Consider the following 105,493-nt stretch of genomic DNA (forward strand, 5'->3'; position numbering starts at 1 on the left):
GTCGACGATTCTGGCCGGCGAGCCGACGACCGGGTTGGCGGCCAGCTGTTCCTCGGTGTGGCCGGTCACCGCGCTCCGCCGCGCGATGTCGGCGTCGGTGGTGCCGATCACCAGGGTCTGCGCACCGGAGAGGGTGAGTTCGGCCGGGTCCCGGCCGGCGTCCTGGCAGGCCTGCGCCACGCGCCGGTACCGCTCGACGACCATGTCCAGCGGGGCGAACGGCACGTTGAACTCGTCGGCGAACCGGGCGGCCAGGGCCGGGGTCCGCTTCGTGCCCCGGCCACCGATGATCACCGGGATCGGCCGGGTGGGCTTGGGCAGCGCGGGCGAGTCGACCAGGGTGTAGTACTTGCCGGAGAACGAGTAGGTCTGCCCCGCCGGGGTGCCCCAGAGCCCGGTGATGATCTCGAGCTGCTCGGTCAGCCGGTCGAACCGTTCGGCCAGCGGCGGGAACGGGATGCCGTAGCCGGTGTGTTCGGCCTCGAACCAACCCGTGCCCAGGCCGAGCTCGATCCGGCCGCCGGACATCTGGTCGGCCTGCGCGACGGTGATCGCCAGCGGTCCGGGCAGGCGGAAGGTCGCCGAGGTGACCAGGGTGCCGAGCTTGATCCGCTCGGTCTGCACCGCGAGTGCGGAGAGGGTCGTCCAGGCGTCGGTCGGGCCGGGTTCCCCGGAGACGCCCATGGCCAGGTAGTGGTCGGACCGGAAGAACGCGTCGAATCCGGCGTCCTCCGCGGTCCGCGCCACGCGGAGCAGGTCGGCGTAGGTGGCGCCCTGCTGGGGCTCGGTGAAAATCCTGAGATCCACGGAGTCAGATCCTATGCGGCAGGCGCGCGGTACACGGACCGGTGGGAACCGAGCCGGCACATACGCCAATCGGCCTGGGGCCGGTTAGGCCCGGTGGGGGCAGGCTGGTGGGGGACCCAGGACCTTGTCCAGGTACGGGTTGGTGAAGACGCCGGTGGGGTCGAGGCGGTCGCGCAGCGCGACGAACTCGTCGAACCGGGGGTAGCGGGTGCGCAGCTGCTCGGCGCCCAGGCGGTGCATCTTGCCCCAGTGCGGCCGGCCTTCGACCGCGGCGAAGATGTCCTCCATGGCGTCGAAGAACGGCCGGTACGGCATGGCGTGGTACTGGTGGAACGCCAGGTACGCGCTGGTCCGCCGGTAGGTGGGGGCCAGCGGGATGTCGTCGGCGGCGACGAAGCGGCACTCGAAGGGGAACGCCACGTTCAGGTCCAGCCGGTCCAGCATGGCCCGGACCTCGGCGACGACGTCGACGAAGCGTTCCCTCGGGAAGGCGTACTCGCCCTCGTTGAACCGCACGTCGCGGCGGGAGGCGAACACCCGGTGCGAGAGGTCGGTGTACTCGCGGCGGCTCAGCGAGCCGGACACGATCCGGTTCGCCCTGGGCACGAAGCCCGGGAAGCGGGTGCCGATCCGGTTCAGCGTGCCGAAGCCGACGTTGGTGACCACGGACTCGTCGAACCAGTGGCTGAGCCGGCCGATCGGCCTGAGCTCGGTGTCGGCGGGCAGCCGCCGGAAGCGCCGGGTCAGCGCGGTGTCGGTGTAGGGGAACCAGAAGAACTCGAAGTGGTCGTTGCCCTCGACCAGCTCGTCCAGCTCGGCGAGCACCCGGTCCAGCGGCATCGGCTCGTCGATCACGTGCAGCGCGAACGACGGCACGCACCGCAGCGTGACCTTGGTGATCACGCCGAGGGCGCCGAGGCCCACCCGGGCAAACTCCAGCAGCTCGGGGCGTTCCTCGGCGGAGGTGCTCACCACCGAGCCGTCCGCCAGCACCAGCTCCAGCCCCTGGACCTGGGTAGCGATGCCGCCGAACCGCGCCCCGGTGCCGTGCGTTCCGGTGGAGATGGCGCCGGTGATGGTCTGCCGGTCGATGTCGCCCAGGTTCTCCATGGCCAGGCCGTGCCCGGCCAGCAGCGGGTTCAGCCGGTGCAGCGGGATGCCGCCCTGCGCGGTGACCAGGCCGGTGGCCGTGTCCACCCGCACCAGCCGGGCCAGCCGGTCCAGGCGCAGCTGCAGGCCGTCCGGCGCGGCGATCTCGCTGAACGAGTGCCCCGATCCGGCCGCCTTCAGCCGCAGGCCGTCCCGGACCGCGTCCTTCACCGCACCGGCGACCTCGTCCACATTCGCCGGCGCGACCACCCGCACCGGCCAGGCGCGCACGTGGCCGCTCCAGTTCCGCCATTCGGGGGTGGTCATAGGAATGCCCGGCCTTCGCCTCGGTAGGTGGGTACCGCGTCGACGATGCGGTCGCCCCGGACCAGATGCAGTACGTCAACCCGTTCGCACAGCTCACCGGCCTTGGCGTGGCGGAACCAGACGCGGTCGCCGAGGCCCAGTGCGGCTGCGCCCGGTCCGGCCAGCGGGGTCTGCGCCTCGCCCGCGCCCTCGGTGGCGGTGAGGTGCAGCCCGGTGGGCCAGGTGGGGACGGGCAGCCGGTCGGTCCCGACCGGCCCGGAGGCCACCCATCCGCCGCCGAGCACGGTGACCATGTCCGGTGCGGGCCGGCGCACCACGGGCAGCACGAAGAAGGCGGAGGGATGGTGCCGGAAGCCGGTGTAGGCGTCGAACAGGCCGGGGGAGTACAGGCCCGAGCCCGCGCCCAGCTCGGTGATGGCCGGCTCGGACGCGGTCGACTCCAGGCTGCCGGTCCCGCCGCCGTTGACGAACTCCAGCGGGGCCAGGGCGGTCACGGCGGCCACCACCTCGGCCCGCCGTTCCCGCAGCTCCTTGGCCGAGGCCCGCTGCATGGCCCGGATGGCGGCGCGCCTCACCGGCGAGCCGGGCCGGTTGTCGCCCACGCCGGCGATCTGCCCCTCGTAAGCCATCAGGCCGATCAGCCGCAGCTCCGGACGGGCCAGCACCGCCTCGGCCAGCGCCCGGGCCTGTCCGGGCGAGCGCACCGGCGAGCGGCGCGGCCCGAGGTGCACCCGGTCGCCGAACAGGCGCAGCGAGGCGTCCAGGTCCAGGCACACCCGCAGCGGCGCCCCGCCCCGGGCCGCCTCGGCGACGAACTCCACGTGCTCGGGCGAGTCCACCATCACGGTGACCCGGGACGCGCGGTGCTCGTCGACCGCCAGCTTGCGCAGCGCGTCGCCGTCGGCGGTGGGGTAGCCGACCAGCACGTCGTCGAACTCCTCCGCCAGCCACCCGGCCTCGGGCAGGGTCAGCGCCATGATGCCCCGGAAGCCGTCGGTGGCCAGCGTCCGGCGCAGGATCTGCCGGCAGCGCACCGACTTGCTGGCCAGGCGGATCGGTTTGCCGGCCGCCCGGCGCACCATGTCCAGCGCGTTGGCGTCCAGCGCGCCGAGATCGACCACGGCGTAGGGCGGCCGCAGGCCCTCGGTGGCGCGGGCCATGGCCGGGAACCCGGCCGGGGCCGCGCGCTCGTCTCGCTGCACGAAGTGGATGTTTCCACACCCGACCCCACCCGGGTTAGCACTGCTCACCCGCCGGGCCGAACCGCGCTCGGTACCCGGCGGGGCTGAGCCCGGTCCGGCGGCGGATCTGCGCGCGCAGCGTGGATGTGGTGCCGAAGCCGCTCGCCCTGGCCACCGCCGCCAGGTCCAGGTCACCGCGCTCCAGCAGCCGGCGGGCGAGCAGCGCGCGCTCGGTGGTGAGCCAGGCCAGCGGCGTGGTGCCGAGCTCGGCCCGGAACCGCCGGTGCAGCGTGGCCGGGCTGGCCGCGGCCCGCCGGGCCAGGTCGGCCACGGTCAGCGGATGGTCCAGCCGCTCCCGGGCCCAGTCCAGCACCGGGGCCAGCGAGGTGTCCGCCGCCGCTGGTACCGGCCGCTCGATGAACTGCCGCTGGCCGCCCTCCCGGTGCGCGGCGAACACCAGCCGGCGGCTGACCTGGTTGAGCACCTCCGCGCCGTGGTCACGGCCGATCAGGTGCAGGCACAGGTCGAGCGCGGCGGCGCTGCCGGCGGCGGTCAGCACCTGCCCCTCGTCCACGAACAGCGTGTCCGGCTCCAGCCGCACCCGGGGGAACCGGCTGGTGAACAGCGCCGCCCAGCGCCAGTGCGTCGTCGCCCGGCGACCGTCCAGCACGCCGGCCGCCGCCAGGGTGAACGCGCCGGTGCAGAAGCTCACCAGCCGGGCCCCGCGCCGGTGCGCCGCGCGGATCGCGTCCAGCACCTCGGCCGCCGGCTGCCGGTGCGGGTCCGGGCGGTTGGGCACGATCACCGTGTCGGCGGTCCCCAGGATGTCCAGCCCGGCGACCTCGGACAGCGTGAACAGCCCGTCATGCATGCTCACCGCGCGGCGCGGGGCACAGAGCGCGAAGCCGTACCAGGGCCGGTCCAACTCCGGGCGGCGCAGCCCGAACAGCTCGGTGGCCACGCCCAGCTCGAACGGGTTGGAACCGGTGTCCACGATCATGACCACCCGGTGAGAGGAATTGCGCGACATGTGCCATTCCTAGCACTCACGCTTCCCGCTCCCGGGTGGTCACGATTGCCACGTGACCAACTCACCTGTAGATCTTGCCGCCGCACTGACCAGCTTCGACGCCCTGTGGAGTCCGCGCATCGCGGCCCGGGTGAACGACTACGACGTGCGAATCGCCAAGGCGCACGGCGAGCACGTCTGGCACGTGCACGAGCACACCGACGAGTTCTTTCTGGTCCTGGACGGCGAGCTGCGCATCGGGCTGCGGGACGAACCGGCCGAGCGCACCGTGACCCTGCCCCGGGGCACGATCTTCGTCGTCCCGCGCGGCGTGGAGCACCGCCCGTTCTCCCCGGACGGGGCCTCGGTCCTGATGTTCGAACCGACCGGCACCTCCACCACCGGGGACCGGCACGCCCCGATCCCCGCGCATGTGGACTCCACCGCCGGTCACGAGCTCTAGCGCCGAAGGCGCTGGCCGAGCACGCGCCCAGTTAGGCGCGTGCGGGGGATCTAGACCGCGTACGCCCCGGCGGCGATGTCCTCGAACAGCGTCGGCCCGGTCGGCACCCAGCCGAGGATCTCCCGGGTGTAGGTGTTCGACGCGGCCAGCTCCATGCCGAAGAAGAACCCGATCCAGCCGAAGTGCTCGGCGGCGTCCTCCTTGGCCACCGAGATCGTGGGCAGGCCCAGGTGGTCGCCGATGGCGGCGGCGATGTCCCGCGACGGCAGTCCGAGCTCGGCCACCGCGTGCATCCGCGAGCCGGCGGGTGCCTTCTCCAGCGCGAGCCGGACCATCCGCGCGGCGTCCGAGCGGTGCACGGCCGCCCAGCGGGTCGAGCCGTCGCCCACGTAGCCGGCCGCTCCGCGCTCCTTGGCCACCGCCGTCAGCCGGGCGGTGAAGCCGTGGTCGCCCACGCCGTGCACGGTCGGGGAGAAGCGCAGCGCGACCGGGCGGACCCCCCGGTCCGCGTAGGACAGGGCCAGGCTCTCGCCGCCGCCGCGTAGCGAGTCGGCGCCGTGGTGCGGCGAGGCGTCGTCCTCCCGCAGCGGCCGGTCGAGGTTCTCCGAGGCCAGCCCGGAGGCGATCAGGAACGGCCGGCCGCTGCCCTCGAGCTTGTCCAGCATCCGCTCGACGGCGGCGCGCTCGCTGCGCCAGGCGCCGGGCATGTCGGTGAAGTCGTGCTTGAAGGCGAGGTGGATGACGCCGTCGGCGTCCGCCGCGCCGGCCGCGAGGCTGTCCAGGTCGTCCAGGCTGCCGCGATGGACGGCGGCACCCTTCGCCTCGAGCGCGGCGGCCGATTCGTCCGAGCGGGCGAGGCCGACGACCTCGTGGCCGTTGGCGAGCAGCTCGTCGGTGACGGCCGAGCCGATCCAGCCGGAGGCGCCGGTGACGAAAACGCGCATTGTGGGTCCTTCCCGAGCTATGTCAGTTACTGACATCGACCGTAGCACTTCATGTCAGCGGCTGCCATCACTAAACTCGGTGCCATGGGTCGCTGGGAGCCGGACGCGCGCGGGAGGATGATCCGCGCCGCGATGGAGCTCTACGCCGAGCGCGGCTTCGACCAGACCACCGCCAGCGACATCGCGGAGCGGGCCGGCGTCACCGAGCGGACCTTCTTCCGGCACTTCGCCGACAAGCGCGAGGTCCTCTTCGACGGCTCCGCGACCATGGTGCGGACGGCGCACGACGCGATCCTGGCCGCGCCGGCCGACAGCTCGCCGCTGGAGGCGGCGCTGGCCGGCATGGTCGCCGGCGGTGACCTGCTGAAGGACCTGCACGACCGCTCGGTCCGCCGCGCCGCGATCATCGCAGCCAACCCGAGCCTGCAGGAACGCGAGCTGCTCAAGCTGGCGTCCATGACCGACGCGGCGGCCGGGGCACTGCGCGAGCGTGGCGTGCCCGAACCCGCCGCCAGCCTGGCCGCGCACAGCGCGGTGACGGTCTTCCACATCGCGTTCGCGCGCTGGGTCTCGGCCGCCCGGCCGCCCGGGTTCGCGCGGTGCGTCGCGGAGACCGCGGCGGAACTGCGCGGCGTCACCTCGGCCTAGCGAAAACTCTCAGGCGCGCATCGCCGTGAGGTAGCCGAGCGCGTCCAGGTAGGTGTCCTTGCGGTGCACCCCGCCGTCGCGGACCTCGATCAGGTCGACGATGTCCAGCGCGACCCGGCGGCCGTTCGGCCGCACCACCGCGTCGCCCACCGGCAACGGCTGGGCCAGCGTGCCCAACATGGTGCTCTCGAACACGATGAAGTCGGCGGTGGTGTACAGCCGGCGCTCCTGGAACTCGATGTCCGGCCAGAGCCGGCACACCTGGGCGACCGCCTCCCGGACCTCCGCGCGACCGGACGAGCGCACCCCCAGCGCGGCAACCGTGAACGCCGAGTCGTCGGTGTGGAAGCTGGCGATCTCGTCCGGTTCGTGCCGCGCCCACGCGGCCGCGTACTCGCTGAACATCCGGGCGGTGGCGGTCGGGCTCATCGATAGTGTCATGCGGAACATGGTTGGTGCAGCCGTCAGCGAGGTCGATTACGTCAGGGGTAACGACCTGAACGCGTGAGCGCCAGCCCGACGCCGAACTGCCGGTAGCCGAGCATCGCGTAGTACCGCCCGCGGCTCAGCCGGAGCCGTACCTCCGGCGGCGCGTCCTGTGCGAGGGCTCCGGGGCACCCGGCTGCTTGCGACGCGCCTCGGCGCCGGACTCCTCGGCGTCCTGCGCTTCCTCGCCCGCGACCCGCCCGACGAACTCCTCGTTGCGGGTGGTGCCGGTGGTGCTGTGCTTGTCGGTCTCGCCGTCCTCGGGACGCCCGCCGGTGTGGCGGGAGCCCGCCACGTGGGGGTCGGCCGGGACGTCCGACTCGCTGCGCTTCATGCCCGGCGACTACCCGGGCGCGGGCGCGCCAAACGGGCACCGGGGCGGGACATGATGTGCGGGTGACTAATGTCAGCACCGACGAACACCGCGTGAGTACCGAGCGCCACGGCCGAACCCTGCTCATCCGGATGGAACGTCCCACCAAGCGCAACGCCGTCGACGCGGCCATGACCTCGGCCCTGGACGAGGCACTGAACCTGCTGGACGACGACCCCGACCTGTGGTGCGGCGTGCTGTCCGGCGGTGCGGGCATGTTCTGCGCCGGCACCGACCTGGGTGCCGGCCCCGGCCGGCCGACGGCCCGCGGCGGTCCGTACGGGGTCGTCGGCCGCCGGCGGGCCACGCCGCTGATCGCGGCGGTGGAAGGCATCGCGTACGGCGGCGGGATGGAGATCGTGCTGGCCTGCGACATGGTGGTCGCCGGGCGCTCGGCGCGTTTCGGGTTGCCGGAGGTCACCCACGGCGTGGTCGCCAACTGCGGGGCGCTGTTCCGTGCCGACCGGTCGCTCCCGCTGGTGGTGGCCAAACAGCTGTTGCTGACCGGCCGACCGCTCGGGGCGGAGCGGGCCTACGCCCTGGGCCTGGTCGGCGAGCTGGTCGACGACGGCCAGGCCGAGCGGGCCGCGCTGGAGATGGCGGGCGACGTGTGCGCCAACTCCCCGGCGGCGGTGCGGGCCACGCTGCGGGCGGTCGAAAAGGCGGCCGGCGAGCGCGACCAGCAAGGCTGGACGCTCACCCGTGAAGCGGAGGCGGCCATGGCGGCCTCGCCCGATCGCGCCGAGGGCATCGCCGCGTTCCTGGAGAAGCGGGAACCCCGCTGGTCCTCGGTTGAACCCGCCGGGCGTCATCCGGAGTAGACGCCCGATTCGCCCGGCGTCGAAGTGTTCCGCGGCACCTTGAACGGCATGACGATGACCCGGTCAAGGACCGCCGTAGCCTGCTACCTGGCGGCAATCGGCTGCACCCTGCTCGCCACCTGTGCGGTCAAGGCCGCGCCGGGGGGTTGAAGACGGCTCGTACGGCCGCTTCGTCGCCTTCGATGTCGATGAGCCCGCGGATGTCGTCAAGGTCGAGCACGCCCGCTGACAGCCCGAGAACGATCGGGCCTTCGGCGCGCAGGACGGCATCGAGATCGCGACCATCGTGCGGGCTCACCTCGGTGCCCGAGCGCGTCGTCCGCGCCTGGAACAGGTGATCGTCAACCGCGATCCCCACCGTCGAGGACCGGCGTGCGGCATTGCCGCCGAGCAGGGCGGAGAGCGGCAGGACGAGCCATTCGGCGCGGAAATGGTCGCCGCCTGGTCCGCGCGTCATGAGCGGCGTGGACCAGCGGATGAGGCCCTCGACCGGCTCCCGCAGCTCGGCCCCCCACGGGGTGAGCGCGTAGGTGATCGCGTTGCCCTCGCCGGCCAGGCGCCGCTCGACCACGCCCGCGGCCTCGAGGTCGCGCAGACGATCGGTCAGCAGGTTGGTCGCGATGCCGGGAAGCCCATCGGTCAGGTCGCGATAGCGGGCGGGAGCCATCAGCAGCTGGCGGACGATGAGCAGGTTCCAACGATCGCCCACGACATCGAGAGCCCGGGCGAGACCGCAGTACTGGCCGTAGCTTCGACTCATACCGGCTACTTTACAATCTCAAGTCCGCCTGACAATATCTAGCGGAATCGGCCGGAACGAAGGGTAGCCATGGCAGACGCGGGAAGACCTGATTGGGTCGACGACGAGCTGTTCCCGTTCGAGAGTCGCTTCGTCGATATCGACGGGCACACCGTGCACTACGTCGACGAGGGGTCGGGCCCCACCCTGCTGTTCCTGCACGGCAACCCGACCTGGTCGTTCCTCTGGCGTGACGTGATCCGCGCGCTGCGTGACGACTTCCGGTGCATCGCCCTGGACTACCCGGGGTTCGGGCTGTCGACGCCGAAGCCCGGGTACCGTTTCCTGCCCGAGGAGCACACGGACGTGGTCACCGAGTTCGTCGACAAGCTCGGCCTCACGGGGGTCACGCTGGTCGGGCAGGACTGGGGCGGCATGATCGGCCTGGCCGCCGTGCAACGTCGGCCGGGTGTCTTCGACCGGCTGGTGCTGGCCAACACCTGGGCCTGGCCGGTCAACGGGGTGTTCCACTTCGAGTGGTTCGGTCGGGTCATCGGCGGACTCCCGTTCCGTTTCCTGGTCCGGCGGCTGAACGTCCTGGTCACCTGGTTCGTGCCCGCGGGCCACCGAAGGCGGAAGCTGACCGCGGCCGAGATGACCCACTACCGCCGGGCGCTGGGCACCCCCGAACGGCGCCAGGCCTCCGCGGTGTTCCCCGGCCGGGTCCTCGCCAGCCGGGATTTCTTCGCCGAGGTCGAGGCCGGCCTGGCCAGCCTGGCCCACCTGCCGACTCTGATCATGTGGGGTGATGCCGACATCGCCTTCCGTCCCCAGGAGCGCGAACGCCTGGAAACGACCTTCCCCGACCACCGGACCGTGATCTTCGAGGGCGCCGGCCTCTACACGGAGTCCGATGCCCCGGAGGAGTTCGTGGCGGCGCTCCGCGACTGGTGGTCCGCGCCCGGTGAGCCGCGCACGCGCCCGGCTCACCGGGACGCCGCCCGGGGCACGTAATGGCCTACGACGCGCACCTGGCCGACCGGGTCCGGGAGCTGCTGGTGGTCGGCTTGCCGGTGAGCGAACAGAAGATGTTCGGCGGACTCGGGTTCCTCGTCGCCGGCCGGATGGCGGTGGCGGCCAGCAGCCAAGGCGGTCTACTGGTACGGGTCGATCCGGCTCGCGCCGACGATCTGCTCGCGACCACCGACGCGCGGCCGATGCGGATGCGAGGTCGAGTGGTCCGCGGCTGGCTGCACGTCGACGGCGACAACCTGCACACCGAGCAGCAACTGGCCCAATGGATCGCCATCGGCACCGCCGCCGCCGCAAACGCCCCCGCCAAGCGACCCTCATGACCAGAAAGGTGCTGGCATGGCCCCAGCTACGACCCACGGTGGCGCACCCGACACCATGACCCAGGCCCGCGCGGCGTTGCGCGAGATCGTGCCCGGCCTCGTCGCACTGGTGCGGAGCGTCCCTGACACCAACTCCGCTTCGGTCGGCACGTGGACAGTGGGCGACGTCGCGGCTCACCTCTCTCATTCCTTTCGCGCCGACACCGACGCCATCGCCGGAAAGCCGGTCCCGCAAGCCGTCGTGACCAAGGCGGGAATCGCCGAGGCCACCGCGAAGCTGCTGGCCGAGGACCGCGAACGGGACCCGGCCGTACTTGCGGACCGCATTGCGGCGCTCGCCGGCGAGTTCGACGACGTCGCGTCGCGTTCGCGGTCAGCCACCGTCGAGTGGCTGCAAGGTGCCCGCCTGCCACCTTCGGCGGTGGCTGGTCACCTGCTCGTGGAATGCCTGGTCCACGGCCACGACATCGCCAAAGCCGCGGGGCGCCCGTGGCCGATACAGCCTCGTCACACCCTGCTCGCGATCGAGGCCTTCCTGATCCCGCTGATCGCGGCGCTGCCCACCGCGTTCGTGAACCAGGAGAAGGCCGGATCCTTCCGAGCTCGCATCGAACTGCGCCTACGGGGCGGCCGACGCATGCTGATGGTCCTGGACGGCGGTTCCTTGACGCTCGACGCGGCCGGCGCGCGTGACGTGGACGCCCGCATCTGGGCCGACCCCACGGCTTTCGCGCTGCTCTTCATCGGCCGGCAAGGAGTATGGAAACCACTTCTCCAAGGCAAGCTCGCCGCCTGGGGCTCCCGGCCGTGGAAGCTCGCCCGCATGCTCACCGTCATGAGCCCCCCGTAGACCGGCGGCCCCTTCAACCGGTGAGAAGCTTGCGGAAGTAGGTGGCGCTGGGCTCGTAACCGATTGCTTCGTAGAAGTCGCCGGCCCGACGGGTCGCCAGGGCAACCAGCCGCGCGCCGCCTGCCCTGGCCCGGTTCTCGAACCCCTCCATGAGCCGCGCCCCGACACCTTGGCGGCGCAGGTCCTCGTGCACGGCGATCTCTTCGACCCACGCGATCGGGCCGTTGGCGAAGAAGGCGAGATGGCGGAAGCCCAGGAGGTAGCCGCCGACCCGCCCGCCGGTGTCGGCGACGAGTACGAACGCGCCGTGCGCGTTGATCAGGGCATGGAAGCTGGTGTGGAAGCTGTCGCGATCCACTTCGAAGGTCGTCGCCATGTTCGCCGCCAGGTCGCGGACGGCGGCTTCGTCCTCCGGCAGCGCCGGGCGCACGGTCAGCTGATCTTGCTTGGTCACCGCCGGATGATATGGCCGGCCTAGAGACGTGTCGCGGTACTTACCAGGCCGGCGGCCCTGGACCGGCTGTGCGGCGGCCACGCGATCACCGTGGTGACCGTCGTGGCCGACTTGCTCTGCTCCGGTCGATTATGGATCATCAGCGCCCTCTCTGCGGTAGAGTCATCGCTATGCGCGGGGTCGGTGATGACTTGCGAATCGGTGAGCGCGTCGCCTTCTACAGAGGGCGACGCGGAATGAGTCAGCGCATGCTCGGAGACCTGGTCGGTCGGTCGGAAGATTGGGTGAGCAAAGTTGAGCGTGGAGCAAGAGAGCTTCGTCGTATAGACGTTATTACGGAGCTATCCCGTGCGTTGCGTGTTGAGATCGGCGATTTGCTGGGCCAGCCTGTTTTGGTTGAGACTGAACAGCAAGATGATGACGTGCCAGCAATTCGGGACGCACTTATGACTCCCCGTCGACTTTCCCGAACGCTGTTCAAGTCGCGGACAGCCGCACGTAACGTAATTGCCGCCGAGCATGCGGCACGGTTGGTGGAACATGGTTGGTTTGATTATCAGCATGGCAAGCTGAGCCAAGTGATCTCTAATCTCCCGCGACTAATCAACACCGCGCAAGATCTGGAAGATTCCGCAACGGACTCGGCGCGCACTGGGTGGGCGATTTCGGCGAGAACGCATCACTTGGCGGCTACGACTTTGAGCAAGATCGGCGAGGCCGATCTTGCCTGGATCGCGGCGGAGAGGGCAATGTACGCCGCAGACGAGTCTGACGATCCGCTTGTGTTGGCGTCCGCGGCTCGGGCGGCAACCCACGCCCTATTAGCATCCGGAAGATTCGATGACGCGGTCGAGCTGGGAAACACAGCCGCTGAGTGGATGCGCCCCCAACTTGCGAGCGATGATCCCGTTGCTTTGAGCCTACTCGGGATGCTGCGGCTCCGTACCGCGGTAGCGGCAGCGCGCCGTCACGATCGCGGTGCGACCACGGATCTCATTGCACGTGCGGAGCGCGCGGCACGACGGCTTGGTGGGGATGCCAATTATTGGCAAACTGGGTTCGGGCCGACCAACGTCGAGTTGCATAGGCTCTCAACTCGTCTCGATCTGGGAGACGTGGATCATGTTGTAGAATTTGGCCCGAGGGTCAATGCCGACAATTTGCCCGCAGAGCGACGAGTGTCGCACATGATTGATGTCGCCCGGGCATTGAGCTTGGTCGCGCGTGACGACGACTCGCTGCGCTGGTTGTTGGACGCTGAAATGATCGCACCTAATTTGGTGCGTCACAATCCGGTCGTCCGTGAGACGGTCAAAGCACTTTATCAGCGGTCAGCGGCATCTCGTGGTGCTGCGCTAACTCCTCTCGGCGGTCTTGCGGAACGCTGCCGAGCACTTCTGTGATAAATACCGGCAAGACAGTCGGCTTAATCGGATCGGCATGCGGCGGTCTAGAGTCAATCCGCCAAGAATTGGTTCAGCCGTTCCTAGCGCAAGGCTGGTCGGTGGCAGTCACCCTGACGCCTACCGCGGGGACGTGGTTAGAGGCCTCTGGCGAGTCGCGCAAGATCCAGGAAATCACCGGATTTCCTGTCCGCGTCGCACCGCGCATGCCCGGGCAGCAAAGCCCACACCCAACGGTGGATTGCTACGCGCTCGTTCCCGCATCCGCGAACACCGTTGCCAAGCTAGCCCTCGGAATAGCGGACAATCAGGCCCTCACTACCGCGTGCGAGGCACTCGGCGGTGGCTACGTTCCCGTTGTCGTGTTCCCTCGGGTCAACGCCGCACATGCACGCCAGCCAGCCTGGAACTCACACATCACCGGCCTGCGACGGGCAGGCGCTGACTTGATCTACGGCGATGACGTGTGGCCACTGCATGAACCTCGGAGTGCACCAGGTCGCCAACTCCCGTGGCAGACGATCCGAGAGCGGATTCAAGCGGCCGCACAGCGCTCCTGACCAGCGCAAATGAAAGGACCCGGACAATTTGTCCGGGTCCTTTCTCATGTCCGGCGGTTTCATACCTAACGTGCCTGATCTTCAGGCGCTCTCGCGCCGTATGGCACATCGAACTATTGGCGAATCTCACTGGGGGCACGAATCGTGGCCAGGAATATCGATTACGGAAGGGTGACTTGGAGCGACGAACTCAACTGCGCCCGGTGTCGGTTGCTGGCGTGGTGGAAAGAACGGAATCGGCGGGTAAGACGGGCCGTCCGGTGAAGCGCCTACCGATCAAGGGCGTAGCCCTGCTCATAGCCGTAGAGCTGGTCACGCGGGAGCACGAACACACGCAACAGGCCGGCACCTGTCGGCGCTGCGGCGATGATTTCCCGTGTACGCATATCCGCTGGGCCATGATGGCCCGAGAGTTTCTTGGCTGGCCGCAGGCAAGCGACGAACGGGTGATGACCCGTGTCTGAACGTGAGTTTCCCGCGCTCCAGCCGGGCGACCTAGGTCCGTGGGAAGAATGGACCACCGAAGAGATCTTCAATGAGATCCACGGCGGGTCCGCGCAGGTCATCCCAGAGCCTCCGGACGACGGAGGCGAGTGAGTCCACCGTGTCCAATGCCGGGGGCCAGAGACTCCGCTACGTCACGGTGGAGAGCGACGACGTGACGCATGCTCAGCTCACCGTGGATCTAGACCGAGGTCGCACGGTGTGCGGCTTGGCGGCCGGTGATGAGTGGACTACCCGCCCGACCACGGAATGCTGTGCCGCTTGCTGGTCGGACTGGCGGGTGCGTGGCGAGCAGCCCCGACACGTCGGCGCACGCTTCGGCTCGCTCGGAATCCACACCTAAGGCCCGTGCAGCCAGAAACGTCCTCGGGCCGGCACGCACCGGGCGCGTCTCCGACCCTGCTGGCTGCATGGTCCCTGGCTGATTACCGAGCGGAGAAGAGCACTCCTGGCGAGCCGCGCCGGGGTTGTGGGAACGAAGGAGAAACGATGATCACATTAGCCGCTGATCCGACGACCTTAGTTGATGCCGATTTGTTTGATCGGCTGGTCACGCGCATTGTTGAAGATGAGGGAGTGGATTGGAGTTTTGCTGAACGGGTAATGCGCCAGGCGCTGGTTTTTCTCAAGGCGTGCGCAGATAACCCGGCGGCACGACTTTCACCGAGCAACCTGGTTGACTTGGGTTGGCACGCCTTTATCCTTCATACCGCCGAGTACGCGCGATTCTGTGAGAATATCGCCGGTCGGTTCATCCACCATAGCCCGACTTGCCCGGGAGACCCGCCCGGAGGGGCGACGTTGGCGCGCACGATCGAGATGGTGCGCGCGACCGGGTTCCCGGTCGACATGCCGCTCTGGGAGGGCTGCCGCGCGGCGGACTGCAAGGAAGGCGACTGTTCGCAGTGTCACCAGGGTTGCGTTGATTCGCCGTAGTCTCACGCCGTGAATCGTCAGCATTGGGGCGGGCTTCCGGAGCCGGTCCGGGAGGTGATTTGCCGCAAGGTCAACGGGGTGGTCCGCGCTGAGCCGGTAGTCGGGGGCTCGGCGCGGGTTGCCCTCGCCGTGGCTACGGAGTCGGGCCACCGGGTGTTTGTGAAGGGCGTCCGGGATGAGCCCAGGGCGCGGATTGAGTGCCGTGTTCAGCGGTACTTGCCGGCGTTGGCACCTCGGTTGCTGTGGCACGCCGAGGTGGGCGACTTCCTGCTGATGGGGTTCGAGTACGCCGAGGGCAGGCACTCTGACCTGTCGCCCGGCTCGCCGGACCTGGTGACCATGGCCGCGACGCTCGCCGAGCTGGCCAGTTGGGAGTGTCCCGATCTGCCGGTACTGCCGGTGGAGAAGCGGTGGGCGCACTGCGCGGACGGTCCCGATTCGCTGGCCACGATCACCGGTAGCGCGCTCGTGCACGCCGACCTGACCGCCGAGAACGTGATCATCGGGGATCGGCCCTGGGTGGTCGACTGGGCGTGGCCGTCGCGGGGCGCGCCCTGGCTCGACGCCGCCGCGATGGTGGCGCGCCTGATCCAGGCCGGTCACGAGCCGGCCGAGGCTGAGGCGTGGGCGGCGAGCGTGCCGGCGTGGCGCGCTGCGCCGCCCGCCGCGATTGGCGCCTACGCGCGGCTGCGCGCGTCCTTGGCCGCGGCGCGCGGTGCGCCCATCGCGCACGCGTGGCGCCGTTACCTGTCGTACCTCGAAGGAGAGCGAAACCTGTGACTAATCCGGGCCGACCGGCGAAACGTCGTCCTGCCAGCCTGGTTCTTCAACGACGAGGGGGAGCTGCCCTGGTGACGTTCAGCTCCGGGCTTCGGTGAAGCGCTCCTGTCCCAGGACGGCGAGCAGTCGCAGCTTCTCGTACGCCTCGGTCCGGGGTTCGGCGGTGATCACGAGCAGCGCCTGGGACTGGTCCTCGGTGAACAGCGCCTGGCAGTCCACCTCGATCGGCCCGAGCTCGGGGTGGACGAGCGTCTTGTGGTCCTCGAAGCGCCGCACCACCTCGTGGCGCTCCCACAGCCCGGCGAACTCCGCGCTGGCCTTGCCCAGCACGCGCACCATCTCGCCGGCCCGCGAGGCCGGCCCCATCGTCCCGTGCGCGACCCGCAGGTTCGCCACCAGCGCGCGGGACTGGCGCGCCCGGTCGTGCTCGGGGTAGCGCAGCCGCTCGGCGGGATCGGTGAACCAGCGGTAGATCTCGCTGCGGGCCAGGCCGGTGTACCCGGACTTGTCGCCGAACAGGGCGTCGGCCATCCGGTTCTGCACCAGCGTCTCGCCCAGGTTGGACAGGATCAGCGCGGGCGTGTCGTCGAGCCGGTCCAGCACCCGCATGAGCGCGGGGGCTACGTGCGTCGCCGACGCCGTGGACGCCGGCGCGTTGTGCCCGGCCACCCGGAACAGGTAATCGCGCTCGTTGTTGGTCAGCCGCAGCGCCCGGGCCAGCGACGCCAGCATCTGCTCGCTCGGCTGCGGGCCGCGCCGCTGCTCCAGCCGGGTGTAGTAGTCGGTGGACATCACCGCCAGGGCGGCCACCTCCTCCCGCCGCAGGCCGGGAGCCCGGCGGCGGGCGCCCTCGGGCAGGCCGACGTCCGAGGGGCGCAGCTCCTCCCGCCGGCGGCGCAGGAAGCTGGCCAGTGCCGCACGATCCATGCGCCCAAGTATGGTCACGCGCGCCCGGCCGAACCAGGGATCGCGGATCCCCCGATCAACGGTCTCTGCACCGGGCCGGCCGGTCCGGCCATGCTCATGGCATGAACATTTCCGGGAACACCATCTTCATTCCGGGCGCCACCAGCGGCATCGGCCTCGCGCTGGCCCTGGCGCTGCGGGCCAAGGGCAACACCGTCGTCGTGGGTGGCCGCCGGGCGGAGGCGTTGGCGCGGATCGCCTCCGAGCACCCGGGCATCGACACCGTGCGCGTCGACGTCGCCGACGCGGCCAGCATCGACGCCGCCGCGAAGGAGGTGCTGGCCAGGCACCCCGAGCTCAACGTGCTGGTGGCGATGGCCGGGATCATGCAGGTCGAGGACTGGCACCGCCCCGAGTCGTTCCTCGCTTCGGCCGAGCAGGTGGTCACCACCAACGTGCTCGGCCCGATCCGCCTGATCGGGGCGTTCGTGGAGCACCTGCAGACCCGCCCGGACGCGACGATCGTGACGGTGTCGTCGGGGCTGGCGTTCACCCCGCTCAAAGCCACCCCGAGCTACAACGCGTCGAAGGCGGCCATCCACATGCTCAGCGAGTCGATCCGGCTGCAGCTGGCGGACACCACGGTCAAGGTGCTCGAGCTGGAGCCGCCCTCGGTGCGCACCGGCCTGATGCCCGGCCAGGAGGACAACGAGCACGCGATGCCGCTGGACGAGTTCATCGCCGAGGTGGTCGAGCTGATCGAGACCCGGCCGGAGGCGAAGGAGATCCAGGTCGAGCGGGTCAAGTTCCTGCGCTACGGCGAGGCCCGCGGGGACTACGACCAGGTAGTGGCGACGCTGAACGCCACCGACCCGCACGGCAAGTAACTAGGCGAACACCATGCGGTGGCCCCGGGCGGTGTCCACGTACTCGCGGACCCGGTGGATCAGCCCGTCCCGCAGCTCGAACACGAAGCAGTAGTCGTTGTCGTAGGGGTTGCCGTTGGCCAGCGTCGCGGTCATCGTCGCCTCCACGGTCACCCGTTCGCCGTCGGTGTGCATCCCGTGGAAGGCGACGGCGACGTCCCGGGCGAACAGGCGGGGGAAATCCTCGGCGAAGAAGCGCGCGATGGCCTTGCTGCCCACCATGTGGTTGGTCGCGTCGAGCGCGACGGCGGTGGCGTTGCCCGGGGGCGAGAGCCACTCGGCGTCCTCGGTGAGGACCGAGGAGATCCGGTCGGGGTCGTTGCTGGCGAGTGCCTGGAAGGCGTCCCGCACGATGCTGCTGGTCATGCGGCAACTCTCGCCGGCCGCGCGGGTCGGCGTATTGGACAAATGTTCCGCTTAGCATGGGCCTATGGCATCGGTGGCCGGGTGGGAGGTCGCGCGGCCGCGGCGGCCCGGGCGGGTGGCCGGGGTCAGCATGGCCGGTTTCCGCGCGTGTGGCCCAGCCCCGGTGGACGTGCGGGTGGTCCCGCACCCGGCCGTCTCGCTGGCCCTGGAGTTCGGTGACGGCCCGCTGGTCGTGGACGCCGCCACCGGCCGGCAGCGGCGGGGGAACCTGGTCGCCGGGTTCCTGCACGGCGCGATGCGCGTGCGTGGCGAGAGGGTCGAGTGCGTGCAGGTGCGGCTGTCCCCGGTGGCCGCGTACACGGTGCTGGGTACCTCACCGGCGGAGCTGGACCACGTGGTGGTGACCCTGGACGACCTGTGGGGGCGCCCGGCGGCCCGGATCCGCGAGCAGCTGGCCGAGGCCCGGTCCTGGCCGGACCGGTTCGCCCTGACCGAGGCGCTGTTCGTCCGCCGGCTGGAGCGGGGGCGATCGGTGGACCCCGAGGTGGCCTGGGCCTGGCGCCGGATCGCCGGCAGCCGGGGGCGGGTGCGGATCGACCGGCTGGCGGTGGAGGTCGGCTGGAGCCGCAAACGCCTGTGGTCCCGGTTCCGGGGGCAGATCGGGCTCCCGCCCAAGCGCGCCGCGAAGCTGGTCCGTTTCGACCATGCCGTGCACCGGCTGGCGGCGGGCGACGACGCGGCCCGGATCGCGGCGGACGGCGGCTACGTCGACCAGTCCCACCTGCACCGGGACGTGCTGGAGTACAGCGGGGTGACCCCAGCGACCGTGGCCGGCGAGACCTGGCTGGCGGTGGACCACATCGCGTGGGCGGGTTACCCCCGAGGGCTGAGGCCCGCGGTGACCAGGGCGGCGAGCTCGGCGTAGGCCTGGCTGTCGGACAGCCCGGTCGCCGCCGCCACCTCACGCTGCTGGATGCGGACCATCTGGGCCGCCACCAGGTCGGCCACGTAGCCGGCGTGCACGCTGCGGAAGACGCCTCGCCCGACCCCGTCGTCGATCATCTCGCCGATCCGCCGGGCGGCCGCGCGGGTGTTGCGCTCGTAGACCTCGCCGGCGGGCGGGAAGGACGCGACGTCCTCGAAGAAGCGGGGTGAGGCCACCGCCAGCTCGGTGGCCACCGCGTCCAGGTACGCGGCGATCCGGGCCGAGGGCGCCGAGGGGGCGTCGGTGACCGCCCGCTCGACCCGGCCGGTGGCGTCCCGGAAGAAGCGCACCACCGCCGCCCGCACCAGCTGCTCCTTGCTGCCCGCGAGCGTGTACAGCGTGCGCTTCGAGCAGTGCAGCCGGGCGGCCACGTCGTCCAGCTTCAGGTGGGCGAACCCCTCGTCGAGGATCAGCGCCAGCACGCCGTCCTCGAGCTCGCCCCGGCGGGCGTCGCCGCGGCGGACGGGGGCGCTGGTCACGTTCGGATCCTCTCATGGTGCAATATCGGTACTCTTATAAGAACCACAGTACCGATCTGAGTATCAATAGGGGAGTGAGCATGGCCGTCGATCGTCTCCTGCCCACCCAGGAAGCCGAGGACCTGCTCGCGCTCACCCGGGAGATCGCCGACAAGGAGCTGGCGACCCGGGTCGAGCGGCACGAGCGCGAGGAGAGCTACCCGGAGGGCCTGTTCGCCACCCTCGGCGCGGCCGGCCTGCTCGGCCTGCCCTATCCCGAGGAGCACGGCGGCGGCGCCCAGCCGTACGAGGTGTACCTGCAGGTGCTCGAGGAGCTGGCGGCGCGCTGGGCGGCCGTCGCCGTGGCCACCAGTGTGCACGGGCTGTCCTGCTTCCCGGTGGCCACCTTCGGCACCGAGGAGCAGCGGCGGCGCTGGCTGCCCGAGATGCTCGCCGGCCGGATCGTCGGCGGCTACAGCCTCTCCGAGCCCCAGGCCGGCTCGGACGCGGCCGCGCTGGCCTGCCGGGCCGCGAAGGACGCCGACGGCTACCGGGTGACCGGCACCAAGGCGTGGATCACCCACGGCGGCCGCGCCGACTTCTACGCGCTGTTCGTGCGCACCGGGGAAGGCAGCCGGGGCATCTCCTGCCTGCTGGCGCCCGGGCGGGCCGAGGGGCTCTCCTTCGGCCGGCCGGAGGAGAAGATGGGCCTGCACGCCATCCCCACCACCACCGCGAACTGGGACGGCGCGCTGCTCGAGCCGGACCGGCTGATCGGGGCCGAGGGCCAGGGCCTGCAGATCGCGTTCAGCGCGCTCGACTCCGGCCGGCTGGGCATCGCGGCCTGCGCCACCGGCCTTGCTCAGGCCGCACTGGACGCCGCGGTGGAGTACGCCAACGAGCGCACCACGTTCGGCAAGAGGATCGTCGACCACCAGGGCCTCGGCTTCCTGTTGGCCGACATGGCCGCCGCCGTGGACTCGGCCCGGGCCACCTACCTGGACGCCGCCCGCCGCCGCGACCTGGGCCGCCCGTACGGCCGGCAGGCCAGCGTGGCCAAGCTGGTCGCCACCGACGCGGCGATGAAGGTGACCACGGACGCCGTGCAGGTCCTCGGTGGCTACGGCTACACCCGTGACTTCCCGGTCGAGCGCTACATGCGCGAGGCCAAGATCATGCAGATATTCGAGGGAACCAACCAGATCCAGCGCCTGGTGATCAGCCGCACCTTGGCCAGGGCCTGACCCGCTACCAGCACCGTTCCGGCGGGCGGCCCGCCGATTCCCACCGTCACCCCGCGCATGCGTCACTTGGGCCGGGGTTAGTTCGTTGACCGGTTGAGGACTCGCGAGAGATCTCGGCCGAGCGGGAAAAGATTTTGGGGCACGCCAGGCGGCTGGCTAGCATCCAGCGCTGAGCATGTTCTGACTCACCGGGGAGCCGCCCACGGGGTGGTGGCGGCTCCCGTATTTCCGGTGCCGGCCTCTCGCCGAACTCCAACGGTGATAACTGCTGTCCAGATGCGTTCGGGTGGGAATCGCACAATGCCAGATGAGAGAATTACCGACGAGCAGTTCAGGCAGGTGGACGCCTGGCTGCGCGAGTACGTATCCGTCGGTGACCCCAGGGTCGGACGGTCTGGGCCGGTGTGTCCGTTCATTCCGCGGGCCCTCAAACAACGGGAAGTGCAGACCCGTGTGCGCGAGGACATCGATGGCTCCAGTGAGCTGGAGCTCATCGAGCAGCTGCGCGCCGAGATCGGCGAGTTCGGTGCGGCTGGCCGCCCGAAGAGCAGCTCCGGGGTCTCGTTGGAGAGCTGGGTCGTGGTCATGCCGAGCATGGAGTCCGAGGGCTGGGCTCGCTTGGACAAGGTCTATGAGCAGCTCAAGCAGTTCGCCGTCAGCTCGGGGAAGATGATCGGGATATTCCATCCCGAATGCGACGACCGCGCGGTCCGTAACCCCGACTTCCGGGTTTCCATCGCCCCGGTCGCCATGCTGGCGATACGGCACATGGCCCCGCACGACATCCTGTTCCTGAATGATTCTGAACGGTGGTTCAAAGAATACGACTCGCGGTTCAGGTCACATTACGAGCGTAACCAGGTCCGCGATCCGTTGCTGCTCACCCTGTATCGCAAGGCGAATCAACTGTACGGATCCCCGACCGCGCACTGCTGACGTCACGAACGCCGGAGAAAAATCATGGCCGACAACGAGCTCCGCACCGTCCCGGTCCGGGACGTCTGGGACACGCTCCCCGAGGACCTCCGGGAGACGTTCGTTACCCGCCACGCCGCCATGAACGGCAGGTGGGTGGAGGAGTCCCCTGACCGGGGCACCGGGAACTGGGACGCGATGCGGCCGGTGATCCTCCAGAAGGCGGCCTATCGGGCCCTCGAGTCGAGCGTGGCGCGAGTGCTGACCCTGGCGGTCGAGGCGTGCCAGCGGCGGGCGTCGACGCTCGGTGAGCTCCGGGACGCGCTGCGCTTCACCAAACCGCTCCCCCTGGTGGATCCGGATGCTCCGCTGGTTGCTTCGGAGCTCACCCGCAGCGCGCGTCCCGACCTGTTGATCGAGAACGGGCGGCCCCGCATTCTCGAGATCAACGTCGGCACCCGGATCGGCGGCGACACGGTGACGTCCTGGCTGGCGGAGGAGTTCTGCCGGCTGTGTCCGGAGGCCGGGTTCTACCCGCCGCCGTCGGTGGTGGCCACGCGCTCCGAGGCGCTGCTCCGGACGATCGGCGGCCACCTCACGCAGGACGGTCCCCGTCGGGTGCTCATCCCGTCGTACTGGACGGCCAACTGCGAGGGCGTGCTCCTACACCGGACGCGGGCCAAGCGGGGGGTCCTCGCCGATGCCAAGCGGGTGGGTCTGGAGGTGCTGCAGACCGATCTCGCCGACCTGAGCCTCGACGCCGCCGGCCGTCTGCTCGCCGCCGGCGTGCCGGTCGACCTGGTGATGGTCCCGTGGACCGCCAACGAGAGCGCCCGCATCGTGGATGCCGGCGAGGGGTTGGCGGCGCTGCGGAGCGCCGACCGCGCCGGGACCATCAAGTTCTTCCCGCGCACCGAGTCGGTGCTACTGGCCTCGAAGTCGGTGCTGGCGTGGCTGCACGAGGACTGTGACGCGGACCTGCTGGCGCCGGCCGACCGCGAGCTGGTGCGCGCCTACGTGCCCCGGACCATCTCGCTGGGCCTCGGCGAGACCGCCGCCGCACCCGGCCCCCGGGCCAACCTGGTTCTGAAGCCGGCCATGGGCCGGGCCGGCAAGGGAGTGCTGTTCGGCAGCGTCGCCTCGGAGGAGGAGTGGCTGGAGGCTGCCGTCGAAGCGTCCAAGGACGCCCCGGTGGTCCTGCAGGAGCGCGTCGAGGCCGACCTGATCAGCATGCCGTTCCTGGACCGGGAGTCCGGACGCCAGGTCACGGTGCGGGTGCCCTACGTGCTCAGCCCCTACATGATCGACCGGGCGGTCTCCGACATCGGCGTGCGCCACTCGGGTCCTGACTCTCCGGTCGGCGACGTGGTGATCAGTGTCAGCAAGGGGGGACGCTCGAACGCCGTGGTGCTCACCGGCTGACCGGTTCAGCCGACCTCCACGGGCTCGGCGTCCTCGCCCTTGGCCGGTTTACCCGAACGCAGTCGCAGGGCCAGCAGCACGCCGGCCAGGGTGCAGATGCCGGCGATGAGGAACACGTTGCTGTAGGCCTGCGCCTCCACCTGGACCTGGGTCTGCCGCCACAGCGCGATCAGGCCGCCCGGACCCTGCTCCTGCATGGCCACGATGCGCGGGTCGGTGTTCGCCCCGGTGGAGAGCAGCGAAGCCCGGTTGGACATGAACTGGGCCTGTTGGGTGGTGGCCAGGGCGGTCAACGCGGCCAGCCCGAACGAGGCGGTGACCCGCTGGGTGAGCGTGTTGAAGGCGCTGCCCGAGCTGACGATGCCCGGCGGCAGGGAGGCCAGCCCGCCGGTCATGATCGGCATCATGGCCAGCCCGATCCCGGCGGCCCTGATCATCATCCACATGATCAGTTCCGGCCGGGTCATGTCGGCGTTGATCTGGGACAGCAGCAGGGTGCCTATCCCGCACAGGGTGAGCCCGACGACGGCGGGCCAGCGGGGGCCGAAGCGGTCGTAGATGCGCCCGGCGGCGGGCATCGTCACCATCATCATCAGTGCCTGGGGGAGCAGCACCAGGCCGGTGTGCCAGGCGGTCATCCCCTGGCCCTCCTGCAGGAACAACGGCACGTAGAACAGCACCGCGAACAGCCCGATGGACAGGATGGCGATCAGCAGCAGCGAGTTGATGAACGGCCAGTGGGTGAAGACGCGCACGTCCAGCAGCGGCTCGGCGACCTTCAGCTCGATGGCCACGAACAGCAGCAGCAGGTTCACCGCCGCCGCGGCCAGGACCAGGATCGGGTAGCTGGTCCAGCCCCAGGTCTGGCCCTCGGACAGCGCCAGCAGCAGCGCGAACATGCCGCCGGCGATGCACAGGAAACCGGGCAGGTCGAACCGGCGCCCGGGCTTGGCCGGGAAGTGGGGGAGGACCGCCATCGCCGCGATCGCGCCGATGATCCCGATCGGCACGTTGATGTAGAAGATGAGCCGCCAGTTGACGTACTCGACCAGGTAGCCGCCCAGGGTCGGCCCGACGCCGGGCGCGACCACGATGCCCAGCCCGTACAGGCCCATCGCCGCGCCCAGCTTCTGGGGCGGCACCATCCGCATCAGGATGGTCAGGCAGGTCACCGGCAGCATGCCGCCCGGCACCGCCTGCAGGATGCGGAAGAAGATCATGCTGCCGAGGTCGTCGGCCATCCCGCACAGCGCCGAGAACGCTCCGAAGGTCACCAGGGACAGCAGGTACATCCGGCGCAGCCCCAGCCGGTCGCCCAGCCACGCGCTGGTCGGCACCACCACACCGAGGCACAGCATGTAGGCGGTGGTGATCCACTGGATCTGGTCGGTGGTGACGTTGTACTCGCGCTGGATGGTCGGGACCGCCACGTTCACGATGCTGGTGTCCAGCACCGACATGAACATCCCGATGATCACCACGATCAGCGGGATGCCCCAGCCCTCGCCCGGCCCGCGTGCCGGGGCCACCGGGGCGGGCGGGGTGGGTACCGGGCCGACCGGTCGCGGCGCCTCCTCGGTGGCGACGCTCAACTCCTCGGTTCGGGCCATACCTCCACCTCAGGGTTTGCGGATGTGCACGGTGACGTCCATGCCGGGAACCAGGCGGGCGCCGCCGGTGGCGAGCAGGGCGATCTTGACCGGGACGTACTGGTCCACCCGCTGCGGCTGGGACGGGTCGGCGATGCCGGCCGGGGGATAGATGGTGAAGTTCCCGGCGGTGGAGTTCTGCACCACCTGGACGACGCCGGTGACCGGGGTGTCCGGGAAGGCGTCGGCGTGGATGTCCACCATGGCGCCGGGCTGCACCGCGCCGATGTCGTAGTCCTCCACCCGCGCCGTCACGTAGATCTTCGACAGGTCGTAGGCGGCGGCCAGCTCGGCGCCCTTGGTGACGTAGGAGCCGTCGACCACCTCGTCCACGGCCACCGTGCCGGTGCTCTGGCCGGGGACCTTGACCACCCGTTCCGGCTGCGCGCCGCTGCCCAGCATCTGGATGCGGCCGACGACCTGGTTCGGCTGGACCACCGCGCCGGGTTGCCCGGCCCAGTCGTCCACCGCTCCGCTCACCGGGGCGTTGATCTCTATCTTGTCCCCGTCGACCTGGGCGTTGTCCGTGGTCACGTAGTGGCGGCTGTAGAGGAGGTAGGTGCCGGCGAAGCTCGCCGTCTCCATCACGGTGAGCGCGGCGACCAGTATGAACAGCACCCGACTGACCCGGGGCGTTGCGCTTACTGCCACACCAAAAAGCTTAGCACTCCTAACTAACTGAGTGAGCACTCAGGAATCAGTGCTTGGCCACAGCGACACGCCCGGCCGACCGGACGCGCCGGGATGACGGCCGGCAGTTCACCCGCCGGTCACCTGCCCTGGATACAACGGCGGCCATGACCGTCCTGAACCGGCGCCTCGGGCGCCGCACGGTGTTGGGCTCGGCGGCTCTCGGGTTGGGCGGCGCGGTCGGCCTGCCGCTCGGGCTGGCCGCGTGTGGCGGCCCCGGGCTGGTCCGGGCCGAGCGGCCGGTGCTCACCCACGGCGTGCAGTCCGGGGATGTGGTCGGCGGCTCCGGCGTGGTGTGGACGCGGGCGGACCGGCCGTCCCGGATGGTCGTCGAGGCGGCGGACAACCCGGAGTTCCGCGACGCCCGGCGCATGCCCGGCCCGATGCTCACCCCGGACACCGACTTCACCGGGAAGCTGCGGGTGTCCGGCGGCGGGGTGGTGCACTACCGGGTCACCGCCGAGGACCCGGACGGCCGGGTGGCCAGCGAGCCGGTGGCCGGCTCGTTCCGCACCGGGCCGGCGCCGGACGGGTCCGCGCGGTTCGTCTGGTCCGGTGACATCGTCGGCCAGGGCTGGGGGATCAACCCGGACATCGGCGGCATGAAGATCTTCGCCGCGATGGCCGCCCGCGACCCGGACTTCTTCCTGTGCAGCGGGGACACCGTCTACGCCGACGGGCCGCTGAAGGAGGCGGTCACGCTGCCCGACGGCCGCCCGTGGCGCAACCTGGTCACGCCGGAGAAGTCCAAGGTCGCCGAGACGCTGGCCGAGTTCCGCGGCCAGTTCGCCTACAACCTGCTGGACCAGAACTTCCGCGCGTTCACCGCCAAGGTGCCGCAGATCAACCAGTGGGACGACCACGAGGTGCTGAACAACTGGTACCCGGGTGAGGTGCTCACCGACGACCGGTACACCGAGCGCCGGGTGGACGTGCTGGCCGGCCGGGCGTTCCAGGCCTTCCACGAGTGGGTGCCGCTGGACCCCCGACAGGCCGTGGACGGCCGGGTGTACCGCCGGTTCGCCTGGGGGCCGCACCTGGAGGTCTTCGTGATCGACATGCGCAGCTACCGGGACGCGAACGGGGCGAACACCGGCGCGGGCGGCCACATCCTGGGACCGCAACAGGCGGCCTGGCTGGCCGACTCGCTGGCGTCCTCCCGGGCGACCTGGAAGGTGGTCGCCTCGGACATGCCGATCGGGGTGCTGGTGAAGGACGGCAAGACCGCGTGGGAGGCCGTGGCCAACGGCACGCCGGGGGTGGCCAGCGGCCGGGAGGCGGAGATCGCCGGGCTGCTGCGGTCGATCAAGGAGCGCGGGGTGCGGAACGTGCTCTGGCTGACCGCCGACGTGCACTACACGGCGGCGCACCGGTACGACCCGGGGCGCGCGGCGGCGGCCGGCGGGTTCGCCGACTTCGACGAGTTCTGGGAGTTCGTCTCCGGACCGCTGCAGGCCGGCACCGGGGTGGCCGGCGAGCTGGACCCGACGTTCGGGCCGGAGGCGGTGTACGTGCGGGCCGCGCCGAGCGACGACCGCTCCTCGCCGCTGCACGGGTTCCAGCATTTCGGTGAGGTACAGGTGGCGCCCGGCGGCCGGCAGCTGACCGTCACGCTGCGCGGCCCGGCGGGCGAGCAGCTCTGGGCCACCACCCTGGACGCCCGCTGAGACCTGGGCGACCAGGCGGGGTCGTGTGCTTCACAGAATCACCGTGACGACCAGCTTGGCCTGACTCCTCGCGCCGGGGTGGCTGGTGCATGACGTCCCATTCGCCACAACAGTTTCACGAGGGGAATGTCATGAGGATTTGATCTTGTGGCAACCCCCATGGTGTGACAGTCGTGCAACCAGGGGTGGCGGATGGTCCAGCGCCGCCGGTCAATCCATGATCATCAGGCACGGGTGGCCTTGATCGCGGTCTCTGGCGGTTCAGCCTCGAAAATCGACGCTGAACCGCCAGAGATGACGATCACCCCGAGCGGCCACCGCGCAACCGCCACTACGGCGATCACACCAGCCCCACTTGCCTCGTCCGTACTCGACGGATCAGACCAACCTGCTCCACGCCGTCCAATCCGTCGGTAAATCTGACCACCCCCTCGACCGAAAGAATCGATTTCTAGGATCATTGTGCATTCTAAGCCATCGTATGTACTCTACGAAGCATGACAGCAAGTACCGCGCACGGCAGGCCGGTCGAGGTCGCCGCGCGGCCGGAACCGGTGGGCATCGACCTGGCCGTGACCGCCGTGCTGGTCGTGGACATGCAGAACGACTTCGGCGCGCCGGGCGGCGGGATGGACCTGGCCGGCTTCGACATCGGGGTGGTGCGCGCGGCCGTCGGGCCGATCGCCCGCGTGCTCACCTCAGCCCGGAACGCCGGGATTCCGGTGATCTACCTGAAGCACGGATACCTGCCGGACCTGTCCGACCTGGGGCCGGCCGACTCGAAGAACTGGTTGGGGCATATCGCGGTGAAGGTCGGCGAGACGGTGACCGCGCCGGACGGGACGGTCGGCCGGGTGCGGATCAAGGGCACCTGGAACACCGAGATCCTGCCCGAGCTGGCCCCGGAGCAGGGGGACATCGTGCTGGAGAAGAACCGGTTCAGCGCGTTCTACAACACCGAGCTGGACGCCACGCTGCGCCGGCTGGGGGTGCGCAACCTGATCGTCACCGGGTGCACCACCAGCGTGTGCGCGGAGTCCACGATCCGGGACGCGATGTTCCGTGACTACCGGGCGATCCTGCTCGCGGACTGCACCGGTGAGCTGCAGGGCGGGGAGTACCACCGGGCGTCGCTGGCGTTGGTGGAGCGGATGTTCGGTTGGGTGGCCGACTCGTCGGCGTTCGTCGCCGCGGTCGGGGGCTGACCGTGGCTCGTACCGGGTCCGCGCCCACCCGGGCGCGTCACGTGCGCGACGAGCTGCGCGACGAGCTGCTGGTCGGCCGGTACCGGCCGGGGGAGCGGCTGCCGGTGGCGGCGGTCGCCGAGCATTTCACGGTCAGCGTCACGGTGGCCCGGGAAGCGCTGATGATGCTGGCCTCGGACGGCCTGGTGGTGTCCGAGCCGCAGGCGGGATTCCGGGTGATCGAGCTGTCCACCGAGCACCTCGTCGACCTCACCTCGGTGCGGGTTGACATCGACTGCATCGCGCTGCGCCGGTCGGTCACCCAGGCCGGGTTGCCGTGGGAGTCGGCCGCGCTGGCCGCGCACCACACCCTGGCCTCGACCCCGATGTACCACGAGGACGAACCGGGGGTGTCTCGCGCCTGGTCGGCGGCGCACACCGAGTTCCACCGGGCGTTGGTGGCCGGCTGCGGCAGCCGGATCCTGCTGGAGCTGCGGGACCGGCTCTGGGACGCCAGCACCATGTACCGCTCCTGGTCGGCCGAGGTGCACCGGACGTGCGGGCGGGATGTGGCCCGGGAGCACCGGGAGCTGCTGGACGCCGCCCTCGCCCGTGACGCCGACCGGGCCGTCGAGCTGTTGGCCGCGCACATTTCCCGCACCACCGAGCTCGTGCTCGAGCACCGGGCCCGGGCCGCGAAGGAGGACGAGGATGCCGAGGCAGTCGGGTGAGCTGATCGACGTGCACCACCACGCGGTGCCCCGCGAGTACCTGCGGGCGCTGGCCGACATCGGGGTGACCGTGTCGGTGCCCGGGGTGCCGTTTCCCGCCTGGGAGCCGGCGGACAGCCTGGCCGTGATGGAGGCCGCGGGCATCCGGGCGGCGGCGCTGTCCATCACCGCGCCCGGGGTGGCCGGGGCGACCGGCGCCGATGCGGAGCGCATCGCCCGGGTGGCGAACCAGAGCCTCGCGGAGGTCGTCCGGGAGCACCCGGGACGCTTCGGCGCCTTCGCGTTGCTGCCGCTGCCGGACGTGCCGGCCGCGCTGCGGGAGGCCGAGCACGCGCTGGACGAGCTGGGCCTGGACGGGCTCGGCTTCTACTCCAATGCCCAGGGGCTCTACCTCGGCGACCCCGAGCTGGAGCCGTTGATGGCCCTGCTCGCCGAGCGCGGGGTGCCCGCGTTCGTGCACCCGGCCCAGCCGGTGGCCCTCGGGCGGCCCGGTCATCTGCCCGCCTCCGTGCTGGAGTTTCCCGTGGAGACCACCCGCGCCGTCGCCAACCTGCTGTTCTCCGGCACGCTGGACCGTCACCCGGGGCTCAAGCTGATCTTCACCCACGCCGGGGGCACGGTGCCCTTCCTGGCCAACCGGCTGGCCAACGCCGCGGTGATCGACCCCGGCCTGGCCGACCGTCCGCCGGCCGACACCATGGCCTCGCTGCGGCGGCTGCACTACGACGTGGCCATGTCGGCGACCTCGTCCCAGCTGCGCATGCTGCACGACGTCGTCGGGGCGGAACGGATCGTGTTCGGCAGTGACTTCCCGTTCATGCCGTTCGCCGAGGCGGTCGGCACCGCCGAGGGGCTGCGGGAGTACCCCGGCTTCACCGACGAGCAGCGGCGCATGGTGGCGCACGGCACGGCGGGCGGATTGCTCTACCGGCTGGCGGAGGTGGCGGCGCGGTGATTCACCACGATGCGGGCGGCTACGCGTTCGCCCCCAGCGACCTCGGGTTCGCCTGTGCGGCCCTGCGCGCGTTGCCCGGCCACCGCCTGGAGTGGGCGGTGCTGCCGGCGCCGGTGCCGCTGGCCGACGGGTTCGAGCTGGCGCGGCGTCACGTGGAGGGCCTGGGCCGCCCGCCGGCCGCGCTGTGCGGGTTCGACGTGCGGCTGCCCCGGTCCCTTCCGCGCGCCGAGTTCGGCGCCTTCAACCGGGGCTACATCGCGCGGTTGCGCGAGTGGGGCCTGCTCACCGAGCACGGGTGCCCGCTGAGCAGGACGAACGTGGCGCCGACGGTGCGCCCGCCGGCCGAGCCGTCGGTGCTGGCCTTCTCCTACACCGTGCAACGGGCCGGCGGGGATCCCAACTTCGTCGTCTCGGGTGTCGGTGAGCTGCCCGACGACACGGTGATCCCGGACGGCGTGGTGCGGCACCGGGAGACCGGCCCCGAGGCGCTGATGGAGAAGGCGCGCTGCGTGGTCGAGGTGACCCGCAAGCGGCTGGACGCGATCGGCGTCGCCTGGGACGGCTCGGCGGCCATGCACCTCTACTCGGCGCACGACCTGGCGTTTGCGGTACAGCGCGAGCTGTTCGTCGCCGAGGGCATCGCGCCGGTGCACGGCGTGATCTGGCACGACGCGGCACCGCCGGTGGACGACCTCGAACTGGAGATCGACGCGCGCGCCTACGACCGGCAGCTGCGCCTGTAGGAGGAGAGGGTCATGGGGACAACACGAGTGGTCCGGGGGACCGAGGGCGCCGAGGTCCGGCCGTGGACGGTGAAGACCGCCGGCAGCGACAACGGCGACCGGTTCGACTTCATGGTCGGCACCATCGACTACCTGACCGGCCCGCCGCTGCACGTGCACGCCGAGCAGGACGACACGTTCTACGTACTGGAGGGCGTCCTGACGGTGCAGTCCGGCGACGAGATCATCGACCTCGAGCCCGGCGACTTCCTCACCGTGCCACCGGGCGTGCCGCACACCTTCGACAACGTCCGCGCCGACCAGCCGACCGTGCGGGCCATCAACATCATGACGCCCGGCGGCTACGCCGAGGCGATAGACGAGTTCAACGGGCTGGGCGAGCAGATCACCGACCTGGCCAGGGCCCGCGAGGTCGGCCGCCGGCACGGCGTGGACTTCGTCGGCCCGCCGCTGCGGGAGAAGCTAGGCCTGGACGCCGGCTAAGGGAGCGCCTCGCCGAACAGGGCGCTTCAGGCGTAGATCTGCCCGATCAGCTGCTGGGCGATGGTGCTGGCCACGGCGTGCCCGTCCGGGGCCGCGTTGAGGTTCGCCCACACGGCCAGGGTGTTCCGCCGCCGAGGGTCGGATCCGCAGAACGACTGGTACCCGGGCAGCTCGCCGGTGTGGCCGTACATCGGGCCGAACCGCGCCAGGCCCAGCCCGTAGCCGGGGCTGTTCGGGTTGGCCGGGTCGACCGGCTGGATGCTGTCCAGGCGGCGGCGCTGCCAGGCCGGGTCGAGCAACGAGCCGTCGGTGAGCGCAGTGGCCCAGGTGGCGAGGTCGCGGATGGTGGAGATCCCGCCGCCGGCCGCCCAGGTCCAGGACGGGTTCTCGTCGGTGACGTCGTTGGGCCTGAGCCGTCCGGAGTACGCGGCCTCGCGCTGCTCGGGCGGCAGGCCCTCGCCGTGCATGGTGGAGACGTTGGTGCCGTACATGTACCCGCGCGGGTACGGCGGCGGAATGGCGTTCGAGGTGGTGGCGAAGGACGTGTCGCGCATGGCCAGCGGCTCGAACAGGCGGGCGCGGTAGATCTCGTCCAGGGGTCGTTTCTCGATCTGCTCGGCGATCAGCCCGAGCAGCACGGTGTTGGTGTTCGAGTAGTGGTAGCCGGTGCCCGGCGGGAAGTACGGCGAGCCGCGCAGACCCATCGCCAGCAGCTGCTCGGGCGGGTAGACCCGGTTCGGGTCCTCGTCGAGGGCCTTGTTCAGCTCCAGCGACTCGCTGTAGTTGTACAGGCCGCTGCGCATGTCCAGCAGCTGGGTGATGGTGATGTGCTGCCCGTTGGGCACATCGGGGCGGAACCGGGCGACCGGGCCGTCCAGGTCGATGTGGCCCTCCTGGGCTAGTTTCAGGATGACCGTGCCGGTGAAGGTCTTGGTGATGGAGCCGATCCGCACGTGGTCACCGAGGGCGACCGGCTCCGTCCCGCCGACCGAGCGGACGCCGTAGGTGTGCGCCAGCTCGCCGTCCGGGGTGCGCAGCATCATGACCGCGCCGGGTGCCATGAGCTCCTTGGCGGTGCGGTCGAACAGCGCGCGCAGGTCGGCGGCGGGCCCGGCCGACGGGGGAGGTGCCGGGCCGGGACCCTGGCCGGGCGGCGCGCAGGCGGCGGCGAAGGTGCCGAGGCCGAGCGCGGCGGCACCGGTCAGCAGGGAACGGCGGCGCAGCTGGCCCATGGTGGCTCCCCGGGATCGGTCGAGCAGGGTCCCGGAGTGTGACGCACCTCACCGGGGCTTCGGTAGGTGCAACTCAGCTAATGGCGGCATCGGTCAGATCACGACGCCCGCGTAGCCCTCGCCGATCGGCACCCGGTCTCCGGCGGCCTCCAGGCCGTCGGCGGACAGCGGCCGTTCGGCGTCGGCGAGGTAGCCGAGGTCCAGCCCGGTGCGCTCCACCAGGTGGGCCAGGGTGACGCGGTAGGTCCCCGGCTGGAACACCGCCTCGGCCAGGAAGTCGTCGATCAGCCCGCCCTGCTCCAGCACGTAGCCGGCGGTCGCCGGGGTGCCGTCGGCCAGGTCGTAGGCGACGATCTTCCAGAACGCCAGCGGCAGCCGCACGCCCTTGTACAGCGGGTCGCTCTCGGCCATGACCGGGCCGGTGAACACCGTGAGCCGCCGGTCGCGCAGCCGGGCGTGGTTCAGGATGAAGTTCTCCAGGCCCTGCCAGAGGTCCTGGCCCTGGTTGAACCGCTCGTGCTGCGGTGAGCAGTTGGTGAAGTGGAAGGTGTCGTCGTTGGCCCGCCGGGCCGCGTCGCCCCACACCGGGTCCAGCCGGCGCACCAGGTGGCCCCGGTCGAGCGCGTTGCGTTCGTACAGGTCCTCGCCGATCTGCTCGGTCTCCGCGATCCGGGAGTCCAGGAACCAGCGGTCGCTGTCCCGGGGCAGGTCCACCAGCTGGTGCCCGTCGATGTTCACCGCCGTGTAGAAGGCCAGCCCGCGCAGGCCGTTCATCACCACGCTGAAGTGCGGGTAGGGAAGCACCGTCGGGTCCTCGCCGGGGCCGGCGTCCACCCGCCTCGCCGCCAGCTGGCGCTGCGCATCGGTGAGCTTGGGCAGCGGTACGGCGGTGCGCAGGAATTGTGGGTCGTACCCGGTGTAGCCGGCGTAGTGGTCACGCGGCCGGGTCAGGTCGCTGGTCGGGACGCTCATGGGATCGGTACCTCCAGGGCGCGGAGCTGCTCGGCGCAGCCCGCGAACGCGTGCGCGCAGTTGGTGTCCAGGGACGCGCCGGCGAAGTGCAGGCCGAACGCGGCCGGGTCGGGGTCGAGCCAGCTGAGGACGGGGGAGCCGGAGTTGCCGGCCAGCGTGGTCGGGTCGTGCCCGAACACCCACTTGCGCTCGTCGCCGTCCAGCGATCCGAGCGGGCGGTGCGGCACACCCGGCGCGAGCCGTTTCACCCCGTACCGGTTGCCGAACAGGGTGCTGTTCACCCAGGTCCAGTCGATCCCCTCGTGCAGGCCGCCGGCGTAGACCGGGGCGGCGGGGAAACCGATCACGCAGCAGGAGCCGGTGTTGCCGCGCGGCGGGTCCGGGTCGGCGGACAGCGGGACGGCCGCCGGCACGGGCTGGCCGGCGACCGTTGGTTCGATGGTCAGCACGGCGGCGTCCAACCGCTGGAACCGGGGCCCCTCGATGCCCGGCACCCGGGCCTCGACGATGCGGAACCGGTTGGCGTCGGCGCTGCCCAACTCGGCGGTGAAGTCGATGAACGCGCCGTCCAGCACCCGGAAACCGGTCGCGGTGCGGATCATGGCGTGGGCCAGGCGCTGCCACATCGCCTCCACCACGTGCAGGTTGGTCAGCACCAGGCCCTTGCCGGCGTCCACCACCCAGCCGGTGCCGAAGAAGCTCCGCGCGGTCGCGTTGGCCGGTTCGATCCGCCCGACCGCCCGGCAGCGCGCCCGCAGCACCTCCCTGGTGGATTCGAAGCCGTCCCGCCAGTCGCCGGCGAGCGGGTGCGCCGGGTCCACGGCGGCGTTGCGGACCGGCAGGGTCGGCCGGGTGCCGTCGGTCCGGATCACCGCCTCGAGCGCGTGCGAGCCGGCCGGGCCGAGTGGGGCGTCCGGGTCCTCGGTCACCGCCCGTACCGTGCGATGGGTCTCCCGGAGCAGCACGTCCAGCGCCCGCCGGAAGTCGCCCGGGTCGCCGATCTCGTCCGGCGGTACCCGCCGGAACGCCTGGTCCAGCGCCGCCTCCAGCTGCCCGGTGACGTCGTCCGCGACGGCTTTCGCCGAGCCGCCCGGCGGCTCCCACCCGCCGGCCGGTGCCTCGAGGGTGCTCGCCTCCCGGGTGGGCCGGCGCAGGGCCAGGTTGCGCAGGTGGGTGGACGCGTTCACCGGTCGCCCCCGGTCGGCTCGAGGCCGAGCAGCGCGCACAGTTCCGGGCCGGCGGCCTCGGCCAGCGCGGCCGACACCGGGACCGCCGGCGGGGCCGACACCGGGACCGCCGGCACGGCCTCCCGGCGGAACCGGTCAGCCGAAGCGAGGCGGCCCTCCAGCACGGCGGCCGCCAGCTCCGGCCCGAAGTCGTGGAGGTCCGGCCCTTCGTCGCGTGCCGCGTCCGTCCCGGCCGCCTCGGCGACCAGCGAGCGCACCGACCCGGCGGCTCGTTCCCGGACGTCCGAGGGTGGTGGCACGGACTCCAGGTCACGGCCCAGGTCCAGGTCGGCGGCCAGCAGCGCCCGGGCGTCGACGATGCCCGCGCCGAACTCGAACGGGTCCCAGCCGGCCGGCCGGTTCGCGGTGGCCCGGAGCAGCCGGCGGAACATCCCCTGCAGCGTCTCGCCCCGCTGCCGGGCCGCGCCGACCAGGTTGGCCCGGCCGTGGTGGGCCAGCCACAGCGCGGCCACTCCGGCGGTCAGGGCCACCGCGAAGCTGGTGCCCTGGCCCTGCCCGACCTCGTCGCCGGCCGGCGACACCTTCGCCCGGAACACGTTCTGCCCCGGCGCCGTGATGTCCACCGCCGGCCCCCGGCAGCTGCCCGGCCAGGGCGCGTTCGCGGCATTGCTGCCGGCCACCGCGATGCAGTCGTCGTAGCGGGCCGGCCAGACCACGGTGCGCACGCAGTTGCCGGCCGCGGCCAGCACGATCACGTCCGCCGCCACCGCGCGGCGCAGCGCCCGGTCCAGCGAGAACGAGGGGATGCCGCCCAGGCTCATGGTGATCACCTGTGCGCCGTTGGCCACCGCCCAGTCGATTGCCCGTGCCACGGACACCTGGGTGACCCGGACGACGCTCTCGATCGCCCGGATCGGCATGTGCCGGGCCAGCGGGGCACTGCCGCTGACCACGTGCGCCTCTCCGGAGACCACCACGCTCGCGGTGCCGGTGCCGTGCCCCGGGTTCCCGCCGGCGCCGAGCGGGTCGGTCGGGTCGGGATCGCCGTCGAGCACGTCGAACCCCGGCACGGTGATCGCGTCCGCCAGCTCGACGTGTTTGGTCACCCCGGTGTCCGGCTGGGCGATCACCACTCCGTCGCCGCGTGACGGCCGGCCCTGCTGCTCGGAGAACGCCCACGCCTCGGGTACCCGCATGACCCGGGGCGCCCAGCGGGGCTGGTCCTCCAGCTCCGGCTCCGCCGGCACCCAGCAGCCCGGCGGGAAGTTGTCCAGGGTCTCCCGCGCCGGGCCGGGCTCGGCGTCCGGCTGCGGGAAGAATCCGGTCGGCAAGTCCGGTTCGGCGGCGACCAGGTCGAACTCCTCCACCGCCGCGTAGGCGGCGGCGAACACCGAGGGCCGGTCGGGGGCCAGCGCCCGGTCCGGCAGCGTCGCCACCAGCACCTCCGGCTCCAGGGTGGACAGCGGCGCCAGCTGGATGCCCAACGGCCCCCACTCCGTCCGCACCGCCTCGGCGACCCGGGCCGCTCGCCCCGGACGCGCCACCAGGGCGTACCGAGCCGTGTTCCCCGGCGCCGCCACCGTCGCGGCGCGCAGTGCATCCAAGCTGGTCATCGGCCCCTCCTCGGGTCCTGCCGCCGTGGGCATGCTGGAGGCCGGGCGTCAACGGGCCGTCATCGGCGCGTCTCCGACGGGGTGTCGGGTTTCGGACACCCTTCCTGTCGCGGATCGGACTGAGCCCGGCGCGGCCGGCGCCCACCATGGCGTGGCCGGATTCGCCTCGGGCGAGGAGAAGATCACGATGGATGCCCGTTCGGTCAACATCGACCTGCTCGGCGGCTTCGAGTGCTCCTACGGGGAAACCGCCGTCACCCTCCCACTGGGAGCCCGGCGGCTGTTGGCCCTGCTCGCACTGTGCGGCTCCGGAACCCACCGGGGTGGCGCTGCCGAGCGGCTCTGGCCGGACAGCCCGGCCAACCGGGCCGCCGGCAACCTGCGGTCGGCACTCTGGCGGGGCCGCCGCGTCGCCCAGACCACCCTCATCGAGTGCGTGGGCCCGCGGCTGCGGATGTCACCCTCGGTCGCAATCGACCTGCACGAGGTGCAGCACCGCGCGCAACGGGCGATGCGCGATCCCGCCCAGGTGTCCACCCGGGAGTGCGAGCACCTGGTGGCCGAGCTGAGCCGCCCGCTGCTGCCCGAGTGGAGCGAGGACTGGCTGGTGCTCGAACAGCTGCACTGGGACCAGGTCCGGCTGCACGCGCTGGAAGGGCTGGCCGAGGCGCTGCTCGTCCGGCGCGAGTACATGGCCGCGATGAGGACCGCGCTGGCCGCGATCGCGGTCGAGCCGGTGCGCGAGAAGGCCCACCGCACGGTGGTCCAGGTGCACCTGGCGGAGGGTAACGCGGGGTCCGCGCTGGTGCACTACCAGCAGTACCGCGCGTTGTTGCGGCGTGAGCTGGGCGTCAAGCCGTCGGGCCAGCTCACGCGGCTGGTCGGCGCGCTGGCGCCGGAGCGGATCTGACTTTCGAGCGACCGGCCGGCGCGGCTCAGGTGGTCCGGTAGCAGCCGGTGAACCGGCTGGACCCCAGCAGCGCCCTGATCTCCACCGGCAGGTTGGGTGAGTTGTAGGCGAAGCTGTCCCCGGCCACCGCCCGGTCCACCTGGATGATCTTGGCCTGCATGTGCCAGAGCTGGTCGTCGTCGAGGTCGCCGACCCTGGTCGACGTGGACACGCCCGCCGCCGCCGCGACCGCCAGCGCGTAGACGACGGGTTCGTTGCTGTCCGAAGCCGGGACGTACCGCGCGAAGGCGTCCAGTACGGACATTTCCGCGTACGGGGGCCGGCGCAGCACCAGCGCGATCGCCTCGAACCCGATCTCCCAGCTGGGAAAGATCAGCAGGCGTTGCCAGTTGAACTTGCCGGGATACTGGCCGAGGTCCGGCCCGCCGGCGGACCCGGCGAGGTTTCCGGGGTTGTTGTTCAGCCACGCGTAGCTGCCCTCGAGACCGCGCATGTGGGGTCGGCCCCGGGCGATCTCGTCGGCGTGGAAGACGTAGTTGTAGATCTCCTTTCCGTGCCCGAGGTAGTCGGTGGGACCGGTGGATCCGGGAAACCACTGCGCGCGCGGGATATCCAGGTCCCAGGAGATCCGGCCGTTCCAGTACCACAGGTGGTCACCCAGCTCCAGGCTCATGGCATGTCACCGTCGCCGACGGTCGTTCCCGGGCCGTCGAGGTGCCGTCCCGCCGTCGTCGCGAAGACGTCCGCCGGGCGTCTCCGGTGCGTCTCGGCCGGAAGGGCGCCCGGCTGATCAACCGCCGTACGACCTGGGCCGTTGACGCCGGAGAGACGCGCCGGTGACCCGGTCGCGACGGCCCGGAGACGCGGCATGGACGTTCCCGCACCCTTGGTGGAGACGCCTCTTCCGGGCCGCGGCCGGCCGGATATCCTTCAACTCGCAAGTTTCCTGGAGGGACGCCATGGTTCTTGCGTTGTGCCGGGCCGGTCGGTCGTGACCGCGTCCGTGGAGCTGGACGGCCCGCTGGTCGGCCGGCGGACGGAGCTGGCCCAGCTCACAGCGGCGATGGCGGCGGCCGACCGCCGGGGTGGCGAGCTGGTGCTGGTCGGCGGCGCGCCCGGGATGGGCAAGTCGACGCTGGTGCGCGCCTTCGGTGCGGCCGTGCGCGAGCACGGCGGGCTGTTCGGCTACGGCCGGTTCTCCGGCGGCGTGCGCACGCCCTACGCGGCGGTGGCGCAGGCGCTCGGTGAGCTGGTGGCGGCCATGGCCGGCGCCGCGCCGGCCGAACGGGACCGCTGGCAGGCCGACGTGGTGCGCGGGCTGTCGCCCGCCGGCGCCGGCGAGCTGGCCGGGTTGGTGCCCGGTCTCGGCGAGCTGCTCGGCGGGCCGTCCCCGGCCAACGGCTCGGGCGGCGCCCCGGACCCCCGGCACCGGCTGTGCCGGGCGGTCGGCCTGCTGCTCGCCGCGACGGCCAACTACCGGCCGGTGGCGCTGGCCATCGACGACCTGCACCTGGCCGACCGGGACTCGCTGCAGCTGCTCTCCGAACTGCTCGCCGCGCCGACCCGCAACCTGCTGCTGATCGGTACCTACCGTTCCGGCGAGTTCGACCCGGGCACCTGGTCGGCGCCGTCCGACCGGCCCCCGATCGACCTCGGCCCGCTGTCCGCCGGGGAGCTGGAGTCGCTGCTGGACGTGGTCTGCGGGCGCTCGCCGGAGCTGCCGGCGGTGGCCGGCGAGTTCCAGCTGCGCACCGGGGGCAACCCGCTGCGGGTGCACCAGCTGCTCGGCCGGGCGCGCCGCGCCGGTGCGCTCGAGCAGGGCGACTCGACGGCGTGGGATCTGGCCACCCTCACCGCCCTGGCGACCGGCGAGGACGACGACGAGTTCTTCGCCCGGGCGGTCGGCCAGCTGGCTCCGCCGGAACGGGCGGTGCTCGGCGAGCTGGCCTGCATCGGCGGCGAGTTCGAGCTGGAGCTGGCCGTCGACGCGGCCGGGCGGCCACCGGACGAGGTGGCCCGGGTGATCTGGGCGGCGATGGATGCGCGGCTGCTGACGGCCGTGGACCGCCGGGGCCGCGCGCTGAACCCGGTGATCGGCCGGGACGTCCGGTACCGGTTCAGCCACGACCGGGTCGCCGAGGCCGCCGCGGTGGGCCTCCCGGAGGAGACCCGGCTCGGGGTGCACCGGCGGATCGGGCTGTGGCTGATCGAGCGGGACGAGGACCGGCTGTTCGAGGCGGCCCGGCACCTGGCCTCGGGCGGGCCGTGCCGGGACGGCGAAGGTCCCCGGTTCGCCGAGGTCCAGCTCCGGGCCGCCGAGCTGGCCCGCCGCCAGGCCAGCTTCCCGCTGGCCCTCGAGCACGCCATGGCCGGGCTGGCTCTGCTCGCCCAGGGAGGCCGGCCGGAGCACCCGGAGCACCCGGAGCTGGCTCGGCGGTTGCTGCTCGGCGCGGCCGAGGCGGCGTACCAGGTCGGCGACTCGGCGTTGCTGGTGGAGCTGCTCGAGCGGGCGCGGACCCGGCTGGCCGAGCCGGTCGACCGGGCGGCGCTGGCACTGCTCCAGGTGCGCGGGCTGGTGGCCGAGCACCGCCTCCAGGACGCCCTGGCCGCCGGGCTGGCCGTGCTGGCGGAGCTGGGGCACGCCGTGCCCCGGCGTTCCGGCCGGCCGCGCGCCGCCGCCGAGCTGGTCCGGCTGAGGCTGGCCATGCGGCGATGGCCGGACCAGCGGCTGCTCGAGCTGCCGCGCTGTGCGGACCCGGTCCTCGACCAGGTCCACCTCATCCTGGACCAGCTGCGCAACATCAGCTTCCGGGTCGCGCCGGAGTCGTTCCCGCTGATCGTGGGCAAGGAGCTCGACCTCACGCTGACCACGGGGCTGGGACCCAGCTCGCCGGTGTCGCTGGCCAGCTACGGGTTGCTGCTGGTGGCCTCGGGGGACCACGCGGGCGCGCAGCGGTTCGGGGAGGTGGCGCTCCGACTGGCCGAGCGCCCCGAGTTCCTGGACACCCTGCCCCGCGTCCAGTTCCTCCGGCTGAACTTCATCCGGCACTGGCAGCGGCCCCTGCACGAGGGCCTCGGCGAGGTGCGCGAGGCGTACCGGCGGGCGCTGGACGGCGGGGACCGGGAGTACGCCGCGTTGCTCGCCGCCGTGCTGCTCTACCAGTCCGTGTGCGTCGGGCGGCCGATGGCCGAGGTGGACGCGATGGCCAGGGCAATGGTGCCGGAGATCCAGTCGGAGCTGATGCCCGCCCTGCTGTGCCGGTCGACCCAGCAGCTGTGCCTGAACCTGATGGGCCGGACGGCCGACCCGCTGCTGCTGGCCGGGGAGAGCGGGTACGACGAGCGGGTGGTGCTGCCCGTCGCCCAGCGGGAGAACGACGTGGTCGGGCTGAGCGCGGCGGCGGTCACCCGGCTGGTCCTGCACTACTGGTGCGAGGACTACGCCGGAGCGGTGCGCCTGGCCGAGGAGACCGGCCGGTACCTGGCCGGGCTCACCGGCACGGTGAACATGCAGGTCTTTCACCTGTTCAACGCGCTGAGCCGGATCCGGGTCGCTCCCGGGGAGCGGGCCACGGCGCGCGCGGTCCGCCGGGCGCTGGCCGCGATGCGGCGGTGGGCCTCGGACGCGCCGGGCAACTACGCGGCACCGTACGAGCTGCTGGCCGGCACCTGGGCGCGGGCCCGGGGAGCCGTGGGCCGGGCGGAGCGGCACCTGGACCGGGCGATCGCGCTGGCCGAGGAGTACCAGCTGCCGGTCTTCGCCGCGGCGGCGCACGAGGAGGCCGGGGCGCTGTACGCGCGGACCGGCCGCGCCTCGCTGAGCCGGATCATGGTGCGGTCGGCGTACGAGGGCTGGATCAGCCTCGGTGTGCTGGCCCGCGGCGCCCGGATGGAACAGGCGCACCCGTGGCTGCTCGGCCGGGACCTGATGCGGCCGAGCTCGGCGACGCCCGATCCGGCGGCGCTCCACCGGCTGGCGCAGGCGCTCGCCGAGGCCCAGACGATGCGCGCGCTGGCCGAGGTCCTGCTGCGCACGGTCGCGGACACCACCGGCGCGGAGCGGGTGCTGTTGTTCCTCGGCGAGGCGGACCGGCCGGTGGTCACGGCGGTCTGCCGGGGCGGGGTGGTGACCATGGTGGCACCGGGCTCGGCGGCGCCGGACCACGACCCGTCGCCGCTGGTGGAGGCCGCCCGCACCGGTCGCCCCGCGCTGGCCGCCGGGGCGCTGGTGGTGCCCATCCTGGCGCGGGAGAGCATGGTCGGCGCGGTCTACGCCGAGCACGGCGAGCCGCAACGGGCCTTCGGCCTGGCGCACCGCGAGGCGCTGCGCACGGCCTGCGCCTACGCCGCCGCGCCGCTGGTGAACCTGGAGATGGAGGGCCGGCTGCTGCGAGCCGACGAGCAGCGCCGGTCGCTGGTTGACGCCCAGTCCCGGTTCATCTCGCCGACCCTGCTGCGCATGCTCGACCTGGACGACCTCTCGCGGGTCCGGCACGGGCACCGGGTGGAGCGGCGGATGACCGTGTTGGTCTCCGACATCCGCGGCTACACCGGCCTGCTCGAGGGCATGAGCGTCTCCGAGGCGAGCGACCTGGTCACCGGGTTCCTGCGCGCGGTGGAGCTGCCGATCATCGCCAACAACGGCCTGGTCCAGGACATGCGCGGCGACGAGGTGCTGGCGGTGTTCGACACCGGGCCGGACGACGCGGTGCGCGCCGGGCTGGCCATGCTCCGCTCGCTGCGGGAGCACAACCGGGAACGGGTCGGCCGGGGCTCCCGCGAGCTGCGGGTGGGTATCGGGGTGAACACCGGGCCGGTGGCGCTGGCCATGGTCGGCGGGGTGAACCGGATGGCGCTGGCGGTCATCGGCGACTCGGTCAACCTGGCCTCCCGGCTGGAGGGGGCGACCAAGCGCTACCAGGTCAGCCTGGTGATCGGCGACCAAACCTACGCCGAGCTGGCCGAGCCCGAGCGGTTCCACATCCGGCGGATGGAGCGGGTGATGGTGGTCAACCGGGCCCGGCCGGTGACCGTCTACGAGGTGTTCGACGAGGATCCCGAGTCGGTGCGGGCGGCCAAGAACGCCGCGCGCGGCGCGTTCGACGAGGCGTTCGCCCGGTTCGACGCGGGTGACGTGGCCGGCGCCCGCGACGCGTTCGAGCGCTGCCGGGAGCTGCTGCCCGGTGACCAGGTGGCGCCGCTGCACCTGGCCCACTGCGCGGCGATGCTGTGCGGCGAGGTGGTCCCGGGCGAACCGGTCTCCCTCGGCCAGAAGTGACGAGCGGACGTGCTCGGCCCCGGGTTCATGGTCATGTCGCAGCTAGAGACGTTTCCGGTCGTCAAAGGGTCTCTCACCGCTACTTGACCATGAAGCGCTCCGCCGACCAAACGCAACGAGGGCACCCGAGCCGCGGCAGGTCAGTCCATCCACGCCGGGCAAGCTGATCTAAACCGCACCGAACCGTCAGTCCGGACCCCGGCCGGCGCCCGACATGTCCGCCGCGCGCTACCGGCCGAGGTCGTGAACCGGGCGGATCAGCTCGTAACCGGGGAGCGGCGGGATCGTCGGCCGTGGCGCCTCGTCCCCGTCCGGCGACGCACTCTCGGAAGGCGCGGGCACCGAGTAGAGGGATGCTGCCGAGGCCCGCGTGACGGGCGGTGAGGGCAGGCGGGCAGCGCGAAACGCCGACCCGGGGCGTCGCGCCGGAGTGCCCGTTGCCTCCGGCGCGGGCGGTGTCTCGCTGGCGGGCGGGTCACCGCAAGCGGTCGGGTCGGGCGGGTCAGGTGGGCTCGGTGGCGCGGTAGGGAATGTCGGGCTCGGCGGCGCGGTCGGGAATGTCGGGCTCGGCGGGCTCGGCGGCGTGGTCGCAGACGGCGGCGCGGCCGGGGGCGGCGGGGCGGGCCAGTGGGTGGCTTGCTCGAGGTACTGCCGCCAGGCTTGCAGGTAGGTGAGCAGATGGCTGGTGTAGTCCTCCGGCGATGGCAACGGCTGACCTCCGGTCGGCGGAACGGGCAGGGTGGGCAGGGTGGGCGCGGACAGCGCGGACAGGGCGGCCAGTGGGTGCGGCAGGCCGGCCAGGTAGCACTCGCCGTCCAGGTTCCGCGGGCCTCGGGCGTCCAGCGGCTCCCGGTCCTCCAGGTCGAACACGTAGCAGTAGTCGCCGGCGGGGGTGGGCTGGCGCACCGGGCCGGAGTAGCCCTGGTCCAGGAAGTCGAACGGGAACCGCCAGTCCAGCGCGGTGTCGTCCCGGGGGTCGGTGCCGCCGGACTCCACCCAGATGTAATGGTCCAGGAGCGCGTTGACCGCGTGGCGCGCCGATTCGCAGGCCGCCTCCATCGAGGTCATCCGGGTGAACGTCCTGGTCCAGGTGCCGGCGAGGACCACGGAGTTGTGGTGCATCGGGTAGCCGCCGTGCCCGGCCCGCCAGGTGTGTCGCCGTTCCAGGTCCTCCCGTCGGCGCTCCTCGGTGGGGCGGGTCATCCAGGACGTGCCGTTGGGGTTCCACGGCTCGCCCTCCGGGCGGTTGTCCCAGTCTCCGACCACGGGGACCAGGTAGGGCGCCTCGTTGCGCACCGGCCGGCCGTTCCCGTCGGGGTCGTCGGCCAGCACCAGGTACCGGTCCAGCGCGTACCAGGCCGGGGTCGGCAGCCGGGTCTCCGGCGGGCCGGCGGTGTTTCCGTCGGGCGCCGAACTGGGCGCCCGCCCCATGCCGGCTCCGCCGGCGAGGCCGCTGGTGAGGGCGTCGCTGATCTGCCGCCACACCTCGGCGGCCAGCTCGTCGGTGGTGCAGTCGCGGGCCGCCTTGCCGTTCACCCCGGACGGGGTGTTGAAGTCGCCGATGTCCACGGAGAGCACCGAGACGAAGCCGTCCCGGGCCAGCTCCGGGCGCTCCGCCCACATGGCCCGCTGGTTGATCGAGGACAGGTGCCACTCGGTCCCCGAGTAGTACACGTGCCCCCGGACCAGCTGGAACTCGGTGTCGAAGTAGAACTGGATGCCGGTCAGGGTCTGGAACCGGTCCCACGGCACGCGACCGGTTTCGGACATCGCGTAGGGGTCCCGCCGGCCCGCCGGCCGCTCGGCGGACGCCTGCAGCGGGCTTTTCGGCGGGGCCAGCGAGGTGGTGAACCCGTCGAGTCCGGCGACCGCGCCGCCGGTGCCGGCCCGGCGCAGGGTCCCGGTGATCCGCTCCGCGGTCGGCGCGTCCACCGCGACCACCAGGTAGTCCGGGGTGATCCGGGTGCCGTCGGCCAGCACGGCGGTCACCCGGGGCCGGCGGTGCGGCGGCAGGTTCCCGCCGGCCCGGGGCGGTTCCAGCTCCCGCACCTCGCCGGGCACGAACCGCACCCCGAGCGCGGTGAGGTGCCGGTACCAGTGGTCGAACCAGGCCTCGGTGGTCGGCCCGTCGAGCACCCCGTCGGCCTTGCCCTCGCCCCGGTCCAGGTGCAGCAGCAGCTGTAGGTAGGTGTTCAGGTTGGTGCGGGCGTCACCCCAGCGGGAGTCGAAGGCGGCCAGCACCTTCGGCATCTCCAGCATCAGCGCCTCGGTGGCCGGGGTGTAGGTGCAGCCGTCCGCCGTGAAGAAGTCGTAGGCGGACCGGTTCGCCAGCTCGGCCGCCCGCCGGGGCGGGGAGGTCGTCACGTAGCGCGCCAGCCGGCCGAGGAAGGTCTGCACGTCGGCCGGGGTGAACCCCAGCTCGCCGAGCTGCCCGGCGGTGGTGACCAGCTCGGCCGCGCTGCGCGGGGCGGCCCTCGAGAAGATCAACGACGGCTTGCCGGGCAGTGTCGTGGCCGCCGAGATGACCCGGCGCACGTTGTCCATCACGGTGCGCCCGGTCGGCCGCCAAACCGTCCGCCCGTCCCGGTCGGTGCCGGACGGCACGTAGCAGGGGATCTGCTGCAGCAGGTCCCAGATGTGCAGGTAGTAGGCGGGGAACAGGCGGAAGCCGTGCTCGCCGGCCACCGCCCGGCCCGGCGGCGTGGCGCCGGACCGGCCGGGGAACGGGCGCAGCCGGGCGCGCCCCCCGCCGGCGGTGGCGAACTGGGACGCCGCCAGGCCGCCGAGCTTGACCACCGGATGGTCGCCGCCGGTGCGCTCGTCGAGGCGGCGCTCGTACACGGTGACCTGGAAGCCCCGCTCGGCCAGCTCGTGCGCCGCGGTGAGCCCGGCGATGCCGGCGCCGAGCACGACCGCCCTCGGGCGGGGCCGCCGCGCCGCCGGGGTGGGTACGCCGCCGGTCATCGGGCACCCCGCAGCTCGTCCAGCAGGCCCGGTACCGAGGTGGCGCGGGCCGAGGCGTGGGCGTAGGCGAGCAGGGCGTGGTAGGCGCGCATCACGTCGTCCAGCGAACCCAGCACGGTGACCCGGTCCGACTCGACCGCCTCGGCCAGCGACAGCCGGGCGTCGAGGACGTCGAGGACGGCCGCGCGGGAGGTGACCACCCGGGCGCCGGCGGCGGGGTGAGCCCCGGTGACGACCCGCAGCCGCGTCCCCTCCGCGTGCACGGCGAAGGTCTCCCCGTCCACGGTCAGCTCGACCGTCAACCCACCCAGCTCCTCGAGCAGCCGCTGGTAACCGCCCGGGACCTGCTCGCGCAGGGACCCCACGGACCGCCGCAGCAGCTCGGCCACCCCCGGCTCAGCCATGGCACATCTCGAACACGCCGTCCCCGTCGCCGCCGATCTCCTCGCCCGCCAGTACCCCGCGCACCGTGGCCGGGCCGGCGGCTTCGCACAGCACGGCCGCCCGGTCCAGGTCGACCTCGCTCGGGTAGGCCACCCGGGCGAACGAACCCGGCTGGACCACCGCCGTCACCGAGTCACCCCGGCGCCTCGCGGTGACCTCCAACGACGCCGGCACATCCGCCGCCCCGCCGCCGAGCAACAGCCGCATCGGGGGCGGCAGCGTGCAGTCCGGCTCCCCACCCAGCAGCCCCGACCCGCGCACCCGCAGCTCGGCATCCCGGAACAGCAGCGGCGGCGCGTCCGGCCGGCACACGTACAGCGCCTGGGACAGCGTGCGCAGCCGGGACCGGTCGGTCATCCGCATGAACACCAGTGAGCAGGGCCGGTCGGGCCCGCCGCACAGCACCGAGCCCCACTCCCACCCGAAGTCGTCGCCCCAGCGGAAGCGGCCCCAGTTGTGGTCGTGATAGGCCGCCGCGGCGTCGAGCCGGTGCTCCCGGCCGCCGATCCGGAACCGGCCGGTGGCGCTCAGCCGGGGCACGAACAGCCAGTTCATCCGCCCCGAACCCGCCGGCTGGTTGGTGATCTGCACGTACCGGGGGTCCGTCGGGGCCAGCCACAGCTCCCCGTGGATGTCCCGGTCCGGGAGGTCGACCACCAGGTGGTAGCCGCCGGCGCCGACGGTCATCCGGTTCCGGCCGATGACCAGCGCGCCGAGGTCGGGGGAGACGTCCAACTCGGCCGGGTCGAACCGCTGGAGGACGCCGTCCCACCGCTGGTCCTCGGCCAGCACGATCACCCGGGGGATCAGCCGTCCGTCCGCGCCGGCGGTGAGGCTCAGGTTGACCAGCAGCCGCCAGCCGGCCTGGTGGACGAGGAAGTGGTACCACTCCTTGTAGCCGTCCGGCCGGGCGTTGGCCAGCAGCGGGGCCCGGACGAAGTCGCCCCGGGCCAGCCGAGGGGCCAGCGGGGGCGCGGTGCGGGTCACCGCAGCCACCGGACCAGTTCGGCGGGGCCGTCCGGGGGTGGGGCCGGCGCCGGTACCGGCGCCGCGGCCATGCCGCCGACCGCGTCGCCGAGGCTGACCAGGCCGAGCAGCACGTGCACCAGCTCGTCCGCCTCGGCCGTGCCTGACGGTCCGCCGGGTGGCCCGGCCAGGGCCCGGACCAGCTCGCCCAGCCCGGCCAGCCCGACCAGCAGGTGGTGGAAGTCGCTCTGCTCGGTCAGCGCCGGGCGGGGATCGGACAGCATCAGGCGAACCCCTCCGGCCGCAACCGGGCCAGCACGGCCTCGTCGACCTCGCCGCCCGCCACGATCTCGGCCAGCAGCTCGGCCCACGCGTCCGGCAACCCGCTGGCCGGGGCCGGGCCGTCCAGCACGTTCAGCGTGACCAGCTCCCAGATCCGCCGCAGGTGGTCGACCGCCGGCGCGCCGGCCAGCCGGTCCCGCAGCTCCGCCCCGGCCGGGGTGCCCGCGTAGCGCCGCCCCTGCTCGGCCAGCAGCCGGTAGAGGGCGCGCGCCGCCGACGGGTTGCCCAGCACCGCCCGGCGGGCCCCGGTGAGCAGCTCGTGCAGGGCCTCGGTTTCACCGTCCGGGGTGGGCAGCAGCTCGGGGGTGGCCCGCTCGAGCTGGTCGAGCACGGCGGCCCGGGTGCGCTCCAGCTCGACCAGCACTCCCACCAGGGCGGCCGGGTTCGGCGGGCTCATCGGGTGCGCTCGTGCACGAAGTCGACCAGTGCGCGCAGCACGTCCCGGTGCTGGCTGGGTGGGAACCAGGACAGCTCGTCCAGCACCGCCCCGGCCAGCTCGGCCTGCCGGGCGGCCACCGCGCGGGCGTGCTCCAGCGACCCCGAGCGCAGCATCAGCTCGTACAGCCAGCGGATGTCGTCGAGGGACTTCGGCCGCTCGGCGCCGGGGCGGGCCAGGTAGCCGGTGAGCTCGGCCCGGCCGGTCGGGGACAGCTCACCCCGGGCGATGAGCTCGTCCAACAGGGCGGCCAGCCCGCCGCCGGCATCGGGGCTCGGCCTCGGCCTACCCAGGATGTGCTCCGCCCGGCGCTGGTCCTCCGGCGGCGCGTTGCCCATGGCGTGCAGCAGCATCAGCGTTCGCTTGCCCTCCCACAGGTCGCCGCCGATCTCCTTGCCGTAGTCCTCCGGGTCGCCGCGCAGGTTGAGCAGGTCGTCGGTGATCTGGAAGGCGGCACCGAGGTGCCGGCCGAGCGACTCCAGGGGCGCCAGCCGGTCCTCCGGGGCGCCCGCCGCGACCGCGCCGACCCGCAGCGGGGTGATGAACGAGTACCAGCTGGTCTTGAGCTCCACCATGGCCAGGTAGTCGGCGTCGGTCAGCCGCCACACGTTGGACCGCACCCAGCCCAGCTCGATGGCCTGCCCCTCGACCGTCTGCCTGGTCATCCGGGCCACCACGCGCAGGATGCGCAGCGCCGGGCCGAGGCCCACCCGTTCCACGTTGTCCAGCAGCGGCTGCAGGGACAGCGACATCATCGCGTCGCCGACGTTCACCGCGATCGGGATGCCGTGGTCCACGTGCAGGGCGGCCCTTCCCCGGCGCAGCAGCGACTCGTCCTCGATGTCGTCGTGGATGAGGAACGCGTTGTGGTACAGCTCCAGCGTGGCGGCGGTGGGCAGCACGGCCGCGAGCCGGCCGCCCAGGCCCAGGCAGGTGGCGATGCTCAGCGCCGGCCGCAGCGCCTTCCCGCCCCGCATGGGGTAGTCCAGGATGAGGTCGTGCAGGCCGGCCCGGCTGGGTCCGTCGAGCCGGCACAGCCGCTGGATCTCCTCGTCGCAGGCGGCCTGGCAGTCCCCGAGGTACTCCTCCAGCACTGTGTCTCCCGCACGCGCCTGACTGGGCGCGTGCTCGGCAAGTGCGTTCCGCACTAGGACTCCTGGAGCAGGAGGATGCCCCTGGTGTCCTTGACGCGGGTGGCGTACCGGATGCGGACGCCCAGCTCGAGCTCGCCTTGGCGATTCACCCCGACGACCTCGAGGCTGGGCTGGACGCTCACCGCGAGGTCAACCGGTTCCTCGCCGGGGGAGGGGTCGGCCGCACCCTGACGCCGGCCCAGCAGCAGCGCGCCCAGTTTGTCCGCCGCCGGGCCGAGCCGGGAGCTGCGGCGCAACGTTCCGATGCCCGCGGCCCGCAGCACCCCTTCTCCGACGAAGACGCCTTGCTCGAAACCGTGAACGGCCTTGTAGTAGGCGGTGTTGGCGATCAGCGAGGAGGGAGCCCGGTAGCCGTTGTCCTCCACCGCGCACCGGGCGTCGATCAGCGGCGGGAGCAGTTCCGACCCCGCCAGGCCGGAGAGGTCGCCGCCGGCGGTCGCCCTCGCGGTGAGCTCCCCGAGCACCTCCTCGTCGAAGTCGCCGGCCAGCTCCACCGTGCGGTCGATCACCAGGGCGAGCAGGGCATCCGGTGTGTCGGCGTTCGCCTGGGCGTGCGCGATGGTGAACGACTGATAGTGCGGTTTCAGCTCGATCGGATCCTCCGCCCCGCCGGGGCGCAGGAGATCGGGCGGGACGTACGACTGCCCCCGGTCGCCGGTGTCCCAGTGCGGGATCGACTGCCAGGCGACGCTGGTCTGCTCGAAGGTACTCAGAACGACCTGGTCGGCGGTCGCGATGCGTTCGGCGGTGAGGGACAACGCGGGCATCCTTCCGGCATGACGTGCACCACGAGATCCGGTCCCGCCCATCCTGCTGGCGGTGTTGCTGTGCTCGCAAGAGACCAGTGGGGCGGCAGTCAACCGCCGACGAACCGGCGCAGCGCCTCGGCGTCCCGCAACTCGATCTCCCCGGGCCGCACGGTGATCCACCCCCGCCGCTGGAAGTCCTGCAGCGCGGCGTTGAGGCTCTGCCGGGATGCGCCGATGGCCGCCGCCATGTCGGCCTGGGTCAGCCGCGCGGCCGGGCGGCCCTCCCCGTTGACGCGGGTGAGCACGAACTTCGCCACCCGGCGCGGGATGTCCAGGAACGCCAGATCCGCGGCCGACCCGGTGAGCCGCCGGATCAGCGAGGCGAGCGCGTCCAGCAACGCCCGGCTGAGTGCGGTGGAGTGGGCCGCCACGGCCAGGATGGTCTCCCGGGGAACGCGCAGCACGGTCGCGTCGCTGAGCGCGCTGACCGAGGCCGACCGGGCGCCGCCGTCCACCACGGAAAGCTCGCCGACCGACTGGTACCGTTCGATCACCGTCAACAGCAGCTCGCCGCCCTCGGCGTTCGGGCTGAACGCCTTGAGGCTGCCGGACACCACGACCAGCAACGAGTCGCCGGCGTCGCCCTCGGAGAACAGCAGCTGGCCCCGCCGGTAGCGGCGCAACTGGGCGGCCTCGGCCAGCCGCAGCAGGTCGGCGGGCGGGACGCCGCGCAGCAGCGGGCAGCCGGCGAGGAACTCGGCCCGGGCATCCGCATCCACTGTCCGCTCCCGAGCCGCCCGGATTGCCTTTGGGTCGGCAATCCTAGAAGACCTCGACTGGTCGGGGCCAGGGGCCACCTCAGCGAGGCCGGTCGACGGCAGTGCCGATCGTCACCGGGAAGCCCGGGGAACCGATGGTCAGTCCGTGATGTGGACGCCGATCCCGGTCTCGCCGGGCCGGTGGTCGGGGCGGAGGACCAGTTCGGCGTCGTAGTCGCCGCCGTTCTGCGTGCGGTAGGCGATGGGTGGGGTGTGCGGGATCGCCAGCACCCGCTCGCACAGCTCGTCGGCCGCGTCGGCGAACTGCCGGTCGCTGAGCCGGTCGGCGCCGTACACCGCCACCGGCGGCAGCACGGTCATCCCGGTGTACCAGAGCGTGCCGTGCAGCAGCGGGAACAGCACCTGGTCCAGCTGGCCGTTGACGCCCCGGGGGCCGAGCGCCGGGCCGGGGCTGCCGGAGGTCATCACGGTCAGCGCGCGCTTGTCGGCGAGCAGGCCCTCGCCGTAGCGCAGCGTGCGCCCGGGGTGATCCGGGTCCCGCACGCCGTAGGCGAAGCCCTTCACGAAAACCCGGTCGAACCACCCCTTGAGGATCGCCGGCATGCCGTACCACCACAGCGGGAACTGCACCACCAGCGTGTCCGCCCAGGCCAGTTTCTCGTGCTCGGCGCGGATGTCCGGGCTGAGCGTGCCGTCCCGGTAGGCGCGCCGCGCGTCGGTGCCGACGATCAGGCGTTCCTCGGGCCGGCACTCGTCGTAGCTGGTCTCGGGGCCGCCGGGACCGGGCACGAAGTCCTCCCGGTCCACGGTCGGCTTCCAGTTCATCGCGTACAGGTCCGACTCCCGGCAGGAGTGGCCCGCCCCGGTCAGCGCCTTGATGCCCCGGTCGCGCAGGGAACCGCCGAGGGAGCGTGGTTCGGGATGGGCGAACAGCCACAGCACGTTCACCGGATTGATCTACCCACCCGGCCGCCCGGCCAATCCCGGGTCAAGTCCAGGCCTCCATGAACTGGAACAGCGGGCAGCCGGGGGAGCGGTCGTCCAGTGCGGGCGGGGGCGTGCGCCCGTGGCGCGCCGCCAGCTTGACCGCGTCCACGGCGTGCGCGTGCAGCCCGCGTCGGTTGAACCAACCGATCGGGTCGGCGGTGCTGAACCGCGTCGGCGACCCGTTGTCGTCCAGGTTGCGGCGCCCCTCGCTGAACGGTCCGCCGGTGTGTACCCCGGGAAGCGCGAGGTCGGCGAGCACCGGGGAACCGGGCGGCGACAGCCGGGCCAACCTTTCCGTCAGCTGGGCGGCCTGCTCGGGGAGCAGGTACATCAACACGCCCTCGAGCACCCACACGGTCGGGGTGGCCGGGCGGAACCCGGCGGCGGTGAGTTCCCGCTCCCAGCGCCCGGTCAGGTCGGCCGGCACCCAGGTGGCGGATCCGAGTTCACCGAGCACGTACCGGGCGAACGCCACCACCCCGGGCTGGTCCAGCAGGAACACGCTCGTCCCGCCGGGCCACGGCAGCCGGAACGCGCGGGTGTCCAGTCCGGCACCGAGGAGCACCACCTGAACGGCGCCGGCGGCCGGCTCGCCGGCCTCGGCGCGGATGCGGTCGTCCAGCCAGCGGGTACGCAGCGCGACGTAGCCGTCCAGCGCCGGTACCAGCTGGCCGAGCGTGACGCCCTCGGCCAGCCAGGGAGCGCCGCCGGCTTTCGCGGCCGCCGCGACCAGCCGGTCCGCCCATGGATCGTCGAAGAGCCGGTCGGGCCGCCGCGACTCCGCCGCGCGCTCCTGGGCCATCGCGGCGGCCGTGAGCGCGACTCCCGGGGGCAGGGCGGGTGCCCCGGTGTCGGGCCGATCATCGTCGTGCATGGCTTCCCCTCGCTTTCCGTCCTGGTGAGTAAATATAAGGGCAGCCTAACTTATTTGTGAAGAGCTTTCACTAAACTGGTCGGCTATGGTCCGTGCGATGGAGGAGGCGCCGGGTGGGGCACCGCGACGCGGCCGGCCGCCGGTGCTCGACCGTGACCGGCTGATCACGGTGGCCGCCGGGATGGACCCCCGCGCATTGACCATGACCGGCGTGGCCCGGGAGCTCGGCGTGGCGACCTCGGCGCTCTATCGCTGGGTCTCCGACCGGGAGGCCCTGCTCGACCTGGTCAGCTCGACCATGCTGGACCGGATCCTGCCCGGTCAGGAGCCCACCGCGAGCAGCTGGCGGGCCTGGCTGACCACCTGGGCGCACAACGTCCGCCGCGAGTTCGGCGCCGTGCCGGGCTTCGCCGCCCGCGTGCTCACCGGACCGCACCGGGACCCGGCGCACGGGCGTCTGGAGGCCGCCGGCGTCCACGCCTTCACCGCGGCGGGCCACCCGCCGGACCGCGCCCGGCAGTGCTGGTACGCGTTCGCCGTCGCCGTGGTCGGCTGGGTGGCCGTCGAGCACGGCCATGACGATCCGGCCGGCGAGCCGAGGGACTTCGACGCCCTGCTGGAGATCCTGCTCCGGGGTACCGCGCCGGGCTGAGTGGCGTCACCCGATGCCGAGTGACAGCTGGAGCTGGCGGGTCCACCAGTGGACGTGCGCCTCGGGGTCCTCGGCCTGGTCGTCGGTGAGCCCGGCGCTGCGCCGGAACGCGCTCCCGTAGAGGGCCTCGGTAGCCATCGCCTGGTGCAGGGCGGCGACCGCGTGCCGGGTGTCGTCGACGGGGCTGCCCGGCGGCCGGAGCTTGTGCAGGGCGTCCACCACTGGGTCGAGCATGCCGCCGCCCGGGTCGCGCCACCCCGCCGCGTGCAGCGCCACCGCGAGCTCGCCGTAGCCGCGCCGGTACAGGAGCTCGAGGGACTCGACCAGCTCGAGCAGGTCGGCGCCGCGCTCCAGCCAGCCGTCGAGGACGTCCCGGAGCGCGGCGCGCACCTGGCGCCCGCCGCGTCGCAGCAACTCGGCGAGCAGGTTCTCCCGGTTGCCGAAGTGGTGGGTGACGCCGGCGTCGGTCATGCCGACCCGGGCGGCCACCGCGCGCACCTGCACGGCGCCGACGCCCGCGTCGGCCAGCAGTGAGGCGGCCGCGTCGAGGATCAGCCGGCGGGCCTCGTCGGGGGTCCTTCGCGCTCTCGCTGTGGTCACGGTCGTCACTCTACCTTGACATGCCAAGGTAGCTCGCCGAGACTTACCTTGATTGCTCAAGGTAGAGGAGATGGTATGACAACACCGCAAACGCCCACCCGTCCCGAACTGGCGACCGAGTTCGTGCCCCTGGCCCGGGGCGTCTGGCACCTGGCCGAGTACCTGACCATTCCGGAGACGCCGGCCGGCACCCGGGTGATCGTCGAGATCACCCAGGGGCGGCTGGAGGGTGACCGGTTCCGGGCCTCGATCAAGGGCGCGGCCAGCGCCGACTGGTTGACCATCGGACCGGGCGGCATCGGGACCGTGGACTTCCGGGGCACCCTGGAGACCGACGACGGAGCCCTGGTCTACCTGTACGGGCCCGGCCGCTGCGACCTGTCCGGCGGCATGGGCCGGCAGTCGCCGCTCTACGGCGGCGCGCTGTTCGAGACCGCCGACGAGCGGTACCGGTGGCTCAACGGCATCGCCGCCGCGTGGAAGGGCGTGGTCGTGGACGGAGTGCTCTACGACGAGTACTTCGAGCTGCGTTAGAACCTGCCGCCGGAAACGCCGACGGGTCAGGGCCGCGCCGGGGTCGGCGCGGTCACCAGTGGCCGGAGGGGGAGGGCGTCCCGGTCCACCCGGCGTCCGTCCTGGTAAACGTCCACCACGGTGCCTAGCGCGGCGACGTCCTCGAGCGGGTCGTCCCGGAGCACCACCAGGTCGGCCCGCCGGCCCGCCATGATGCTGCCCAGCTCCTCCTGCTTGCCGTAAGCCCGGGCCACCGCGCTGGTGCTGGCCGCGATGGCTTCCGTCGGCGTCATGCCCTTCTCGGTGATTCCCCTGGCCCACGCGACATGGTCGGTACCCAGCGTCCACGGGCGCTCGGGGTCGCCGTCCTCGCCGGCGTCGGCCAGCACGTCGCGGGGCGTGCAGCCGGCGTCGGTGCCCAGCATCACCGGTACGCCGGCCTCGAGGATGAGCTTCTCGTTGGCGGCGTGCACGCCCCCGCCGTACATGGCCCAGAACGAGTCCGACGCCTCCAGGCGGCCCTGGTACCCGGATGTCACGGTCTGGAGGCCGGCGGTGCAGCCCACCAGCTCGTGTGGGATGGGCCGCTGGCTGGTTATCGAGGCGTGGATCAGCACGTTCGTGCCGATGTCCAGCGCCGAGCGCAGGCCTTCGACGGACATGGTGTGGGAGAGCAGCGGCAGCCCGGCGGCGTGGGTCTCCTCCGCGATCACCCGCAGCACCCGTTCGGAGAACATCAGGTAGCTGCGCTCGAAGCCCCAGATGCCGGTCAGGTGGTCGGTGACGCCGACCTTGACCATGTCCACGCCGCGCGCGAGGTAGTCCCGGATGACCGGGCGCACCTCGCGGGCCGGGAGCAGGCTCAGGTGCGGGCCGACCCCCGCCTCGAACAGCCGGTTCATCCGGCCGGCGAACGTCGGGCTGATGACCCGGCTGGCCGCGAGATGGAAGTCCGCGCCGAACGGGCCGCCGAAGCCGACGATGTTCCCGGCGGCGAAGACGCGCGCCCCCGGAACCGCGCCCGCCGCGATCCGGTCCCGGGCCGCGAGCACCGGCCCGGTGGCGTTCCAGGTGTCGAACACCGTGGTGACGCCGGCCTTCAGCGCGACCTGTGCCGACTCCTCGATCACCTGGGTCAGCCGGCCCTCATGGCGGGCGAGGTACTCCACCCCGCCGACGCCCATCATCATGATCCCGTCGAGCAGGTGGACGTTGCCGTTCACGAAGCCCGGTACGACGTACCGGCCCCGCAGGTCGATGACGTGGGCGCCCGGGGGGACCGGGGTCCGGTCGCCCGTTCCGACCGCCGAGAAACGTTGCTCCTCGACCACGATCGTCCCGTCGCGCAGCGGCGGCCCGCCGAGTCCGTCGATGACCGTGGCGTGCACGAACGCTGTGGTAGTTGGCATGGGGGCAAAGTAGACGAACCATCTGGTTACCGCAACCACTTGGATCGTCTATCTGTCGCCGCCTAGGATGTCCCGGTGCCTGCCACCCGCGTCGATGGCCGTTCGCTGCGCTATCGGCACCGCCGCGCCGAACTGCTCGAGGCCCTGACCGACTACCTGGTGGACGAGGGCCTGCGCGAGTTCTCGCTGCGCCGGGCCGCGGTCTCGCTCGGTGTCACCCACGCGACGCTGCTCCGACACTTCCGGTCCAAGGACGACCTGCTGGCCGAGGTGATCGACAACCTGCGCGTCAGCCTGCTGGCCCGGCTGGAGGCGGACCCCGAACTCCGCTCCGCGCGGTCGACCCGCCGGTTCATGCTCAGCGCGTGGCGGCTGCTCGACAATCCGCGCGGCCGCCGGGAGTTCCTGCTGCTCTTCGCCGCCATCGGCGAGGTGTCACCGCGTGCGGTGGTCTCGGAGACCTTCGCCAAGGCGGCCGTCCAGGACTGGCTGGGGCCGATCGAGCGGAGCCTGGTCCGCGACGGCTGGCCCGAGGAGCAGGCGCCGGTCATGGCAACCGCGGCGCTGAGCCTGATCCGGGGTTTGCAGCTGGACGAGGTGGTCACCGGCGACCGCGAACGCTCCTACCGAGCCTTCACCCTCGCGGTGGACCGCCTGCTCGACGACCGCGCTCGTTCGTGACGAGTTGGTACGTCACCGGTCGGCGCACCGCGCGCGGTGGTGGTGGCGCGCCGCGTGACCGCGGTGCCGGTGGTGCGACCGGGCATGCCGGGGCCGGTGTCGGTGCCGCCGGGCGTGCCAGTGCCGGTGCCGCGCCGCTCGATGGGTCAGCACGGGCACGGGCCTCGGGTGCGGTGTGGCGTGCGCCGGCGGGCCGGAGGCCTGTGCGCCCGCCGTGCCCGCCGCCTGACGGGGCGCCGCGCCCTCGGCCACCGGCGGGCTGGCGACGACCGCCTGGCCGGTCGCGGTGCGAGCGCCCGTCACCGCCGGCAGGGCCTGCGCCGCACCCGCATGCGGGCGGGCGAAGGGGAGTGCCGCTAGCAGAATCGCGATCAACGCGAGAACAAGGGCACCCGCCCGCAACGAAGAAAAGCGCAAAGCTGACCCTCCGTCAGACAAGAGATCGGCTATCTCGATCAGCAGGTTGAACGGCAGGCTGGACGGGCGGCAACGTAACTGATAGAGGGTCCACCCGGTCCGGGGATTGTTCAGCGAGCGGGCGGATCCACCGGAACGCCGGGTTTGCGGTGGTCGCCGGGCAGGCCAGACCGATCGCCCGGACAAAACGGCACCCGTCGTCGCCTGAGAGCCGTCCCCACGGTTGATTCGGTCACTTTGGCAGGGCGATTCGGTCGGTTGTGTACACGGAGCGACCCGCGTCGGGTTGCCCTGGCGGGCAGAGTCGCAACCACACGGCCCAAAGTGACTGAACCACCCTGCCAAAGTGACTGAATCGGGCTGCTGGAGTGACTGAATCGGGGGGTGGTGGGGCGATGATGGTTGTCACAGTGGGTGGATGTGGATCGGGGGCGCACGGTACCTGCGTATATGGCCATGGAGTATGTGCTCGACCTGACCGCCCACGAACAGCTGCGGCTGGCCGCCGTGTACGCGGCGACCCCCGACTTCGACCCGGGCGTGGCGTTGGCCGAGGAGACCGAGGCGCACCGGATGCTCTACAGCGATCTCGACGCCGAGCAGCAGGCCACCTACCAGCTGCTCGTGGACGCGGGAGTGCTCGGTGCGTGACGCACGGGCCGACGTCTGCCAGCGGGCCTGGACGGCCTGCCCGGACTGCGCCGACCAGCGCGGCTGCCGTGCCTGCGCCTCGGGCCGCAGCTGCGAGTCGCACTGGCGGTTCCTGCTCGCCGCCGAGGGCCGGCGCCTGTTCCTGCAGTGCCGGGCCTGTCTGCACCGGTGGTGGCACGACACCGAGTTCGGCGCGGGTGACCGCCCCTACGCCGTGGACCGGGTGGCCGAGTTCCAGTAGGTGGCCGGGGTGATGCCGTAGACCCGGCCGAACCAGCGGGTGAGGTGCGCCTGGTCGGCGAACCCGGTGGCCGCGGCGGTGTCCGCGATGGTCATGCCCGCGCCGAGCAGTGCCCGCGCGTGGCGCAGCCGCAGCTGCCGCTGGTAGTCGCTCGGGGCCATACCGAACTCGGCGTGGAACGCCCGGAACAGGCTGAACCGGCTGCAGCCCACGGCCAGGGCGAGCCGGTCGACCGGCATCGGCTCGAGGTAGGCCTCCGCCAGCAGCGCCCGGGCCCGGTGCGCGAGGTCGTGCGAGGCGGCGCCGGACGGGGCGCGGGTGCTTGCGCTACGGGTGGCCGCGCGCCGGGACAGCGCGAGCACGGCCTCGGTCAGCCGCTCCTGCCGCACCAGCGGGTCCGCGCCCCGGGTGAGCGCGTCGCACAGGCGGGTCAGGGTCCGGGCCAGCAGCGGGTCGGCCAGCACCGGCCGCGCGAACAGCGGTGCCGCCGCCGGCCGGCGGTCGTTCGCGTCGACCAGGACTTCGTCCACCACCGACGGATGGATGTGCACGATGCGGTAGTGGTAGCCCAGCTCGGCGGCCGCGCGGCCGTCGTGCGCCTCGTCCGGGTTGAACGCCATCACCATGCCGGCGTTGCTGGTGTACGTGGCGCCGCGGCACTGGAAGGTCTGCGCGCCCGCGTCGGTGACGCCGAACGAGTACGCCTCGTGGCTGTGCCGGGGGTACACGTGGTCACGGAACCGGGCTCGCATGACCTCGAGCCCCTGGTCGTCCCGCCAGTAGCTGGCCCGGCCGCGTCGGGTGGTCACGCCGTCGAGTATGCCTCGCCGAGTGCGCCGCACCGCCGTTCAAGACGCGACCGGGACACCGGTGTCAGGGTGCGGCCATGGAGGGCAACCGGACCGCGCAGGCCCAGGCCTACCTGGGTCTCTCGCTCACGATGCTGATGTGGGGCAGCGCCTTCGCCAGTTCCAAGGCGGTGGTCGAGCAGGTGCCGCCGGCGGTGGCCGCGCTGTTGCGGTTCGGCGGTGGCGCGTTGGCGCTGGTGTGCGCGGTGGCCGTGTTCGGGAAGCCGGCGGCGCCGGTTCCGTTCCGGATGCGGGCCCGGGCCTGCCTGGCCGGGGTGCTGGGCGTGTTCGCCTACAACGGGTTCTTCTTCTGGGGGCTCTCGCTGGCCCCCTCGCTCGACGGCGGCATCCTCATCCCGGTGCTCAGCCCGGTGCTGACCAGTCTGTTCGTGCTGCTGGCCGGCCGTGAGCGGGCGTCGGCGGCGCGGTTGGCCGGCCTCGCCCTGGGCCTGGCCGGAGCGGCGGTGTTCTTCGTCGGCGCGGGCGGCGGGGCCACCCCGGCCAGCTCGACCCGGCTGGCCGGCGACGTGTGCTACCTGCTCGCCGCGCTGTGCTGGTCCGGCTACACGCTGCTCGCCCCCCGGGTGTTGGCCGGCGTCGACCCGCTGCGGGCCACCACCTACGCGACCGTCACCGGCGCGGCGCTGCTGGCCCTGCTCGCGGCGCCGGACCTGGCCCACGTGCCCTGGGCGCGGCTGTCCACCGGGCTCTGGCTGAACGTCGCCTACCTGGCGGTCGGCGCCGCCGCGCTGGCCAACCTGCTCTACTACCGGGCGGTGGCCTCGGTGGGGCCGGCCTCGGCGTCGCTGATGATGTTCACGGTGCCCGCGGTCAGCACGCTCTGCGCCTTCGTGCTGCTCGGCGAGACCTTCCACCCGCTGCAGGTCGTCGGCGCCGCCGTGCTGCTGGCCGGTGCCCTCCTGGTCATCACCCGGGCCCGCCGGGAGGTCAGCCCCGGCCGGCCGCCGCGTTCGCCTCGCCGAGTCCTCGGGCGATCTCGGCCAGCAGCCGGGGCGCGTTCAGCGGCGGCAGGACGACCTCGATGAACGCGGCGCGGTGTGGGTCGGCGGCGTTCTCCAGGGCACTCCGCAGCTCGCGGGGGGTGTGCACGGTGGAAGTCTCGACCTTCGGCGCGCCCAGGGCGGCGGGGATCCGGGTCCAGTCCCAGGGGGTGATGTCCTGGTACGCGGCCTCCGGGCTCTGGATGAGGCGTTCCACGGTGTAGCCGTTGTTGTTCAGCAGGAGGATCACCGGCCGGATGCCGTGGGCATCGATGGTGCCGAGCTCCTGGATGGTGAGCTGGGCGGACCCGTCGCCGATGATCAGCACCGGGCGGCGGTTCGGCTGGGCCAGCGCGGCGCCGAGGGTGGCCGGCAGGGTGTAGCCGATCGACCCCCACACCGGCTGCCCGAGCAGGTCGGACTCGGGGGACAGGCGCAGGTCGAGCGCCCCGTAGTAGGCGGTTCCGGCCTCTGCGACCACGGTGGTGGCCGGCGGGATCCAGGCCTGCAGCTCGGCCCACAGCCCCGCGTGGTCCAGGGGGTCGTCCAGCTCCCCGGCGGGTGCGGCGACCGCGCCGGCCGGGGTGACGGCCTCGGCGTCCGGGAAGGCGTGCCGCTCGACCAGCTCCGCGAGTACCGGCAGGGAGTCCTCCAGGCGCACGCCGGGGTAGATCGCCCGGCCGATGCGCGCGTGGTCGATGGCCAGCTCGACGGCGGTGGCCGGGTCGTAGCGGTGGGTGAAGAAGCCGGTGGTGAAGTCGCTCTGCACGGTGCCGACCATGACCAGCGCCGAGGCCTGGTCCACCGCGTCGCGGGTGCTCGGGGACTGGGTGGTCGCGCCGGTGTAGGTGCCGAGGCTGGCCGGGTGGTCCTCGTCCAGCATCGCCTTGGCCCCCGGCTGGGTGGCCAGCCGTACGCCGGGCAGCGCGGCCAGGCCGGCGACCACGGGCTCGAGGCCCCGCCGGTGCACCCGGTGGCCGGCGAGCAGGCAGATCCCGGTCTCCCGGCCGAGCCGGGCCTCGAGGGCGGCGCGGAACTCCTCCACCGCCGTGGGCTCGCTCTCCGAGCTCCGCAACGGCTGCCGCAGCGCGTCGGCCGGCACGGCGGCGCGGGCGACGTCGAGGGGAACCCCCAGGTAGACGGGTTTGCTGGTGTCCAAGGCGACGCGCAGCACCCGGTCGATCTCGTCGGCGGCGGTGTGCGGCTCGAGGATCGCCTGCGCGGCGGTGACCTCGCGGGACATCCGCTGGAACCGGCCGAAGTCGCCGTCCAAGAAGGTGTGGTGGATCGGTGCGCCGGCCTGGATGGCCGCCCGGGAGGGCATGCCCGCGATGTGCACCACGGGCACGTCCTCGGCGTAGCTGCCGGCGATGCCGTTGAGCGCGGACAGCTCGCCCACGCCGTAGGTGGTGACCAGGGCGGCCGGCCGCCGGCCGGTGCGGGCGTACCCGTCGGCGGCGTAGGCGGCGTTCAGCTCGTTGGCCGTGCCGGTCCAGCGGATGCCGTCGACGGTGAGCATCTCGTCGAGCAGGTTCAGGTTGTAGTCGCCCGGCAGCCCGAACAGGTGGTGGGCGCCGAGCTGGGCCAGCCGGGTCGCCAGGTAGGCGCCGACGGTAGTCTCGGTCATGGTGTGGCTCCTGTGCTCGTGGGTTCAGCTCGTGGGGAAGGCGGGCCGGTCGGCGCGGTTCGCGGCGAGCTTGGCCCTGGCCAGCTCGACGGCCACCGTGACCACGTCTTTTCCGGTTTCGGCCGCGCGCCGCAGGATGGTTGTGGTGGTGTCGCCGATGGCGTCGACCCGGGCCGCCAGGGTGCTGAAGTCGTCCCGGATCTCGGCCTCGCACTCCATGACCCCGCCGGCGTTGGCCACGAAGTCCGGCACGTGCGCGATGCCGCGCGCGGCCAGCGCGCCGGCCAGCTCGGGAGCGGCGAGCAGGTTGTTGGCCGCGCCGACGACCAGCCGCGCCTTCAGCTGGTCGACCACGGCCTCGGTGATCACTCCGCCCGCCGCGCAGGGGCAGACCACCTCGACGTCGGCCCGGAGCAGGTCCCGCCCGTCGACCGCCTCGGCGCCCAGCTCGCCGGCGGCGGCGCGCGCCCGGTCGGCCGCGATGTCGGCGACCAGCAGCCGGGCGCCCTCGGCGTGCAGCATCCGGGCCACGTGCCGGCCGACGTTCCCGAGTCCCTGAACCGCCACCCGCACCCCGTCCAGCCGGTCGGTCCCCAGCCAGGCCAGGGCGGCGCGCATGGCGCTGACCACGCCGCGAGCCGTGGACGCCGAGGGGTCCGACCGGCTGGACACGACCGGTGCCCACCGGCCGATCAGCTCCATGTCCTCGGCGGTGGTGCCCATGTCGACCCCGGGGATGTACCGGCCGCCGAGCGAGGCCACGTAGCGGGCGTGCGCCGGCAGCAGCCGCGCCTTGTTCTCCGGCGTGGGGTCGGCGTTGATCACGCTCTTGCCGCCGCCCAGGGCCAGCCCGGCCAGCGCAGACTTGTAGGTCATCGCCTCGGCCAGGTCCAGCGCGTCCCGCACCGCGGCCTCGTGGTCGGGGTAGGACCGCATGCGCACGCCCCCCAGCGACGGCCCCATCGTGGTGTCGTGCACCGCGATCACCGAGCGCAGCCCGGCGCCGGGGTCGCGACAGAGCACGAGCTGTTCGAAATCGCGCTGCTCGAGCGCGGCGGGGACGTCGAGGTGCGACATTGCTGGCCTCCTGGTCGGCGTTGCCGGGCGTACCGACGAGCACACTCGCGTGGCCCGCGGCGGGCAAGATAGTTGTCCGAAACTGCCCATCCAGACGCAAATACTTTCGCTGTATGGGTAGATTTGGTTAATGACATTGCGCGACGAGCGCCTTTCTGGCCCCCCGGAGCTGGACGACCTGGATCGCCGGCTGGTCGAGCTGTTGGTCGAGGACGGCCGCCGCACCTTCGCCGAGCTGGGCCGCATCGTGGGGCTTTCCGTTCCCGCGGCGAAGCGCCGGGTGGACCGGCTCTGCGAGCTCGGGGTGATCACCGGGTTCACCGCCCGGGTGGACTACGCCCGCCTGGGCTGGGGCATCGAGGCGTTCACCGAGGTCCGCTACACCGGGACCACCGACATCGAGACGATCACCCGGGAGGCCACCTCGGTGCCCGAGGTCCAGGCGGTCTACACGATCGCCGGCGATCCCGACGCGCTGTTCCGGGTGCGGGTGCGGGACATCCCGCACTTCCAGCGGGTCATCGACTCGCTGCGCCGCTCCCGCCGGGTCACCGGCACCAAGACCCTGATGGTGATCAGCGCCTGGCACCGCGGCGCCTCCTGACGCGGGTCAGCCGGTCCAGGCGGACGCGACCTCGATCAGGCTCAGCTCGTTGGCGTGCACCCGTTCCTGGTCGACGCCGAAGTGCGGTGGGTAGAGCAGCGCCCAGTCGACCACGCCGGCGTAGCGGCTCAGCTGCACGGCGACGTCCTCCGGCGTGCCGAACACGGCCCGGTCGCCGGCCATCGCGTCCCCGGCGGCGACCACCCCGGACAGGTCACCCCGGGCGAGGGCCTCCCGCGCGGCGACCCGTTCGGCGGCGAACACCCCGCCGGGGAAGAGCGCGTCGTAGCCCTTGGGGGTGGCGTAGAAGCCCACCTGGGCGGCGGCGTCCCGGCGGGCGAGGCGCCGGTCGGTGCTCGCCGAGGCCACGATCTGCGTGGTCATCCGCTGGCCGGCGGCGTCCCGGCCCGCGCGGGCGGCGCCCTGGGCCAGCAACGGGCGGGCGATGTCACGCAAATAGCCGGCGGAGGCGATGGTGTGCCCGACGAACCCGTCCGCGCACTCGCCGACGGCGCGGACCATGTGCTCGCCCACGCCCGCGGCCAGGATGGTCAGGTTGTCCGGCAGCGCGGTGCGGTCGTAGTGCGCCAGCGCGAGGCGGTCGAACCGGCCCTCGTGGTGGAACGGTCCCTCGCGGTGCGCGATCAGCCGCCGGATCAGGTCGATCCGTTCCCGCACCCGCGGGGCGGGGTTGGTCAGTGCGGCGCCGTACCAGTCCTGGTTCATCCGGCGGGTGCTGCTGCCCACGCCCAGCACGAACCGGCCCCCGGCGATCGCCTGGACGTCGGAGGCGGCCGCCGCGAGCGCCAGTGGCGAGCGGGCGAACAACGGCGTGACGCTGGTGCCCACGATCGCGTTCTCGGACGCGGCCGCGAACGCCGAGGCGCGAGTCAGGCTGCTGCGGTTGTAGTAGTCGATGGTCCAGAGTGAGTGCACGCCGGCCCGGCCGCGCGCACGATGCGCAGCGCGTCGGCCGGGTTCTCGTCCATGACCACGAGCCCGATCTTCATGCTGGGACGGTACCCACCCGGGACGTGACGAGCACGGCGATCGTGTTCGCGGTGACCACCAGCGCGATCCCCAACCAGTCCAGGGTGACCAGCGCCTCGCCGAGCACCACGGCGCCGATGCCGGCCGCGAGAACCGGGTTGGCGCTCATGAGAATGCCGAAGAAATGGGCCGGGACCCGGCGCAACGCCAGCAGATCGACCGCGAACGGCACGGCCGAGGAGAGCAGGCCCGCCGCCGAGGCGCAGGCGAGGGCGGCCGGCGTCGGAGGGTGGGCGAGGAGGACGACCAGTCCGATCGGCAGGTACCCGAGCGCGGAAACCGCACCGGCGGCCGCCGTTCCCTCCAGGCCGGGTACCCGCTGCCCGACCGTGCGGTTGAGCAGGATGTAGCACGCCCAGCAGGCGGCGGCGAGCAGGGCCAGGCCGATGCCGATGCCGTCGCTGGACGGCTGTGGCCTGGTCAGCAGCACGACACCGGCCGCGGCGAGCGCCGCGCACCCCAGGGTGGCGCGGTTGCGCGCGCCCAGGACGACGACCGCGAGCGGTCCGAGGAACTCCAGCGTGACCGCCAGGCCGAGCCCGATGCGGTCGACGGCCGTGTAGAGCGAGAGGTTCATCGTGGCGAAGACCGCGGCCAGCGCCAGCACCGGCCACCACTGGCGCCGGGTGAAGGCTCGCAACCGGGGCCGGCCGAGGACCAGCAGGGCGACGCCGGCCACCCACTGGCGCACGACCACCACGCCGACCGGGCCGATGGCGTCGAAGGCCAGCGCGCCCACGGCCGCACCGGTCTGGTTGGACAGGGCGCCACCGAGGAGCAGCGCGATGCCCTTGGCGCGGCCCGGTGCTTGCTCCCGTAGCTGGGTCTCGGTGTCCATACGGCCAGAATGAGTACCGGCCAGTGATCCGCAAAATGCATTGATTGGTTCATTGATACGTTTGACGCATGGATGTGGAGCTGCGGCATCTCCGCTGTCTGGTGGCGATCGCCGACGCGGGCGGGTTCACCGACGCCGCCGTGCGGCTCGGGGTCACGCAGCCGTCGGTGTCCCGCGCGCTCGCCGCGCTGGAGGACGCGCTCGGGGTCCGGGTGCTGCGCCGCACCAGTCGTGAGGTGGTGCTGACCTCGGCGGGGGAGCGGGTGCTGGCCCGGGCCCGCCGGGTGCTCGCCGAGGTCGACGATCTGGTCGGTGAGGCGCGCAGTGGCCACACCCGGCTGCGGCTCGGCCACGCCTGGGCCGCGCTGGGCGAGCACACCGTCGAGCTGCAACGGCGCTGGGCCGCGTCGCACCCGGACGTGTCGCTGCACCTGGTGCGCACCAACACCCCGTCCGGCGGACTGGCCGAGGGTGCCTGCGACGTCGCGGTGGTGCGGTCCCCCTCCGGGGCCGACCGGCTCGACCCCGCCCGCTTCGACGGGGCCGTCGTCGGGCTGGAGGCCCGCTACTGCGCGCTCGCCGCGGACGATCCCCTGGCCCGGCGCCGGCAACTGCGCGTCACCGACCTGAGCGACCGGGTTCTCGCCATCGACCGGCGCACCGGCACCACCGGCGTCGACCTCTGGCCCGCCGGCGCCCGCCCGGAGGTGGAGGAGATCCACGACGTGGACGACTGGCTGGCCGTCATCGCCAGCGGCCGCTGCGTCGGGGTCACCGCCGAGGGCACGCTCACCCAGTACCGGCGCCAGGGCGTGGTCTTCCGCCCGCTGCGTGACGCCCCACCGGTGCCGGTGCGGCTGGTGTGGTGGCGCGACGACCCGCACCCGGCCACCGCCGACTTGGTCGGCCTGCTCGCCCACCTCTATCGCACCGGTGCCACCCGCCGCCGGACGAAGGCATCGCGGGACACTAGGACAACTTGATGCCCAGGAGCTGCCCGGCGTTGCCGTTGGCGATCTTGCGGCGGTCCTTCTCGCTGATCGGGGTCGTCTCGATCCACTTTGCCGCGGTCGCGGTGTCGGCGAACGGGTAGTCGACCGAGAACATGATGTTGTCGGCGCCGACCGTGAGGATCGCGTTGATCAACGCCTGATCGGAGAAGTTGCCGCTGGTGGTGACCAGGATGTTGTCGGCGAAGTACTCCGGGAGGGTCTTCTCGATGTGCTTGCCGATCGGGTTCAGGTTGAAGTTGTACTGGGTGCGCCAGAGCTGGGCGGGCAGGCCTTCGCCGAGGTGCCCGACGATCAGCCGCAGGCCGGGATGCCGGTCGAACAGCCCGCTGAAGATCAGCCGCAGCACGTGGGTGGCCGCCTCGGTGCCGAACCCCCAGGCGGTGCCGCGCAGCTGCGGGTGGCCGGCGTAGGGGGCGTGGGTGGCGGGCAGGCTCGGCCGGGGGTGCAGGTAGACCGGGACGCCCAGCTCGACGGCCGCCGCCCAGAACTGCTCGTACACCGGTTCGTCCAGGTAGCGACCGTGTTCGGCGTCGTCGACGTTGGTGTAGCCGTTGATGAGCGCACCCTTGAACCCCAGCTCGCCCACCGCCCGGCCCAGCTCGGCGGCGGCCGGCTCGGGGTCCTGCATGGGCAGCGCGGCGAAGCCGGAGAAGCGGGTGGGGTGGCGGGCGATCTGCTCGGCCAGGAAGTCGTTCTGCCGGCGGGCCTCGGTGACCGCGCGGCCGGTGTCGACGATCGCCTGGACGCCCGGGGCGGCGAGGGAAAGGACGGCGTGGTCGATGCCGTGCTCGTCCATCGCGGCCAGCCGGCGCTCGTCGAAGTCCGCCAGGCGGAGCGTCGCGTCGCGGTACCACTCCGCCGCTTCGGGGCCGGACGCCGCGGCCAGCTGGCGCAGCTGCTCGCCGTTGGCGAGGTAGTCCCGCACGTCGTCCGGATGCTTGTAGGCCTCTTCCAGCGCGATCTTGGCAAGATTCACGAGAGGTAAGGCAACCCTTAGTACGAGTTGGTGTCAAGCGGGCGGGACGCGGGTCACCGTCCGGTGAGGCGGTTGGCGAAACGGGTGATCCGGCTGGGTTGCCGCAGGCCGGTGGCCTCGCGGCGGTCCGCCTCCCGGTAGAGCAGGTACATGGCGCGCACGCCCAGCCAGCGCAGCGGTTCGGGCTCCCACCGGCGCACCCGCCGGTTGGTCCACGGCAGGTGTACCAGCTCGGTGTCCCGGCGCAGCACCAGGTCGGCGAGCGTGCGGCCGGCCAGGTTGGTGGTGGTGAGACCACTTCCCACGTAGCCGCCGGCCCAGCCGAGGCCGGTCGCCGGGTCCAGGGTGACGCTCGCGCACCAGTCGCGCGGTACCCCGAGCACCCCGCACCAGGCCCGGGTCAGCGGGATGCCCGCGGTGGCGGGGAACTGGCTGTGCAGGATCGCGGCCAGCGACTCGATGGTCCACCGCTGGGTCATGCCGTCGCGGTCGGTGCGCGAGCCGTAGCGGTAGGGCACGCCCCGGCCGCCGATCGCGATGCGGCCGTCGGCGGTGCGCTGGGCGTAGCTGTAGGCGTTCGCGCTGTCCCCGACCAGCTCGGCGCCGTCCCAGCCGATCTCGGCCCAGACGTGCTCGGGCAGCGGCTCGGTGGCCACCATGGAGGAGTTCATCGGCAACCACTCCCGCCGCCGGCCGGCGATCGACGCGGTGTAGCCCTCCAGGCAGCGCAGCACGTGCTCGGCGTGGACCACGCCGTGCGGCGTGACGGCCCGGCCGGGCCCGATGGCGGTGACCTCGGTGCCCTCGTAGATCGTCACGCCCAGCCGGCGAACGGCATCGGCGATGCCGCGCACCAGCTTGGCCGGCTGGACCCGGGCGCAGTGCGGGCTGTAGACGGCGCCCAGCGCGCCCTCCACCCGGACCCGTTCGTGCACCTCGCCCCGGCTCAGCCGCCGCTCGTGCGACTCGTCGATGCCCCAGGTGGCGTGATGGGCGAGGGTCTGGTCGATCCGGGCCAGCTGGGGTTCGGAACGGGCGACGTGCATGACGCCGTTCTTCACGATGTCGGCGTCGATGCCCTCCTTGTCGCACACCGTGATCACCTCGTCCACGGCCTGCTCCATCGCGCGGACCAGCCGGACCACGCCGTCCCGGCCACCGGTGGCGGCGTAGCGCTCCAGGTTGCCGGCGAGCTCGGCGGACAGCCACCCGCCGTTGCGCCCGGAGGCGCCGAAGCCGGCGAACTCCTTCTCCAGCACGGCGATCCGCAGGTCCGGCTGGTGGGTGGCCAGGTGGTACGCCGTCCAGAGCCCGGTCAGCCCGCCGCCCACGATGCACACGTCGACGGACGCGTCGCCGGGCAGCGCCGGGCCGCGCGCCGGGATGCCGATCTCGTCGTACCAGAGCGAGACGCGGCCGTTGAGCAGGCCGGACACGTCGCCGGAGTGATAGGTCCTGTCGGTCATGAGCTGCCGTTCCGGTTGGGGAGTGCGGTGGCGTCGGCGGCGTCGAAGGTGAGCCACACCGGGTCGCCGGGGCGGGCGTCGCCGCGCCCGGTCGTGGGCTCGCGGACGTGCGCCTCGGATCCGTCCGGCAGCCGGACCAGCACCTTGCGGGCGTTGCCCAGGTAGACCTGGTCGACCACGTCGCCGGGCACGGCGTTGCGGCCGGCCGGCGGGTCGTCGGTGCTCCGGGGAACCAGCGTGATGCGTTCCGGGCGGAGCATGACGACGGCGTCGGCGGCGTCCAGCGGCGTGCCGCGCTCGGCCCGGACGCGCCGGCCGAACACCTCCACGACCGAGGCGGGGCCGTCGACCCGGGATCGGCCGGGCAGCAGGGTCGACTCGCCGAGGAAGCGGGCGACGAACATCGAGCCGGGGGACTCGTAGAGCTCCTCCCCGGTACCGACCTGCTCGATCCGGCCGTGGTTGAACACGGCGATCCGGTCGGACAGCGCCAACGCCTCGTCCTGGTCGTGGGTGACGAACACGAAGGTGGTGCCCAGCTCGGCGTGGATGTGCCGGATCTCCAGCTGGAGCTGGTCGCGCAGCTTCTTGTCCAGCGCGCCGAGGGGTTCGTCCATGAGCAGCACCCCGGGCCGATACACCACCGCGCGGGCCAGCGCGACCCGCTGTTGCTGGCCGCCGGACAGCTCGCGCGGCCGGCGGCGGGCGAAGCCGTCGAGGCCGACCAGGCCGAGCGCCTCGGCGACCATGGTGTGCCGGGCCCGGCGGTCGATCCGGCGCTGGCGCAGCGGGTACTCGACGTTCTCGCCCACCGACATGTGCGGGAACAGTGCGTAGTTCTGGAACACCATGCCCAGGTCACGCCGGTGGGTGGGGACGTCGTCCACCCGCTGCCCGTCGACCAGGATCTCGCCCGAGCTCACCGGCACGAAACCGGCCAGCATGTTGAGGGTGGTGGTCTTCCCGGAGCCGCTCGGGCCGAGCAGCGTGACGAACTCGCCGGCGGCGATCCGCAGGTCTATCGCGTCCACCACCGGCCCGCCGTCGTAGACCTTGGTCAGTGCGCGGAGCTCGATCGAAGCGCCCGCTCCGGCGGTGCGCGGTTCACCCGGCATGGGACCTCCTCGTGGTCAGGATGCCGCCGGCCACCGTGATCACCGTGGTCACGACCAGGATCAGCGAGGACGCCGCCGCGATGGTCGGGTCGGTGTCCCGGGTGACGGAGCCGTACATCTTCACCGGCAGCGTCTGCAGGTACGGGCTCTGGATGAACAGCGAGAGCACCACCTCGTCGAAGCTGGTGGCGAAGGCGAACAGGGCTCCGGACCCGATCCCGGGGGCGATGACGGGCAGCGTCACGTGCCGGAAGGTCGTCCACCGGCCGGCGCCGCACACGGCGGAGGCGTCCTCGAGCTGCCGGTCGAACTGGCGCAGGCTGTTCGACACGGCGATCAGCACCAGCGGCAGCGCGAGCACGGTGTGCGCGCCGACGAACCCGGCGAGCGTGCCGGTGAGGTGCCAACGCAGGAACAGCGCGTACACGCCGACCGCGAGCACGATGACCGGGATGATCAGTGGCGCGATCAGCCAGCCGCGGATCGGGGCGTTGGCCCGGTGCTGGTGGCGGGCCATGCCCAGCGCCGCCGCCGTGCCCACCGCGGTGGCCAGCAGGGCCACCAGCAGCCCGACCTGGAGGCTGGAGAACAGCGCGCGCCGCCAGCTCCGGTCGGTGAAGAACCGCTCGTACCACTGGGTGGACCAGCCGCTGGGCGGGAACGCGAAGGACGGCTTGTCGGTGAAGCTGAGCGGTATCACCACCAGGGAGGGCGCCACCAGCCAGATCGCCACCAGCGCCCCGAGGCACCACAGCAGCACCCGCGCCGGGTCGGGCGCCCAGTCGGGCCGCGGCCTCACGACAGCCCCCGTGAGCGCCGCACCGACCGCCAGGCGGCGAGCGTGCCGGCCGCCGCCGCGAGCAGTGCGCCGGTGATCACCAGCAGGGAAAGCCCCATGGCCCCGCCCCGGCCCCACTCCAGCAGGCCGGAGACCTGCGCGAAGATCTGCTGGCTGATCAGCGAGCTGTCCGGCGAACCGAGCAGCGCCGGCGTGACGTAGAAGCCGAGGCTGCTGATGAACACCAGCAGCGACCCGGCGCCCACCCCGGGCAGCGACAGCGGCAGCCAGATGCGCAGGAACGTGGTGGCCGGCCGGGCGCCCAGGGTGGCGCTGGCCGACAGCAGCCCCCGGTCGATCCGGGTCATCGTGGCGTAGATCGGCATCACCATCAGCGGCAGCAGGATCTGGGCCATGCCGATCACCACGCCGGCCGTGGTGCGGATCAGCGACCACCGGCCCAGGCCGGCGGCGGCCAGCGCGTTGTTGACCAGCCCGTTGTCCTGCAACAGGATCACCCAGGCGAAGGTCCGCACCATCAGGCTGGTCCAGAACGGCATCAGCACGATGATCGTCAGCACCATCCGGGCCCGGGGCGAGGCGCTGGCCATCAGGTAGGCGTAGCCGTAACCCACCACCGCGCAGCTCAGCGTCACCAGGCCGGCGGCGGTGAAGGTGCGCACCAGCACCGCCCGCTGCACCGGATCGCTCAGGTACCAGCCGATGTTGCCGAGGAAGCCGGCGCCGTCGGTGGCGGTCAGCCAGACCACGAACACCAGCGGGAGCAGGAAGAACGCCGCCATCAGCAGCAGCGACGGGCTCAGCAGCAGCCACCAGGAACGGGTCGCCCGCTGCCGTTGCCGGCCGGCCAGCGCGGCGTCGGTGGTCAGCACTTCGGCGTAGGCCATCGCTACCTGCCCCCCGAGAGCCAGTCGTTGTACCGCTTGATCGCGGTGTCCAGGTTCGCCGCCCACCAGCCCAGGTCGATCCGCACCGCCAGCCGCTTCTTCTCCGGCGTGGTGGTCAGGAAGGAGGCGGCCAGCGGGTCCAGCCGGGGCGCGGCGTCGACATGGATCGGGCTGTAGCTGGTGAGCTCGGTCAGCCGCGCCTGCTGGCGGGCGCCCAGGTAGTAGTTGATGAACGCCATGGACGCCTTCGGCGAGCGGGCGTTCTTCGGCACCGAGACCGCGTCGAACACCGGGAAGAACTGGTTCCACTGCACGGCGTAGGGAGCGCCGTTGCGCACCGCCCCGTAGGCCCGCCCGGACCAGATCATCGACATGTCCACCTCGCCGGACTCCAGCAGCTGCTGGGCCTGCGCTCCGGTGGTCCAGAACACCGTGTCGCCCCGGATCGTGCTCATCTTGCGCAGCGCCCGGTCCATGTCCAGCGGGTACAGCGCGTCCGGGGCCACGCCGTCGGCGATCAGCGCGGCCTCCATCGGGCCGGGCGCGGCGTCGCCCGGGGTGCCCACGATCGACCGCTTGCCGGGGAATCGGGCGGTGTCGAAGAAGTCCCGCCAGCCGGTCGGCGGGTTGGCGCCGTACTTGCGGGTGTTGTAGGCGAGCACGTACCCGTAGCTCATCGCCGGTATGGAGCAGGCGTTGATCCGGAGGTCCTCCGGGATCTTGCTGGTGTCCACGATCGCCGGGTCCAGCGGCTGGAACAGGGTTCCGCAGTTGGCCGCCGCGAACACCCCGTCGGTGTCCACGATGTCCCAGGAGACGTTGTCCCAGCGCACCTGGGCCTGCAGTTTGGCCTGGTCGGTGGGGCCGTCGCCGAGCATTTCCGCGCCGGACTCGGCGGCGAACGGCTCGACGGCCGCCTTCTCCTGTCCCTCCTGGAACAGGCCGCCGTAGGAGACGAAGGTGAGGATGTAGTCGCGCAGCGCGCCGGTCTTCACCGTGCCGGCCACCGGCGGCCCGGCGCCCAGGTCGAGCTTCGCGGGGTCGGGTGCGCCCGGTGCGCACGCGCTCAGCACGGCCAGCCCGGCGGCCAGCGCGGTCAGTCCTCGGCGGGTCGGTGCTGGTCGTCGGGCCATCGCGCGTCCCCTATCCGCGGTGCGGCGGTGAGATGATCCACAGGACCTCGGCGACGTCGGTGCCGAGGTTGCGGGCGGTGTGCGGCACGTCGGTGCGGTACTCGATGCTGTCCCCGTCGGACAGCCGGTAGAGCGTTCCGTCGAGGCTGACCTCGACCTGGCCCCGGACCACCAGGAACATCTCCTGGGCCTCGCCGTGGGTGTACGGGTCGCCGGTGCCCTCGCCCGGGGCCAGCTCGCCGCAGTACACCTCCAGGTTGCGCAGCGGGCGGCGGGACAGCAGGTACTTCTTCGACCGGCCGCCCGTCGGCAGCTCCGAGCGGTCGGCCCGGCGAAGCACCCGCGACGCCGTCAGGTCGTCGTCGCCAAACAGGTCGGCCGTGGTCAGCCCGAGTGCGGTGGCGATCCCCCGCAGCGTGCTCACCGTGGCGTTCGCGTTGCCCCGCTCGATCTGGCTGAGGAACCCCGGCGAGATCCCGGCCGCCGAGGCCACCGAGCGCAGGCTCTGACCCCCGTGCTCCCGCAGCTCGCGGATCCGGGCGCCCAGCTCGGCGGTCATTCCGGCACCTCCGCAAACGGGTCGTTTAGTGACAGAAAACATAGTGATTGCTCGCGTCCCGCGCAAGGGTTGCCGAAAGCCGCCGGTAAGCCCCGCGCGGACACTGGGGCCATGCCGCACGCGCACACCAACGGACAGCGTCTGCACTACCGGCGAAGCGGGCGCGGCGAGCCGTTGTTGCTGGTGCAGGGGATGAGCGGGCATCACCGCTTCTGGGGTGAGTCGTTCCTGGCACTGTTGGAGGCCGACTACGACGTGGTGGCCTACGACCACCGGGGGATCGGCACCAGTTCGCGCGCCGACGACCCGTTCTCCATCGCGGACCTGGCCGACGACGCGGCGGGCCTGCTGGACGCGCTCGGCTGGTCGGGTGCGCACGTCTTCGGCATCTCGCTGGGCGGCATGATCGGCCAGGAGCTGGCGCTGCGGCACCCGGAGCGGGTGCGCACGCTGACCCTCGGATGCACCTGGGCAGGCGGCCCGGAGGGCGTCATGGGCGAGGCGTCGCACGAGATCGTGGCGGCGATCGGTGCGCGAGAGGTGGAGCGCGCGTTGACCACCGGGTACGAGGCCAACCTCTCACCCCGGTACCGGGCGGACCCGGGACACTTCGCCACCTACCGGGAATGCGCGCTGGCGGTGCGGGTCCCGGCGCCGGTGGTGCAGATGCAGTTCCGGGCCGCGCTGGCGCACGACACCGCCGACCGGCTGCCGGGCGTGCGCACGCCCACCCTGGTGCTGCACGGCACGGGGGACGTGGGGATCCCGGCGGTCAACGGCGAGCGCATCGCCGCGCTCGTCCCCGGCGCGCGCCTGCACCTGTTCGACGGCGCCGGACACCTGTTCTGGTGGGAGGAACCCGAGGCCACGGCGGCCCTCCTGCGCGAGCACACCCGCAGTTAGCGCTGCCCTGGGAGGTTGCAAACGCGCGCTCGGCTCTTGGGTGGCGTGCCGTCACGTGCGGGCGGGGTATTCGTGGTCAAGTCGCTCTGAGAGATGTTACTGGTCGGTAGAAGGGTCTCTCATGGCGACTTGACCATGAAGGCCCGACGGGCCGTCCTTCGAACCGGCACCGCGCACAGAGCCGCGTGTTCGCGGCTCCCCGGGACAGAGCAACTACGCCGAGTACAGCCCGGCGTGCTCGGTGCGCAGCTTGTACTTGAGGATCTTTCCGCCGACCGTTTCGGGTAGTTGCCCGGCGAACACCACGGCCTTGGGGGTCTCGTAGCCGGCCAGGTGGGCGCGGCAGTGGGCGATCAGCTCGTCGGCCTCGGGAGCGGCTCCCTCGCGCGGCACCACGACGGCGGTGACCGCCTCGCCCCAGTGCTCGTGGGGGAGGCCGATCACCGCCGCGCGGAGCACGTCGGGGTGCTGGTAGAGCACGGCCTCCACCCGCAGGCTGGACACGTTCTCCCCGCCGGTCTTCACGATGTCCTTGTAGCGGTCGAGCATGATCCGCAACCCGTCGTCGTCGACGGCCACGCTGTCGCCGGAGTGGAACCAGCCGCCCCGGAAGGCCTGCCGGGTGGCTTCCAGGTCGCGGTAGTAGCCCGCCGTCATGATCGGTGAGCGGTACACCGCCTCGCCGGCCTGGCCGCCCCGCACCGGCCGGCCCAGCTCGTCGACGACGTCGGAGGCGAGCATCCCGCTCGGCACCCCGACGTAGTTCACCGCCGGCGCGGACCGGGCGTGCGCCGACGGCCAGCGGGTCGGCCAGAAGCGGTGGCAGGCGATGGCCTCGGTCTGGCCGAAGATGCCCAGCGTGACGAACTGCGGTGCTGCCCGGCTCTCCAGTCGCTTGACCAGCGACGGCGCCAGCGCGCCCCAGCCGTAGACCAGCGTGGTGAGCGCCGTCAGGTCCAGCTCGGGCCGGCGGTCGAACTCCTCGGCCAGGGCGGTGACGAACTGCGGGGAGCCGGCCCACAACGCGGTGGAGCGGGACTCCGCGACGGCCGCCGCGACCGGGCCCGGCGCCGGGCGCCGGCCCATGACCAGCTCGCCCCCGGCGACGAAGGCGCCGAAGGGGAAGATCTCGTCGCCGATGTGGTAGATCATCGGCAGGAACGTGCACAGCCGCAGGTCGCTGTCGTGGCGCAGGCCCCGGGACAGCGACAGCGCGAAGTTCAGCCCGGCGGTCTGGGCCGTGTGGTGCGAGAGCATCACCCCCTTCGGCATCGCGGTGGTGCCGGAGGTGAACAACAGCTGCCAGATGTCGTCGCCGTGGATCAGCACGTCGGGCTCGGTGGCCGGCCGGTTCTCGATCAGGTCGGCGAACGCCGGGCTGCCGGCGACCGGCCCGCCGCCGACGGTGACGGTGGCCCCGGGCGCCGGGCCGGTCGCGGCCAGCACCGGTTCGAGCCGGGGCCAGAGCTCCGCGTCCACCAGCACGAACGCCGGCTCGGTCAGCCTGGCCAGGTGCTCGACCACGTCCGGGGCGAGGCCGGGGTTGAGCGGCACGGCGACCATGCCGGCCTTGGCGATCCCGATCTTGGCCAGGAGTGCCTCGACCGAGTTCTCGCAGAACAACAGCACCCGGTCGCCCTCGCGCAGGCCCTCGGCGGCGAGCGCGTGCGCGAACTGGTTGGCGGCGGCGTCGGCCTGCCGGTAGGTGACCGAGGCGAAGCGGTCCGCGCCGTAGGCGCCGTCCACCCCGGTCAGCGCGATCCGGTCCGGGTAGCTCCAGGTCACCCGCTCCAGGATGTCGCCGACCGAGGTGCGTTCCCAGCGGTTGACCGCGCGCCGCCCGCGCAGGGTCTCGACATCGAGCAGGGCCGGGTCGGGCAGGTCGGATCCGGTCATCGGCGCTCCTCCGCTGCGGTGTCCCGGGGTCCAGCATGGCGTGAGCGGGGCCACACGGGCAAGGGGTTAGTGAAACTCTGTTCACTATCGCGCGGGCACTCCGAGGCACCCGTGGGTCATCCGGGCGAGCTGCTCGGCCAGGCGCGCCGGGTCGAGGCCGCTGCGGAAGAACAGGGTCGACTGGATCGCCCCGATCGCCGCGTGCACGGCCAGCCGCAGCTCGCCGTCGGCCAGTTCCGGGCGCAGCGGGGCGAGCACGTGCACCCAGTCCTCGAGGTAGTGCCGCTGCGCCCGGCGCAGCCGCCGGCGGTCCCGCTCGGGCAGGTTGTGCACCTCGCGGTGGTAGACCGCGAGCACGCTGCGGTCCTCGATCGCCACCCGGATGTGGTCTTCCACCAGCGCGGACAGTGCCGTGGCGTCGTCCGGTGCCTCCGCGAGGATGCGCACGGCCCCGTCCTGGAGCCGGTTCATCACCCGGTCCAGCAGGGCAACCAGGATGGCGTCCTTGCTGGCGAAGTGCCGGTACAGCCCGGAGCCGACGATGCCCGCCTCGGCGCCGATGTCGGCCATCCCGATCGTGTGGAAGCCCCGCCTCGCGGCCAGCTCGGCGGCGGCCGTGAGGATCAGCTCCCGGCGGCCCGGGTCGCGGCGGGCGCGGGTGGCCGGCGAGGGTGCGGCGGTCATCTTCTCATCATGGCAGCCGTGCGGTACCGTCCACCATTAGTGAACAGCGAATCACTTTTCGACAGCGATGAGCACCGCGACCTGCGTGCGGCGGTCGGGGCGATCGCCGCGTCCTTCGGCGGGCACTACTACGTCGAGCACGCCCGGGCCGGGCGGGAGTGCACCGAGCTGTGGCACGCGCTGGGGGACGCCGGGTTCATCGGGGTGAACGTGCCCGAGCGGTACGGCGGCGGGGGCGGTGGGCTGGCCGAGCTGACGATCGTGTGCGAGGAGATCGCCGCGCGGGGCGCGCCGATCCTGTTGCTCCTGGTCACCGCCGCCATCTCGGCCGAAGTGATCGCCGAGTTCGGCACCGAGGAGCAGCGCAAGGAGTGGCTGCCCGGGTTGGCCGGCGGCCGCGAGAAGGTCGTCTTCGCCATCACCGAGCCGAACGCCGGCTCCAACACCCACCGGCTGACCACCACCGCCCGCCGGGTCGGCGACGAGTGGGTGCTCGACGGCGAGAAGTACTACATCTCCGGTGTGGACACCGCGCGGGCGCTGCTGCTGGTGGCCCGGACCGGCCGGGACGAGGGCGGCGCCGCGCGGCTGTCCCTGTTCCTGGTCCCGACGGATGCGCCCGGGCTCACGGCCACCCCGCTGCCGGTCGACGTGATGCTCCCGGAGCGGCAGTTCACGCTGCGCCTCGACGGGGTGCGGGTGCCGGCCTCGGCGCTGGTCGGTGCGGAGGGGCAGGGCTTCCGGCAGGTCTTCCACGGGCTCAACCCCGAGCGGATCACCGGGGCCGCGCTGTGCGTCGGCATCGCCCGCTACGCCCTGGAACGCGCGGCGCGGTACGCCCGGGAGCGCGAGGTGTGGGACCGCCCGATCGGCGCGCACCAGGGGGTCGCGCACGTGCTCGCCCAGGCGAAGATCGAGACCGAGCTGGCCGCGCTGATGACCCACCGGGCGGCGGCGCTGCACGACCGGGGCCTTCCGGCGGGGGAGGCGGCCAACATGGCCAAGTACGCCGCCGCCGAGGCCGCCATTGCCGCCGTTGACTCGGCCATCCAGACCCACGGTGGCAACGGCGTCTCGGCCGAGTTCGGGCTGCTGCCCTACTGGGGGCTGGCCCGGCTGCTGCGCATCGCGCCGGTGAACCGGGAGATGATCCTCAACTTCGTCGCCCAGCACAGCCTCGGCCTGCCGAGGTCCTACTGAGCCTCGGCGTGACGTACAGCCACGGCGTCAGGCGACGGGAGCGCCGCCGTTCCCGGCATCCCTAGAGTTCGCCCCGGGAGAGCCTGAGGAGGGCACGATGGGTACGACGGCGGTCGAGCTGAAGCTGGAAGCGGTGGTCATCCCGGTCGCGGACGTGGACCGGGCGAAGGAGTTCTACCGGAACCTCGGCTGGCGGCTGGACGCCGACTTCGCGTTCGACAACGGGTTCCGGATCATCCAGTTCACCCCGCCCGGCTCGGGTGCCTCGGTGCAGTTCGGCACGAACGTGACCACCGCTCCGCCGGGCTCCGCCCAGGGCCTGTACCTGGTCGTCCCGGACATCGAGGCGGCCCGCGAGGCGCTGGCCGCCGTCGGCGTACGGGTGAGCGGGACGTTCCACGCGGAGACCCCGGGTGCCCAGTTCCAGCCGGAAGGCGCGGGCGGCCGCGCCGGCGGGCCGGCGCCCGACCGGTCCAGCTACGGCTCGTTCGCCACGTTCGCCGACCCGGACGGCAACGGCTGGCTGCTGCAGGAGGTCACCACCCGGCGGCCCGGGCGGGTCGACGGCGCCGGGACCAGCTACGCCTCGGCCGCCGAGCTGCCGGTCTGACCGCCTCAGCGGTTGAGGGCGGCCGTGATGCGGGTGACCGCTTCGGTCAGCACCTGGGGCTCGGTGGCCAGGTTGAGCCGGACGAACCCGGTACCGGCCCGGCCGTAGGACACGCCCTCGCCGGTGGCGACCTTGGCGGAGTCGAGCAGCCGGGCGGCCGGCCGGTCGTCCCAGGCGCGCAGGTCCAGCCAGGCGAAGTAGGTGGCGTCCGGGACCTGGTAGAGCGCGCGCAGCCCGGCCCGTTCGAGCAGGTCGGACACCAGGCGCCGGTTGGCGTCGAGGTCGCGCAGTACCGCCGCCAGCCAGGGCTGGCCGTGCTCGAGCGCGGCCACCGTGGCCACCTCGCCCAGCGAGCTCGCCCCGCTGGTCTCCAGGTGCGCCAGCCCGTCCCACACCGTGCGGTCCTCCGGCGCGGTGAGCGCCACGACGGCGGTGCGCAGGCCGGGGAAGTTCCACGCCTTGGTGGCACTGGTGACGGTCACCGTGTGCGCCCGGCTCGCCGGGCTGATCGCGGCGTAGGGCGTGAACCCGGCGCCGAACCGCAGCGGCGCGTGCACCTCGTCGGTGATGACCCGGGCTCCGTGGCGGTCCACCAGCTCGGCCAGCGCGCGCAGCTGGTCGGGTCCGATGACCGCGCCGACCGGGTTGACCGGGTTGCACAGCAGCACGCTGCCGGCGCCGCGAGCGAGCCCGTGCTCGATCGCCTCGAGGTCGAGCCGCCAGCCGTTCTCGTCCAGGCGCAGCGGGGCCTCCAGGTGCTCGCGGTCGACCAGCGCGGCCGCCTCGAAGAACCGGGGGTAGGCGGGGGTGGGGATGACCACCGGCGAGCCGGGGCGGGTGAGCCGGTGCAGGGCGACGCTGATGCCGCGCATGACGTCGGGGACCACGCGGATGTGCTCGGCCCGCACGGAAAGCCCGAGGCCGGACAGCCACGCGGCGGCCGCCGGCGGCACCTTGCTGTGGCTGTCGGGCAGCGGGTAGCCGAGCGCTTCGGCCGCCACCGCGTCCCGGACGGCCTCCAGCACGGGCGGGCAGGCGGAGACGTCCATCTCCGCCACACCCAGGTCGAGGACCTCGGGCGGGTACTCGGACCAGCGTTTGCAGCCCCGCGCGCGGGCGTTGGTGCTGTCCCAGTGCAGGCCCTGCGTGGTCGTCGTGCTCATCGGGTCCTTTCGAGTTGCGAGTTGGGGTTCGGCCGGTCGGTGGTGGAGTCCGCGTCGCGCCGCCACACGATCCCCGACCGCAGCCCGAACCACCAGCCGAGCCCGCAGGCCAGGGCGACGAGGATGCTGTCCACGGGGGCGGGGAGGAAGCCGACGCCGCCGAAACTACCCAGGTAGGACAGCCCGGTGAGGGCCAGCAGCAGGCAGATCATCCACATCCCGCCCCGGTGGCCGGAGCGGCGGGCGCGCCAGAGGTAGATCAGGTAGCCGACCAGGAGCAGCGGGATGGCCACGCGCACCTTGGTCCAGGTCGACCAGTACAGGATCAGCCCGGACAGGACGAAGGAGCTGAACGCTACGGGCTGGCTCCAGCGGCCCAGCCAGCCCCGGTCCGGCGCGGTCGCGTAGAGCACCGACACCGCGATGGACACCGCCGCGTAGCTGAGGCCGTAGTAGAAGCTCAGTGAGCTGGCGATGGACTTCCAGCTGCCGAAGGCCAGGATGATGACCGCGCCGGCGCTGAGGTTGAGCAGCAGCGCCCGCCGGGGGATGCCGCTGCCGGCGTGCACCGAGGCGAAGAACCGGGGCAGGATGCCGTTCTGCGCGGCGCCGTAGCTGTAGCGGCCCTTGACCCCGGCCGAGACCAGCATGCTGCCCGCCGGGGAGAACACCGCGTCGGCGAGCAGCAGCCAGGACAGCCACACCATGCCGACCAGGCTGGCCAGCTCGGCCAGCGGCGAGTTCAGGTTGATCCCGTGCCAGCCCGACCCGAGCATCCCGGTGGGCAGCGTGAACAGCATGGCCAGCTGAAGACCCAGGTACAGGGCGAAGGAGAAGCCCAGGGCGATCAGCGTGGCGCGGGGGACCGTGCGCCGGGCGTCGGCGGCCTCCCCGGACAGCACGGCGGCGGCGTTGATCCCGGTGAACGAGTAGACCAGGCCGCTGCCCACCACGGCGGTCAGCGCGGCGGACAGCCCGTAGGGGGCGAACCCGCCGCCCACCTCGTAGTTGGTCGTGTCGAACCCGCTGGCCAGCAGTAACACCACGGTCAGCGCCGGTACGGCGATCTTGATCGCGGTGACCACGTTGTTCACCCTGGCCACCAGGCGGACGCCGAACATGTTCACGAAGAAGAACAGGCCCAGCACCGCGACGGCGAAGATCCGGCCCGGCACGGTCAGGGTCTCGTGCTCGACCAGACCCGGTATCCACCGGCCGGCGTACTGCATCAGCGCGGTCGCCTCGCTCGGCCCCGCATACACGGCCTGCAGGAACACCGCCCAGCCCACCACCGCGCCGACCATCGGCCCGGAGGCCAGCTGGGGCCACCGCACGTTGCCGCCGGTGACCGGCCACCGGAACGCGAGGTCGATGAACACCAGCGACACCAGCAAGGTCGCGACCCCGGTGATGACCCAGGACAACAACGCCGCCGGGCCGGCCACCTTGGCCGCGTTGTAGGCGGCGAACAGCCAGCCCGATCCGATCACGCTGGACAGGGTCATCGCGGTCAGGGAGACGGTGCCCAGGGCACGGTGCAGCCGGCGGTCCTCTTCGGGGGCGGCTGACGGGTCGGTGGCCACGGTCGGTCCTCCTTCCCCGACCGCCCCTGGCCGGCACCTCGGTGTGCTGACCCGCGATCGGGTGGAACAGATGTCCAAGACCTTGCCCGTTGCCAACATATTGCAGTAGTGGGCGATTGCGTGTCCGCCGGCATAGGCTGCGGCTATGGCCCAGCCGAGGATCGAGACCCAGGATCTGACCGTGTTCCTCGCGGTGGCCGACGAAGGGAGCTTCGGCGCCGCCGCCGTGCGGCTGCAGCTCGCGCAGCCCTCGGTCAGCACCCGGATGGCCGCGTTGGAGCGCAAGCTGGGCGTGCGGCTGTTCCAGCGGGGGCCGCGCGGCAGCTCCCTGACCACCGCGGGTGAACGGTTCGCCCACTACGCCAAGCGCTGTGTGCACCTGCTCGCCGAGACCGAGGCGGCCGTCCGGGCCGACGAGCTGGAACGCCTGGTGGTGGCCGCGCCGGCCAGCCTGGGTACCGCGATCTTCCCGACCGTGCTCGAGGTGCTGGCCGGCGCGCCGATCGACGTGGTCTGCCGCATCGCGCACAGCGACGAGGCGGTCGCGGCGGTGCTGGACGGCAGCGCCCACGCCGCGTTCGTCCTGCGGCGGGTTCTCCCGCCCGGCGTGGAGGCGCGGCTGGTGACCTCCTCGGCGGTCGCCGCCGTCGCCGCGCCGGACCACCCGGCCACGGCGCTGCGGCGGCCCCAGCCCGGTGACCTGCTGGACACCGCGGTGGTCGTGCACAACTGGAGTGAGGACGCGCGGCAGGTCTCGGCGCTGTTCACCGACCCCCGCCGGAACGCCGACCACCCGGTGCGCCTGGTCGGTACGCCGGACATCGCGGTCGACCTGGCCCAGCACGCCGGCTACGTCGCCCTGGTGCCCCGGTACGCCTCGGCGCGCGCCGTCCGGGCCGGCACGCTGGTTCCGCTGGCGCTGCCGCCGCTCGGGGTCGAGCTGGACATCCGGCTGGTCTGCCCGGCCGGGCCGGCGCGGCGCCCGGGCGTCGAACGACTGCTCGCCGCGACGGCCGAGCTGGCTGGCCGCATCGACTCGGCCTGAGGCCCGCCGCGCCGGGACGCTTGCGCTTCGACGGGCGAGGTAGGACACTCCAGCAGCAACTGGGACAGTGTGTCATTTGCTACCGTGTCCCCGGCGATTCGAGGGGTGGCCGATCATGACCGTCAGGTACCAGCGGATCTGTGCGTGGGCGGGCCCGTTCTGCGCCTTTCTGTGGATCATCGCCCTGCTGGTCTTCGCCGGGTTCCTGCCGCCGCACGACCCACAGGCCGGGGCCGACGAGATCGCCCGGATCTACGCGGACAACCCGCTGGGGATCCGGATCGGCCTGGTCATCCTGCTCATCGGCGGGGTGCTCTACCAGCCGTGGGTGGCGGTGATCGCGGTACAGATGAAGCGGATCGAGGGCCGTCAGTCGCCGCTGACCTACGTGCAGCTGGGCCTGGGCACCCTGTTCGTGCTGCTGTTCGTGCTCGCGGCGATCTTCTGGGAGGTGGCCGCGTTCCGGCCGCTGGAGGCGCCGGTGCTGACCCAGCGCTTCAACGACCTGGGCTGGTTCATGTTCCTGGTGTCGGTGCCGATCATCACCGTGCAGGGGCTCGCGCTGAGCCTGGTCGTCTTCCAGGACCGGGACGGCGCGCTGTTCCCGCGCTGGTTCGCCTGGTTCAACATCTGGGCGCAGATCATCTTTCTGCCCGGCACGCTGATCCCGCTGTTCAAGTCCGGGCCGCTGGCCTGGAACGGGCTTTTCGCGTTCTGGATCCCGGCGGGGGTCTACACGGTGTGGATGTGCCTGCTGACCGCCTTGCTGCTGCGCGCGATCGCCGCGCCCGACCCGGTGAACATGCGGCCCGACGGTCAACTTCGGTGAGGCGATCCAGGGCGTGCAGACGCCGCTGAGCTGGGGGGTGTGGGAGCGGGGTATGGAGCCACCACCGACCCGAGCTGGACGCCGCTGTTCATGCTGGCCGACGCCCTGGTCATCGACACCGGCGGCCAGCTGAGCCGCGGCGCCATCGTGGCCCGCGAGCTGGGCGTGTGCTGCGTGATCAACACCGTCACCGGGACCAGGGACATCCCGGACGGCGCCACCATCACGGTGAACGGCGGGACCGGCCTGGTGGAGATCCGGGGCTGGTCAGAGCAGGGCGTCCTCCTCGACGACCCGCCGGACCGTGGTCAGGGTGTCGCGCAGCGTGGAGTGGTCGATCGACCCGAGGGCCAGCCGCAGGGCCTGCGGGGTGTGGGTGGCGGTGCTGAACGGCTCGGCGGTGGAGACGGCGATGTGCCGGTCGGCCAGTGCGGCCGCGACGCGGTCGGCCCGGGCGTCCTCGGGCAGGGGCAGCCAGCGGAAGTAGGACGAGGGGTGCCCGAGGTGGGGCAGTCCGTCGAGTACCGCGCGGGCGATCGCCTGTCGCAGGCGGGCATCGGCGCGTTTCGCCGCCTCGAGGTGGTCGACGGTGCCGTCCTCCAGCCACCGGCAGGCGAGCGCGGCGGTGAGCGCCGGGGTGTTCCAGATCGTGGCCCGGATCTGGCGCTCCAGCGCGGGTACCCGGGTGACCGGTGCGGCAAGGAAGCCGACTCGCAGGCCGGTGGCGACGCTTTTGGAGACCCCCGAGACGTAGACCGTGGTCTCCGGGGCGAGGGCGGCCAACGGCGGGGGAGGGTCGTCGGCGAGATAGGCGTAGGAGGCGTCCTCGATGATGAGAATCCCGTGCCGGCGGGCGATGGCAACCAGTCCGGCCCGTTCGGCCGCGCCCATGACCCAGCCCAGCGGGTTGTGCAGGGTGGGCATGACGTAGATCGCGCGGACCGGCCGCCGGCGGCACAACCGCTCGAGCGCGTCGAGATCCGGGCCCTGGCCACCGGCCGGCAGGGCGGCCAGCTCGAGCCCGAGGGTCTGGGCGAGCACCTTGAACCCCGGGTAGGTGAGGGCGTCGACGGCGACGACGTCGCCGGCCGCCACGGTGGCCATGGCGGCCACCGCAAGCCCGTGCTGGGCGCCGTTGACCAGCAGGACCTGTCCCGCCTCGACGGCCAGGCCGCGGCTCCGCAGGTGCCGGGCGACCACGTCGCGGTCGTGCGGGCGTCCGCCGTGGGGCTGGTAGCGCAGCAGGGCCTCGAGGTCACCGGCGCCCGCGAGGTCGCGCAGCGCCTGGCGCAGCAGGTCGGCCTGCCCGGGCATGGACGGGTAGTTGAAGCTCAGGTCCACGGTCTCCGAGGCGACGGGCTGCATGTCCACTCCGTGGTCGGGCCCGAGCACCAGGTCACGGACGAACGTGCCCCGGCCCTGCTCGCCGCTGACCAACCCCATCGCCTCCAGCTCGGCGTAGGCGCGCGACGCGGTCACCAGCGCGATGCCTTCCCGGGCCGCCAGCTGGCGGTGGGTGGGCAGGCGGGTCCCGGCGGGCAGCCGCCCGGACCGGATGTCCCGCGCGAGCGCGTCGACGACGCCCTTGTACCGGGGGACTCTCACCGGCGCGATTGTAGCCATGACAATTTCTGGACTGTCATGATTCGGTGCTCCTACAGTCCACCGGGACGGAGGAGGAAACCGGTGCATATCGCCATCCTGACCTTCGAGGGCTACAACGAGCTCGACTCGCTCATCGCCCTCGGCGTGCTCAACCGGATCAAGTCGCCCGGCTGGCGGGTGTCGATCGCCAGCCCCACGCCGACGGTGCGTTCCATGAACGGCGTGGTCATCGAGTCGATGGCCGACCTCGACGAGGCGTGCGCCGCCGACGCGGTGATCGTCGGCAGCGGCAGCCGGACCCGCGAGGTGGTCGAGGACCGCTCCATCATGGGCACCCTGGGCCGGCTGGACCCGGCCCGGCAGCTGCTCGCCGCGCAGTGCTCGGGCACGCTGGTGCTGGCCCGGCTCGGGCTGCTGGACGACATCCCCGCCTGCACCGACCTGACCACCCGCCCGTGGGTGGTGGCCGCCGGGATCGACGTGCTCAACCAGCCGTTCTACGCCCGGGGCAACCTGGCCACCGCCGGCGGATGCCTGGCCTCCCACTACCTGGCCGCCTGGCTCATCACCCGCCTGCAGGGCCCGGAAGCAGCCGAAAGCGCCCTCCACTACGTGGCCCCGGTCGGCGAAAAACAGGCTTACGTCGACCGCGCCCTCCACAACATCACCCCCTACCTCCCCGCCGAACCCGCCGCCCTCACGTCCGCCCCGCGCTAGCCGCCCCGCTCGCACACACGCCTTGGCGTTGGCACGCGGGCTTCAGAGCATGTGCCACCGCCGAACGGTGTGTGCGAGCCCAGGGCCGGGCTAGGGTCGGGTGGGTGAGCAGGATTCATGACGTGGGGGGCATGGAGGGGTTCGGGGCGGTCGACCCGTACGACGACGGGGAGGCGTTCCACGCCGACTGGGAGGCGCGGGTGTACGCCTTGCAGGCGGCGCTGCTGCGGCGGGGGGTTTACCGGCTGGACGAGTTCCGCGACGCGATCGAACGGCTCGAGCCCTCGGTCTACCTCCAGACCTCGTACTACGCGCGGTGGCTGGCCGCGATCGAGGACCTGCTGGATCGCAAGGGCGTCCTGGAGCGGGGCTGGGCCGGACATGGCTGACCGCTTCGAGATCGGCAACCGGGTCCGGGTGCGGCTGGACGACCCGGTCGGGCACACCCGCGCGCCCCGCTACGTGCGCGGGCACGTCGGCGAGGTGGTGGAACGGCACGGCTCGCACCCGCTGCCGGACGCGGTGGTGGCCGGGACGAAACCCGGGCCCAGCACGGTGTACGCGGTCCGGTTCGCGGCGGCGGACGTCTGGGGCGAGGGTGGGCACACCGTGACGGTCAACCTGTGGGACGAGTACCTGGAGCCGGCCGATGGCGCATGAGGACGCGGCGATCTCGCAACGGGTTCGCGCACTGGAGACCGAGCTGGAACGGCGCGGCGTGGTGGACGGCGCCACGCTGGACGGGATTCTCGACCGGCTGCTCGCCCGGTCGACGCCCCGTGAAGGCGCCCGGGTGATCGCCCGGGCCTGGGTGGACCAGGCGTTCCGCGACCGGCTGGGCGACGACGGCAACGCCGCCATCGCCGAGCTCGGCCTGTCGATGAGCCACGGGCCGGCGCCGCAGCGGCTGCGGGTGGTGGAGAACACCGAGCGCGTGCACAACGTCGTCGTCTGCACGCTGTGCAGCTGCTACCCGATCTCGCTGCTGGGTCCGTCCCCGTCCTGGTACAAGAGCGAGGCCTACCGCTCGCGGGTCGTGCGGTGGCCGAGGGAGGTGCTCGCCGAGTTCGGGCTCGAGCTACCGGCGGAGACCGAGATCCGGGTGTGGGACGCCAGCGCGGAGACCCGTTACCTGGTGCTCCCGCGCCGCCCGGCCGGCACGGAGAACGCGACCGAGCAGGAGCTGGCCGGCCTGGTCACCCGCGCCGGCATGATCGGCTCGGCGGCGGTGTGAACCGCCGGGTCAGCCCAGGCGCAGCAGCGCGTACACCGCCGAGGCGGCCTCGGCCGGCGGACGGCCGGCCAGGCTGACCGCGTTGAGCGCGCCGAACAGCAGGTCCCGCACCAGGCGCGGGTCCACGGAGTCCGGCAGATGCCCGGTGGACTGCGCCTCGGCCACCAGTTCGGCCCAGCGGCCGACGTAGTCCCGGCGCAGTGCGCCCGCCGTGCCCCCGTCGGGGAAGTCCGGTGCGAGCACCGCCACGGTGTAGTCGCGCAGCTCGTGGGCCGCGACGGCGTGCGCCCGGATCGCGGCCCGCAGCCGGGCGGCCGGCGGCGCGTGGTCACCCTCGGCCGCCAGGGCGGCGTCCAGCCGCTCGAGCGTGGCGCGCAGGCCCTCCTCCAGCACCGCTTCGATCAGCCGTTCCCGGGACTCGAAGTGGAAGTAGATGCTGCCGGCCTTCAGGCCGGCGGCGGCCGCGATGGCGCTCAGGCTGGCCCCGGCGCGTCCGTTGCGGGCCACCTCGGCGGCGGCCGCGTCGAGCAGCCGCCGGCGGGTGCGGCCCCCTTTGGTCCGCACCCGCCCCGACACCGTCATGCTCGCGCGGCGGCGCTCCGGTACACGCCGATCTGCTTCATCAGCCCGAGCAGGTCGTAGCTGGCGGTGAGCCGGCAGGCGCGGTCGCCCCGGAAGTCGAAGACCTCGAGGCCGGAGAACTCGAACGCCCGGCCCGTCCCGTCCAGGCCCGGTGGTTCCATCCGGCCGGTGAAGTGGCCGGTGCCCCTCCAGCTGAACGCCGCCCGGGCCGCGCCGTCGGCGAACATCGGCGGCGCGATGACCTCCCACCGCAGGTCGGGGTAGGCCGCGAGCACATAGCGGATGTAGCCGGCCGCCGCCTGGTGGCCCCGGACCGACCAGCCGGTGTGCCGGGTCGTCGGGCTGTCCAGCACGAAGTCGTCGGTCAGCAGCTCGTGCACCATCTCCGGGCGGTTGTCGTTCCACGCCCGCAGCCAGCCCTCGTACCAGCGCACGGCGAAGTCGCGGTCCAGCATCGGCTCAACCCTTCGCAACGGAAACTAAGAGCTTTTAGAATCTATCAGGTATTAGATTCTGTCGCACCAGGAAGTCCCGGTCGTCCGGTTCGCCGAGCAGCTCGGCCATGGTGGCGCGGTCGAACGGCCACAGGTCGACGGTGCCTTCCTCGGTGAGGTACCAGGAGTTGCAGCCGGTGTTCCAGACGGTGGGGCCGAGCGCGGCGGCGACCTGGTCGTTGAACCGGGTGGCGGCCGGTTCGGTGACCTCCACGGTGTCCAGCTCGCGGTCGCGGAACCGGGCCAGCCACCGGGCGATGTAGCGGGCGGTCAGCTCGGCGGAGTACTGCAGCGAGATCGAGCCGGTGGGGGAGTTCGGCCCGAGCACGGTGAACAGGTTGGGGAAGCCCGGGATGGCGGTCATGCGGTAGGCGCGCGGCCCCTTGGCCCAAGCCTCGTCGATGGTGAGCCCGTCGCGGCCGCGCAGGTTCATCGGGCGCATGTAGTTGTGCGCCTGGAAGCCGGTGGCCAGCACGATCAGGTCGACGTCGTGCTCCCGGCCGTCGGCGGTGCGTATGCCGCGCGGGGTGACCCGTTCGATCGGCGCCTCGACCAGCTCGGCATTGCCCGCCCGGATGGCCCGGTAGTAGGTGTTGGAGAGCACCTGCCGCTTGCACAGCGGCTGGTAGTCGGGGGTCAGCCGGCGGCGCAGCTCCGGCTCGGGCACCTGCCGGCGCAGGCACCAGCGCGCGTACTCCTGGGCCAACCGGCGCCGCCAGCTCGGCCGGGTGGTGATGTCGGCCAGGATGCCCGAGGCCCACAGCAGGACGTCGTAGAGCGCGCGGTGGGCCGCCGGTGGCACCTTGTCGAGGAGCGCGCTGACCACCGCCGGCTGGCGCAGGCCCATCGGAGCCCACATCACCCACTGCGGCGTCCGCACGAAATGGGCCAGGTGGGAGGCCTCGGGCTGCAGCGCGGATACGATCTGCACGCCGGTGGAGCCGGTGCCGATGACGGCGATGCGCCGGTCGCGCATGGTGACGTCCTCGGGCCAGCGGGCGGTGTGCACCACCCGGCCGGCGAAGGTGTCCAGGCCGGGGATGTCCGGGGTGAACGGGTGGTGCAGCACCCCGGTGGCGGCGATGAGGAAGTCGGCCTCGAGGGTGGAGCCGTCGGCCACGGAGATCCGCCAGCCCGCCCCGGTGAACTCCGCGCCGACGACCTCGGCGCCCAGCCGCAGGTGGCGGGCGAGGTCGAGCCGGTCGACCACGTCGCGCAGGTACCGCTGGATCTCCTCGCCCGGCGCGAACACCCGCGACCAGTCCGGCTTCGGCGCGAAGGAGAACTGGTACATCTGCGAGGGGACGTCGCAGGTCAGGCCCGGGTAGCGGTTCCAGTGCCAGACCCCGCCGACGTCGGTGCCCTTCTCCAGCACGGTGAGGTCGGTGAACCCGGCCTCGCGCAGCGTCGCCGCGGTGGCGATGCCGGCGACTCCCGCGCCGATGATGACGACCTTGGGTTCACGCCCGCCCATGTGCCCGCCTTCCAGGTTCGACCGGTTCATCCGGGGGTCCTCTCGGTGATCAGGCCGCGGACGAAGGTGCGGGCCGCGAACCGGACCGCGGCGTCCCAGCTCTGCCGGTGCAGCGAATGCCGGGGGCCGGTGAAGTGGTCGGCCAGGCCGGTCACCGTCGACCACATCAGCACCAGGCTCAGCTCCGGCTCCTCGGCGCCGCATTGGTCGACGATCGCCCGCAGCGCAGCCAGCAGCCGTCGGGCGGAGGTGGCCAGTTGCACCCCGACCTCCGGCTCGAAGTCGGCGAGCCGGTCCACCGCGGTGAGGATGTCGAGTTCCTTGCCGAACTCCGCGTACACGTCCCGATAGGCCGTGGCGACCAGCACGAACAGCTCTTCGAGGTCGTTCGTCCGGGCCAGGACGGGCTCCAGCTCGACCAGCATCCGGTCCAGCCGCTCGCCGTACATCGCCGCGTACAGCGACTCCTTGGTGGCGAAGTAGGTGTACACCGTGCCCAGCCCGATGCCGGCCCGCCGCGCGACCTCCCGCATCCGCGGGGCGGCCATGCCCTTTTCGCGGAGCAGTGCCCGGCCCGCATCCAGGATGTCGCGGCGCCGCGTCTCGCGGTCACCCCACCGTGTCGCCATCGAACACCAATCTGAACGACGTTCATATGAACACAGTTCAGATTGCGGCAACGGTGACCGGTTTGTCAATAACGCGGGTCACGGGCCTGGGGCCCGTCTTCGGCGGAACTGAAGATCCGCTAAAATCTGGCACCTTGCCCGCGGGGCAACGGGGGAAGCGCGCCGCGTTGGCCGCCGCGATCACTGGTCCACGGCGAGGAGGCCGTCTCATGAAGCTCGCTCTCTACCTGCCGAACTTCCGAACCAAGGTGACCGTCAAGGAGCTCGAGGACCTCACCGATCTCGCCGAGGAGCTGGACTTCGACTCGGTCTGGACGCTCGACCGGGTCATCGTCCCGGAGTCCAGCGACCGCGGCGAGATGCAGTTCCCGTTCGGCATGATGCAGGAGATGCCGCGCGGCCTGCCGGTGTCCTCGCGCGGCGAGTTCCTGCAGGGCATGCCGCTGATCCCCTGGCTGGCCGCGAAGACCAGCAAGGTGCGGATCGGCATGAGCATCATCGACACGCCGTACCGCTCCCCGGGCGTGCTGGCGGCCGAGCTGGCCACCATCGACCACCTCTCGAACGGCCGGCTCAACGTCGCCGTCGGCGCCGGCTGGATGCCCGAGGAGTTCGCCGCCTGCAGCGCCACCCACATCTTCCCGAAGCGGCACAAGCACGTGCGCGAGACGATCGAGATCATGCAGGGCATCTGGACGAACGACCTCTTCGAGTACCACGGCGAGTTCGCCGACTTCGAGCTGGCCGGGTTCGGGGCCAAGCCCGTGCAGAAGCCGCACCCGCCGATCTTCTTCAGCGGGCTCAAGGACGCGAAACGCGCGGCGAACCGCGTCGCCAAGTACGGCCTCTCGGGCTGGATCGGGATCCAGGACACCCCCGAGGAGCTCCAGCAGTGGCGCGGCGCCATCGAGCGAGAGCTGGCGGAGCTCGACACCTCCCGCTCGATCGACGACCTCGAGATCAGCAGCATGCTCTGGTTCGTGATCACCGACCAGGACGTCGACCAGACCCCGAACGGCAAGCTCACCAACCTGATGGTGGGAAGCGCCGGCCAGATCACCGACAACCTCAAGCGCTACAAGGAAGCCGGCCTGACCATGCCGCTGCTCTGGCCGCCGTTCCAGGACGTGCCGGTGGCCAAGACGCTGGACGACCTCAAGCGCCTCAAGGAGGAGATCCTGCCCAAGGTCGAGGGGTAGATCTCACTGGCGGGGCGGCGGGTGGAGCTGCTCGAACTCGTCGGCGGCGGTGCGCTGCATCCGGGTGGGTAGCAGCCGCTCGTCCTGCCCGGACTCGGGGTCGTTGAGGCCCAGGGCCACGGCGCGCCGGATCTGCTCGCGGTTGTCCCGCACCACCGACGCGAAGAAGTCGTCGATGCGCGGGTCGTGCAGCACCTCCAGCACGACCCGGAACGCGGTGTCGATCACCGCCTGGACGATCTCGCCGTGGAAGGGCACGCGCCTGAGCAGGCCCAGCTGCTCGTCCGCGGTGATCTTCTCGCGGATGATCGCGCGCAGCTCGTCGCGGTTCTCGTCCAGCGACTTGGCCAGGTTGTCCGGGTAGTTGCCGGTCTCCAGCACCTTGACCACCTCGTCGAGCACGGCGAGGGTGATCGGCCGCTTGATCGCCTGCACGATCGGCTCGGAGAACCGGTCCACCATCCGGTAGAAGAACTGCTCGCCGATCGCCCGGTCGATCGCCCGCCCCACCCGCACCAGCAACAACACGGTGGCCACGAAGTGGTGGGGCGCGATCGCCGGGTGTGCCGCCGGCAGCACCGCGACCATCTCGTACCAGTTGCGCTTGAGGAAGTTCCGGCGCCAACCCACCTTGCGCCAGCGCCGCAGGAAGTCGATGGCGAAGACCGCGCTCACCGCGCAGTCGGCCACGAAGATCCACAGGCCTACCCGGGGGTCCGGCGGGCTGAGCACCATGAACCCGAGCAGGCCGACCGAGATCACGGCGAGCGCGAGCATCACCCAGTCGTCGGCGCGCACGTTGCCGGGCAGGACGCCGCTGTTGAGCTGCGGCGACCAGCCGGACGGGTCGCGGGTGGTGGCCATGGCGGCCTCCCAACTGGTCGGATGGAAGTGCGATCATGGCACGCTGGCCGGCGCGGGTTCAGGCGCCTCAGAGCGTCCGCAGGCCGCCGATGCCCAGGGACTGGTCGGCGGAGTGGGCCGGACCCGGCCCGGGGGAGGGTGCACCGGAGGTGGGCGTGGCGGAGCGGTCCGGCGGGTCGTCGAGGAAGTCGGCGGTCGGCACGTAGAACAGGCCGCCGGTCACCGGGGTGGAGAAGTCCAGGATGCGGTCGTGGTTCCCCGGCGGGTCCCCGATGAACATGTTCGTGAGCATCCGCTCGATCACTTCGGGAGTCCGGGCGTAGCCGATGAAGTAGGTGCCGAACTCCTGCGCCCCGGGACGCCCGAACGGCATGTTGTCCCGCAGGATCTGCCGCTCGGTGCCGTCGTCGTCCACGATCGTGGTGAGCGCGGTGTGCGAGTTGGACGGCTTGGCGTCGTCGGGCAGCTCGATGTCGCTGAGCTTGGTGCGCCCGATCGCCCGTTCCTGTTCCTCGACCGGCAGGGCGTTCCACGCGGTCAGGTCGTGGAGGTACTTCTGCACGATCACGTAGCTTCCGCCGGCGAACTCCGGATCCTCGTCGCCGACCAGCACCGCCGCGTCCGCCGCCGCGCCGCTGGGGTTCTCCGTCCCGTCCACGAACCCGAGCAGGTCCCGTTCGTCGAAGTACTTGAACCCGTGCACCTCGTCGACCACCTCGGTGCGGCCGACCAGCCGGTTCATCAGCTGCCCGGCCAGCTCGAAGCACAGGTCCATGCGGTGGGCCCGCAGGTGGAGCAGCAGGTCCCCGGGAGTGGCCACGGCGACGTGCTCGGCCCCCGCGACCTCCTGGAACGGGTGCAGGCGCGACGGGCGGGGCCCGGCGAACAGCCGGTCCCAGAGCTCGGAGCCGATGCCCACCACGCAGGTGAGCTCGCCCGCCGGGATGCGGAAGCCCACCGACCGGGTCAACCCGGCGACATCGGTCAGCAGGTCACGGACCTCGTCCTCGGCGCCCTCGCGCACGGTGAGCACCAGGAAGATCGCGGTCTCGGTCAAGGGGGTGAGAACGCCCTGCGGCTGGATCGGGTTGGCCATACTCCGCCCTCATTCCCTCCGATTGCCCCGCCCGCACGTGGGTACGCCCCCGGGAACAGTACATCGATCTTCGAGCGGAGGGAGAGGCGACAGATGGCCGACGAAATGCCGCCGGACCAGGTCGAACGGGACGGGGCCGCGCTGAGCGGCGCGGAAGACCTCGATGAGGACCAGCTCCAGGTCGACCCGCTGGAGGAGGGCGTGGAACCGCCGGAGGGGTGGTCCGGGGTGGACAAGCCCGGCATGACCGCCGCCGAGCAGGCCGAGGACCGGCCCCTGGACGAGCGGCTGGCCGAGGAGGAACCCGACGTCGAGGCCGGACCGGGCTGAGCGCGCGGTGTCCTCCTGGCTCGGGCCGGTCGCGCCCGGCCCGTGGTCAGGCGGCCCGGCGCTTTCGCCATACCCACCGGCCGACCAGAGCCAGAACGAGCAGGCCGAGGGCGACGAGCAGGTACAGCTGGTAGGTCACGATCGCGTCGTAGACGATCTCGATGTGGTTGCCGGCGAGGAACCCGACGGTGACGCAGGCCGCGACCCAGACCGCCGCGCCGGCGGCGTTGGCCGCCAGGAAACGCATGGCCGGCATGTTCGCCAACCCGGCGGCGAGCCCGTTGAACTGGCGCAAGCCGTCGACGAACCTCGCCACCGGCACGACCTTCCCGCCGTGCCGGGCGAAGAAGCCCTCGACCTTGTCCAACCGCCGCTCGGTCAAACCCACGTAGCGGCCGAAACGCAGAACCACCCGCCGCCCGCCGTACCGGCCGATCGTGTACCCGACGGCGTCGCCGACGGTCGCCGCGAGGAATCCGGCCAAGGCAACCCAACTGACCTCGAGCCGCCCGGTGCCCGCGTAGATGCTGGCCGCGACGAGCACCGTCTGCCCAGGTGCCGGTACACCGAAGCTCTCCACACCGACCAACAGCACGATGGCCAGATAGCCGTAGTCGATCAGGACCGACTCCAGGGACTCGAAGACTCCGGGCAGCGCGGACGACATACGCCCGCTCAGTCAGTCTCGGGCTGGTCGGCGTGGCCGTACTCGGGGTCGTACCGGAACAGGTCGGGTTGGTCGGTACCGGTTGAGGAGGGTTCGTCCTCGAGGCCCGCGACGGTGACCACCGTCTTGGTGGGTTGCGCGGATTCCGGCTGGCTCGTCGTGGTCATGTTTCCGCCTTTCAGATCGATACATGCTCGTCGACAAGCTCAAACTTCCCCCGCTCGGTTGAGCTAACCGCTGTATCGGTCTAGGCCGGTGGCTATTGGAACCGGAGCGCTTCCACGGGCCGCAGGCGTGCGGCTCGCCACGCCGGGTAGCCGCCGGCGACCAGCCCTATGACCAGGCTGACCATGAACGCGATGGCGACCGCGGCCGAGTTGACCGTGGGGGTGCCGTACTTGGGGGCGATGTGGGGCATGAGCCGCGCGGCGGCCAGCGTGAGGCCGACGCCGACCCCGATCCCGACGAGTCCACCGAGCCCGGCGAGCACGGTCGCCTCGGTCAGGAACTGTTTCATGATCGCGGCCGAACGGGCGCCGATGGCTTTGCGGATCCCGATCTCGCGGGTTCTCTCGGTGACCGATACCAGCATGATGTTGGCGACGCCGAGTCCGCCGACGATCAGTGAGATCGCACCGATCGCGATAATGAAGATGCTGAGGAAGCTCAGGGTGTCATTCATTTTGTCCACGCGATCCTGCATGTTCTTGACGCGGTAGTCGCGCTTCGAAGGATCCTTGATGAGGTGGCGCTCGTCGAGAACCGGGGTTATTTCGTCGACCGCCGCTTTCACGCGATTGGGGCCGACGGCCTTGACGATGATCTGGTCCAGCCGGTCCGCGCCGCCGAACAGGGAGCGCGCCGCCTTGAGCGGAACCACGACGTTGTCCTTGTTCTGCCCGCTGGAGGCGAGGACGCCGATCACCGTGAAGTTCTCCCGGCCCAGCCGGACCTGCTCGCCGACGGCCGAGTGGGTGCTCGTGCCGAACAGCGCGGTGGCGATGTCGGGGCCGAGCACGACCACCCGCTGGTTGCTCGGCCGGTCGCCGAACATCTCGCCCTGGGCCAGCTCCTGGTCGGTGATGGTGAGGTAGTCGCTGGTCGACCCGGTGACGTCCGCCTGGTACTTGGCCTGCTCGTACGTGGCCATCGCCTGGCCGCTGACCACCGGCGTGACGGTGGCGACGGCGCTCGGCTGGGCTCGGTCCTCCAGCGCCTTGACGTCCAGGTCGGTGAGGTCGTGGGTCTGGCCGCCTACGACGCTGCCCTTGACCTTGCTCAGCGTGATCTGGCTGGCCATGGGTGCGTAGGCGGTCTGGTACCCCTCCCGGAGCCCGTCGCCCAGGCCGACGAGCAGGATCACCGCGGCCACTCCGATCACGATGCCGAACGTGGTGAGAATGGAACGCAGTTTGTGCGCGTGCAGCGATCGCGCGGCCGAGGCACAGGTTTGAGTAATACTCATAATCGCTGTCCATTTCCAATCCGCGAATATCTGGCCGGTCGCGCGCCGCAATACTCCCAACAATCACGATCGAAAACAGTCAGGTGCGCACCACCGTCCGGCGGGGGACAACCCCCGCGACCGGTGAGGGCTATCCCTACCCGCTTAATTCGCGGAAGCCGACCGCGCGATCGCCTTCGAGCGGTCAGAAATCGCCCGAGGCCGTGGTCAGGGCTTTGGCGGTGAGTGCGGCCTGGGCGGCGACGCCCGGGATGCTCGAGGTGATGAACGACCGGCCGCCGCCCAGGTCGCCGACCACGTGCACCCTCGGGTCGGCGGGGACCAGTCCCCCGGCGGGGTGGGCGGTGGCCAGGCCGGCGTCCACCAGGGAGCGGGCCAGGTCCTGGGCCGCCGCCGGGATCGTCCGCGGCGGCGGGTTCACCGCGTTGAACACGATCTCCGCGCGGTGTTCTCCCCGGTTGTCGTGCACGCGAAACCCCCGGTTCACCGGCTCGATCGTGTCGACGCCCGAAGCCAGGGTGAGCTGGCCGGAGTCCAGCAGCCGTATCAGGACGGCCGCATTGCGCGGGATCATGGGTGAGGCGACGCTGGTGACCGTGCGGGAGTGGTGCCGCAGCCACGCGCGGTCGGCCGCCGGGAGCAGCGGCCACGCGAACGGGCCGACCGAGTGCGCCGTCTGCTGCACCACGCGGCGCCCGATCCGGGGGTCGTCGACGGCGGCGAACTGCCGCCGGAAGCGCTGGACGGGGTCGTCGGTGGCGGTGGCCCGGAGGTCGGTGAGGAGCTCGTCGAAGTCTTCCCCGGCGTCGGCCAGCTCGCGGCGCAGGAGCCCGGCGAGGTCGTCAAGGGTGACGTTTCCCCGCGCCTTGTGCATGCCCGACACGTTCTCCGCCGTCACGTGCCGCGGTTGCCGGCCGTTCGGGCGTTGCCAGACGTGCGGCAGCACGCCGCTGCGCGAGAGCAGCGTGATCCGTCCCGAATGCCCCCGGGCGGCGAGTGCCGCGACGATGTCCACCGCGGTCAGGCCGCTTCCGATGACCGCCACATGGCCATCGGCCGGGACTCGGTTCAGCGTGTCGGACAGTGGATACGGGTCGGCGATGAAGCCCGGGGTTCCGCCGAGGCCGTAGACGTCCGGGGGAGTGCCCCCGCCCACGCACAGCGCGACGTGGCCGGCGTGGTGTTCGTGTGCGTCGTCGGTGCGCAGCGCCAGGTGGGCGCCGGACCGGGCGACCTCGGTCACGCGGGCGGCCGCCACGCGGACCAGCCAACCCTGCTCGGCCAGCGCCGCCAGGGCCTTCTCCGCAGTGTCGACCAGGTACTCGCCGTACAGCGCGCGGGGGACCAGGGGCTCGCCCATGAGCGGGTCGAGATGGTCGGCGGCGCGTTCGCCCAGCCAGGCGGCGTAGTGGCCGAAGTCGCGGCTCCTGATCGACATGATGCCGGGCGGCGCGTTCACCAGCACCGCCTCCAGGTCCGGGCCGTAGGGCCGGCCCCGCCACAGGTGGGGCGACGGCTCGAATACGGTGACCGTGCCGGTCTTGCCCGGGCTGGCGGCGAGCGCGTCGAGCAGGCTCACCGCCGCGGAGCCGCCTCCGATGGTCGCTAGGTCCATGATCCCTCCAACTGGTGGTTTGTGTGCCATCGACCCTCACCGACGCCGCCCGCGCGCCCCACCCCTCGCGTGAGGGGAACCGGCGCGGCCGACCCCCTCAAACAGGGGGTTGGTGGCGTGCGGCGGGGCAGGCATGCTGGCGGTGGAGGATGCGCATGACCGATTCACTCCGACCGGTGCTCTGGGCGGTCGAACGATCCACCGATGCCGTCGAGCTGTTCGGCCGGGCATCGCCCGCGCTGCGGCGGCTGGTGTCGTTCGACTCGGCCGTGTGGACGGCGGCCGACCCGGAGACCGGCCTGATCACGGCGCCGATGGTGGTGGAGAACCTCGGCTCGGGGGAGGGCTGTACGGCGTACTGGGAGAGCGAGATCCTGGAGGAGAACGTCGTTCCGTTCCGCGAGCTGGCCCATGCGGTGGTACCGGCGGCCGGGTTGTGCGCCGCTACCGGTGGCCTACCCGGCCGCAGCGCCCGCTTCCGGCGCCTGCTGCTGGGGCAGGGGGTGCGTGACGAGCTGCGCGTCGTGCTGCGGGCCGGTGACCGGCCGTGGGGCCTGGTGAGCCTGTTCCGCGACTCCGACGTGTTCCGGCCGGAGGAGATCGCGCTGCTCGCCGAGCTCTCGCGCCCGCTGGCCGCGCGGCTGCGCACGTTCGCCCAGCCGCTCGAGACCGCACCGCGCGCCGACCGGCCGGCCCCCGGGCTGATCGTCTTCGACGAGCACGGGGACGCAATGTCGATCAACGACGAGGCGCGCCGCTACGTTGCCCAGCTACCGGAGGGACCCTCGGTCCCCTCACCGCTCGGGCTGGATCTGCCCATCTGGGTAGTCGGTACCGCTCTGCAGGCCCGGGCCATCGCCGACGGCCGCGACCACGTCGACGCCCGGGTGCGCATCCGGACCACCGAGGGACGCTGGCTTCTCTGCCGCGCTTCCTCCCTCACCGGGCCCGGCGGCCGGCCGGGGATGGTTGCCCTGGTCATCGAACCCACGACGCCCTCCGACCTGGCCGTCCTGGTCGCGGAGGCGTACGGCCTGACGGCCAGAGAGCTGCAGATCACCCAGCTCGTGGCGCGCGGGATGACCACCGCCGCGATCGCCGAGACGCTGTTCATCTCGCCGCACACCGTCCGTGACCACCTGAAGACCGTCTTCACCAAGGCCGGCGTCTCCAGCCGCGGCGAGCTGGTGGCCCGCCTGTTCACCGAGCACTACCGGCCCGCCCTGCCGGAACCGACCCGGGTCCAACGCCCCGACGGGACTATCGCCCTGGTCCGCGGCCTCTAAGACGCCGGGCCTGGTGACCTCGTCGGCCAGCCGGGTGGTGCGGCGGCCAGGGGCAGGCCGTCCCAGGCGATCTGCCCACCGAGGTCGACGAACTCCGCGACCTTGGTGCGCGTGGCCACCAGATCGCCGGTGCGCGCGGTCGCGATGAGCTCGCCCAGCGCGGCGAGCAACGCATTCGGGGGTCCCGGGGAGCCGTCGTGATCGCTCACGCCGTTTCGCAGGTAGCGCTCGAGGGTGTGGCACAGCATCCGCGCAACCCCCATCTCCCAGTGCGGGACCGAGGTTGACAGCAGGGCGAGGTAGATCGCGTGGAACTCCTGGTAGTGCTCGTCCGGGCCGCGCGACCAGGAGGCGCACCGCTCCCACCGCACACTCAGCAGGTCAAGGTGCGCCTCATCCACACCGGTCCGGTGCCGGGTGGCCAGCTCGGGCTCCACCAGTCGGCGCAGCCGGGACACCGCGCGCAGCTCCTCGGCCTCCAACCGGGGCACGAGGGCCGAACGGCCGGGGCGGATGACCAGCAGACCCTCGGCGGCGAGGCTGCGCATCGCCTCACGCACGGGGATGTAGCTCACCCGTAGCTGTGCGGCGAGGGTGCGGAGCGTGAGCTCCTGCCCGGGGCGCAGGCGGCCGGCCAGGATTGCCCGCCGAATATCGGCGGTCACCCGGTCGGCGACCGACTCGATCGCGGAGCTCCCCAGGAACTCGGACTCAGTCACGCCATTCCACTCCTACCGCGCACGTCGATGTCGCATAGCAGGTGAAAACGTCGAGCTGTCGCGAGCCGTCGACGTGTGGGAAGGGCCGTCGCCCGGAACCTGTTCGTCCCCGACCCTGGGCGACGGCCCTCCCTGAATCCCGCGTCATTCATGCGGGCGTGATCATCCAAGCATTCCGAACACGAACTTTCGCGCCCCCAAACGCCCTCTCTATTAAATATCACACGTGTGGGCGACAGTCGTGACCGTCAGAAATTTGTTACGCCACGACCGGTCGACCGGTGTCAGCGGTCTCCGGTGGTGAGACCGGGGAGGGCCGGTCGATGCAGCCACGCGTCGAAGAACTCCGAGAGGTCGGTGCCGGCGTGTTGACCGGCCAGCTGGACGAACCGCTCGGTGGTCACGGTCGCGTGCCGGTTCCGCGCGGCCCAGTCGCGCAGCAGCGAGAAGAACGGCTCGTCGCCGAGCCGCCCGCGCAACGCGTGCAGCACCAGGGCGCCGCGTTTGTAGACCCGCTCGTCGAACATCCGGTCCGGTCCCGGGTCGGCCAGGACCAGGTCGGCCGGCTTGGCCGCCATCCGGGCGTGCCAGTCCCGGGCGTGCGCGTCGGCGGTGCGGCCGCCGGACTCCTCGGACCACAGCCATTCCGCGTAGGTCGCGAAGCCCTCGTTGAGCCAGATGTGTCGCCAGTCGGCGATCGTGAGGCTGTTGCCGAACCACTGGTGGGCCAGCTCGTGCACGACCAGCCGCTCGTGGGTGCGCCGCCCGTCGATGTGGTTCGCCCCGAAGATCGACATTCCCTGGGCCTCGATCGGGTCGTCCAGCTCGTCATCGGTGACGACCAGCTGGTAGTTGGCGAAGGGGTACAGGCCGAAGAAGCCCTCCAGCGCGGTCATGATCGCGGGGTGCCGGCCGAGGTCGCGCGCGGCGTTGCGGCGCAGCCGGGCCGGTATCAGCGCGACCTGGGGCACCGGGCCGGCGGCCAGCCCGACTTCCTCGTAGCGCCCGATCTGCACGCTGACCAGGTAAGACGCCGTGGGTTCCGCCCGCTCGTACACCCACGTCCGGGTTCCGGCCGAGCGGCGCCGCGCGGTGAGCACACCCGTGGCGGCGACCGTGTACGGCGCGTCGGTGGTCACCGAGATGCGGTAGGTCGCCTTGTCCGAGGGGTGGTCGTTGCAGGGGAACCAGGACGGTGCGCCGACCGGCTGGCTGGCGACCAGCGCGCCGTCGGTCAGCTCGTCCCAGCCGACGTCGCCCCATCGGCTGGGGACCGGTGCGGGGTTGCCCACGTAACGCACCTCGACGATGAACCGGCCCTCGACGGGTCGGGCCGGGGTGACGTGCAGCTTCTGGCCGCCGCGCGCCGACTGGGACTGGGTGAACCGGGCCGGACGGCCGTCGACGCGCACCTTCGGCACGCGGAACGGGCCCAGGTCGAGGCTGAACCGGCTCAGCGGCACGTCGGCCACGGCGGTGATCAACGCCTGCCCGCTGAGCCGGTTGGGCGCGAGCTTGTAGTCGATGTCGAGCGCGTAGTGCTCGACCCGGTACCCGCCGTTGCCGTGAGCCGGCAGGTACGGGTCCTCCGACCTCGCCGCGCCGACCGCCGGTTTGCGGTTCAGCCCCACGTGGTGATCGGGTTGCCGAGCCAACGGGTCGCGGCCGGGACCGTGTCGCCCCGGGTCACCAGCGATCCCGGCCCGACGGTCGTCCCCGCGCCGATGCCCGCGCCCGGCAGCACGATCCCGTTGGGCCCGAGGGTTGCGCCCTCGTCGATGTGCACCTCGTCCATGCTCATGATCCGATCATGGAACAGGTGAGTCTGCACGACGCAGCCCCGGTTGACGCATGCGCCGTCGCCCAGCCGCACCAGGTCGGACTCGGGCAGCCAGTACGTCTCCAGCCATACGCCGCGCCCGATGCGCGCGCCCATCGCCCGCAGCCACGCCGTCAGTATCGGGGTGCCGCTCGCCGGCCCGACCAGCCACGGCACCGCCAGCACCTCGACGAAGGTGTCGGCCAGCTCGTTGCGCCACACGAACGAGCTCCACAGCGGGTGTTCCACCGGGCGGAACCGGCCCACGAGCAGCCACTTCGCCACCGTCGTCACGCCGGTGGCCACGACGCCGGCGGCGAGCAGCAGCGGACCGGCCGGCAACGCGGCCACGACGAACCCGGACGAGGACTGGATCACCATCAGCGGCCCGGCGACGAGCACCGCGAGCGCCAGGGAACACATCACCGGAACCACCCGGCACAGCTCGATCAGCCCCCGTGCCACCTTGAGCCGGCGCGGCGGGCGGTAAGTGCGGCTGGTGTCGCCCCGCTCGACCGTCCGGCGCAGCGGCATCGGCGGCAGGCCGAGCCAGGACGAGCCCTTCTTGGCCTTGCGCGGTGCCGCGGACAGCACACCGACGAGCCCGCGGTTGGGCACCGAGCGGCCCGGTGCGGTCATCCCGGAGTTGCCGAGAAATGCCTGCTTGCCGACGCGCGACGGCGCGACGTGCAGCCAGCCACCGGAGAGCTGGTAGGTGCCGACCATGGTGTCGTCGGCGAGGAACGCGCCGTCCGCGACCGTGGTCATCTTCGGCAGCGCCAGCACCGTCGACGCCTCCACGTCCCGGCCCACCTTGGCGCCCAGCAACCGCAGCCACGGGGCGGTGAACTGGCTGGAGTACAGCGGGAACAGGTTCGTGCGCGCCAGGCCCATCAACCGCTCGGTGGCCCAGACCTGCCAGCCGGCGCGGCTGTGCACCGGGTGGAAGCCCTCGGCCATGCCGATGCCCAGCAGGCGCACCCCGGCGGCGACCAGCGCGGCGGTCGTGAGCAGGTACGCCAGCGTCGCGGGGGCGACCATGAGCAGCGCCCGGGCGAGTGCGGCCGAGGCGGACGTGGTGCCGGCGACGCCGAGAGCGACGATCGCCAGCGCCGGCAGCCCGGCCACCGTGGGCAGCAGACCGAGCAGCATCGACGTGACCCCGTAGGCGAGCGCCCAGGCCCGCGAGCGGGCCGGCCGGCCCGACGGCCAGCGCACTGTGTTTCTCTTTCGGCCTGCCGGCGAGCCTGCCCCGTCCTTTCTGGTTCGCCCCGCCGGCGAGCTTGGTCCGTTCTTGCCGGTCCGCGCGGCGGGGGAGCCCGCCCAGCGTTGGCCGGCGGGGACGGCACCGAGCACCGTCGAACCCGCCGCGATCTCGGCGCCCTTGCCGACCCGCGTGCCCGGCAGCAGCGTGCTGCGTGAGCCGACGGTCGCCCCGGCGCCGATCCGGATCTTGCCGATGTGCACGACGTCGCCGTCGACCCAGTGCCCGGCCAGGTCCACCTCCGGCGCCACGGCCGCGCCGCGCCCCAGCTTGAGCAGGCCGGTCACCGGCGGGCTGGAGTGCAGGTCGACGTCCTTGCCGATCTTCGCGCCGAGCGCGCGGGCGTACCGGGTGGTCCAGGACGCGCCGGAGACACCGGTCGCGCCGGACAGCTCGGCGAGGCGGGTGGCTGCCCACAGCCGCACGTGCACCGGGCCGCCGCGCGGGTAGCTGCCGGGACGCACGCCGCGCAACAGCAGCCGGGCGCCGCCGGCGGCGATGCCGATCCGGCCGGCCGGGCTGAACAGCACCAACCAGGCCAGGGCGAGCGACCACCAGGGCGCCACCGGCATCCACGGCGCGGCCGCCCAGGGGAGCGCGACGGTGACGACCGTCGAGATCGCGGCGGCGGCGCTGGCCCAGCGGAGGCCCACCAGCGCCAGCATCGGCGCCATGAACAGCGCCTGCGCGACCGCCGCCCGCCGGGGGGTCGGGGCGACGTCGCGCCGGCTGGTGGTGGACCCGCCGAGCGCGTCCACGCGCGCGCCGAGCGACCCCAGCCGCGGGTTCAGGTAGATGTCCTGGACCGACACCTGCGGGTGCCGGGTGCGGATCCGGGCCACCAGCTGGGCAGCGGTGAGGCTGCCGCCGCCGTGGTTGAAGAAGTCCGCATCCGGGTCGGTCACCCGTATGCCGAGGATCTCCGCCCAGCTGTCGGCCAGCCAGCCCTCGGTGGGAGTCAGCAGACCGGATGCCACGGGGTCGCCGCCGTCGGCCGCCGGTAGGGGCCAGGGCAGGGCGTCCCGGTCGACCTTGCCGGATGTACGGGTCGGCAGGTCGTCGACCACCGCGAGCAGCGGCACCAGCGCGGCGGGGAGCTGCTCGCGCAGGGCCAGCGACGCGGCCGTGATATCCACGGTGTCCAGGTCGCCCTCCGGCACGACGTATCCCACCAGCACCTGGTTACCGGCCCGGGTGCGGCGCACGGCCGCCGCCGCGCCCCGGACGCCGGGCAGGGTGAGCAGCGCGGCGTCGACCTCGCCCAGCTCGATGCGCCGCCCGCCCAGCTTGACCTGCTCGTCGGCGCGCCCGAGGAACAGCAGCCCGTCCTCGTCGGCGCGCACGACATCGCCACTGCGGTACGCGCGCTCCCAGCCCAGCGAGGGCAGCGCGGCGAACTTCGCCGCGTCCTTCACCGTGTCCAGATAACGGCCGAGGCCGACCCCGCCGATCACGAGCTCGCCGCTCTCGCCCATCGCCACCGGCTGGCCCGCACCGTCGACGACGGCGAGCGCCCAACCGTCGAGCGGCAGCCCGATGCGGACCGGCCCCTCCCCGGTGAGCCGGGCGGCGCAGGCGACGACGGTGGCCTCGGTCGGCCCGTAGGTGTTCCACACCTCGCGGCCCTCGACGGCCACCCGCTCGGCCAGCTCGGGCGGGCAGGCCTCCCCGCCGAAGATCAGCAGGCGCACGTCCTCCAGCGCCTCCGCCGGCCAGAGCGCGGCGAGCGTGGGGACGGTGGAGACGACGGTGATCCGCCGCGCCTGCAGCCACGGTCCGAGGTCGACGCCGGTGCGCACCAGCGCCCGGGGCGCCGGGACCAGGCAGGCACCGTGACGCCAGGCGAGCCACATCTCCTCGCAGGAGGCGTCGAACGCGACCGACAGCCCCGCCAGCACCCGGTCCCCGGGCCGGATCGGCTCGTCGGCGAGGAAGAGGCGGGACTCGGCGTCGACGAATGCCGCGGCCGAGCCGTGGCTGACCGCGACGCCCTTCGGCGTGCCGGTCGAGCCGGAGGTGAAGATGATCCACGCGTCGTTGCCGGGCCCGGGTGCGCCCGGTGTGCCGATCGGCGCGTCGCGGGTGGTGAGGGACCCGCTGTCGCCGAGGACCGCGCACACCCCGGCCTCGCCGAACACCAGCTCGGCGCGCTCCTCGGGGTCGTCGGCGTCGACCGGGACGTACGCGGCGCCCGCGGCCAGGACCGCGAGGATCGCCACGTACAGCTCGGCGGTCCCGGAGGAGATCCGGATCCCGACGCGGTCACCGACGCCGACGCCGGCGAAGTCGAGGCGGCGTCGGATGACGTCGACCTCCTCGATCAGCCGGCGATAGCTGAGCACCGTTCGGCCGGCGTCGACCGCGGCCTCGTTGGGGTGCTTGGCGGCGGTCTCGGCGAGCACGTCGAGCAGCGTGCGGCGGGCCGGAGCGGCCGCGGCAGGGTAGAGCGCGGGGCCGCGGGTAAGGGCGAGGGTCAACGGGGACTCGCCTTGGTCGGTGTGGTCCGGGCACGGCAACGGCAGCGGGCAGCGCGCGGGCGCATGTCTCACCCTCCTGGTGAAATGTGCTGTGGCGGCTGCCGGGTCGAGGCTGGGTGCGGGACGTGCGGCACCACCCGGGGGCACAGCGGACTGGATTCGAGGTTAACGGCAGGTGTCCGTCCGGGTCCCGAAGACGTGTGAGAGTTCACGGCGGAGCTACCGACGGCCAAAGTCCGTTACTATGCTAGTACAATCAGTATTATGTACTAGTACAAAAGGGGAGACCGCAAATGCTCGAGGCAACGGAGCGCGGAGCACGCATGCGGGCAGTGGTGCAGCGGGAGGCCGGCGGGCCGGAGGTGTTGCGCCTGGCCGAGATCGACCGACCCGATCCGGGGGCCACCGAGATTCTCGTGCGGGTGCATGCCGCCGGGGTCAACCCGCACGACTGCAAGACCAGGGCGCGTGGCTACTCGTCGTACAACGATGACCGGCCGCCGTTCGTGCTCGGCTTCGACGTCGCCGGGGTGGTGGCCGCCGTGGGCAGCGGAGTGACCCTGTTCCGACCGGGCGACGAGGTGTTCGGCATGCCGCGGTTCCCCCGGCACGCGGGTGGCTACGCCGAGTACGTCACCGGACCCGCACGCCACTTCGCCGCCAAGCCCGAGTCGCTGGACCACCCGCGGGCCGCCGCGCTGCCGTTGGCCGGGCTCACCGCCTGGCAGGCCCTCGTCGACACCGCCCACCTCCGGGACGGACAGCGGGTGCTCATCCACGCGGCGGCCGGTGGCGTCGGCCATCTGGCGGTGCAGATTGCCAAGGCAAGGGGAGCGCACGTCATCGGCACCGCCCGCGCCGCGAAGCACGAGTTCCTCGCGCGACTCGGCGCCGACGAACTGATCGACTACACGACCGACGACTTCGAACGGCGAGTACACGACGTGGACGTCGTGCTCGACACGCTCGGCGGCGACGTGGCCCACCGGTCGATGAAGGTGCTCCGACCGGGCGGGACCCTCGTCACGATCATCCCGCCGGACCAGGGCGGCACCGCCGACCTGCTGCGCGACACCGGCCACCGCACGCACTGGATGCTGGTCGAACCGGACCGCGCCGGCCTGACCGAGCTGGCCGCGCTGGTCGAGGAGGGCCGGCTGCGGGTGCACGTCGACGCGGTGTTCCCGCTGGCCGAAGCCGAGGCGGCGCACCGTCAGGTGGAGGGCGGGCGAACCACCGGCAAAGTGGTGCTCGCCGTGTCGGGCTGACCAACAGATGCCCTGTCGCCGGCACGGGTCGAGTGGTGCGCGGCCGCTGGCGGACTTCGAGGCCCACAGGCCGATACTCGAGGCGATCGGGACTGTCACCCACCTGGGTGAGGACCATGGGCTGGCGTCTCCGGTAGGTCTGCCCAGAAGTTCGTCAGAGCCTCAGCAACCGGCGCCGGCGTCTCCTCCGGCCACCAGTGGCCCACGCCCTCCAGATGCGCCATCCGTGCACCCGATTGGCGCGCTGCCCACTCGTGCTGCACCAACGTCCCGCTGGCTCTCTCGAAGTCGTCCACGGCGATGAGAGCGAGCCCCGGACGTTGTGCGGCGCTCGGTAGGAGCCGTCCCGCTTCGGCCATCGCCGGCTGTCGTGCCGACCGCAACAGCTTGAGGACGGCGCGACCCATCTCGGGATCCATGCCTGCCGCGACCCGCTCCGCCATGCGCCCGGTCATACCGAGGGCCGAGGTCACCGCGAGTCGCTGCTCCAGGTCGCCTCCCCACAACTCCTGCACCGAGGCTTCCCCTGTGCCCTCCTGCTGCCACACCTGTGCCCGCGGATGCCAGAGGTAGTCGGGCGCGAACACGCCGAGGGCATCGGAGGCCCAACTGCGAATCAGATCCGGACGGCTCATGGCCAGCGCCGCGACGTGAATTCCGCCCCAGTCGTGACCGACCA

The 105,493-nt window shown here is 72.2% G+C and carries 108 protein-coding genes and 2 pseudogenes (1 of these 110 running past the window's edge); 46 read left to right on the plus strand and 64 right to left on the minus strand.

Annotated features, from left to right (window positions below):
• The 4 genes from ABEB12_RS41265 to ABEB12_RS41280 all read right to left on the minus strand — a co-directional run.
• Nucleotides 1-807: the 5' portion of a TIGR03560 family F420-dependent LLM class oxidoreductase gene (locus ABEB12_RS41265; RefSeq protein WP_185065745.1), read on the minus strand. 120 nt of this gene lie to the left of the window's left edge; the window shows 807 of its 927 coding nt (coding positions 1-807); the start codon lies at nucleotides 805-807; the stop codon falls past the left edge of the window.
• 84 nt (nucleotides 808-891) lie between these two features.
• Nucleotides 892-2,223: a D-arabinono-1,4-lactone oxidase gene (locus ABEB12_RS41270; RefSeq protein ID WP_185065746.1), complete on the minus strand. Its 1,332-nt coding sequence runs from the start codon at nucleotides 2,221-2,223 to the stop codon at nucleotides 892-894.
• Nucleotides 2,220-3,383: an alanine racemase gene (locus ABEB12_RS41275; RefSeq protein WP_185066191.1), complete on the minus strand. Its 1,164-nt coding sequence runs from the start codon at nucleotides 3,381-3,383 to the stop codon at nucleotides 2,220-2,222. The genes ABEB12_RS41270 and ABEB12_RS41275 overlap by 4 nt, the downstream gene beginning before the upstream one ends.
• A 76-nt stretch (nucleotides 3,384-3,459) precedes the next feature.
• Nucleotides 3,460-4,434, minus strand: a complete 975-nt coding sequence (locus ABEB12_RS41280) for a helix-turn-helix domain-containing protein (protein WP_185065747.1) — start codon at nucleotides 4,432-4,434, stop codon at nucleotides 3,460-3,462.
• Between the two features lie 52 nt (nucleotides 4,435-4,486).
• Between ABEB12_RS41280 and ABEB12_RS41285 the strand changes: the two genes are divergently transcribed.
• Complete coding sequence (locus tag ABEB12_RS41285; RefSeq protein WP_185065748.1) at nucleotides 4,487-4,876, plus strand: cupin domain-containing protein; 390 nt, start codon at nucleotides 4,487-4,489, stop codon at nucleotides 4,874-4,876.
• A 50-nt stretch (nucleotides 4,877-4,926) separates the two neighbouring features.
• Here the strand turns inward: ABEB12_RS41285 and ABEB12_RS41290 are convergent, their stop codons facing one another.
• Nucleotides 4,927-5,820, minus strand: coding sequence for an NAD-dependent epimerase/dehydratase family protein (locus tag ABEB12_RS41290; RefSeq protein WP_185065749.1), 894 nt, complete (start codon nucleotides 5,818-5,820; stop codon nucleotides 4,927-4,929).
• 84 nt (nucleotides 5,821-5,904) lie between these two features.
• On the opposite strand from ABEB12_RS41290, the gene ABEB12_RS41295 reads away from it, so the two are divergent.
• On the plus strand, nucleotides 5,905-6,468 hold the full coding sequence (locus ABEB12_RS41295; protein ID WP_185065750.1) for a TetR family transcriptional regulator: 564 nt from the start codon (nucleotides 5,905-5,907) through the stop codon (nucleotides 6,466-6,468).
• 9 nt (nucleotides 6,469-6,477) lie between these two features.
• On the opposite strand, the gene ABEB12_RS41300 is transcribed toward ABEB12_RS41295, so the two are convergent.
• Both ABEB12_RS41300 and ABEB12_RS41305 read right to left on the minus strand, forming a co-directional pair.
• Nucleotides 6,478-6,897, minus strand: coding sequence for a nuclear transport factor 2 family protein (locus tag ABEB12_RS41300; RefSeq protein ID WP_185065751.1), 420 nt, complete (start codon nucleotides 6,895-6,897; stop codon nucleotides 6,478-6,480).
• A gap of 136 nt (nucleotides 6,898-7,033) precedes the next feature.
• The gene (locus ABEB12_RS41305) at nucleotides 7,034-7,288 is read right to left on the minus strand and encodes a hypothetical protein (protein ID WP_185065752.1); all 255 of its coding nucleotides are present in this window, start codon (nucleotides 7,286-7,288) and stop codon (nucleotides 7,034-7,036) included.
• Between the two features lie 62 nt (nucleotides 7,289-7,350).
• Here ABEB12_RS41305 and ABEB12_RS41310 point away from each other — a divergent pair, with 62 nt between their 5' ends.
• A complete protein-coding gene (locus ABEB12_RS41310; protein WP_345703592.1) occupies nucleotides 7,351-8,148 on the plus strand; it encodes an enoyl-CoA hydratase-related protein in 798 nt (265 codons plus the stop codon).
• 127 nt (nucleotides 8,149-8,275) lie between these two features.
• Here the strand turns inward: ABEB12_RS41310 and ABEB12_RS41315 are convergent, their stop codons facing one another.
• Nucleotides 8,276-8,908 carry a winged helix-turn-helix transcriptional regulator gene (locus ABEB12_RS41315; protein WP_185065753.1) on the minus strand — a complete coding sequence of 211 codons (633 nt, stop codon included), beginning with the start codon at nucleotides 8,906-8,908 and terminating at the stop codon, nucleotides 8,276-8,278.
• A 69-nt stretch (nucleotides 8,909-8,977) separates the two neighbouring features.
• Here ABEB12_RS41315 and ABEB12_RS41320 point away from each other — a divergent pair, with 69 nt between their 5' ends.
• From ABEB12_RS41320 to ABEB12_RS41330, 3 genes are read left to right on the plus strand one after another with little or no spacing between them, the layout of a single operon-like run.
• Nucleotides 8,978-9,901: an alpha/beta fold hydrolase gene (locus tag ABEB12_RS41320; protein WP_185065754.1), complete on the plus strand. Its 924-nt coding sequence runs from the start codon at nucleotides 8,978-8,980 to the stop codon at nucleotides 9,899-9,901.
• Entirely contained in the window at nucleotides 9,901-10,242 is a 342-nt protein-coding gene (locus ABEB12_RS41325; protein WP_185065755.1) for a TfoX/Sxy family protein, read from the plus strand. Before ABEB12_RS41320 ends, ABEB12_RS41325 begins: the two co-directional genes overlap by 1 nt.
• 55 nt (nucleotides 10,243-10,297) lie before the next feature.
• Nucleotides 10,298-11,092: a maleylpyruvate isomerase N-terminal domain-containing protein gene (locus ABEB12_RS41330; RefSeq protein WP_185065756.1), complete on the plus strand. Its 795-nt coding sequence runs from the start codon at nucleotides 10,298-10,300 to the stop codon at nucleotides 11,090-11,092.
• Nucleotides 11,093-11,105: 13 nt separating this feature from the next.
• Here the strand turns inward: ABEB12_RS41330 and ABEB12_RS41335 are convergent, their stop codons facing one another.
• Both ABEB12_RS41335 and ABEB12_RS42315 read right to left on the minus strand, forming a co-directional pair.
• Nucleotides 11,106-11,546 (minus strand): GNAT family N-acetyltransferase, encoded by a 441-nt coding sequence (locus ABEB12_RS41335; RefSeq protein ID WP_221498794.1) that lies wholly within the window; start codon nucleotides 11,544-11,546, stop codon nucleotides 11,106-11,108.
• Nucleotides 11,547-11,566: 20 nt separating this feature from the next.
• Nucleotides 11,567-11,653, minus strand: a pseudogene (locus ABEB12_RS42315) (LysR family transcriptional regulator); the annotation flags it as partial.
• Between the two features lie 63 nt (nucleotides 11,654-11,716).
• Here ABEB12_RS42315 and ABEB12_RS41340 point away from each other — a divergent pair.
• From ABEB12_RS41340 to ABEB12_RS41360, 5 genes are all read left to right on the plus strand, one after another.
• Complete coding sequence (locus tag ABEB12_RS41340) at nucleotides 11,717-12,949, plus strand: helix-turn-helix domain-containing protein (protein WP_185065757.1); 1,233 nt, start codon at nucleotides 11,717-11,719, stop codon at nucleotides 12,947-12,949.
• A 68-nt stretch (nucleotides 12,950-13,017) separates the two neighbouring features.
• The gene (locus tag ABEB12_RS41345) at nucleotides 13,018-13,509 is read left to right on the plus strand and encodes a flavoprotein (protein WP_221498795.1); all 492 of its coding nucleotides are present in this window, start codon (nucleotides 13,018-13,020) and stop codon (nucleotides 13,507-13,509) included.
• 203 nt (nucleotides 13,510-13,712) lie between these two features.
• Nucleotides 13,713-13,973 carry a hypothetical protein gene (locus ABEB12_RS41350; protein WP_185065758.1) on the plus strand — a complete coding sequence of 87 codons (261 nt, stop codon included), beginning with the start codon at nucleotides 13,713-13,715 and terminating at the stop codon, nucleotides 13,971-13,973.
• A 529-nt stretch (nucleotides 13,974-14,502) separates the two neighbouring features.
• The gene (locus ABEB12_RS41355) at nucleotides 14,503-14,949 is read left to right on the plus strand and encodes a glycine-rich domain-containing protein (RefSeq protein ID WP_185065759.1); all 447 of its coding nucleotides are present in this window, start codon (nucleotides 14,503-14,505) and stop codon (nucleotides 14,947-14,949) included.
• A 255-nt stretch (nucleotides 14,950-15,204) separates the two neighbouring features.
• Nucleotides 15,205-15,729 (plus strand): aminoglycoside phosphotransferase, encoded by a 525-nt coding sequence (locus ABEB12_RS41360; protein ID WP_185065760.1) that lies wholly within the window; start codon nucleotides 15,205-15,207, stop codon nucleotides 15,727-15,729.
• A 78-nt stretch (nucleotides 15,730-15,807) separates the two neighbouring features.
• On the opposite strand, the gene ABEB12_RS41365 is transcribed toward ABEB12_RS41360, so the two are convergent.
• Entirely contained in the window at nucleotides 15,808-16,656 is an 849-nt protein-coding gene (locus tag ABEB12_RS41365) for an MmyB family transcriptional regulator (RefSeq protein WP_185065761.1), read from the minus strand.
• Nucleotides 16,657-16,757: 101 nt separating this feature from the next.
• Between ABEB12_RS41365 and ABEB12_RS41370 the strand changes: the two genes are divergently transcribed.
• Nucleotides 16,758-17,522 (plus strand): SDR family NAD(P)-dependent oxidoreductase, encoded by a 765-nt coding sequence (locus ABEB12_RS41370; RefSeq protein WP_185065762.1) that lies wholly within the window; start codon nucleotides 16,758-16,760, stop codon nucleotides 17,520-17,522.
• Here ABEB12_RS41370 and ABEB12_RS41375 read toward each other — a convergent pair whose 3' ends face one another.
• Nucleotides 17,523-17,927, minus strand: a complete 405-nt coding sequence (locus ABEB12_RS41375) for a nuclear transport factor 2 family protein (RefSeq protein ID WP_185065763.1) — start codon at nucleotides 17,925-17,927, stop codon at nucleotides 17,523-17,525.
• A gap of 64 nt (nucleotides 17,928-17,991) precedes the next feature.
• Here ABEB12_RS41375 and ABEB12_RS41380 point away from each other — a divergent pair, with 64 nt between their 5' ends.
• A complete protein-coding gene (locus ABEB12_RS41380; RefSeq protein ID WP_185065764.1) occupies nucleotides 17,992-18,852 on the plus strand; it encodes a helix-turn-helix domain-containing protein in 861 nt (286 codons plus the stop codon).
• On the opposite strand, the gene ABEB12_RS41385 is transcribed toward ABEB12_RS41380, so the two are convergent.
• On the minus strand, nucleotides 18,801-19,391 hold the full coding sequence (locus ABEB12_RS41385) for a TetR family transcriptional regulator (protein ID WP_185065765.1): 591 nt from the start codon (nucleotides 19,389-19,391) through the stop codon (nucleotides 18,801-18,803). The two genes, ABEB12_RS41380 and ABEB12_RS41385, sit on opposite strands and share 52 nt — an antisense overlap.
• Nucleotides 19,392-19,471: 80 nt before the next feature.
• Between ABEB12_RS41385 and ABEB12_RS41390 the strand changes: the two genes are divergently transcribed.
• The 3 genes from ABEB12_RS41390 (at nucleotide 19,472) to ABEB12_RS41400 (ending at nucleotide 22,951) form a co-directional block, all read left to right on the plus strand.
• A complete protein-coding gene (locus ABEB12_RS41390) occupies nucleotides 19,472-20,614 on the plus strand; it encodes an acyl-CoA dehydrogenase family protein (protein ID WP_185065766.1) in 1,143 nt (380 codons plus the stop codon).
• A 339-nt stretch (nucleotides 20,615-20,953) separates the two neighbouring features.
• A complete protein-coding gene (locus ABEB12_RS41395; protein ID WP_185065767.1) occupies nucleotides 20,954-21,550 on the plus strand; it encodes a DUF6875 domain-containing protein in 597 nt (198 codons plus the stop codon).
• A 24-nt stretch (nucleotides 21,551-21,574) separates the two neighbouring features.
• A complete protein-coding gene (locus ABEB12_RS41400; RefSeq protein WP_185065768.1) occupies nucleotides 21,575-22,951 on the plus strand; it encodes an ATP-grasp domain-containing protein in 1,377 nt (458 codons plus the stop codon).
• A 5-nt stretch (nucleotides 22,952-22,956) separates the two neighbouring features.
• Here the strand turns inward: ABEB12_RS41400 and ABEB12_RS41405 are convergent, their stop codons facing one another.
• Together ABEB12_RS41405 and ABEB12_RS41410 are read right to left on the minus strand one after the other, a co-directional pair.
• Nucleotides 22,957-24,561, minus strand: coding sequence for a DHA2 family efflux MFS transporter permease subunit (locus ABEB12_RS41405; RefSeq protein ID WP_185065769.1), 1,605 nt, complete (start codon nucleotides 24,559-24,561; stop codon nucleotides 22,957-22,959).
• A gap of 9 nt (nucleotides 24,562-24,570) precedes the next feature.
• A complete protein-coding gene (locus tag ABEB12_RS41410; protein WP_185065770.1) occupies nucleotides 24,571-25,251 on the minus strand; it encodes an efflux RND transporter periplasmic adaptor subunit in 681 nt (226 codons plus the stop codon).
• A gap of 146 nt (nucleotides 25,252-25,397) precedes the next feature.
• Here ABEB12_RS41410 and ABEB12_RS41415 point away from each other — a divergent pair, with 146 nt between their 5' ends.
• The 6 genes from ABEB12_RS41415 to ABEB12_RS41440 all read left to right on the plus strand — a co-directional run bounded on the left by ABEB12_RS41415 (nucleotide 25,398) and on the right by ABEB12_RS41440 (nucleotide 31,053).
• Nucleotides 25,398-26,957 carry an alkaline phosphatase D family protein gene (locus ABEB12_RS41415; protein WP_185065771.1) on the plus strand — a complete coding sequence of 520 codons (1,560 nt, stop codon included), beginning with the start codon at nucleotides 25,398-25,400 and terminating at the stop codon, nucleotides 26,955-26,957.
• 497 nt (nucleotides 26,958-27,454) lie between these two features.
• Nucleotides 27,455-28,162, plus strand: a complete 708-nt coding sequence (locus tag ABEB12_RS41420) for an isochorismatase family protein (RefSeq protein WP_185065772.1) — start codon at nucleotides 27,455-27,457, stop codon at nucleotides 28,160-28,162.
• Nucleotides 28,163-28,164: 2 nt separating this feature from the next.
• The gene (locus ABEB12_RS41425; protein ID WP_185065773.1) at nucleotides 28,165-28,872 is read left to right on the plus strand and encodes an FCD domain-containing protein; all 708 of its coding nucleotides are present in this window, start codon (nucleotides 28,165-28,167) and stop codon (nucleotides 28,870-28,872) included.
• Nucleotides 28,853-29,827: an amidohydrolase family protein gene (locus ABEB12_RS41430; RefSeq protein ID WP_185065774.1), complete on the plus strand. Its 975-nt coding sequence runs from the start codon at nucleotides 28,853-28,855 to the stop codon at nucleotides 29,825-29,827. The genes ABEB12_RS41425 and ABEB12_RS41430 overlap by 20 nt, the downstream gene beginning before the upstream one ends.
• Nucleotides 29,824-30,570: a 2-amino-5-chloromuconate deaminase CnbZ gene (cnbZ, locus tag ABEB12_RS41435; protein WP_185065775.1), complete on the plus strand. Its 747-nt coding sequence runs from the start codon at nucleotides 29,824-29,826 to the stop codon at nucleotides 30,568-30,570. Before ABEB12_RS41430 ends, cnbZ begins: the two co-directional genes overlap by 4 nt.
• Nucleotides 30,571-30,582: 12 nt before the next feature.
• Complete coding sequence (locus ABEB12_RS41440) at nucleotides 30,583-31,053, plus strand: cupin domain-containing protein (protein ID WP_185065776.1); 471 nt, start codon at nucleotides 30,583-30,585, stop codon at nucleotides 31,051-31,053.
• Nucleotides 31,054-31,079: 26 nt separating this feature from the next.
• On the opposite strand, the gene ABEB12_RS41445 is transcribed toward ABEB12_RS41440, so the two are convergent.
• From ABEB12_RS41445 to ABEB12_RS41460, 4 genes are all read right to left on the minus strand, one after another.
• Nucleotides 31,080-32,285: a serine hydrolase gene (locus ABEB12_RS41445; RefSeq protein WP_185065777.1), complete on the minus strand. Its 1,206-nt coding sequence runs from the start codon at nucleotides 32,283-32,285 to the stop codon at nucleotides 31,080-31,082.
• Between the two features lie 93 nt (nucleotides 32,286-32,378).
• Nucleotides 32,379-33,257: a DNA/RNA non-specific endonuclease gene (locus tag ABEB12_RS41450; protein WP_185065778.1), complete on the minus strand. Its 879-nt coding sequence runs from the start codon at nucleotides 33,255-33,257 to the stop codon at nucleotides 32,379-32,381.
• Complete coding sequence (locus ABEB12_RS41455; protein WP_185065779.1) at nucleotides 33,254-34,444, minus strand: trypsin-like peptidase domain-containing protein; 1,191 nt, start codon at nucleotides 34,442-34,444, stop codon at nucleotides 33,254-33,256. The genes ABEB12_RS41450 and ABEB12_RS41455 overlap by 4 nt, the downstream gene beginning before the upstream one ends.
• Nucleotides 34,441-36,057: a S8 family serine peptidase gene (locus tag ABEB12_RS41460; protein WP_185065780.1), complete on the minus strand. Its 1,617-nt coding sequence runs from the start codon at nucleotides 36,055-36,057 to the stop codon at nucleotides 34,441-34,443. The genes ABEB12_RS41455 and ABEB12_RS41460 overlap by 4 nt, the downstream gene beginning before the upstream one ends.
• Nucleotides 36,058-36,244: 187 nt before the next feature.
• Between ABEB12_RS41460 and ABEB12_RS41465 the strand changes: the two genes are divergently transcribed.
• Nucleotides 36,245-36,967 (plus strand): BTAD domain-containing putative transcriptional regulator, encoded by a 723-nt coding sequence (locus ABEB12_RS41465; RefSeq protein WP_185065781.1) that lies wholly within the window; start codon nucleotides 36,245-36,247, stop codon nucleotides 36,965-36,967.
• A 25-nt stretch (nucleotides 36,968-36,992) separates the two neighbouring features.
• Here the strand turns inward: ABEB12_RS41465 and ABEB12_RS41470 are convergent, their stop codons facing one another.
• Entirely contained in the window at nucleotides 36,993-37,640 is a 648-nt protein-coding gene (locus ABEB12_RS41470; RefSeq protein ID WP_185065782.1) for a hypothetical protein, read from the minus strand.
• Between the two features lie 318 nt (nucleotides 37,641-37,958).
• On the opposite strand from ABEB12_RS41470, the gene ABEB12_RS41475 reads away from it, so the two are divergent.
• Nucleotides 37,959-42,245 (plus strand): AAA family ATPase, encoded by a 4,287-nt coding sequence (locus tag ABEB12_RS41475; RefSeq protein WP_221498796.1) that lies wholly within the window; start codon nucleotides 37,959-37,961, stop codon nucleotides 42,243-42,245.
• Between the two features lie 228 nt (nucleotides 42,246-42,473).
• Here the strand turns inward: ABEB12_RS41475 and ABEB12_RS41480 are convergent, their stop codons facing one another.
• From ABEB12_RS41480 to ABEB12_RS41525, 10 genes are all read right to left on the minus strand, one after another.
• Nucleotides 42,474-45,209 carry an FAD-dependent oxidoreductase gene (locus tag ABEB12_RS41480; RefSeq protein WP_185065784.1) on the minus strand — a complete coding sequence of 912 codons (2,736 nt, stop codon included), beginning with the start codon at nucleotides 45,207-45,209 and terminating at the stop codon, nucleotides 42,474-42,476.
• The gene (locus ABEB12_RS41485) at nucleotides 45,206-45,613 is read right to left on the minus strand and encodes an SCP-2 sterol transfer family protein (protein ID WP_185065785.1); all 408 of its coding nucleotides are present in this window, start codon (nucleotides 45,611-45,613) and stop codon (nucleotides 45,206-45,208) included. Before ABEB12_RS41485 ends, ABEB12_RS41480 begins: the two co-directional genes overlap by 4 nt.
• On the minus strand, nucleotides 45,606-46,649 hold the full coding sequence (locus ABEB12_RS41490; RefSeq protein ID WP_185065786.1) for a hypothetical protein: 1,044 nt from the start codon (nucleotides 46,647-46,649) through the stop codon (nucleotides 45,606-45,608). The genes ABEB12_RS41485 and ABEB12_RS41490 overlap by 8 nt, the downstream gene beginning before the upstream one ends.
• Nucleotides 46,637-46,903 carry a hypothetical protein gene (locus ABEB12_RS41495; RefSeq protein ID WP_185065787.1) on the minus strand — a complete coding sequence of 89 codons (267 nt, stop codon included), beginning with the start codon at nucleotides 46,901-46,903 and terminating at the stop codon, nucleotides 46,637-46,639. Before ABEB12_RS41495 ends, ABEB12_RS41490 begins: the two co-directional genes overlap by 13 nt.
• Nucleotides 46,903-47,358: a hypothetical protein gene (locus ABEB12_RS41500; protein ID WP_185065788.1), complete on the minus strand. Its 456-nt coding sequence runs from the start codon at nucleotides 47,356-47,358 to the stop codon at nucleotides 46,903-46,905. Before ABEB12_RS41500 ends, ABEB12_RS41495 begins: the two co-directional genes overlap by 1 nt.
• Nucleotides 47,355-48,545: a polyprenyl synthetase family protein gene (locus ABEB12_RS41505; protein ID WP_185065789.1), complete on the minus strand. Its 1,191-nt coding sequence runs from the start codon at nucleotides 48,543-48,545 to the stop codon at nucleotides 47,355-47,357. The genes ABEB12_RS41500 and ABEB12_RS41505 overlap by 4 nt, the downstream gene beginning before the upstream one ends.
• Nucleotides 48,545-49,318 (minus strand): hypothetical protein, encoded by a 774-nt coding sequence (locus tag ABEB12_RS41510; RefSeq protein ID WP_221498797.1) that lies wholly within the window; start codon nucleotides 49,316-49,318, stop codon nucleotides 48,545-48,547. The genes ABEB12_RS41505 and ABEB12_RS41510 overlap by 1 nt, the downstream gene beginning before the upstream one ends.
• A gap of 89 nt (nucleotides 49,319-49,407) precedes the next feature.
• Nucleotides 49,408-50,079: a cyclic nucleotide-binding domain-containing protein gene (locus tag ABEB12_RS41515; RefSeq protein WP_185065790.1), complete on the minus strand. Its 672-nt coding sequence runs from the start codon at nucleotides 50,077-50,079 to the stop codon at nucleotides 49,408-49,410.
• Nucleotides 50,080-50,217: 138 nt separating this feature from the next.
• Nucleotides 50,218-51,027, minus strand: coding sequence for an NAD(P)H-dependent oxidoreductase (locus tag ABEB12_RS41520; protein WP_185065791.1), 810 nt, complete (start codon nucleotides 51,025-51,027; stop codon nucleotides 50,218-50,220).
• 40 nt (nucleotides 51,028-51,067) lie between these two features.
• Nucleotides 51,068-51,940 carry an SAM-dependent methyltransferase gene (locus tag ABEB12_RS41525; protein ID WP_185065792.1) on the minus strand — a complete coding sequence of 291 codons (873 nt, stop codon included), beginning with the start codon at nucleotides 51,938-51,940 and terminating at the stop codon, nucleotides 51,068-51,070.
• A gap of 97 nt (nucleotides 51,941-52,037) precedes the next feature.
• Between ABEB12_RS41525 and ABEB12_RS41530 the strand changes: the two genes are divergently transcribed.
• On the plus strand, nucleotides 52,038-52,592 hold the full coding sequence (locus ABEB12_RS41530) for a TetR family transcriptional regulator (RefSeq protein WP_185065793.1): 555 nt from the start codon (nucleotides 52,038-52,040) through the stop codon (nucleotides 52,590-52,592).
• Between the two features lie 6 nt (nucleotides 52,593-52,598).
• On the opposite strand, the gene ABEB12_RS41535 is transcribed toward ABEB12_RS41530, so the two are convergent.
• Entirely contained in the window at nucleotides 52,599-53,192 is a 594-nt protein-coding gene (locus tag ABEB12_RS41535; RefSeq protein ID WP_185065794.1) for a TetR family transcriptional regulator, read from the minus strand.
• Between the two features lie 75 nt (nucleotides 53,193-53,267).
• Between ABEB12_RS41535 and ABEB12_RS41540 the strand changes: the two genes are divergently transcribed.
• Nucleotides 53,268-53,726: a DUF3237 family protein gene (locus ABEB12_RS41540; protein WP_185065795.1), complete on the plus strand. Its 459-nt coding sequence runs from the start codon at nucleotides 53,268-53,270 to the stop codon at nucleotides 53,724-53,726.
• 26 nt (nucleotides 53,727-53,752) lie between these two features.
• Here ABEB12_RS41540 and ABEB12_RS41545 read toward each other — a convergent pair whose 3' ends face one another.
• Nucleotides 53,753-55,114, minus strand: coding sequence for an amidohydrolase family protein (locus tag ABEB12_RS41545; RefSeq protein WP_185065796.1), 1,362 nt, complete (start codon nucleotides 55,112-55,114; stop codon nucleotides 53,753-53,755).
• A 75-nt stretch (nucleotides 55,115-55,189) separates the two neighbouring features.
• Here ABEB12_RS41545 and ABEB12_RS41550 point away from each other — a divergent pair, with 75 nt between their 5' ends.
• On the plus strand, nucleotides 55,190-55,795 hold the full coding sequence (locus ABEB12_RS41550; RefSeq protein ID WP_185065797.1) for a TetR family transcriptional regulator: 606 nt from the start codon (nucleotides 55,190-55,192) through the stop codon (nucleotides 55,793-55,795).
• Nucleotides 55,796-55,807: 12 nt separating this feature from the next.
• Here ABEB12_RS41550 and ABEB12_RS41555 read toward each other — a convergent pair whose 3' ends face one another.
• Nucleotides 55,808-56,098, minus strand: coding sequence for a hypothetical protein (locus ABEB12_RS41555; protein ID WP_185065798.1), 291 nt, complete (start codon nucleotides 56,096-56,098; stop codon nucleotides 55,808-55,810).
• Nucleotides 56,099-56,662: 564 nt separating this feature from the next.
• Between ABEB12_RS41555 and ABEB12_RS41560 the strand changes: the two genes are divergently transcribed.
• Together ABEB12_RS41560 and ABEB12_RS41565 are read left to right on the plus strand one after the other, a co-directional pair.
• The gene (locus tag ABEB12_RS41560) at nucleotides 56,663-56,863 is read left to right on the plus strand and encodes a DUF6400 family protein (protein WP_185065799.1); all 201 of its coding nucleotides are present in this window, start codon (nucleotides 56,663-56,665) and stop codon (nucleotides 56,861-56,863) included.
• Nucleotides 56,856-57,104, plus strand: coding sequence for a hypothetical protein (locus tag ABEB12_RS41565; RefSeq protein WP_185065800.1), 249 nt, complete (start codon nucleotides 56,856-56,858; stop codon nucleotides 57,102-57,104). Before ABEB12_RS41560 ends, ABEB12_RS41565 begins: the two co-directional genes overlap by 8 nt.
• Here ABEB12_RS41565 and ABEB12_RS41570 read toward each other — a convergent pair.
• Nucleotides 57,071-57,913, minus strand: coding sequence for an AraC family ligand binding domain-containing protein (locus ABEB12_RS41570; RefSeq protein WP_221498799.1), 843 nt, complete (start codon nucleotides 57,911-57,913; stop codon nucleotides 57,071-57,073). The genes ABEB12_RS41565 and ABEB12_RS41570 overlap by 34 nt on opposite strands.
• 77 nt (nucleotides 57,914-57,990) lie before the next feature.
• Here ABEB12_RS41570 and ABEB12_RS41575 point away from each other — a divergent pair, with 77 nt between their 5' ends.
• Nucleotides 57,991-58,998 carry an EamA family transporter gene (locus ABEB12_RS41575; RefSeq protein WP_185065801.1) on the plus strand — a complete coding sequence of 336 codons (1,008 nt, stop codon included), beginning with the start codon at nucleotides 57,991-57,993 and terminating at the stop codon, nucleotides 58,996-58,998.
• Here ABEB12_RS41575 and ABEB12_RS41580 read toward each other — a convergent pair.
• Nucleotides 58,901-60,580 carry a thiamine pyrophosphate-binding protein gene (locus tag ABEB12_RS41580; protein WP_185065802.1) on the minus strand — a complete coding sequence of 560 codons (1,680 nt, stop codon included), beginning with the start codon at nucleotides 60,578-60,580 and terminating at the stop codon, nucleotides 58,901-58,903. The two genes, ABEB12_RS41575 and ABEB12_RS41580, sit on opposite strands and share 98 nt — an antisense overlap.
• 24 nt (nucleotides 60,581-60,604) lie before the next feature.
• Nucleotides 60,605-61,657: a Glu/Leu/Phe/Val dehydrogenase gene (locus tag ABEB12_RS41585; RefSeq protein WP_185065803.1), complete on the minus strand. Its 1,053-nt coding sequence runs from the start codon at nucleotides 61,655-61,657 to the stop codon at nucleotides 60,605-60,607.
• 130 nt (nucleotides 61,658-61,787) lie between these two features.
• Between ABEB12_RS41585 and ABEB12_RS41590 the strand changes: the two genes are divergently transcribed.
• Nucleotides 61,788-62,261, plus strand: coding sequence for an AsnC family transcriptional regulator (locus tag ABEB12_RS41590; protein WP_185065804.1), 474 nt, complete (start codon nucleotides 61,788-61,790; stop codon nucleotides 62,259-62,261).
• A 6-nt stretch (nucleotides 62,262-62,267) separates the two neighbouring features.
• Here ABEB12_RS41590 and ABEB12_RS41595 read toward each other — a convergent pair whose 3' ends face one another.
• A complete protein-coding gene (locus tag ABEB12_RS41595; RefSeq protein WP_185066197.1) occupies nucleotides 62,268-63,197 on the minus strand; it encodes an LLM class flavin-dependent oxidoreductase in 930 nt (309 codons plus the stop codon).
• A gap of 70 nt (nucleotides 63,198-63,267) precedes the next feature.
• Nucleotides 63,268-64,149, minus strand: a complete 882-nt coding sequence (locus tag ABEB12_RS41600) for an EamA family transporter (RefSeq protein ID WP_185065805.1) — start codon at nucleotides 64,147-64,149, stop codon at nucleotides 63,268-63,270.
• Nucleotides 64,150-64,217: 68 nt separating this feature from the next.
• On the opposite strand from ABEB12_RS41600, the gene ABEB12_RS41605 reads away from it, so the two are divergent.
• Nucleotides 64,218-65,132 carry a LysR family transcriptional regulator gene (locus ABEB12_RS41605; RefSeq protein ID WP_185065806.1) on the plus strand — a complete coding sequence of 305 codons (915 nt, stop codon included), beginning with the start codon at nucleotides 64,218-64,220 and terminating at the stop codon, nucleotides 65,130-65,132.
• Here the strand turns inward: ABEB12_RS41605 and ABEB12_RS41610 are convergent.
• The 7 genes from ABEB12_RS41610 to ABEB12_RS41640 are packed head-to-tail and all read right to left on the minus strand — an operon-like array spanning nucleotide 65,119 to nucleotide 72,097.
• Nucleotides 65,119-66,138, minus strand: a complete 1,020-nt coding sequence (locus tag ABEB12_RS41610; RefSeq protein WP_185065807.1) for an amidohydrolase family protein — start codon at nucleotides 66,136-66,138, stop codon at nucleotides 65,119-65,121. The two genes, ABEB12_RS41605 and ABEB12_RS41610, sit on opposite strands and share 14 nt — an antisense overlap.
• A 53-nt stretch (nucleotides 66,139-66,191) precedes the next feature.
• On the minus strand, nucleotides 66,192-67,604 hold the full coding sequence (locus ABEB12_RS41615) for an FAD-dependent oxidoreductase (RefSeq protein WP_185065808.1): 1,413 nt from the start codon (nucleotides 67,602-67,604) through the stop codon (nucleotides 66,192-66,194).
• Nucleotides 67,601-68,719: an ATP-binding cassette domain-containing protein gene (locus tag ABEB12_RS41620; RefSeq protein ID WP_185065809.1), complete on the minus strand. Its 1,119-nt coding sequence runs from the start codon at nucleotides 68,717-68,719 to the stop codon at nucleotides 67,601-67,603. The genes ABEB12_RS41615 and ABEB12_RS41620 overlap by 4 nt, the downstream gene beginning before the upstream one ends.
• Nucleotides 68,709-69,518 carry an ABC transporter permease subunit gene (locus ABEB12_RS41625; protein WP_185065810.1) on the minus strand — a complete coding sequence of 270 codons (810 nt, stop codon included), beginning with the start codon at nucleotides 69,516-69,518 and terminating at the stop codon, nucleotides 68,709-68,711. Before ABEB12_RS41625 ends, ABEB12_RS41620 begins: the two co-directional genes overlap by 11 nt.
• The gene (locus ABEB12_RS41630; protein ID WP_185065811.1) at nucleotides 69,515-70,405 is read right to left on the minus strand and encodes an ABC transporter permease subunit; all 891 of its coding nucleotides are present in this window, start codon (nucleotides 70,403-70,405) and stop codon (nucleotides 69,515-69,517) included. Before ABEB12_RS41630 ends, ABEB12_RS41625 begins: the two co-directional genes overlap by 4 nt.
• 2 nt (nucleotides 70,406-70,407) lie before the next feature.
• On the minus strand, nucleotides 70,408-71,538 hold the full coding sequence (locus ABEB12_RS41635; RefSeq protein ID WP_185065812.1) for an extracellular solute-binding protein: 1,131 nt from the start codon (nucleotides 71,536-71,538) through the stop codon (nucleotides 70,408-70,410).
• A 10-nt stretch (nucleotides 71,539-71,548) separates the two neighbouring features.
• Nucleotides 71,549-72,097: a cupin domain-containing protein gene (locus ABEB12_RS41640; RefSeq protein WP_185065813.1), complete on the minus strand. Its 549-nt coding sequence runs from the start codon at nucleotides 72,095-72,097 to the stop codon at nucleotides 71,549-71,551.
• A 111-nt stretch (nucleotides 72,098-72,208) separates the two neighbouring features.
• On the opposite strand from ABEB12_RS41640, the gene ABEB12_RS41645 reads away from it, so the two are divergent.
• Nucleotides 72,209-73,000 carry an alpha/beta fold hydrolase gene (locus ABEB12_RS41645; RefSeq protein ID WP_185065814.1) on the plus strand — a complete coding sequence of 264 codons (792 nt, stop codon included), beginning with the start codon at nucleotides 72,209-72,211 and terminating at the stop codon, nucleotides 72,998-73,000.
• A 213-nt stretch (nucleotides 73,001-73,213) separates the two neighbouring features.
• Here the strand turns inward: ABEB12_RS41645 and ABEB12_RS41650 are convergent, their stop codons facing one another.
• Nucleotides 73,214-74,896, minus strand: coding sequence for an AMP-binding protein (locus ABEB12_RS41650; RefSeq protein ID WP_185065815.1), 1,683 nt, complete (start codon nucleotides 74,894-74,896; stop codon nucleotides 73,214-73,216).
• 84 nt (nucleotides 74,897-74,980) lie between these two features.
• Nucleotides 74,981-75,580 (minus strand): TetR family transcriptional regulator, encoded by a 600-nt coding sequence (locus ABEB12_RS41655; protein ID WP_185065816.1) that lies wholly within the window; start codon nucleotides 75,578-75,580, stop codon nucleotides 74,981-74,983.
• Nucleotides 75,581-75,619: 39 nt separating this feature from the next.
• On the opposite strand from ABEB12_RS41655, the gene ABEB12_RS41660 reads away from it, so the two are divergent.
• Both ABEB12_RS41660 and ABEB12_RS41665 read left to right on the plus strand, forming a co-directional pair.
• Nucleotides 75,620-76,780: an acyl-CoA dehydrogenase family protein gene (locus ABEB12_RS41660; RefSeq protein ID WP_425572323.1), complete on the plus strand. Its 1,161-nt coding sequence runs from the start codon at nucleotides 75,620-75,622 to the stop codon at nucleotides 76,778-76,780.
• 97 nt (nucleotides 76,781-76,877) lie between these two features.
• Nucleotides 76,878-77,390, plus strand: coding sequence for a VOC family protein (locus ABEB12_RS41665; RefSeq protein WP_185065818.1), 513 nt, complete (start codon nucleotides 76,878-76,880; stop codon nucleotides 77,388-77,390).
• A 5-nt stretch (nucleotides 77,391-77,395) separates the two neighbouring features.
• Here ABEB12_RS41665 and ABEB12_RS41670 read toward each other — a convergent pair whose 3' ends face one another.
• Nucleotides 77,396-78,553: an aminotransferase class I/II-fold pyridoxal phosphate-dependent enzyme gene (locus ABEB12_RS41670; RefSeq protein WP_185065819.1), complete on the minus strand. Its 1,158-nt coding sequence runs from the start codon at nucleotides 78,551-78,553 to the stop codon at nucleotides 77,396-77,398.
• Nucleotides 78,550-80,136, minus strand: coding sequence for an amino acid permease (locus tag ABEB12_RS41675; protein WP_185065820.1), 1,587 nt, complete (start codon nucleotides 80,134-80,136; stop codon nucleotides 78,550-78,552). Before ABEB12_RS41675 ends, ABEB12_RS41670 begins: the two co-directional genes overlap by 4 nt.
• A gap of 145 nt (nucleotides 80,137-80,281) precedes the next feature.
• Between ABEB12_RS41675 and ABEB12_RS41680 the strand changes: the two genes are divergently transcribed.
• The 3 genes and pseudogenes from ABEB12_RS41680 to ABEB12_RS41690 all read left to right on the plus strand — a co-directional run.
• A complete protein-coding gene (locus tag ABEB12_RS41680) occupies nucleotides 80,282-81,181 on the plus strand; it encodes a LysR family transcriptional regulator (RefSeq protein ID WP_185065821.1) in 900 nt (299 codons plus the stop codon).
• Nucleotides 81,182-81,296: 115 nt separating this feature from the next.
• Nucleotides 81,297-82,010: a hypothetical protein gene (locus ABEB12_RS41685; RefSeq protein ID WP_185065822.1), complete on the plus strand. Its 714-nt coding sequence runs from the start codon at nucleotides 81,297-81,299 to the stop codon at nucleotides 82,008-82,010.
• Nucleotides 82,011-82,049: 39 nt separating this feature from the next.
• Nucleotides 82,050-82,244: pseudogene (locus ABEB12_RS41690) on the plus strand (PEP-utilizing enzyme); the annotation flags it as partial.
• A 33-nt stretch (nucleotides 82,245-82,277) separates the two neighbouring features.
• Here ABEB12_RS41690 and ABEB12_RS41695 read toward each other — a convergent pair.
• Nucleotides 82,278-83,615 carry an aminotransferase class I/II-fold pyridoxal phosphate-dependent enzyme gene (locus tag ABEB12_RS41695; protein ID WP_185065823.1) on the minus strand — a complete coding sequence of 446 codons (1,338 nt, stop codon included), beginning with the start codon at nucleotides 83,613-83,615 and terminating at the stop codon, nucleotides 82,278-82,280.
• Between the two features lie 81 nt (nucleotides 83,616-83,696).
• Between ABEB12_RS41695 and ABEB12_RS41700 the strand changes: the two genes are divergently transcribed.
• The 4 genes from ABEB12_RS41700 to ABEB12_RS41715 all read left to right on the plus strand — a co-directional run bounded on the left by ABEB12_RS41700 (nucleotide 83,697) and on the right by ABEB12_RS41715 (nucleotide 85,566).
• Nucleotides 83,697-84,332, plus strand: coding sequence for a DJ-1/PfpI family protein (locus tag ABEB12_RS41700; RefSeq protein WP_185066198.1), 636 nt, complete (start codon nucleotides 83,697-83,699; stop codon nucleotides 84,330-84,332).
• A gap of 104 nt (nucleotides 84,333-84,436) precedes the next feature.
• Nucleotides 84,437-84,721: an SH3-like domain-containing protein gene (locus ABEB12_RS41705; protein WP_185065824.1), complete on the plus strand. Its 285-nt coding sequence runs from the start codon at nucleotides 84,437-84,439 to the stop codon at nucleotides 84,719-84,721.
• Nucleotides 84,714-84,992 (plus strand): SH3-like domain-containing protein, encoded by a 279-nt coding sequence (locus ABEB12_RS41710; protein ID WP_185065825.1) that lies wholly within the window; start codon nucleotides 84,714-84,716, stop codon nucleotides 84,990-84,992. Before ABEB12_RS41705 ends, ABEB12_RS41710 begins: the two co-directional genes overlap by 8 nt.
• Entirely contained in the window at nucleotides 84,982-85,566 is a 585-nt protein-coding gene (locus tag ABEB12_RS41715; protein ID WP_185065826.1) for a nitrile hydratase subunit alpha, read from the plus strand. The genes ABEB12_RS41710 and ABEB12_RS41715 overlap by 11 nt, the downstream gene beginning before the upstream one ends.
• A gap of 9 nt (nucleotides 85,567-85,575) precedes the next feature.
• Here the strand turns inward: ABEB12_RS41715 and ABEB12_RS41720 are convergent, their stop codons facing one another.
• Genes ABEB12_RS41720 through ABEB12_RS41735 form a run of 4 tightly spaced genes read right to left on the minus strand, consistent with a single transcriptional unit; the run spans nucleotide 85,576 to nucleotide 88,745 of the window.
• Entirely contained in the window at nucleotides 85,576-86,130 is a 555-nt protein-coding gene (locus ABEB12_RS41720; RefSeq protein WP_185065827.1) for a TetR family transcriptional regulator, read from the minus strand.
• 14 nt (nucleotides 86,131-86,144) lie between these two features.
• Nucleotides 86,145-86,603 (minus strand): nuclear transport factor 2 family protein, encoded by a 459-nt coding sequence (locus ABEB12_RS41725; protein WP_185065828.1) that lies wholly within the window; start codon nucleotides 86,601-86,603, stop codon nucleotides 86,145-86,147.
• A gap of 34 nt (nucleotides 86,604-86,637) precedes the next feature.
• On the minus strand, nucleotides 86,638-88,146 hold the full coding sequence (locus ABEB12_RS41730; RefSeq protein ID WP_345703593.1) for a flavin-containing monooxygenase: 1,509 nt from the start codon (nucleotides 88,144-88,146) through the stop codon (nucleotides 86,638-86,640).
• On the minus strand, nucleotides 88,143-88,745 hold the full coding sequence (locus tag ABEB12_RS41735) for a TetR family transcriptional regulator (RefSeq protein WP_185065829.1): 603 nt from the start codon (nucleotides 88,743-88,745) through the stop codon (nucleotides 88,143-88,145). Before ABEB12_RS41735 ends, ABEB12_RS41730 begins: the two co-directional genes overlap by 4 nt.
• A gap of 209 nt (nucleotides 88,746-88,954) precedes the next feature.
• Here ABEB12_RS41735 and ABEB12_RS41740 point away from each other — a divergent pair, with 209 nt between their 5' ends.
• Entirely contained in the window at nucleotides 88,955-89,944 is a 990-nt protein-coding gene (locus ABEB12_RS41740; protein ID WP_185065830.1) for an LLM class flavin-dependent oxidoreductase, read from the plus strand.
• Between the two features lie 3 nt (nucleotides 89,945-89,947).
• Here ABEB12_RS41740 and ABEB12_RS41745 read toward each other — a convergent pair whose 3' ends face one another.
• Nucleotides 89,948-90,808: an ion transporter gene (locus ABEB12_RS41745; protein WP_185065831.1), complete on the minus strand. Its 861-nt coding sequence runs from the start codon at nucleotides 90,806-90,808 to the stop codon at nucleotides 89,948-89,950.
• A gap of 67 nt (nucleotides 90,809-90,875) precedes the next feature.
• Nucleotides 90,876-91,904 carry a Dyp-type peroxidase gene (locus tag ABEB12_RS41750; RefSeq protein ID WP_185065832.1) on the minus strand — a complete coding sequence of 343 codons (1,029 nt, stop codon included), beginning with the start codon at nucleotides 91,902-91,904 and terminating at the stop codon, nucleotides 90,876-90,878.
• Nucleotides 91,905-91,997: 93 nt separating this feature from the next.
• On the opposite strand from ABEB12_RS41750, the gene ABEB12_RS41755 reads away from it, so the two are divergent.
• Nucleotides 91,998-92,234, plus strand: coding sequence for a hypothetical protein (locus tag ABEB12_RS41755; RefSeq protein WP_185065833.1), 237 nt, complete (start codon nucleotides 91,998-92,000; stop codon nucleotides 92,232-92,234).
• Between the two features lie 46 nt (nucleotides 92,235-92,280).
• Here ABEB12_RS41755 and ABEB12_RS41760 read toward each other — a convergent pair whose 3' ends face one another.
• The 4 genes from ABEB12_RS41760 to ABEB12_RS41775 form a co-directional block, all read right to left on the minus strand.
• The gene (locus ABEB12_RS41760; RefSeq protein WP_185065834.1) at nucleotides 92,281-92,901 is read right to left on the minus strand and encodes a VTT domain-containing protein; all 621 of its coding nucleotides are present in this window, start codon (nucleotides 92,899-92,901) and stop codon (nucleotides 92,281-92,283) included.
• A gap of 8 nt (nucleotides 92,902-92,909) precedes the next feature.
• Nucleotides 92,910-93,068, minus strand: coding sequence for a hypothetical protein (locus tag ABEB12_RS41765; RefSeq protein ID WP_185065835.1), 159 nt, complete (start codon nucleotides 93,066-93,068; stop codon nucleotides 92,910-92,912).
• Nucleotides 93,069-93,160: 92 nt separating this feature from the next.
• Entirely contained in the window at nucleotides 93,161-94,417 is a 1,257-nt protein-coding gene (locus tag ABEB12_RS41770) for an ABC transporter permease (RefSeq protein ID WP_185065836.1), read from the minus strand.
• Nucleotides 94,418-94,550: 133 nt separating this feature from the next.
• Nucleotides 94,551-95,981 carry an FAD/NAD(P)-binding protein gene (locus tag ABEB12_RS41775; RefSeq protein WP_185065837.1) on the minus strand — a complete coding sequence of 477 codons (1,431 nt, stop codon included), beginning with the start codon at nucleotides 95,979-95,981 and terminating at the stop codon, nucleotides 94,551-94,553.
• A gap of 155 nt (nucleotides 95,982-96,136) precedes the next feature.
• Here ABEB12_RS41775 and ABEB12_RS41780 point away from each other — a divergent pair, with 155 nt between their 5' ends.
• On the plus strand, nucleotides 96,137-97,267 hold the full coding sequence (locus ABEB12_RS41780) for a LuxR C-terminal-related transcriptional regulator (protein WP_221498800.1): 1,131 nt from the start codon (nucleotides 96,137-96,139) through the stop codon (nucleotides 97,265-97,267).
• Here the strand turns inward: ABEB12_RS41780 and ABEB12_RS41785 are convergent.
• From ABEB12_RS41785 to ABEB12_RS41795, 3 genes are all read right to left on the minus strand, one after another.
• Entirely contained in the window at nucleotides 97,264-97,986 is a 723-nt protein-coding gene (locus ABEB12_RS41785) for a GntR family transcriptional regulator (RefSeq protein ID WP_185065838.1), read from the minus strand. The genes ABEB12_RS41780 and ABEB12_RS41785 overlap by 4 nt on opposite strands.
• Before the next feature lie 284 nt (nucleotides 97,987-98,270).
• The gene (locus ABEB12_RS41790) at nucleotides 98,271-99,617 is read right to left on the minus strand and encodes a M1 family aminopeptidase (RefSeq protein ID WP_185065839.1); all 1,347 of its coding nucleotides are present in this window, start codon (nucleotides 99,615-99,617) and stop codon (nucleotides 98,271-98,273) included.
• On the minus strand, nucleotides 99,608-103,546 hold the full coding sequence (locus ABEB12_RS41795) for a Pls/PosA family non-ribosomal peptide synthetase (RefSeq protein WP_345703594.1): 3,939 nt from the start codon (nucleotides 103,544-103,546) through the stop codon (nucleotides 99,608-99,610). Before ABEB12_RS41795 ends, ABEB12_RS41790 begins: the two co-directional genes overlap by 10 nt.
• Nucleotides 103,547-103,869: 323 nt before the next feature.
• Between ABEB12_RS41795 and ABEB12_RS41800 the strand changes: the two genes are divergently transcribed.
• Nucleotides 103,870-104,814, plus strand: a complete 945-nt coding sequence (locus ABEB12_RS41800; RefSeq protein ID WP_185066202.1) for a zinc-binding dehydrogenase — start codon at nucleotides 103,870-103,872, stop codon at nucleotides 104,812-104,814.
• Between the two features lie 95 nt (nucleotides 104,815-104,909).
• Here the strand turns inward: ABEB12_RS41800 and ABEB12_RS41805 are convergent.
• A partial coding sequence (locus ABEB12_RS41805) for an alpha/beta fold hydrolase (RefSeq protein ID WP_345703595.1) occupies nucleotides 104,910-105,493 on the minus strand: 584 nt, incomplete at its 5' end.

This window comes from Actinospineispora eucalypti (assembly GCF_039543365.1).
Lineage (GTDB): Bacteria > Actinomycetota > Actinomycetes > Mycobacteriales > Pseudonocardiaceae > Pseudonocardia > Pseudonocardia eucalypti.

What these genes read in the sequence shown, in the direction of transcription:
- ABEB12_RS41460 (WP_185065780.1), bottom strand. Translation starts at nt 36,057, where the DNA reads ATGACCAGCTTGGATGCACTGCGCGCCGCGACGGTGGCGGCGCCGGGG.
- ABEB12_RS41600 (WP_185065805.1), bottom strand. Translation starts at nt 64,149, where the DNA reads ATGGACACCGAGACCCAGCTACGGGAGCAAGCACCGGGCCGCGCCAAG.
- ABEB12_RS41540 (WP_185065795.1), top strand. Translation starts at nt 53,268, where the DNA reads ATGACAACACCGCAAACGCCCACCCGTCCCGAACTGGCGACCGAGTTC.
- ABEB12_RS41560 (WP_185065799.1), top strand. Translation starts at nt 56,663, where the DNA reads ATGGCCATGGAGTATGTGCTCGACCTGACCGCCCACGAACAGCTGCGG.
- ABEB12_RS41315 (WP_185065753.1), bottom strand. Translation starts at nt 8,908, where the DNA reads ATGAGTCGAAGCTACGGCCAGTACTGCGGTCTCGCCCGGGCTCTCGAT.
- ABEB12_RS41465 (WP_185065781.1), top strand. Translation starts at nt 36,245, where the DNA reads ATGGATGCCCGTTCGGTCAACATCGACCTGCTCGGCGGCTTCGAGTGC.
- ABEB12_RS41545 (WP_185065796.1), bottom strand. Translation starts at nt 55,114, where the DNA reads ATGCCAACTACCACAGCGTTCGTGCACGCCACGGTCATCGACGGACTC.
- ABEB12_RS41680 (WP_185065821.1), top strand. Translation starts at nt 80,282, where the DNA reads ATGGCCCAGCCGAGGATCGAGACCCAGGATCTGACCGTGTTCCTCGCG.
- ABEB12_RS41645 (WP_185065814.1), top strand. Translation starts at nt 72,209, where the DNA reads ATGCCGCACGCGCACACCAACGGACAGCGTCTGCACTACCGGCGAAGC.
- ABEB12_RS41730 (WP_345703593.1), bottom strand. Translation starts at nt 88,146, where the DNA reads ATGAACCGGTCGAACCTGGAAGGCGGGCACATGGGCGGGCGTGAACCC.
- ABEB12_RS41280 (WP_185065747.1), bottom strand. Translation starts at nt 4,434, where the DNA reads ATGTCGCGCAATTCCTCTCACCGGGTGGTCATGATCGTGGACACCGGT.
- ABEB12_RS41450 (WP_185065778.1), bottom strand. Translation starts at nt 33,257, where the DNA reads ATGAGCGTCCCGACCAGCGACCTGACCCGGCCGCGTGACCACTACGCC.
- ABEB12_RS41375 (WP_185065763.1), bottom strand. Translation starts at nt 17,927, where the DNA reads ATGACCAGCAGCATCGTGCGGGACGCCTTCCAGGCACTCGCCAGCAAC.
- ABEB12_RS41580 (WP_185065802.1), bottom strand. Translation starts at nt 60,580, where the DNA reads ATGACCGAGACTACCGTCGGCGCCTACCTGGCGACCCGGCTGGCCCAG.
- ABEB12_RS41480 (WP_185065784.1), bottom strand. Translation starts at nt 45,209, where the DNA reads ATGACCGGCGGCGTACCCACCCCGGCGGCGCGGCGGCCCCGCCCGAGG.
- ABEB12_RS41380 (WP_185065764.1), top strand. Translation starts at nt 17,992, where the DNA reads ATGGCATCGGTGGCCGGGTGGGAGGTCGCGCGGCCGCGGCGGCCCGGG.
- ABEB12_RS41330 (WP_185065756.1), top strand. Translation starts at nt 10,298, where the DNA reads ATGACCCAGGCCCGCGCGGCGTTGCGCGAGATCGTGCCCGGCCTCGTC.
- ABEB12_RS41665 (WP_185065818.1), top strand. Translation starts at nt 76,878, where the DNA reads ATGGGTACGACGGCGGTCGAGCTGAAGCTGGAAGCGGTGGTCATCCCG.
- ABEB12_RS41470 (WP_185065782.1), bottom strand. Translation starts at nt 37,640, where the DNA reads ATGAGCCTGGAGCTGGGTGACCACCTGTGGTACTGGAACGGCCGGATC.
- ABEB12_RS41415 (WP_185065771.1), top strand. Translation starts at nt 25,398, where the DNA reads ATGACCGTCCTGAACCGGCGCCTCGGGCGCCGCACGGTGTTGGGCTCG.
- ABEB12_RS41615 (WP_185065808.1), bottom strand. Translation starts at nt 67,604, where the DNA reads ATGACCGACAGGACCTATCACTCCGGCGACGTGTCCGGCCTGCTCAAC.
- ABEB12_RS41495 (WP_185065787.1), bottom strand. Translation starts at nt 46,903, where the DNA reads ATGCTGTCCGATCCCCGCCCGGCGCTGACCGAGCAGAGCGACTTCCAC.
- ABEB12_RS41755 (WP_185065833.1), top strand. Translation starts at nt 91,998, where the DNA reads ATGGCCGACGAAATGCCGCCGGACCAGGTCGAACGGGACGGGGCCGCG.
- ABEB12_RS41510 (WP_221498797.1), bottom strand. Translation starts at nt 49,318, where the DNA reads ATGCCCGCGTTGTCCCTCACCGCCGAACGCATCGCGACCGCCGACCAG.
- ABEB12_RS41305 (WP_185065752.1), bottom strand. Translation starts at nt 7,288, where the DNA reads ATGAAGCGCAGCGAGTCGGACGTCCCGGCCGACCCCCACGTGGCGGGC.
- ABEB12_RS41445 (WP_185065777.1), bottom strand. Translation starts at nt 32,285, where the DNA reads ATGGGCCAGCTGCGCCGCCGTTCCCTGCTGACCGGTGCCGCCGCGCTC.
- ABEB12_RS41655 (WP_185065816.1), bottom strand. Translation starts at nt 75,580, where the DNA reads ATGACCGCCGCACCCTCGCCGGCCACCCGCGCCCGCCGCGACCCGGGC.
- ABEB12_RS41300 (WP_185065751.1), bottom strand. Translation starts at nt 6,897, where the DNA reads ATGAGCCCGACCGCCACCGCCCGGATGTTCAGCGAGTACGCGGCCGCG.
- ABEB12_RS41320 (WP_185065754.1), top strand. Translation starts at nt 8,978, where the DNA reads ATGGCAGACGCGGGAAGACCTGATTGGGTCGACGACGAGCTGTTCCCG.
- ABEB12_RS41290 (WP_185065749.1), bottom strand. Translation starts at nt 5,820, where the DNA reads ATGCGCGTTTTCGTCACCGGCGCCTCCGGCTGGATCGGCTCGGCCGTC.
- ABEB12_RS41650 (WP_185065815.1), bottom strand. Translation starts at nt 74,896, where the DNA reads ATGACCGGATCCGACCTGCCCGACCCGGCCCTGCTCGATGTCGAGACC.
- ABEB12_RS41400 (WP_185065768.1), top strand. Translation starts at nt 21,575, where the DNA reads ATGGCCGACAACGAGCTCCGCACCGTCCCGGTCCGGGACGTCTGGGAC.
- ABEB12_RS41745 (WP_185065831.1), bottom strand. Translation starts at nt 90,808, where the DNA reads ATGGCCACCACCCGCGACCCGTCCGGCTGGTCGCCGCAGCTCAACAGC.
- ABEB12_RS41295 (WP_185065750.1), top strand. Translation starts at nt 5,905, where the DNA reads ATGGGTCGCTGGGAGCCGGACGCGCGCGGGAGGATGATCCGCGCCGCG.
- ABEB12_RS41325 (WP_185065755.1), top strand. Translation starts at nt 9,901, where the DNA reads ATGGCCTACGACGCGCACCTGGCCGACCGGGTCCGGGAGCTGCTGGTG.
- ABEB12_RS41390 (WP_185065766.1), top strand. Translation starts at nt 19,472, where the DNA reads ATGGCCGTCGATCGTCTCCTGCCCACCCAGGAAGCCGAGGACCTGCTC.
- ABEB12_RS41590 (WP_185065804.1), top strand. Translation starts at nt 61,788, where the DNA reads ATGACATTGCGCGACGAGCGCCTTTCTGGCCCCCCGGAGCTGGACGAC.
- ABEB12_RS41750 (WP_185065832.1), bottom strand. Translation starts at nt 91,904, where the DNA reads ATGGCCAACCCGATCCAGCCGCAGGGCGTTCTCACCCCCTTGACCGAG.
- ABEB12_RS41430 (WP_185065774.1), top strand. Translation starts at nt 28,853, where the DNA reads ATGCCGAGGCAGTCGGGTGAGCTGATCGACGTGCACCACCACGCGGTG.
- ABEB12_RS41765 (WP_185065835.1), bottom strand. Translation starts at nt 93,068, where the DNA reads ATGACCACGACGAGCCAGCCGGAATCCGCGCAACCCACCAAGACGGTG.
- ABEB12_RS41800 (WP_185066202.1), top strand. Translation starts at nt 103,870, where the DNA reads ATGCGGGCAGTGGTGCAGCGGGAGGCCGGCGGGCCGGAGGTGTTGCGC.
- ABEB12_RS41640 (WP_185065813.1), bottom strand. Translation starts at nt 72,097, where the DNA reads ATGACCGCCGAGCTGGGCGCCCGGATCCGCGAGCTGCGGGAGCACGGG.
- ABEB12_RS41760 (WP_185065834.1), bottom strand. Translation starts at nt 92,901, where the DNA reads ATGTCGTCCGCGCTGCCCGGAGTCTTCGAGTCCCTGGAGTCGGTCCTG.
- ABEB12_RS41530 (WP_185065793.1), top strand. Translation starts at nt 52,038, where the DNA reads ATGGAGGAGGCGCCGGGTGGGGCACCGCGACGCGGCCGGCCGCCGGTG.
- ABEB12_RS41270 (WP_185065746.1), bottom strand. Translation starts at nt 2,223, where the DNA reads ATGACCACCCCCGAATGGCGGAACTGGAGCGGCCACGTGCGCGCCTGG.
- ABEB12_RS41670 (WP_185065819.1), bottom strand. Translation starts at nt 78,553, where the DNA reads ATGAGCACGACGACCACGCAGGGCCTGCACTGGGACAGCACCAACGCC.
- ABEB12_RS41620 (WP_185065809.1), bottom strand. Translation starts at nt 68,719, where the DNA reads ATGCCGGGTGAACCGCGCACCGCCGGAGCGGGCGCTTCGATCGAGCTC.
- ABEB12_RS41405 (WP_185065769.1), bottom strand. Translation starts at nt 24,561, where the DNA reads ATGGCCCGAACCGAGGAGTTGAGCGTCGCCACCGAGGAGGCGCCGCGA.
- ABEB12_RS41780 (WP_221498800.1), top strand. Translation starts at nt 96,137, where the DNA reads ATGACCGATTCACTCCGACCGGTGCTCTGGGCGGTCGAACGATCCACC.
- ABEB12_RS41340 (WP_185065757.1), top strand. Translation starts at nt 11,717, where the DNA reads ATGCGCGGGGTCGGTGATGACTTGCGAATCGGTGAGCGCGTCGCCTTC.
- ABEB12_RS41420 (WP_185065772.1), top strand. Translation starts at nt 27,455, where the DNA reads ATGACAGCAAGTACCGCGCACGGCAGGCCGGTCGAGGTCGCCGCGCGG.
- ABEB12_RS41635 (WP_185065812.1), bottom strand. Translation starts at nt 71,538, where the DNA reads ATGGCCCGACGACCAGCACCGACCCGCCGAGGACTGACCGCGCTGGCC.
- ABEB12_RS41525 (WP_185065792.1), bottom strand. Translation starts at nt 51,940, where the DNA reads ATGCACGACGATGATCGGCCCGACACCGGGGCACCCGCCCTGCCCCCG.
- ABEB12_RS41715 (WP_185065826.1), top strand. Translation starts at nt 84,982, where the DNA reads ATGGCGCATGAGGACGCGGCGATCTCGCAACGGGTTCGCGCACTGGAG.
- ABEB12_RS41685 (WP_185065822.1), top strand. Translation starts at nt 81,297, where the DNA reads ATGACCGTCAGGTACCAGCGGATCTGTGCGTGGGCGGGCCCGTTCTGC.
- ABEB12_RS41740 (WP_185065830.1), top strand. Translation starts at nt 88,955, where the DNA reads ATGAAGCTCGCTCTCTACCTGCCGAACTTCCGAACCAAGGTGACCGTC.
- ABEB12_RS41275 (WP_185066191.1), bottom strand. Translation starts at nt 3,383, where the DNA reads ATGGCCCGCGCCACCGAGGGCCTGCGGCCGCCCTACGCCGTGGTCGAT.
- ABEB12_RS41725 (WP_185065828.1), bottom strand. Translation starts at nt 86,603, where the DNA reads ATGCTGGACCGCGACTTCGCCGTGCGCTGGTACGAGGGCTGGCTGCGG.
- ABEB12_RS41585 (WP_185065803.1), bottom strand. Translation starts at nt 61,657, where the DNA reads ATGTCGCACCTCGACGTCCCCGCCGCGCTCGAGCAGCGCGATTTCGAA.
- ABEB12_RS41440 (WP_185065776.1), top strand. Translation starts at nt 30,583, where the DNA reads ATGGGGACAACACGAGTGGTCCGGGGGACCGAGGGCGCCGAGGTCCGG.
- ABEB12_RS41370 (WP_185065762.1), top strand. Translation starts at nt 16,758, where the DNA reads ATGAACATTTCCGGGAACACCATCTTCATTCCGGGCGCCACCAGCGGC.
- ABEB12_RS41630 (WP_185065811.1), bottom strand. Translation starts at nt 70,405, where the DNA reads ATGGCCTACGCCGAAGTGCTGACCACCGACGCCGCGCTGGCCGGCCGG.
- ABEB12_RS41575 (WP_185065801.1), top strand. Translation starts at nt 57,991, where the DNA reads ATGGAGGGCAACCGGACCGCGCAGGCCCAGGCCTACCTGGGTCTCTCG.
- ABEB12_RS41710 (WP_185065825.1), top strand. Translation starts at nt 84,714, where the DNA reads ATGGCTGACCGCTTCGAGATCGGCAACCGGGTCCGGGTGCGGCTGGAC.
- ABEB12_RS41735 (WP_185065829.1), bottom strand. Translation starts at nt 88,745, where the DNA reads ATGGCGACACGGTGGGGTGACCGCGAGACGCGGCGCCGCGACATCCTG.
- ABEB12_RS41365 (WP_185065761.1), bottom strand. Translation starts at nt 16,656, where the DNA reads ATGGATCGTGCGGCACTGGCCAGCTTCCTGCGCCGCCGGCGGGAGGAG.
- ABEB12_RS41355 (WP_185065759.1), top strand. Translation starts at nt 14,503, where the DNA reads ATGATCACATTAGCCGCTGATCCGACGACCTTAGTTGATGCCGATTTG.
- ABEB12_RS41775 (WP_185065837.1), bottom strand. Translation starts at nt 95,981, where the DNA reads ATGGACCTAGCGACCATCGGAGGCGGCTCCGCGGCGGTGAGCCTGCTC.
- ABEB12_RS41605 (WP_185065806.1), top strand. Translation starts at nt 64,218, where the DNA reads ATGGATGTGGAGCTGCGGCATCTCCGCTGTCTGGTGGCGATCGCCGAC.
- ABEB12_RS41485 (WP_185065785.1), bottom strand. Translation starts at nt 45,613, where the DNA reads ATGGCTGAGCCGGGGGTGGCCGAGCTGCTGCGGCGGTCCGTGGGGTCC.
- ABEB12_RS41500 (WP_185065788.1), bottom strand. Translation starts at nt 47,358, where the DNA reads ATGAGCCCGCCGAACCCGGCCGCCCTGGTGGGAGTGCTGGTCGAGCTG.